The following is an 86,462-nucleotide window of genomic DNA, read 5'->3' on the forward strand; positions in this document are numbered from 1 at the left end:
GAGGGCTCGTCGAGCACGTAGAGCACGCCGACCAGGCCGGAGCCGATCTGGGTCGCCAACCGGATGCGCTGTGCCTCACCGCCGGACAGCGTCGCGGCCGGCCGGTCGAGGGACAGGTAGTCGAGGCCGACGTCGAGCAGGAAGCCCAGCCGCGCGTCGACCTCGCGGATCACCCGCTCGGCGATCTGCCGCTCCCGCGGGGTGAAGTCGACCGAGTCGAGGAAGCCGGCGGATTCGGAGATCGGCAGCGCACACACCTCGGCGATGGACCGGCCGCCGATCGTCACGGCGAGTGACTCCGGCTTCAGCCGCGCCCCGCGGCAGGCCGGGCAGGGCACCTCCCGCATGTAACCCTCGTAGCGGTCGCGGCTCCAGTCCGACTCGGTCTCCTCGTGGCGGCGTTTGACGAACGGTATGACGCCCTCGAACCCGGTCGAGTAGCTGCGCTCGCGCCCGTAGCGGTTGCGGTACTTGACGTGCACCTTGTGGTTCTTACCGTGCAGCAACGACTCCTTGGCGCGCTCCGGCAGGGCCCGCCACGGCATGTCGAGGGAGAACTTCTGCTCCTCGGCGAGCGCACCGATGACCCGCAGGAAGTAGTCCGAGGACTGAGCGCCCTGCGCCCACGGCAGGATCGCACCCTCCCGGATCGACTTGTCCTGATCGGGGATGACCAGGTCGACGTCGACCTCGAGCTCGGTCCCGATGCCGGTGCACGTCGGGCACGCGCCGAACGGGCTGTTGAACGAGAACGAGCGCGGCTCGATCTCGTCCATCGACAAGGGGTGCTCGTTGGGGCAGGCCATCTTCTCGGAGAAGCGCCGCTCGCGCTGCGGGTCGTCGGGGTCGAGGTCGACCATGTCGACCAGCAGCACACCGCCGGCGAGTCCGAGCGCCGTCTCGACCGAGTCGGTCAGGCGCTGCTTGCCGGAGGTGTCACCCGCCTTGGCGACCAGCCGGTCGACGACGACCTCGATGGTGTGCTTCTTCTGCTTGGCCAGCTTGGGCGGCTCGGCCAGGGTGACGATCTCGCCGTCGACGCGGGCGCGCGAGTAGCCCTTGGCCTGCAACTCGGCGAACAGCTCGAGGTATTCGCCCTTGCGGGAGCGGACCACGGGCGCCAGCACCTGGTAGCGGGTGCGGTCGGGCAGGGCGAGCAGCTGGTCGACGATCTGTTGCGGGGTCTGCCGACCGACCGGCTCACCGCAGACCGGGCAGTGCGGGCGACCGGCCCGCGCGAACAGCAGACGCAGGTAGTCGTAGACCTCGGTGATCGTGCCGACCGTCGACCGCGGGTTGCGGTTGGTCGACTTCTGATCGATCGAGACGGCCGGCGACAGTCCCTCGATGAAATCGACATCGGGCTTGTCCATCTGGCCCAGGAACTGGCGGGCGTATGCCGACAGGCTCTCGACATACCTGCGCTGTCCCTCGGCGAAGATGGTGTCGAACGCCAGCGAGGACTTGCCCGATCCGGAGAGGCCGGTGAAGACCACGAGCGAGTCACGCGGGATGTCGATCGAGACGTTCTGCAGGTTGTGCTCCCGGGCACCACGCACGCGAAGGTGATCGTGACCCCGTTCTGCTGGCACGGTGGATGACGGAGGCGTTGGCACGGGGACAATGCTAGGTGGCACCACTGACAACCCCGAATCCAGCGACCGCGGACAGGAGAGATGGATGAGCTACGACGGACAGGTGGCACCGGGCGACGCCCCGGCGACTCGTGACGCCGGCATCGCCCGCATCGGCAAGATCAGCGTCTCGGACATGCACAACAACGTCTACCTGATCACCGACACGGCGACCGGCGATGCCCTGCTGATCGACGCCGCGGACGACTGGCCGGCGATCAGCGCGATGATCACGGCCGACGGAGGCAAGGTCACCCACCTCGCCACGACCCATCGCCACCACGACCACGTGCGCGCACTCGCCGAGGCCGCACGCGAGACCGGAGCGCAGTTGCTCGCCGGGGCCGACGATGCCGACGACCTGCCGGTCGCCGTGGACCGGCGCCTGCAGGACGGGGACGTCGTCCGGGTCGGCGAGCTGCGCTTCGACGTGGCCGGCTTGCGCGGGCACACGCCGGGCTCGATCGCCCTGGCGCTGCGGGACACCGACGGGACGACGCATCTGTTCACCGGCGACTCGCTCTTCCCCGGTGGCGTCGGCGCGACGAATCACTATGACTACCAGTCCTTCCCGCAGCTCATCGACGACGTCGAGGAGCGACTCTTCGGCCGGTACGACGACAACACCTGGGTCTACCCCGGCCACGGCGACGACACCACGCTGGCCACGGAGCGCCCGCATCTCACAGAGTGGCGATCTCGCGGGTGGTGAATGCGCGAACCGACCCCAGCGTGTTTGATGGCATGGTGAGAAATGACACGGATGCCGCACAGCTGGCAATTGTGAACGTGGACATCACCGGACTCTGGACCACCCCGGACTCTCCCCGTCCCATCGACGGCCCCCTGCTGGCGGACCGGCCGGACCACGCCCAGTGGCTGGCGGCGATGGACGGTACGACGCTGGAGGGCGGACGGCTCGGGCTCTACGACCGCTTCGACTCGGAGCTGCTCGAAGGGGAACCGGTGATCGTCGACTCCACCGACTCGGACGGGTGGACCAAGGTGGTCTCGCCCTGGCAGCCGTATGACGGCAACGCCGCCGGCTATCCCGGCTATGTCCGCACCGCGCACCTGCGACCGGTCGAGGCGGCGCCGCAGGATCTGCCGGCCACGGACGCGGCGCCGACGGTCGACGCATTCCTCGCCGAGGCTCGCGCCCACATCGGGCTGCCGTACCTGTGGGGCGGCATCTCCCCGAACGGATTGGACTGCTCCGGCCTGGTGCACTACAGCCTGCGCCGGCTCGGCGTCCTCTTCCCACGGGACGCCGGTGACCAGTACCGCGCCTGCGAGGACGTCGAGATCGCCGACGCACGACCCGGCGATCTCTACTTCTTCGCCCACCCGGGCAAGGCGATCCACCACGTCGGCATCGTCACCGGCCCCGGCCGCGTCCTGCACTCCCCCACCACCGGCCAGGCGGTCGTCGAGGAGGACATGCCCGACGAGCGGCGACAGACGCTGACCTGCGTCGGGCGGATCCGCGACCTGCAATGAGACAGCACGCTGGTCGAGCATGACCGAGGGCAGACGCGGCGCGGGACCGGTTCCCGCGCCGCTGCTCGTGCTGGGCGGCATCGTCTCGGTGCAGTTCGGCGGCGCCCTGGCCGCGACGTTGTTGCCGTTGGTCGGCGTGCCGGGGTCGGTCGCGCTGCGGCTGGCGCTCGCCGCACTGGTCGTGCTCGCCTGGACGCGGCCGTCGGTGCGCCGTCGCAGTCGGGCCGACTGGACGGCGGTGGCGTCGTACGCCGCGGCGCTCGGGGCCATGAACTGGTGCTTCTACGGGTCACTGCAACGACTGCCGATCGGCGTCGCCGTGACGATCGAATTCGTCGGCCCGCTGGTCCTGTCGGCGGTGCTGTCGCGTCATCTGCGGGACGTGGCCGCGGTGGCCCTGGCGGCCTGCGGTGTGGTGCTCGTCTCGGGTGCCGTCAACACCCCACTGCACCAGCTGGACGGCGTCGGCATCCTGCTGGCGCTGTCCGCGGGCGCGTGCTGGGCGGCATACATCCTGACCTCGCGGCGTACCGGCCAACACTTCGCCGGGTTGGACGGGCTGGCGATCGCGATGGCCCTCGCGGCCGTCGTCGTGCTGCCGTTCGGTGCGTTCGAAGCGGGCACCCGCCTCGTGGGTGGCGAGGCACTGCTCAAGGGCGCCGGCATCGCGGTGTTGTCCTCGGTGCTGCCCTATTCGCTGGAGATGATCGCGCTGCGGCGCATCGCCCCCCACGTCTTCGGCATCCTGCTGTCGCTGGAACCCGCTGTCGCGGCCCTCGCCGGACTCATCGTGCTCGGGCAGCACTTGTCCGCCGTCAAACTGCTCGGCATGGTGCTGGTGGTGAGCGCGAGCGTGCTGATCCTGGGTGTCCGAGAAGGAGCCGAGGCCGCCGCACCGCCGCCGCAGGACCTCTGACGACCAGCGGTGACTAGCATCGCGTGCATGGGAGCGAGCTACACCGTCGATGTCATCCCCGGCGACGGAATCGGGCAGGAGGTGACGCCCGCGGCGACCGCCTGCATCGATGCGCTGGCCGAACGCTTCGACTTCACCGTCCAATGGCGGCACCGGGATTGGGGCTCGGACCACTATCGCTCGACCGGTCGCATGCTGCCGGTCGACGGGTTGGAGCAGATGGCCGACGCCGACGGCATCCTGCTCGGCGCGGTGGGCGATGTCGACATCCCCGACGACGTGACGCTGTGGGGACTGCTCATCCCGATCCGTCGCGAGTTCGACCAGTACATCAACCTGCGGCCGAGCAGGACCTTGCCCGGTGTGCCATCCCCGCTGGCCGGTGACAAGACGCTCGACGTGCTCGTCGTGCGCGAGAACGTCGAGGGCGAATACTCCGAGATCGGCGGCCGCTTCCGGCGTGGCCAACCCGATGAACTGGCCCTGCAGGAGGCAATATTCACCCGCAAGGGCGTCTCACGGGTCACCCGCTTCGCCGCCCAGCTGGCCGCCGAGCGCAGCGGACGCCTGGTGTCGGCGACCAAGTCCAACGGCATCATCCACACCATGCCGTTCTGGGACGAGGTCGCTCGGGAGACCGTCGAGGACTTCCCCGACGTCACCCTGCAGAAGGTGCTCGTCGACGCCCTGGCGGCACGCGTCGTCCTGGCACCCGAAAGCCTCGATGTGATCGTCGCGTCCAACCTGTTCGGCGACATCCTGTCCGACCTGGCGGCAGCGGTCGCCGGCTCCCTCGGGGTGGCGCCCAGTGCCAACCTGAACCCCGAGCGGCACCATCCGTCCCTGTTCGAGCCGGTGCACGGCAGCGCGCCGGACATCGCCGGCCAGGGTGTCGCGAACCCGGTCGCGGCCATCTGGGCCGGGGGGATGATGTTGCGCCATCTCGGTCAGCCGGCCGCCGCCGACGTCCTGGAAGCCGCGTTCGGGTCGGTGCTCACGGCCGGCACCCGCACCCGCGACCTGGGCGGGACGGCGTCGACGGCGGAGTTCACCGACGCGGTCCTGGCCGCATTGCGCTGACGACCGCAGCGCCGTGCACCCGACGTCCCGGGTCAGAGCACCGGGCGCCCACCCGTGACCGCGACCCGCGCGCCGGACACGTAGCTCGCCTCGTCCGAGGCCAGCAGCACATAGACGGGGGCGAGTTCGGCCGGCTGCCCCGGCCGTCCGAGCGGGGTGTCCTCGCCGAATTTCTCCACCTTCTCCTGCGGCATGGTGGAGGGGATGAGCGGTGTCCAGATCGGCCCGGGCGCGACACTGTTCGCCCGGATCCCCTTGGGTCCCAACAGTTGCGCAAGGCTCGCGGTCATGTTGGCGATGGCGGCCTTGGTCGCGGCATACGGCATCAGCGTGGGGCTCGGGGTGTCGGAGTTGACCGAGGAGGACCCGATGATCGACGAGCCGGGTCCCATGTGCGGCACGGCGGCCTTCACCAGGTGGAACAACGCACTGAGGTTGGTGGCCAGCGTGTGGTCCCACTCGTCATCGGAGATCTCCTCGACGGTCTCATGGGTCATCTGGTAGGCCGCGTTGCTGACCAGCACGTCGATCCGGCCCCATTCCTGCACGGCCCGGTCGATCACGTCGCGGCAGTGGTGCGGTTCGGCCAGGTCCCCACGCATCAGGACCGCCGTGCGGCCGGCCTCCTCCACCCACTTCCTGGTGTCGTCCGCGTCCGCGTCCTCGCTCAGATAGGAGATCAGGACGTCGGCGCCCTCGCGCGCGTAGGCGATGGCCACGGCCTTGCCGATCCCACTGTCGGCACCGGTGATCACCGCCACCTTGCCGGCCAACCGTCCGGAGCCGCGGTAACTGTGCTCGCCGTGGTCGGGCGTGTGCTGCATCTGCGTTTCGCTGGCCGGCGGCTGCTGGGCGGGCTCCTGGGGCATGACGTCTCCTGACGCGGTCGTGACGGACGGTTCGCATCCGGGTTACCCGCCGCCCCCGTGAACATGTGCGGGCGGTCGGCCTATTCGTCCCGGCGCCGCCGCCGAGTACCCAGCTCCCGGGACACGTCGCGGATCCCCGACACGTTGTGTATGCCGCCCCGATCCGGCGACTGCGTCTCCTGCTGCGGCGCGTCCTCGCCCGGTATGCCGCGTCCGCGCAACGACATGCCGGCGGTCTCGGGCACGAAGAGCAACGCCACCATGCCGATCACCATCGCGAACATCATGTAGAACGCCGGCATGTAGCGGTTGCCCGTCCAGTCGACCAGCCCCTGGTTGACGAACGATGCGGTCCCGCCGAAGGCGGCGGTCGCGACGTTGTAGCCCATGGCCATGCCGGCATACCGGACGTGCGCGGGGAACATCGCCGGGAAGGTCGCCGAGATCGTGCCCAGCTGCGGCAGGAAGATCACGCCCAGCACGGCGAAGCCGAGGATCGCCCAGCCGACCCCCTGACCCATCAGCCAGAAACACGGGACAGCGACGACGAAGACGCCGATCAGCGAGAACCACCACATGGGTTTGCGGCCGACGTGATCGGAGGTCGCGCCCATGACCCAGATGAGGGCCATCATCAACAACTGGCCGATCAGCACGATGATGTCGGACCGGGTCGCGGAGATGCCCAACGAGTCGCCCATGTAGGTCGGCATGTACGTCAGCAGCGTGTAGTCGGCGATGTTCAGCGCCACGACCAGACCGAACAGTTTCAGGATCGGCCGCCAATAGGTGCGCAACAGATCCTTCAGCGCACCGGTCGCCGCCTCCTCCACCTGCTCCTTCTCCTGCAGGTCCTGGAAGACCGGGGTGTCCTCCATGCGCGTGCGCAGGTAGAGCCCGATCAGTCCGAGCGGCAGCCCGATGAGGAACGGGACGCGCCAGCCCCAGACGTCCATCTGGTGCTGGTCGAGCACCGCCCGCAGGATCAGGGTGATCGCGATGCCGGCGCTGAAGCCGCCGAGCGTGCCGAACTCCAGGAACGACCCCCAGAAACCGCGCCGCTTGTCCGGCGCGTACTCGGCCATGAAGGTGGCCGCGCCGCCGTACTCGCCACCAGTGGAGAAACCCTGCACCACCCGCAGGACGATCAACAGGATCGGCGCCCAGATGCCGATCGCGTCGTAGCTGGGCAGCACGCCGACCAGTGCGGTGCCCAGGGCCATCAGGATGATGGTCATCGCCATCACCTTGTTGCGACCCAGGCGGTCGCCGATCGGCCCCCACACCACGCCACCCAACGGGCGCAGCACGAACGAGATGGCGTAGGTCAGCAGCGTCGCCAGCGTGCCGTACTTGCCCGGGAAGAAGTTGTCGGTGAGCTCCGCGACCAGGTAGGCGAAGATCCCGTAGTCGTACCACTCGGTCGCGTTGCCGATCATCGAAGCGCCGACGGCCCGCCTCAGCGTCGTGTTGTCGACCGGTTGCCCGGCGTGGGCGTCCTCGGTGGTGGTCGTTTCCGTGGGCATGTGCTCCTCCTGGTGGATCGTGCACTTCCTGCGTCGGATCTTGCGTCCTCGGTGCTGCGGCGTCCGTCGCTCAGCCTGCCGCACCGCCCTGCAGCACGGCGTCGACCGACTCCGTCCACAGCCGGGCCGCCTCGGCGACCTGCTGTTGGTCGACCACGAGCGCCGGAATGAACCGGACCACCTCGCCCCACGGTCCACAGGTCAGCAGCAGCAGTCCGCGCCGAGCTGCTTCCTGCTGCACCGCGGCGGCGGTTGCGCCGTCCGGGTTGCCGTCCGCGTCGCGGAACTCGTTGCCGATCATCAGTCCCAGCCCGCGCACGTCGTGTATGGCGTCATACCGGTCCGCCGTGGTGCGCAGCGCGTCGAGGAGTTGGCGACCTCGTGCGGCGGCGTTGTCGACCAGCTTCTCCTCCTCGATGACGTCGAGGGTGGCGATGGCCGCGGCACACGCGACGGCGTTGGCGCCATACGTGCCGCCCTGCGAGCCGGGCCACACCTGCTCCATCAGCGCCGCGGGCGCGGCGATGCCGGACAACGGGAAACCGGAGCCGATGCCCTTGGCGGTGACCAGGATGTCGGGGGTGACGCCGAAGTGCTCCTGCGCCCAGAACTTCCCGGTGCGGCCCCAGCCGGTCTGCACCTCGTCGAGGATCAGCAGGATGCCGTGCCGGTCGGCGCGCTCACGCAGCCCCGCGAAGAACCGCGCGCTGCCGGGGACGTAGCCGCCCTCGCCGAGCACCGGCTCGACGAGGAAGGCGGCGGTCTCGCTCGGCTGGGACAGCGTCTGCAGGGCGTGGTCCAGCTCCTTGAGCGCGAAGTCGGTCGCCTGCTCCACACTCCAGCCGTAGTAGGTGGGATTGGGGAACGGCGACACGTGCACGCCGGCCATCAACGGTGCGAACCCTGCGCTGTAGCGGGTGTGCGAGGTCGTCAGCGAGGCCGTCGCCACGGTGCGTCCGTGGAAGCCGCCGTGGAAGACCACGATGTTGGGCCGGCCGGTGGCCTGCCGCGCCAGCCGGAGCGCTGCCTCGACGGCCTCCGACCCGGAGTTGGCGAAGAACAACCGGTCCAGCCCGGTGGGCAGCACCGCACCGAGCCGGTCGACCAGCGTCAGCAGCGGCTGGTGCATCACCGTCGTGTACTGCGCGTGGATCAGCCTGCCCACCTGCTCCTGTGCGGCGGCGACCACCTTCGGATGACAGTGCCCGGTGCTGGTGACGCCGATGCCGGCGGTGAAGTCGAGATATCGGCGACCGTCCTCGGCATACAGGTGGACGCCCTCGCCGTGCGTCGCGAGCACGGGCGTCGCCTGCTTGAGCGCACTCGACAGCTGAGCCATGAAGCCTCCCGGGACAAGCCGTTTTGGTAAATTGTCGACAATCAGACTAACGCGATGGGAGTGCGAAGATGCAGAACCCGACCGCCGGGCCGACGGACGCGACCCGGGTGCTCGGCGCGGTGCCGACCGACCTGTTGATCGACGGCGAGTGGGCCGCAGCGGCCGAGGGCGCGACGTTCGCTGTGCACGATCCGGCGACCGGTCAAGAGCTGGTGCAGGTCGCCGACGCCTCCCCGGCCGACGGGCAACGAGCGCTCGACGCGGCGGTCGCGGCGCAGCGCGATTTCGCTGCGACGTCCCCCCGTGAGCGCTACGACATGCTGATGAAGGCCTTCGAGCTGCTCACCGACCGGGGCGAGGATCTGGCGCTGCTGATGACGCTGGAGATGGGCAAGCCGCTGGCGGAGTCACGCGGCGAGATCGGCTATGCCGCGGAGTTCTTCCGGCACTTCGCCGGCGAGGCGTTGCGCATCGACGGCGGCTACCAGACCGCACCGGCCGGTGGTGCACGCTTCCTGGTTGCCAAGCAGCCGGTCGGCCCGTGCCTGCTGATCACCCCGTGGAACTTCCCGATGGCGATGGGCACCCGCAAGATCGGGCCGGCGATCGCGGCCGGCTGCACCAGCGTCGTCAAACCGGCGGCGCAGACTCCGTTGTCGATGCTTGCGCTCGGGGAGATCCTGCTCGAGGCGGGTGTCCCCGCGGGGGTTGTCAACATCGTCACCACCAGTCACGCCGGTGAGGTGATGCAGCCGCTCATCGCGTCGGGCAGGGCGCGCAAGTTGTCCTTCACCGGCTCGACCGCGGTGGGCAAGGTGCTGCTCGCGCAGTGCGCCGAGAACGTGATGCGCACCTCGATGGAGCTCGGTGGTAATGCGCCTTTCCTGGTCTTCGAGGATGCCGACCTCGACGAGGCGGTGTCCGGCGCGATGGCCGCCAAGATGCGCAACATGGGCGAGGCCTGCACGGCCGCCAACCGCATCTACGTCCACCGCAGCATCGCGCAGGACTTCGCCGCCCGGCTGGCCGACACGATGCAGCGGCTGCGCGTGGGACCGGGAGTCGAGGACGGCACCCAGGTGGGACCGCTGATCGACGACGCCGGCCGCAGCAAGGTCGTGGAACTCGTCGCTGACGCCACCGACCGGGGAGCGCGCGTGCTGACCGGTGGCCAGGCCCCCGACGGCGCCGGCTTCTTCTACCCGCCGACCGTGCTGCTGGACGTGCCCGGCGACGCGCGGATGGCGAGGGAGGAGATCTTCGGTCCGGTGGCGTCGATCATCCCGTTCGACACCGAGGAGGAAGTCGTCGCGGCGGCGAACGACACGCCGTACGGGCTGGTCTCCTACGTCTTCACCAACAACCTGCGCCGCGCGCTGCGGGTGGCCGAGGGACTCGAGTCGGGCATGGTGGGCCTCAACCAGGGCGTGGTGTCCAACCCGGCCGCACCGTTCGGCGGTATCAAGGAGTCCGGCCTCGGCCGGGAGGGCGGCAGCGTCGGCATCGAGGAGTTCCTCGAGGTGAAGTACATCGGCATCAGCGTGTGACGCCGCACTCCCGTAGTGCGCAGGAGTATGCCGATCGCGGTGTGGAGCATGCAGGAGTATGCCAATCGCGGCAGATGGCACGCGATGGGCATACTTCCAATCCCCGCAGTCCCCGGGATTATGCCGATCGCGGCGAATGGCGCAGCACGCGATCGGCATATCCCCGACGCGACCGCCACCGCGCCCGACGCGACCGCTCAGCCGTGGTCGGCGGTGAGCCGCTCGACCGCGTCGGCCATGTGCAGCTGCAGCAGCCGATCGGTCGCGGCCGGGTCACGGTCGAGGAACGACTGCGCGATGCCGCGGTGCTCGGCGACCCGAGCCTCGTTGCCCTCGTAGGTCGGATCGAGGGCATGGATGCCCATCCGGGTCTCGGTCAGCAGGGTGCGGTGCATGAGCGACAGCCGCGGGCTCCCGGCCAGGCGCACGAGCAGATCGTGGAAGGCGATGTCCGCCTCGCCGACGCCGCTGTGGTCGTCGGCCTCCGCGGTGCGGCTCATGGTGTCGGTGATCTCCATCAGTTGGGCACCCGCCTCCTCCGGTGTGCCGAGGTGGATCTGCTCGGCCGCCGCGCGTTCGACCGCCTGCCGGGCGACATACATGTCTCGCACCCGGTCCGGCGTCATCTCGATGACGAACAGCCCGCGGTTGCGGATCGACAGCAGCAATCCCTCCTGGGTCAGGCGTTGCAGTCCCTCGCGTAGCGGTCCCCTGCTGACGCCGAGTTGCTTGGCGAGGTCCGCCTCGCCCAGCTGGGTGCCCGGCGGCAGATCACCACGCTCGAGCGCCGCCCGCACGCTGTCGGCGATCATCGCTGCGGTCGACTGCCGCACCACGGGTTTAAGGGGGCGCGCCCTGGCGCCGGCGTTCGTCACAGCTGACCATCCTGGAGGGTGAGCAGCCGTGCCGCCAACCGCACGTAGGTGCGGGCGGCCGTCATGAGGTCGGCCACGGGCACCGACTCGTCCGGCCGGTGCGCCTGGTCGTTGACCGAACCGGGCCCGAGCACCACCGTGGGGACGCCGAGGTCACGGCTGAGGTAGCCGCCGTCGCACGCGGCGGTCCACCCGCCGAGCGGCAGACCCGGTCCGCCCGAGTCGCCCAACGCGCGGTCGACGCAGCGGACGAACTCCGTGTCGACCGCCGTCTCGAAACCGGGCATGCTCATCGGCATCACGACCTCCGTGCGCAGCCCGTCCTGCTCCAGGCCGAGGCCGGCCAGCCGTGCGACGACGTCGGCGAGCACCGTCTCCTGGTCCTCGCCCGGCAGCAACCGCCGGTCCGCCTGCACCCGGCAGCTCGCCGGCACGATCGCCGTCCCCTGGCCACCGCTCACGATCCCCACGCTCCAGGTCGCCGGACCGACCAGTGGGTGCGGCCGTTCGGCAAGCTCGTCGTTCCAGGCACGCAGTGACTCGATGACGCGGGCCGCGCCGTAGATCGCATTGCGGCCGTCGGTCGGACGTCCCGCGTGCGCCGCCAGCCCGTGCACGGTGATTTCGAGGTAACAGTCGCCGCGCGCGGCGACGATGGTCTGCAGATCGGTCGGTTCTGCCGTGACGCAGCCGAGATAGGCCGGTGGCTCACCCTCCATGAACCGTCGGATGCCGATGCCGCCCTCTTCCTCGTCGACCGTCGCGACGAGCTCGACCCGACCGGACAGCTGCACGCCGTCGGCCGCCGCCGCTCGCTGCAGCGCATCCATCGCCACCACGCACGCGGCCAGGCCGCCGAGCATGTCGGTGCTGCCGCGGCCGAAGATCCGGCCGTCGCGCAGCAGCCCGCCGAACGGCTCGACCGTCCAACCGTCACCGACCGGCACCACGTCGGTGTGACCCAGCAACAGCAAGCGGGGACCGTCGCCACCGTCGGTCGTGACGCTGACGTTGTCCCGCCCTTCCGCCGCCGTCGTGCGCTGCACGGACAGCCCGCGTTCGCGACAGGCCGCGACGACTGCGTCCACCCGCGCGGTTTCCTCGCCCGGCGGGTTCTCCCCCGGCACGCGGACCAGCGCCTGGGTGAGCGCGATCAGTTCTGCCTCGTCCAGCAGGTCCAGGGCATGTTGCTCCCATGACGAAACCTGTGCTGTCACAGTCGCTTCCGTCATACAGCACCGACCAGGTGGTCGTAGGCAGTGCGCAACCGTGCCACGCCCTCGCGGATGCGATCCGGGGTGCTGGAGGCGAAGCACAGCCGCAATGCATTCGGGAAGAACTTGCTGGGCGAGAACGCGTTGCCCGGGATGAATGCGACGCCGTCGGCGAGCGCCTGCTCGAAGAGCGCCTCGGTGTCGACCGACTCCTGGAAGGTCACCCACAGGAAGAAGCCGCCCTCCGGGTCCGTCCACCGGGCCAGCGCACCGAACCAGTCCTCGAGCGCCGCCTGCATGGTCAGCTTGCGCTCCCGGTATGCCGCCTGCTGCGTGGTCAGGTGGTCGCGCAGATGACCGCCCTCCAGAAAGGCAGCGACCAGCCGCTGCAGCGGCATGTTGGTGCAGGTGTCCATGGCCTGCTTGGCGTTGATCAGCAACTGTTGCAGCGCCGGGTCGGCATCGATCCAGCCCACCCGCAGCCCCGGTCCGATGATCTTGGAGAAGGTGCGCACCGACAGCACCAACGGGTCGCCGTCGGCGAGCTCGTGCAACGAGGGCACTTCGGTGCCGGCGAACCGCAGCCGGCCGTAGGGGTCGTCGTCGATCAGCAGGCTCCCCCACCGGCGGGTCAGCTCGATCAGCCGGCGGCGCCGCTCGATCGACATGGACGCGCCGGACGGGTTCTGGAACGTGGGTATGGCGTAGATGGCCTTCGGTGCACGCCCCGCGTGCGTGACCAGTTCCTCGAGCCGGTCAACCTGCATGCCTTCCTCGTCGACCGGGACCTCGAGCAGTTGCGCCTGGTAGGACATCGCGGTGGCCGACCCGTTGGTGTAGGTCGGCGACTCCACGACCACCAGGTCGCCCGGGTCGACGAACAGTTTGAAGGCCAGGTCCAGTCCCTGCATGCCGCCGGCGGTGATGAGCAGCCGCTCCGGCGTGGTGCGGTCGGTCGTCCCGTCGAGCTCGGCCAGCAAGGCCTCCCGTAGCCGCGGATCGCCCTCAGTGGCCGCGTAGTCGTAGGCATCCGGAGCGGCGAGTTCGGTGGCCGCGAGGTGACCGAGCAGTTGCGACGGGACTGCCTCCGCTGCCGGACTGCCCATGGCGAAACGCACGATGTCGTGCCGTTGTCTGGCCAGCAGGGAGGTGCTGGAGTCGATCACCGAGCCGACGAGGTCGGTGGTCCGGGAGGCCAGTGGCAGGCGGGAGATGGGCACGCGGGTCACTCCTTCGCGGTCAGTCCGCGCGGGACATCGGTCAGCAGATCGGGCCCGTCGGGGCCGATCAGCATGGATTCGGAGGTTTCATAGCCCCAACCGTCCATCCACATGCCGAGGATGACGTGGAAGGCCATGTTCTCCTCGATGACCGTCTCGTCCTCGGGACGGACGCTCATCGTGCGCTCGCCCCAGTCGGGCGGATAGCCGATCCCGATGGAGTAGCCGATCCGCGACTCCTTGGTGAGTCCGTACCGGCCGATGGTCTGCGCGAATTCGCGGTGCACGTCACAGGTGCGGGTGCCCGGCCGCATGCGCTGCAGCAGAGCCTCCATCGCCTCATTGGTCGCGTCGGCACACTCGACAAGCTTGCGGGGTGCCTTGCCGAGCACCACCGTCCGCGCCAGCGGTGCGTGGTACCGGTGGAAGACGCCGGCCAGCTCGATCGTCGTCGCCTCGCCCTTCTGCAGCGGCAGGTCGCTCCAGGTCAGGTGCGGCGTGCCGGCCGTCTCCCCCGTCGGCAGCATCGGCACGATCGCCGGGTAGTCGCCGCCGAGCTTGTGCGCGCCCAGTGCTTGGGCGTGCTGGATCTCGGCGACGACATCGCACTGCCGGCGACCGGGCTCGAGTTCGCGCAGGGCGGTCTCCATCACCCGCTGGGCGATCCGCCCCGCGGTGTGCAGCTTCTCGCGCTCCAAGGGCGACTTGCGCACCCGCACCCAGTTGACCAGTTCGTTGCTGTCGACCAGCGCCGAGCACTTCAGCCCGGACCGGATCGCGAGATAGCTGCGGACCGAGAAGAAGTGTGCGTCCAGCTCCGCGGCGACATACGCGCCGACCTCGTCGACCAACACCCCGATCTCCAGCGCCCGCGCGACGATCCAGTCGAAGGGATGCGCGTCGGGCCGGTTGACCAGGTAGTCGGGGTAGCCGTGGATGCGGTCGATCGGCAGGAACGCGGTGTAGTGCGCCCCGGCCGCGTCCATCGTGCGCGTGAACAGGTGGCAGTCGCCTTCCGCCGGCACGACGAGGCACTGCGGCATGTAGAAGGACCACGCGTTGTAGCCGGTCAGGTAGTAGAGGTTCGCGGGGTCGGCGATGATCAGCGAACTGAGCCGGCGTTCCGCCATTCGCTGCTGAACGGCGGCGAGTCGAGCCAGGTATTCCTGCTCCGGGAACGGCCGGGAGCAGAGGCCACTGGGAGTGGCGTCAGGGACAGTCTGAGTCACGTGCTCATGGTGCCTCCAGAACCGATTGTTGACAATCAGACACGGCAACGTTTTGAGTGGCCGGGTGACCACTTCCCTCCCCGTCATCACCGTCCTGCTCGGCGACGCCGACGAACGCCCTCCCGGTCTGTCGGCGCTGGAGTCGCGCGCGACGTTCCGCTACACCGACGCGGCGGGTCTGGCGGATGCGGTGGACGGGGCCGATGCGCTCTTCCTGTGGGACTTCTTCTCCACCGCCGTGCAGGACGTATGGCGCCGGTGCGACCGGCTGCGCTGGATCCACGTCGCCGCTGCCGGGGTGGACAAGCTGCTGTTCCCGGACCTGGTGGAGTCGGACGTCGTGGTGACCAACGCTCGCGGCATCTTCGACCGACCGATCGCCGAGTTCGTCCTCGGGGCACTGCTGGCCCACGTCAAACTGCTCCGCGAGGGCTACGACCTGCAGCGTGATCATGTATGGCGGCACCGGGAGACCGGTCCCGTGCAGGGCCGCCGGGCACTGGTCGTCGGCACCGGCAGCATCGGCCGGGAGATCGGCAGGCTGTTGCACGCCGTCGGCCTGCAGGTGACCGGCGCCGGACGCTCCGCACGCACCGGAGATCCGGACTTCGCTGATGTGGTGTCCAGCGCCGCGCTGGCCGAGCACGTCGGTGCCTTCGACTTCGTGATCAACGTGACCCCGCTGACCGATGCCACGCGGGATCTGTTCGATCGCACGGTCTTCGCCGCGATGCGACCCTCGGCATACTTCGTCAACGTCGGCCGTGGGCAGAGTGTCGTGGAGGACGATCTGCTCGACGCGTTGCGGGCGGGTGAGCTGGCCGGGGCGGCCCTGGACGTCTTCCGGACCGAGCCGTTGCCGGCGGACTCCCCGTTGTGGGACGAGCCGGCGCTGTCCATTTCACCGCATCTGTCCGGGGATGCGTCCGGTTGGCTCGATGCGCTGTCCCAGCAGTTCGTTGACCTGGCGACCCGCTGGCTGGCCGGTGAGGCGCTCCCCCATCCGGTCGACAAACGGCTGGGATTCGTTCCCAGCGCGGCACACTGACCGCGAGGATGACGTGATGACCGCTGCGGCCCTGCCCGACATCGCATCGATCCGTGTCGCCGAGGCCCGCATCGGACCGCACGTGCGGCACACCTCCGCTCCGGCGAACCGGTGGTTGAGCGCGCTGACCGGCGCCACGGTCTACCTGAAGCTGGAGATCGAGCAGCCCACCGGCAGCTTCAAGGTGCGCGGCGCCTGCAATGCCATCCGGTCGGCCGCCGAGCGAGGAACGATGAGGGGCGTGACAACTGCCTCGACGGGTAACCACGCGCGGGCGGTCGCGCATCTGGGCCGCCGCTTCGGGCTCCCGGTCACCGCTTTCCTGGCCCGGTCCGTACCCGACCACCGGGCGCGCGCGCTGGAGCAACTCGGTGCGGTGGTCGACCACGCCAGCGCCGACCAGACGGCGGCGATCCGGGCTGCGCAGCAGCTGGCGGACGAGCGCGGACACCTCTTCGTGCCGCCTTTCGACCATCCCGACGTCATCGCCGGTCAGGGCACCATCGGTCTCGAACTGTGCGACGACCTCCCGGCGCTGGACGCCGTCATCGTGCCGGTGTCCGGTGGTGGGCTGATCGGCGGGATCGGGCTGGCGATCAAGGGGATTCGACACAGCACACAGGTCATCGGGGTTTGCGCGGAGCGCGCCGACGCGATGTACCGCTCGCTGCGGGCAGGACACCCCGTCTCGATCGACGAGGTGGACACCGTCGCCACCTCGCTGCTCGGCGACCTCGGTCCGCACAACCGGTACACCTTCAGGGCGGCGCAGCAGGTCATCGACGAGATCGACACCGTCAGCGAGGCCCAGTTGCGTAGCGCGCTGGACACGTTGCGCCGGCACGCCGATCTCGAGGTCGAGGGCGCTGCGGCGGCGGGTGTCGCCTTCCTGTTGTCCGAGGTCGAGACGGACCCCGACCGCTGGCGCGGCACCCGCATCGCAGTGGTGATCACCGGCAACGCGATCGACCCGGACACCTGACGACGCGCCGAACCAGCGACCGTTGCCGGTTGTGCACAAGCCTCAACAGTCGCGAGTCCTACCCGCGGATCAACCAATTCACGTGCACAAGCCTCAACAGTCGCGACTTGCACAAGGGCGCTCAGGATGTCGGACGAACCAGCGCACCACGGCGCTCGCAGCGACGCTCGAACCACACTGTCATCAGCGGCGGCACGCTGCTCACCAGGCCCAGCAGAGACTCCTTCGCCGGCCACTTGTGGGACACGGAGACCGCGAGGAGGCTGACGACGTAGAGCACGAAGATCGTGCCGTGGATCGGACCGAAGACTCGCACACCCAGGTCACCGGACTGCACGACCCACTTGAAGAACATGCCGATCAACAAGCCGATCCAGGAGACGGCCTCGGCGAATGCGGCGATCTTGAAGGCCTTAGCCACTGGGCTGGCGGCTACGGCGGTGCGGGCCGGCCGGTCATCGAGTTCGGCAGTCACGATGGGAATCCTACGTTACGTAGTAGCGCGCTTGGCAACCGGGGCGGCTGCTCCGCGGTCTCTTCGGTCAGGTGGTGGACTCGGCTGCAACTTGGCGCTACGACGGTCGCGGCTGCCGATACTCAACAACCACAGTAGGTCTCAGCTTAGCGTTCAGGTGCTCCGCCAGGCGTCGGCCCGCCTGCCACCATTGCTCTTCTGCTGCGGCTGACCGCCATTCATAGTCCGACCGCTCCAGCTCGTCATATTCCGCGGCCCACGCGGCGACTTCTTTGCGCAACGAATCACTCAGATTGAACTGATCGAACGGAATGGATCCGCCGATCGTTCCATCATTCCGGATCTCCCACATCGGAGACGCACCGTAATCCGCGGCGAGCGCGTAGGTGGCCATGAGCTAAAAAAACGCCTGGTACGCGACCGGTAATGATCCCATCTTTCCACCCGCATATTGTCGTGTGTCAAATACGACCACGAAATCGTAGGGCCGGGCGCACTTCCCGATGTGAAGCCTGTACTCGTGAGAGGTGGCGGAACGCTTCGAAGTCTTGGTGGGAGCGCGAAAAATCATCGCGATTATTCCATCGAACCAAACGTTCCAGCGCTTGTGCCAAGTATACAGATGAATGTAGCCCCGGCCCTTGCTACCGCATCGAATCGGCACGCTGCCAACGCCATACGCTCCAGTGTATGTCTTTTTCTCGGCACAAATCCCGGACAACTACTTGGTGGCGGCCTGCATCTGCCGCAGTTCCTTCTTGAGGTCGCCCAGCTCATCACGCAGGCGCGCCGCGAGCTCGAAGTGCAGGTCGGCGGCGGCCTGGTGCATCTGCTCGGTGAGCTCCTGGATGAGCCCGGCAAGATCGGAGGCCGGCAGCCCCGACACGCGCCCCGCGCCGGCGACCTCACCGTCGGCGGCGACCGCACCGCGCAGTCCGCGCTTGCCCCGGCCATCGGACTTGCCCCGCGACTGCGCCCGGCCGCTGCCCATCAGCGAGTCGGTGTCGGCGTCCTCACGTTGCAGCATGTCGGTGATGTCGGCGATCTTCTTGCGCAGCGGCGTCGGGTCGATGCCGGCTTCCTTGTTGTAGGCCAGCTGCTTCTCGCGGCGCCGACTGGTCTCGTCGATCGCCTCCTGCATCGACGGAGTGATCTTGTCGGCATACATGTGCACCTGACCGGAGACGTTGCGCGCCGCGCGGCCGATCGTCTGGATCAGTGACCGGGCCGACCGCAGGAAGCCCTCCTTGTCGGCGTCCAGGATGCTGACCAGGGAGACCTCGGGCAGGTCCAGACCCTCACGCAGCAGGTTGATGCCGACCAGCACGTCGAACTCGCCGAGCCGCAACTCCCGCAGCAGCTCGACCCGCCGCAGCGTGTCGACCTCGGAGTGCAGGTAACGCACCCGCACGCCCTTCTCCAGCAGGTAATCGGTGAGATCCTCGGCCATCTTCTTGGTCAGCGTCGTCACCAGCACCCGCTCGTCCCGGGCGGTGCGCTCGTTGACCTCGTGCAGCAGGTCGTCGATCTGCCCCTTGGTGGGCTTCAGCACGATCTCCGGGTCGACCAGGCCGGTCGGGCGGATGACCTGCTCGACGTAGTCGCCGCCGGCCTTCGCCAGCTCGTAGTCGCCGGGTGTCGCCGACAGGTAGACGGTCTGACCGATGCGCTCGAGGAACTCCTCCCACTTCAGCGGGCGGTTGTCCATCGCGCTGGGCAGCCGGAAGCCGTGATCGACCAGCATCCGCTTGCGTGACATGTCGCCTTCGTACATCGCCCCGATCTGCGGCACGGTCTGGTGCGACTCGTCGATGACCAGCAGGAAGTCCTCGGGGAAGTAGTCCAGCAGACAGTTGGGCGCACTGCCCGGACCACGACCGTCGATGTGCCGGGAGTAGTTCTCGATGCCGGAGCAGGAGCCGACCTGCCGCATCATCTCGATGTCGTAGGTGGTGCGCATTCGCAACCGCTGGGCCTCCAGCAGCTTGCCCTGCTTCTCCAGGGTCGCCAGGCGATCCTCCAGCTCGGTCTCGATGGAGGAGATGGCGCGCTCCATGCGCGCCGGACCCGCGACGTAGTGCGACGCCGGGAAGACGTACATCTCCTGCTCCTCGCGCACCACCTCACCGGTCAGCGGGTGCAAGGTGTAGAGACGCTCGATCTCGTCACCGAAGAACTCGATGCGGATCGCCAGCTCCTCGTAGACCGGGATGATCTCGACGGTGTCCCCGCGCACCCGGAAGGTGCCGCGCGTGAAGGCCAGGTCGTTGCGGGTGTATTGCATCTGCACGAACCTGCGCAACAGGTCGTCGCGGTCGATCTGGCTGCCCACGCGCAACGACTGCATGCGGTCGACGTACTCCTGCGGGGTGCCCAAACCGTAGATGCACGACACCGAAGCGACCACGACGACGTCACGTCGCGTCAACAGCGAGTTGGTGGCGCTGTGCCGCAGACGCTCCACCTCGTCGTTGATCGAGGAGTCCTTCTCGATGTAGGTGTCGGTCTGCGGGATGTAGGCCTCGGGCTGGTAGTAGTCGTAGTAGGAGACGAAGTATTCGACCGCGTTGTGGGGCAGCAGCTCCCGGAACTCGTTGGCCAGCTGCGCGGCCAGGGTCTTGTTGGGCGCCATCACCAGCGTCGGCCGCTGCACCTGCTCGATCAGCCATGCCGTCGTCGCCGACTTGCCGGTGCCGGTCGCCCCCAACAGCACCGTGTCCTGGTCCCCCGCCTTGACGCGGCGGGTCAGGTCGGCGATCGCGGTCGGCTGGTCCCCGCTCGGGGAGTATTCAGAGATGACCTCGAACGGCGCAACACGGCGTTGCAGGTCGGTGGTGGGGCGCATAGTACAAAGTTAGACGCCGCCACTGACAGCACTTGTTCCCCGTGCCGCCATCATGGGTCGTATGACGACAGGCGCGACACGCGAGGTGCTGCTGCGGATGGGCAGCGCGCTGCTCGCCGGCGGTGCGCCGGTGCCCGATGTCGAGTGGCAGGTGAGTGTGCTGGCCCGGCGGCTGAACGCCCCGGGTGTGCGGGTGGCGGCCACCCCGACGGGCATCTTCGCCGGGCTCGGTGGTGACGACCCGGTCGGCTTCGAACCGGTCACCGGGTCCTTGCGCCTGGAGCAGGTCACCCGGGTGCAGGACGTCTACGAGCAGTTGATGCGCGGGGCGATCGGGCACGCCGCGGCGTTGCGGGAGCTGGACGACATCGAGACGATGCCCTCGTCACGTCCGGTCTGGCTCTCCGACCTGGCGCTGGTGCCCATCGGCACCGGCATCTGCGCGATCCTGCAGCCGACCTGGCGGGACCTGGTCACGGCAGCGGCCAGCTCGCTGGTGGTGATGACCCTGATGATCGTCAGCCGCCGGTTCGCGTTGGTGCGCACCCTGCTGCCGCTGCTCGCGTCGTTCGCGGTCGCCGTGCTGGTGTTGCTCGTGGCCCAGCACTGGCCCCTGCACGGCACGTTGCGGACCATGGTCGCGTCCTTCGCCGTCCTGCTGCCCGGATCGGTGATCGTCACCGGTATGTCGGAGATCGCCTCCGGGGCCGCGGTCGCCGGCAGCTCCCGGCTCGTCTCCGGTGTGATGCAGCTGGTCCTCTTCGCCGTCGGGCTCTTCTCGGCCGTGTCGGTCACCGGCGTCCGGTTGGACGCGCTGACCAATGTGCGGGCGCAGGACCTGGGGCCTTGGGCGCCATACATCGGCGTGCTCGTGATCGGCTGCGGCATCGTGATCAACGTCGCGGCGTCGCGGGCCGCCATACCGTGGATCCTGGTGGTGCTGGCGCTGACGTTCGCGACCCAGTCGGCCGTCCAGGCCCTGGCCGGACTGGTGCTCGGTGCGCTGGCCGGCGCCACCGTTGCAGGTCTCGCGGCAGCTGTCGTGCACCGGTTGTCCGGTCGGCCGTTGCGGCTCGTGGTCTTCCTCCCGGCGTTCTGGCTGCTCGTCCCCGGCAGCCTCGGGCTGCTCAGCACCACCGAGATCGCCACCGGGCACGGGGGCCTCGACGCCGTGACCGTCGCGATCGGGTCCGTGGTGGCGGTGGCCGCCGGCACGCTGATCGGCAGCGCCGCCGGCCGCGCCGTCGACCGGTTCCTCGATCCGGCGGAGTCTCCCGAGCCGGAACCGGTCGAACTCACCGATGTCGAGCGCTTATGACCGTCTTGCGCTCGCTGTAGTCGGCCAGCGCCGCATCCAGGTCGCGCTCGCCGAAGGCCGGCCACATCTTGTCGCTGAAGTGGATCTCCGCCCGCTGGCTCTGCCACGGGAAGAAGCCCGAGATGCGGCGCTCGCCGCTGGTCCGGATGATCAGGTCGATGTCCTTGACCGGCCCGCCGGGCAACGCGGCCGTGATCGCGGCCGGCAGATCGTCCGGTGTCACGGGGCCGTTGCGGCGCAACACCGTGCGGATGGCGGAGGCGACGTCGTGCTTCGGGTCGTAACCGATCGCCAGAGTGAGGTGTCCCGGACGGCCCGTGGTGGCCGCCATGGCGTCCTCCAGCGCCACCCGGCACTCGTCCGGCAGCAGGCTGAGATCGCCGGCGATGTGCAGCTGCCACCAGCGCGAACGCTCGACCTTCGCCGGGACGCCGGTGCGGATGAGATCGAAGAGATAGTCGACCTCGCTGCTGCTGCGTTTGCGGATGTTGTCGGCCGAGAGCACGTAGACGCTCACGTGGTCGATCCCGCGCCGGCGCAGCCAGCCGAGCAGGTCCTCCAGGTGGTCGGCTCCGGCTCGATGCCCCAGGCTGGGACTGGCCAGTCCGGCGGCGCGTGCCCAGCGGCGGTTGCCGTCCATGATGACCCCCACGTGACGCGGAAGCACCGTGGGCGGCACGCCGCGTGGCGCGCGGGCGCGGAACGGCCGGGGCGCGACCGTGAAGCGGCGCACCTCAGACCACCGTCTCCGGCCGCAGTGCGCCGGCCTGTTCACGGCACACGATGCGTCCACTGCTCGGTGCCGAACTTCTCGGCGACCAATCGACGCGCCTCGGCCAGCTCCTCGTCGCGGTATGCCGACACCTGACTCCGGTAGCGCGCGAGGAACGACCGGGTGAAGGTGTCCAGGATCTGTGGGCGCGGCAGCCCCGTCTGCGAACGCATCGGGTCGACGCGCTTGTTCGCACTCTTGGTGCCCTTGTCGGACATCTTCTCCCGGCCGATGCGCAGCACTTCGAGCATCTTGTCGGCGTCGATGTCGTAGGCCATCGTCACGTGGTGCAGCACCGCGCCGTCCGCGAACCGCTTCTGTGCGGCACCGGCGATCTTGCCCTTGTCGGAGGCGATGTCGTTGAGCGGCACATAGTGCGCAGTGATCCCCACCTCCGCCAGGGCACCCATCACCCACTCGTCGAGGAAGGCGTACGACCGCTCGAAGCTCAGCCCTTCGACCATGGACGCGGGCACCACGAGCGAGTAGGTGATGCAGTTGCCCGGCTCCATGAACATCGCCCCGCCGCCCGAGATGCGCCGCACCACGTCGATGTGGTGCCGTGCGGCACCGTCGGCGTCGATCTCGTTGCGGTAGCTCTGGAACGAGCCGATGACCACCAGTGGTGAGTCCCAGTCCCAGAAGCGCAGCGTGGGCGGCCGCGTGCCGGCGGCGACCTCGTGGGCGATCACCTCGTCCAGGGCGACGTGCTCCACCGGCGGCAGCACGGTCGCGGGTATGACGTCGAAGGTGTGATCGTCCCAACCGGTCGCCTTGCCGAGTGCGCGGCGCACCGCGACACCCACCGCGTCGGCACTGAAGCCGATCAGGCTCACCTGCGGGTCGAGCGCACCCGTGATCGCACCGGCGAGTTGGTCGACGGAGGCGTCGGCCGGCATACCCGTCAGTGCGGCGTCGATGTCCTCCAGCGCTTCGTCCGGCTCCAGGAAGAAGTCGCCGGACACCGAGACGCTTGCCAGGCGGCCGGATGCGACCTCGACGTCGACCGCGACGAGCTTGCCACCCGGGACCTTGTATTCACCGCGCATGTCACCACAGTAGAACCGCGGTCACGAGGCCCCCAGCTCGGCCGCGACGCGCCGGCCCGACCGCAGCGCGACGGCGCCGGTCAGCACGAAGGCGAGCAGCAACAACACCGCCCCGCACCCGAGCATGACGATCCATGCCGGGTGGGTCGCGGCGGCCAGCCCCTGCGCCATACCTCCGTGCATGTTGCCGAACGCGATCGCGGGCAGCACTGCCACGCCGAGTGATCCGCCGACCTGCCGGCTGGTGGAGGCGATCGCCGCCGCGACGCCCGCCTGCTCGCGGGGCATCCCGGACATCGCCGAGTTGGTGATCGGTGCGTTCAGCATCCCGAACCCGATGCCGAAGCACACGTACGCGACGCCGAGGTAGACCAGACTCGTGCCGTTGTCGATCCGCAGCAGGAGTATGGCGCTCAGGCCGATCCCCAGCCCGGCGACGCACATCGGCATGCGCACGCCGTGGTCACCGACGATCCTCCCGGAGACCGGTGCGAACAACGCCACCGACACCGCCATGGGCAGGGTCATCAGACCCGCGTGCAGCGCCGACATACCCCGGACATCCTGCAGATACAGGGTGTTGAGGAAGAGGAAGCCGGCCATCGCGCAGAAACCGACCACCGCCGCGACGACCGCCCCGCTGAACGGGATGCTGCGGAAGAAGCGCGGATCCAGCAACGGCTCGTCACGTCGCAGCTCCCAGCGGATCAGCGCGGCGACCGCCAGCACGGTGACGGCGAAACAGCCCAGGATGGGCGCCGACAGCCAGCCGAGCGAGCCACCCTCGATGATGCCGTAGGTGACCGCGGCCAGCATGAGCACGACCAGCGCCTGTGCGACCGGGTCGAGTCGCCGCACGCGTGCCGCGCGTGACTCCGGCACGAACAGCCCGGTGAGTACGACGGCAGCGGCCACGACCGGCACGTTGATCCAGAAGATCGCCCGCCAGCCGATGCCTTCGACCAGGGCGCCGCCGATGACAGGACCGAGCGCCATGCTCAGGCCGATGACGCCACCCCACATGCCGATCGCCTGCGCCCGCTCCCGCGGATCGCGAAAAGTGTTGGTGATGATGGACATCGCGACCGGGTTGAGCATCGAGCCGCCGATGGCCTGCAGCATCCGGGCCGCGATGAGCAGACCGGGGGTAGGTGCCCACGAGCAACAGATGGAGCCGATGCCGAAGATGACGAGTCCGACCTGGAAGACGCGCCGCCGGCCGACCCGGTCCCCCATCGATCCGGACAGCATCAGCAGGCTGGCCAGCACCAGCGTGTAGGCGTCGATGACCCATTGCAGCTGCGAGCCGCTGGCGCCCAGCTGCCGTCCGATGGAGGGTATGGCGAGGTTGACGCCGGTGGAGTCGATGCCCACGATGAACAGGCTCATACAGCAGATCGCGAGCACGCCGAAGCGGCGTCGGCGGGTCAGCTCCTGGCTCACGCCTCGCTCGCCGCCCGCATCTTGTCGATCAACCGGGTGAGTTCACGACGCTCGGCCGCCGTCAGCGTCGCGACCGGCGGCGGCACGACGTCGGCGGTGCGGATGCTCTCCAGCAGGTCGCGGCCCGCCTCGGTCACGTGCACCAGCTTGCGTCGCCCGTCTGCCGGATCACCGACGCGTTCGACATATCCGCGCCCGACCAGGTCGCTCACCAGCACGGACGCTGCCGGAGCGTCGATGTCCATCCGCTCGGCCAGTTCACCCTGGGACATGGGCGTCCGCTCCACCCGGCGCAGCGCGCGATAGCCGTTCCAGGGCATGCCGCCGGTGCGGTCCTGCAGCAGGTCGCGGACCATCCACTTGTGGTCCATGACCAGCGCCATGAGGTTGAGCCACACGCCGACCGGCGTGGTTTTAGTTGTCGACATACAACGATTATATGCACACAATCATTATTTCTTCACAACTGTTTGAGTCCGGTAGCCAGCCGCGGCGTTGCCCAGGCCCCCGCCACCGACAACGCCACCGGCAGCCATAGCGTCGGCGGAGCCTGGGACACCTCGAGCATGAAGGCGCCGGCCATGATCGGCGCGTGCTGAGTGGTGGCGAGCATGGCCGCCGCGCCGACCATCGCGCAGACCACCATCGACAGGCCGCCCTGGTCGTGCCCCAGGCCGAGCGCCACCAGTGCGCCCAGTGCGCCCCCGGTCGCCATCGAGGGGGTGATGAGGCCCCCGGTCAACCCACCGCGCAGGCAGGCGGCAGTGAGCAGCGGCTTCGCGACGAGCAACGCGAAGAGCACCCCGGCGGGCAGTCCTCCCCTGCCGACCAGCGCCTCCAGCACGCTCTTGCCGTTACCGGTGACACCGGGCAGGGTCATCGCCACCAGACCGACGGCAGCCATCGCGGCGGTGATCCGCAACGGCAACAGGTGGATCGCCCGGCTCGGCCCGCCCCTCCGCGCCGCCTCCATCAGCCGGTTGAAGCCGATCCCGGCGACGGTGCACACCGGACCGGCGAGGACCACCCACACCCACACGTTGGGTGCGGTGGCGTGGGCGCCCAGGTGGTAGACGGCGTCACGCCCCACCACCGGCCAGGCGACCACGACGGCGATGCACGACATCAACGCCGCGGCGCACACCGCGATGTAGTCCAGGGTGCCCAGCACCACCTCGGCCGCGAAGAGCACACCCGCGACCGGTGCGTTGTAGACCGCGGCGAGCCCGGCGCCGGCTGCCGCGCCCAGCAGCAACCGACGATGCCGGTCGTCCAGGCCCAGGCGTGCGCAGAGCACTTCGGCGACCGCTGCCGCGACCTGGCGTGGTGCGCCCTCGCGACCCAATGATGCGCCCGCACCGACTGCGATGATCTGCGCGATCGCATCGAGCGTCGTGGACCGCAGCGGCAGACGCACCGGCGGGTCGCCGAGCGCGTCGCGCACGCGGATCACCCGCATGCGCACACGCAGCTGCCACCAGCCGAGGCCGATGACGGCGCCCGCGACCGTCATACCGATCAACCGGCGCGGGGGCGAGGCCAGCCGCACCTCCTGCGCGAACGAGTGCCCGCCGGCACCGAAGACGACGTGCTGCGCACCGTGCAGCAACAGCGTCAACAACGCGCCGACGACGCCGGTGAGCACACCGGCCACGACGATCGCGAGGACGAACCGCCCGGTGACGCGCAGGTCGGTCCGGAATGTCAGAGCCGCTCGCCGGACTCGGCGTCGAAGACGTGGACCTCCTCGGTCGCCGGTGTCACCCGCACGATCTCGCCCTCGTCGGGCCGGTGCTTCTTGTCCGTGCGGACCGTCAGTCGGGGACCGTCGTCACCGGTCGCCTCGGGTTTGCCGTAGACGAACACCTCGGCGCCGAGCGACTCGACGAGCTCGACCTTGAGCGCAACGCCGTTCTTGGCCAGCGAGTCGCCGATGGCCCAGGACTCGGGGCGTATGCCGAGCGTGACCCGCTCGGCCGACCCGCCGCGGTCCCGCTCCAAAGGCACTGTGGCACCGAAGAACTCGGCGTTGCCGTCACGGACGGTCGCGTCGATCAGGTTGATCGCCGGCGAACCGATGAAGCCCGCGACGAAGGTGTTGACCGGGTGGTCGTAGAGCGCCTCGGGCGTGTCGACCTGTTGCAGCACCCCCTCCTTCAGCACGGCAACCCGGTGCCCCATCGTCATGGCCTCGGTCTGATCGTGGGTGACATAGACCGTCGTGACGCCCAGTCGTCGCTGGAGCGCCGCGATCTGGGCCCGTGTCGACACACGCAGCTTGGCGTCCAGGTTGGACAGCGGCTCGTCCATGCAGAACACCTTCGGGTTACGCACGATCGCACGCCCCATCGCCACCCGTTGCCGTTGGCCGCCGGACAGCTGACCGGGTTTGCGGGTCAGCAGCTTGTCCAGCTCGAGGATCTCGGCGGCCTCCAGCACCCGCTGATGTGCGTCAGCCTTGCTCATTCCGGCATTGCGCAGGGCGAAGGCCATGTTCTCCTCGGCCGACATGTTGGGGTAGAGCGCGTAGCTCTGGAAGACCATCGCCACGTCGCGGTCACGGGGCCGCACGCCCTTCTGGTCGTGCCCGTCGATCAGGATGCGCCCACCGTCGACCGGCTCGAGACCGGCCAGCATCCGCAGGGTCGTGGACTTGCCACAGCCGGACGGCCCGACGAGCACGAGGAACTCACCGTTCTCGATGTCCAGCGTGACGCTGTCCACCGAGGGCTGCGCGTTGCCCTTGTGCCGCCGGGTCGCGGCGTCGAAATAGACCGAAGCCATGTCAGGCCTTGAGCTTCGGCTTCACCTGCGAGTCGTACGCCTTGGTGATGCTCTGGTCGAGTCCCTTGAGCGTCGACTCCACGTCCGAACCGGCGACGATCTTGTCCAGCGCCTGACCGATGGTCGCGCCACCACCGGGGACGAACACCCGCGCGTTGTCCTGCGGACGGGTCTTCGGCAGCTGGTCGACGGCCACCTTGAAGTGGGGGTTCTTCTTGAAGTAGGCCTGCTCCTCCGGCAGTTGCAGCGCCGACTTGCGCACCGGCATGTAACCGGTCGCCTGGGTGAAGGTGACGGTGTTCTTGGCATTGGTCAGGAACTCCACGAACTTGACCGCATTGGCCTTGCGCTGGTCGGAGATGCCGGCCGGTATGGCGACACCGGCGCCACCGGTGGGGCAGCACTTGACGCCGCCGGGCGCCGGCACGAAGCCGACACCGAGCTCGAACGGCAGCTGGGTGAATCCGCCGAGGTCACCGGTGGATTCGATCAGCACACCACCGAGGCCGGCGCTGAAGTCGCTGGCCGAGTCCGCCGAGGTCTTCACCCAGCCCTGCTTCGCCCAGCCCTGCAGCACCTTGGCCGCATGCACGGTCTTGGGGTCAGTGAAGGTCGTCTTCCAGCCCTTGGAGTAGCCCCCGCCGTACGACCAAGCGATGGACTGGAAGGTCCAGTCCAGGTAGTCGGCGCCATCGTCGAGGATCATCGCGTGCTTGCCGCTGCCCATCGCGGCCTGCAGCTTGGGCGCCCACTGGGTGAACTCGTCCCACGACGTCGGCGAGCGGTCCGGCAGGCCGGCCTTCTTGAACGCGTCCTTGTTGTAGTAGAAGAGCACGGTCGATCGCGCGTAGGGGATCGCGTAGTGCTTGCCGTTGTAGACGTAGTCGGCATACAGGCTGTCGACGTAGTCGTCGGTCTTCAGGCCGTGCTGGGCGAAGAGGGCGCCCATGTCGGCGAACCGGTTGTTGAGGGCGAAGTTGAACCACGTCACGTCGGAGGCCACGACCACGTCGGGCAGGTTGCCGCCGGCCAGCGCCGCGTTGAACTTCTGCCCGACCTCCTCGTAGTCCTTGCCCGCATCGGTGAGCTTGACCTTGAGACTCGGATTGGCCTTCTCGAAGTCGGCGATGATCTTCTTCTCGGTCGCGGTGGATTTGCCCGGGTGGTTGCTCCAGAAGTCGATCGTGTTGGAGTCGCCGCCCTTGCCACCGCCCTTGCTGCTGGACTCCGAGCCGGTGCCGGCGCACGCGGCGAGGCCGGTCGCAAGGGCTGCGCCACCTGCAGCGCCGAGGAGTCCGCGGCGGGTCAAACCAGACATGTGATTCTCCTTGATGGTGTGGAAGTCAGCCCTTGACCGCGCCAGCGGTCAGGCCCTTGATCATGTGTCGTTGCAGTGCCAGGAAGACGATGAGCACCGGCAGCATGGCCAGCACGGTGGCGGCCATCACCGGGCCCCAGTTGGTGATGCCGTCGTTGTTCTGCAGATGTGTCAGGCCGATCGGCAGGGTGCCGGAGCGGCTGTCGTCGGACATCAGGAACGGCCAGAGGTATTCGTTCCACTCGTTCACGACGGTGATGATGGAGAAGGCGATCAGCGTCGGCCACGACATCGGCAGCACCACCCGCCAGAGCAGTTTCAGCGGCCCGGCTCCGTCCAAGCGCGCGGCCTCGATGATCTCGCTGGGCACCGAGAGGAACTGATTGCGCATCAGGAAGGTGCCGAACGCGACTCCGGCCAACGGGATGATGATGCCCTGGTAGGTGTTGCGCCACCCGAGTTGGCTGACCAGCGCGTAGTTGGAGATGACGGTGATCTGGTTGGGCACCATCAGCGCGGCGATGATGATCACGAACAGCAGGTTGCGGCCCGGGAAACGCAACAGCGACAACGCATACGCGCTGATCACGCCGAGCACGATCTTGGCGATCGACAGGATGGCGGTGATGATCACCGAGTTGCGGAAGTAGTCCCAGAACGGGATGTCGGTCGTCGCCGAGTGATAGCCGTCGGAGGTCGGGTGCGCCGGCCACCACTGCGCCGGCTGGGTGTAGATGTCCGGTCGTTGCTTGAAGGAGGTGATCACGATCCAGAAGAGCGGACCGGCCACCAGCAGGAAGACCAGCACCATGCCGACGTAACCGGCGATCTTCACGCCGGTGCCGCCGAAGCTGGCGGCCTCGGCCTGGTGCGCACCGGCGGGCTTCTCCTCCGGGTCGAACCCGGTGACAGCGGTCGCTTCAGTCACGATGCATCCCCCGATCCATGACCCGGACCTGAATCACGGTGATGATCAACAGAATCACGAACATGATGGTTGCGATCGTCGCGCCATACCCTGCCTTGCTGTTGACGAAGGTCTCCCGATAGACCTGATAGACCAACGTGGTGGTGCCGTAACCCTGCGGGCCTCCGCGCGTCTCGACATTGATGATGTCGAAGACCTGGACGGAGTTGAGCAGCACCGTGATCGACAGGAAGAACGTCGTCGGGCGCAGCTGCGGCAGCAGCACCTTGTAGAACCGGCGCCAGGCCGACGCACCGTCGATCTCGGCGGCCTCGTCCAGGTCCGCGCGCCGGCCCTGCAGCGCCGCCAGGTAGATCACGAACGTGTAGCCGAGGTTCTTCCACACGTAGGTGGTGGTGACCATGACCAGCGCCCACCCGGGTCGCTGGTAGAAGTCGGGCACCTGAATGCCGATGCGGTGGAACAGATCCCGCAGCATGCCGAAGTTGGGGTCGAAGACGAACTGGAAGGCGATGCCGACCGCCGCGCCGGAGCTGACAAACGGCGCGAAGATGGCTGACCGGACGAGGTTGCGACCCCGGAGCTTCTGGTCCAGCAGGATGGCCAGGCCCAACCCGAGAAGCATCGAGATGCCCACCGCGCAGACCGTGAAGATCAGCGTGTTGCGCAGCACCTCGTGCGAGTTGGGGTCGTGCCACCAGGTCTTGTAGTTGTCGAAGCCGATGTAGTGCGCCACCGGTGCGGCGATGTTCCAGTCCGTGAAGGAGAGCCGGAAGTTGTCCACCAGGGGCCGGTAGGTGAAGATCACCAGCAGCACCAGGTTGGGCAGCAGCAACGCTGCGGCGAGCAGCCATTCGCCATACGGCCGGCCACTGCGGCGCGGCGGCGGCCCGACCGGCGCGGGCGGTCCGGGACGTGGCGTCGCCGCGGCGGTGTCAGGAGGCGCGGTCACGATCGCAGAGCCTGATGGGTGACGGAGAACACGGCCTGAACACTAGTGGGCGCAGGGCCTACATGGTGGTAACTATCGGCGGACGCTGTCGAACCGTTACTTGGTTACTCGCGCAGTTGCAGCCGAACCGGCGCCCCGGGGTCACATGAGCCGAACACCGGTTCGCGGGCCGCGCCGGCGTCGGCGACCGCAGCGAACCCTGCCGCACCGAGGGCCGCCCGCATCTGCTGCCGCGGCGCCGAGCCGAGACCGGAGACGACGAGCACCGGCTCGGCATCCGGAAGCGGCACCGTCGTGACACGCACTGGCCCCCATCCCCTGCTCGCCAACTGCCGTTCCAGGCGGGCAACCACACGGCCGAGGAGCTGGTCGTCCGTGACCACCTGCCCGGACGCCGGCCGGTCCGCCAACAGGTTGTCGTTGTATGGCGAAAGGCGTTCCTGCCACAGGCTTTCCACGCGGTCCAGCAGTTGTTCCGCGTTGCCGTTGTTGTCCAGCAGGATGTCCGCGGCGGCATACCTCTGCTCGTCGGTGGCCTGCGAGGAGACGCGGGCCAGCGCCGCGTCGTGCGTCATGCCTCGGTCGCGCATGATGCGCTGGACCCTGGTCTGCTGTGCGGTGTCGACGATCACGGTGAGGTGGTAGTCCGGTGCGAGACCACCCTCCACCAGCAGTGGCATGTCGTGGACGACGATCGCCTCGCGCGGGGCCTGCGCGTGCCGCGACGCGGTCAGCGCTCGAATGCGCGGGTGGGTGATCGCCTCCAGATCCCGTCGCGCGGACTCGTCGGCGAACACGACGGCGGCCAAGGCCGGCCGGTCCAGCGAGCCGTCCGGCCGCAGCAGCTGCTCGCCGAACCGCTCGACGATCTCGGCGAGCCCGGCGGAACCCGGCTCGACCACCTCCCGCGCGAGTCGGTCGGCGTCGATGACGACCGCGCCGAGCGCGAGCAACTTCTTGGAGACGGTCGATTTGCCGGAGCCGATGCCGCCGCTGAGTCCCACATAGAGCACGCCGCGACCCTATGCCAGCGGCAGCGCACCGGAGCTGCTCAGTGCGCGAGTTGCTCCAGGTGCGCACGAAGCACCGCCCGCATCCGGGCGGCAGTCAGCCGCGGTGCCAGGGTGCCGTGCAGCGCCATACCGTCGATCAGCGCGTGCAACCGGTCGGTCTCGGTGGGTATGTCGAGCTCGTGCCCGGACAGCTGCTGCAGCATCAGCACGCACGACTCCATCAGTCCGCGCAGCTGGCCGTGCACCTCACGCCATACAGCACCGAGCTCGGAGTCCGTGCGCGCCGCGACAACGAGCGCGGTCCACATCTCGGTCTCACCGCGGCGAGCGGCATCGAGCGGCAGCACCTCGGCCAGCAGCGCCACCAGCCCCTCGACGTCTGTCGCCTCGCTCCCCCGGCGTTCCAGCCGCTGCCGCACACGGACGGACAGGTCGGCCATCGCGTGGGCGATCAGCTGCTGCTGACTGACGAAGTAGTGCCGGATGGCGCCGGTCGACCAGCCGGCCTCGTCGGCGACGCTGCGCACCGAGACGCCCGTGTAGCCGGCACGATGCACCACCCGGATGACCGCGTCCACGATCTGCGCACGACGCGCATCGTGATCGACGACCTTCGGCATGCCGTCTTTTTATCACACGATCGTGTTATTTTGGATATATCACGTTCGTGTGACATCGAGGGGTTCGCCGTGTTGACAGCCGTCATCGTCGCGTGCGAGATCGGATTCTGGGTCTTGCTGCTCGCCGGTCTCGCCTGCCGTTACCTGCTGCGGCGGCAGCTGTTGTCGACCATCCTGCTCGCGCTCGCGCCGGCGGTCGATCTGGTGCTGCTGATCGCCTCCGTGCTCGACCTGCGGGGCGGCGGCACTGCGACTGCCGTGCACGGTCTCGCGGCGATCTACCTCGGGGTGTCGGTGGGGTTCGGTCACCGGATGATGCACTGGGCCGACGTGCGGTTCGCGCACCGGTTCGCCGGTGGTCCGCCGCCGGCGAAGAAACCCCGCTACGGCGCCGCCCGCGCGGCACGCGAGCGGTCGGGCTGGTACGCCCACCTGCGCGCCTGGCTGGTCGGTGCCGCGCTGCTGGGGCTGGCGATCGTCGCCATACACGACTCGGCGCGAACCAGCGCGCTGACCAACACGCTGCGCCTGTGGACCGTCGTGCTCGTCGTCGATGCGCTGATCTCGTTCAGCTACACGGTGTTTCCCAAGAAAGCGCCGGCGTCGCGAGTGTGAGTCCGGCCCGGCCACCCGTACCAAACCCTCCCCAGGGCAGACATCGGCACACGCCCGGCCGGGCCACCCGTACCAAACTCTCCCCCGGGCAGACATCGGTACGCACCCGGCCCCAAACCCGTACCAAACCCTCCCCTGGGGAGACTTCGGTACGCCACAGCCGCGGGCGCCGTCCCAAACCCTCCCCTGGGGAGACTTCGGTACGCCACACCGGCAGAACCCGTACCAAACCCTCCCCTGGGGAGACTTCGGTACGTCGGCCGGGTACCCCCTGGACCCACCCCGCCCGCGTACGACGAAAAGCCCCCGGAACCACACGGTTCCGGGGGCTTTCGGTCGGTCAGCTACGACTGACGGTCAGCTCAGTTGCCGGTGAGCTTCTCACGCAGTGCGGCCAAGGCCTCGTCGGAGGCCAGCGTGCCCTCGGCCGGGGCGGCCGGCGAGGACGACGACGCGGGCGACGAGCCCTTGTCCGACGACTCCGAGGAGTAAGAGGTCGAGCCGGCGGTCGCGGCGGTGGCGGCAGCCTCCGCGTCGTCCTTGCGAGCCTGCTCGATCTGCGCCTGGTGCGCCTCGTAGCGGGCGTGCGCCTCGGCGTACTGCTTCTCCCACTTCTCGCGCTGGGTCTCGAAGCCCTCGAGCCACTCGCCCGACTCCGGGTCGAAGCCCTCCGGGTACTTGTAGTTGCCCTGCTCGTCGTACTCGGCGGCCATGCCGTAGAGGGTCGGGTCGAACTCGGTCGCGGCAGCGGCCTCGTCGTTGGCCTGCTTCAGGCTCAGCGAGATGCGGCGACGCTCGAGGTCGATGTCGATGACCTTGACGAAGATCTCCTGACCGACCTGGACGACCTGCTCCGGCAGCTCCACGTGGCGCTCGGCCAGCTCGGAGATGTGGACCAGGCCCTCGATGCCGTCCTCGACGCGGACGAACGCACCGAACGGCACCAGCTTGGTGACCTTGCCCGGCACGACCTGGCCGATCGCGTGGGTGCGGGCGAAGTGCTGCCACGGGTCTTCCTGGGTCGCCTTCAGCGACAGCGAGACACGCTCGCGGTCCATGTCGACATCCAGCACCTCGACGGTGACCTCGTCGCCGACCTCGACGACCTCGGACGGGTGGTCGATGTGCTTCCAGGACAGCTCGGAGACGTGCACCAGGCCGTCGACGCCACCGAGGTCGACGAACGCACCGAAGTTGACGATGCTGCTGACCACACCGGAGCGGACCTGGCCCTTCTGCAGCTCCTTGAGGAAGGTCGTGCGGACCTCGGACTGGGTCTGCTCGAGCCAGGCGCGGCGGGACAGGACCACGTTGTTGCGGTTCTTGTCCAGCTCGATGATCTTGGCCTCGATCTCCTTGCCGACATACGGCTGGAGGTCGCGCACCCGGCGCATCTCGACCAGCGACGCGGGCAGGAAGCCGCGCAGGCCGATGTCCAGGATCAGGCCGCCCTTGACGACCTCGATGACGGTGCCGGTGACGACGCCGTCCTCCTCCTTGACCTGCTCGATGGTGCCCCAGGCGCGCTCGTACTGTGCGCGCTTCTTGGACAGGATGAGGCGGCCTTCCTTGTCCTCCTTCTGGAGAACCAGGGCCTCGACCTCGTCGCCGACCGCCACGACCTCACTCGGGTCGACGTCGTGTTTGATGGACAGCTCACGCGAGGGGATGACGCCCTCGGTCTTGTAGCCGATGTCGAGCAGGACCTCGTCCCGGTCGACCTTGACGATGACACCGTCGACGATGTCGCCGTCATTGAAGTGCTTGATCGTCGCGTCGATCGCGGCGAGCAGCTCCTCCTCGGATCCGATGTCGTTGATCGCGACCTGGGAGGTGGTGGTGGCAGTCATGTAGTAGGAAACCTTCGGTGGACACTAGATATGGACAATGTGCTGGGATGATGTCGCGTCATCGACCGGAGCCGGTGCCGAGCTGACCATCCCCTGACACGCACATGCGTGCGCGTGGCGATCCTATCGGCCCGTCCACAGCTGGGTCAAAAGCAGCAGGGAGGAGGCATTGCCACCGATGGATCCCTTCATCGACGGCTTCGGCGTCGGGCATCGCGCCGCCGGTGCGGACGAGACGCGCGCGGCCAATCGCGGTTGGTGGGACGAGGAAGCGACGGCCTACTACGCCGAGCACGGCGACTTCCTCGGCGACGGTCGCCTGGTGTGGGGGCCTGAAGGGTTCACCGAGTCCGAGCTCGGTCTCCTCGGCCCGCTGGAGGGCCGTGACGTCCTGGAGATCGGCGGCGGGGCCGCCCAGGGCGGGCGGTATGCCGCCGCGCGCGGTGCGCGGGTGGTGTCCACCGACCTGTCCGCCGGCATGTTGCGGCAGGCGGCAGCGATCGATGCCCGATCCGGCATCGCACTCCCGCTCGCCCAGTGCGACGCCACCGCGCTGCCGTTCGTCGACTCCTGCTTCGACATCGTGTTCACGGCGTACGGTGCGGTGCCCTTCGTCGCCGACAGCGGCGCGATCATGCGGGAGGCGGCGCGGGTGCTGCGGCCCGGCGGCCGGTTCGTCTTCGCCACGACGCATCCGGTCCGGTGGGCCTTCCCGGACGCGCCCGGCCCCGAGGGGCTGGTCGCCGACCGGTCCTACTTCGACCGCACCCCGTATGTCGAGCAGGGCGACGACGGTGCGGCCACCTATGTGGAACACCATCGCACCCTGGGCGACCGGGTGCGCGAGATCGCCGGCGCGGGACTGACGCTGGTGGATCTCGTCGAGCCGGAGTGGCCGGACCGCAACCCGCAGGTGTGGGGCGGTTGGTCGCCGGCGCGCGGTCGCGTCATACCCGGCACGGCGATCTTCGTGGCCGACAAGCGCGCCGGTGGCTGAGCACCGGCCGACTCAGGAGTTCTTGTCCAACCGCACGGTGTTGTCGGCGGAGTCACCGGCGGCGTCCGGTCCGCCGCCGGACCGGTTGCGGTCCCCGAGCAGCCCCGAGACGCCGTGCTGGGTCTCGTCGTCGTCCGCGTAGTAGTCGTCGTCGCCGCCGCTGCCGTCGTAGCTGCCGTCGCCGTAGTCGTCGCCGTTGCCGTTGCCGTCCCGGCGGCCGAGCAGCACGGCCATCAGGACTCCCCCGACGATGAGCAGCAGGCCGAGGATGCCGAGGATCCACGGTGCGAGTTTGAGGGCCTTCAGCTGGGATGCCTTGCCCTTGTACTCGTCGACGTTGGACTTGACGGTGGCGTTGTTGAAGACCGAGGTGGTCCGCAGCACCTGAACCGACTTACCGGTGCCGGGGTCGGTCAGCCACTGCTTCTGCGCCTCGCTCACCTTGATGAACGCGCCGGTCTGCGGCTCGACCCAGATGGTGCGGTCGTTGGCGTAGTCGTACTTCGCCTTGACGCCGGGGCTGCTCTGCGCACCGCCGAACAGGAAGCCGGGCGCCTCCTTGGTGGGCTCGATCGCCAGCGTCTGCCGGGGAACGGTCCCCTCGAACCGGTAGACCTCCAGCCCGTCGATCTTGTCCGTGCCGGCGTACTTCATCTGCATGGTCTTCTGGGTCGACCCGTCCCAGTAGGGGTAGGTCGTCTTCTGCGTGCCGAACGGGAACTTGACGGTGTAGCCCTGGTGCCCGATGGCCTTGCCGTTCTCCTCGTCACCGCTCCACTTCACGACCTTGCCGGTGTGCCGCTCGACCGCGAACTTCTCGGTGAAGCCCTCCTGCGGGGTCTTGGTCTGCGGGATCTTGGAGAACTGCCACTTGCTGAAGATGACTGCGTTGTGACCGAACTTCTCACTCTCGCCCTTCAGGGCGACAGCACCGATCGTCGTGGTCAGCGTGGTGTGCTGGAACTTCAGCGTGCCTGCGTCGAACAGGTAGGCGTTCTTGTCGACGGCGACCTGCTTGGTGTTCTGGTCGATCGGGATGACCGCCAATTTGTCGAACGCGTAGAACTTCAGCAGCAGCGCCATGGTCACGAAGAACGCGCCGAATCCGATCACGATCGCGGATTTCCGCACTGGTCTGACCTCCGTTGTGAGCTGGAACTTACCGGACAGTAGCAGTAACCGTGCGAGTTGTGTCACACCCGCGATGCGTTGCCGCCGAACATTTTCTGGCCGACCGCCCACAGGGACGGATCGGGCCCGCCGACCTGCACCGACGGCACCCCGGCGGCCGCCGCCGCCGCGAGGTCACCGGGCTGGTCGCCGACCATCAGGGACCGCCGGCCAGATGCCCAGTGAGCCCGTCGCAGAGCCTCGCGCAGCAGGCCCGCACGGGGCTTGCGACAGTCGCAGGTCCGGTCCTCGTGCGGGCACACCTGTATGGCGTCCAGCCACGCGCCCGCGCCGGCCAACTGGGAGACCAGGGCCCGGTGCACGGCCAGCAGTTGCGGCCGGGTCAGCGTCCCGGTCGCGATACCGCGCTGGTTGCTGACCAGCACCACGGCGCACCCGGCCGCATTGGCAGCGGCCACCGTCCGTGCCGCGCCGGGCAGCAGGACCAGGTCCTCCGGGTCGTCCACATAGCCGGGTCGACGCACGTTGAGCGTGCCGTCCCGGTCCAGCAGCAGCAGGTCGTACGGCGCCGCAGCCGATCCCTGCGGGCGCGGGATCGGCGCGCGGTTCTCCCCGAGCAGCTCCGCATCCGACAGCAGCGTCATTGACAGACCACGTCGACCGCCTCGCACCACACGTGTGTCCACAGCATGTGCGCCTCCTGGATCCGCGGTGTCTCCTCCGAGGGCACGACCAGCACGTGGTCGGCGCGGCCGGCCAGACCGGTGCCGCGCCGGCCGGTCAGTGCGATGGTCAGCAGTCCCTGGTCGCGTGCGACGTCGAGTGCGCGCACGATGTTCCGGCTCGTCCCGCTGGTGCTCATCGCCAGCAGCACGTCGCCGGGCCGGCCGAGCGCGGCGATGCCGCGCGCGAAGGTCTCGTCATACGAGTAGTCGTTGGCGACCGCGGTGATGGAGCTGAGCGACTCGGCGAGGTTGACCGCGGGCAGCGGGCCACGGTCGAGGATGCACTTGCCGATGAACTCCGCGGCGACGTGGCTGGCGATGGCGGCGCTGCCACCGTTGCCGGCGACCAGCAGCGTGCCGCCGCCGACGAGCGCGTCCAGCAACGCCGTCCCGGCCGCGTCCACCTGTGCGACCAGCTCCGGCTCGGCCAGCGAACGGGCCAGCTTCGCCCAGGCGGACAGCCCGCGCTGCTGACGGTCGGCGACCGCAGGCCGCCGACGCTCGGGGGCGACGTCGTGCAGGGCGTGGCGGTGGGGCATCAGTGCTGTCCTCTCCAGGTGGTGACTCCGTGCTGGCTGAAGGTGATCTCGGACAGCGTCAGTCCGAGCTCGAGCAACTTCTGCGCGACGATGTGCCGGCGTTCGAACTCGCACACGAAGACCAGGTGCCCGCCACCGCCGGCGCCGGTGACCTTGCCGCCGAGCGCACCGCAGTCGAGTGCGGTGGTGACGGCCTCGTCGATCAACGGGGTCGAGATGCGTTCGGACATCTTGCGCTTCTGCGCCCACGCCTCGCCGAGCAGGCGGCCGAACGAGTCCACGTCGCCGCGCACCAGCGCGACCTTCATCCGTTCGGCCAGTTCCTTCTGGGCGCGCAGGCCCTCCAACGCCTCGGCGTTGCCGGTCTCGTAACGCGCACGCTGGTCCTCGATGATGTGGTCGCTCACCCGGGTGTTGCCGGTGAACGCCAGCAGCATGTTGTGCTCCAGCTCGTGCACCGTGTCATCGCGGACCCGCAGCGGGTTGACGATGACTTCGTCGGCCTTGAACTCGATGTAGTTGAAGCCGCCGAAGGCGGCGGCGTACTGGTCCTGGGAGCCGCCGGGTATGGCCAGGTCCTCGCGCTCCAGCCGGTAGGCCAGTTCGGCCACCTCGTAGGGCGTCAGGTCGAGCCCGCAGTGCTGGGCCACCAGCCCGATGACGGACACCATCACCGCACTGGACGACCCGAGCCCCGAGCCGGGCGGGGCCTGGGTGTGCAGGAACAGGTCGAAACCACCCGAGGGCCGGGCGCCCTCGATGCCGCGGACCCGGTTGATGGCCGCCTTGGGCAGGTCGAGCTTGCCGTCATACTCCACCGGCTCGTCGATGCCGAAGCCGATCGAGGTGCCGTAGTCCAGCGACCGCACGGTGACCTGGCCGTCGGTGCGCGGACGCAGCGTGCTGAATGCGAACGCGGAGATCGTCGCGGACAGGACCGCCCCGCCCTCGCGCTCGGGGAAGGGCGTCACGTCGGTGCCGCCGCCGGCGAAGGAGATCCGCAGCGGTGCCCGGGCACGCAACACCGGCCGGCTGCGGTCGATCGCAGCATCGGCAGCGGGCAGATCGACACGTGCGGTCATGGCGGTCCCTCGGGCCCTTCGGAAGGTGCGTGCTGGTGGAATCTACTGCAGAGTAGCTATCGATCACTCGCGGAGGGAGGGAACATGACGCGCTATCGCCTGATCGACGGCCTGCGCGGGCTCGCGGCGCTGCTGGTGCTGCTGTCGCACGTGGGGTTCTGGACCGGCGCGGACCGTCTGGACTTCTCCGGTGGACTGCTGGCCCGCGGCGACAGCGGCGTCGCGGTGTTCTTCGCGATCAGCGCGTTCCTGCTGTTGCGGCCGTGGATCGCGGCGGGCTCGGGGGTCGCCGCGCCGCAGCCCGTCCGGGTGTATGCCGTGCGTCGTGCCGCCCGGATCCTGCCCGCATACCTGGTCGCGCTCGTCGCGGTGCTGCTGGTCGCCGGGGCGTGGGGGCCGGTCGGCGGTAGTGAAGGGGTCGGCGGGATCGGCACGGTGGTGGCTCACCTGCTCCTGGTACAGGGATATGCCGACACCTCCTACCAGTCGTTCAGCCAGACCTGGAGCCTGACGACCGAGGCGACGTTCTATCTGCTGGTGCCGTTCCTCGGGACCGCGATCGAACGGCTGCTGCGTCGGTCGCCTCGCGCCGCCTATGGGGTGCTGGGCGGGGCCGCGGTGGCCGGTGTCGCCATACAGGCACTCGTGGCGGTGTGGACGCGCCAGCATCCGGCCTCAGCCGCCGGTGTGCTGGGCACCAGCGTGCTCGGGCACGCGGCGTGGTTCGCGGCCGGGGCGGCGCTGGCGGTTGCGGTGCACGCCGGACATCTGCAGCGGGTGCGCGAGATCGGCGTGGGCACTTGGTTGTCAGCCGCCGCCGTCGTCTACCTGATCGCCTCCAGCGGGCTGGCCGGGCCGCGGGACCTGCATGCGCCGACGGTCGGCCAGGCGGCAGCCAAGGAGTCGCTCTACACCGTGCTCGCGCTGCTGCTGCTCGTCGCCGCGGTGCGTGGTCCGTCGGACGAGCGATGGCGTGCCGTCGCGTCCTCCGGCGTCGCCCGCTTCGCCGGAGAGGTGTCGTACGGCGTCTTCCTCTGGCACGTGCTCGTGCTGCAGCTGATCTACCGGGCGTCCGGCTGGGCCCTGTTCACCGGCCCGTTCACGACGGTCCTTTTCGCGGTGCTGGTCTTCAGTGTGCTCATCGCGTGGGCGTCGGCGGCGTTGCTCGAGCAGCCCGTGCTGCGGCGGGTGCACCGGCGAACACACACCCCGCGCGTGCCAGCGCGCACAGCGTGACGGTGCCGAGCAGCTGACCGGCGATCGCCCCGGTCGACCGAGCCTCGACGACCCCGAAGAACGCCAGCGCGACAGCCGCTGCGATCAGGGCACCGCCCGCCGTATGGCGCAACCACCGCACCGGCACGGCAGCGGCCGCGATGCCCGCCAGCAGACCCGCCGGTCCGGCCGCGAGGAAGCCGACGACCACGGCGGCGGCCCGGCCGGCGAACGCGTGGTCTCGATACGGCGCTCCCTCGCTCCGCTCCTCCGCACCTACTCGACCGGCGTGTGGTTCTGTGCCGATCGCGCGGCGACGGCAGGCGTATGCCGCGGCGAGGAACGTCAGGAACAGCGCGAGTGCGACGAGGCCGCCGACCAGCAAGCCGAGGCGTTGCGGGGTGGTCGGTGTGAAGCGCAGGGTGACCGTCGTGGCACCGCCCCCGGTGACGCGGAACCCCTGCCGCCAGCCGTCGACCTCGACCGGTTGCAGCGCGTGGCCGTCACGGTCGGTCGCCTGCCAGCCTGCGTTGCAGCCCTCGCTCAGCGCGACGATGCTCGCGCCGCCGGCGGTCAGGGCGATCGTGCGCTCACCGGAGTCGCCGGTGACGGAGCTGACGCTGCGAGTCGTCGCCGCAACGCTCGGGCGCTTGCCGAAGGTCGCGAGCTCCGGTGTGAGGCCTGCGTGCCCGGTGATGGCGATGGAGGCCGCAGTCTCGATACGCGCTCCGCCGCTGCGCTCCCCCGAGCTACTCACCCCACACGACGTGGCTTCCAGGAGATCGCCCTTGGCCGGGGCGCCGACACCTTTGAGCCGCAACGGAATCCGAGTGGTCCCTCCGTCACGGGACCGCACCGTGACGGTGCCGGCGGCGCCGCAGGACGCTTCGACCGTGCTTCCGGCCGAGCGCAGCCAGACGGTTGCCGACCGCGGCGTTCCCAACAGGTGCACCTGGCGGGTGATCGTCGCGCCGTCCTCGGGCAGCCGGTGCAGCAGCACAGCCTGCTGGTTCGGGTCGACCGCTTGCGGGACGTCGATCACGGAGCCGAGTTTCGTTCCTGGGACGGACATTTCGGCGATGCCGAGCACCGGGTCGGTCGCATCGGCCGGTGCGATCAGCCGGACCTCGACCGGTCCTGCGGTCGTCGCGGGGACGGGCACGGTCAGTTCGCTGCGGCCGCGCACCGCCACCTGCACGGTGTGGGAGCCGACGCGGATCTCGAGGCGTTCGGGCAGTGTCGCGTGCTGTCGCGGACCGGCCAGGCGCAGGCGGACCTCGCGCACGGAGCGACCGGTCAGCTCGCCCCGCAACCACGCTGTGTGGGCGTGGTCTCCGGTCAACCAGGCGCTCGCGGGGTCACCGTCGAACGCGGCGGCCGGACCGTCGCGGACACCGAGATGGTGCGCGGCGAAGGGGTCGGCGGCCGACGAAGACACCTGGACGGTCCGCCAGCCGAGCCATTCCCGGGCGGGCTGCCCCGCCGGGTGGTCCGCCGGAAGCAGGTCCTTCGCGCCGATGTGGGTCGGTCTCACGTCGCCTCGGGTGAGCACCGGGCTGTATGCCGAGGCCGTCGGCACCCCGTTGTTGTACGCGCGCCACGGCATCGTGTCGGTCACCACGTCGGGCCGACCCGCGGCAGCGCCGTCCAGCTGCATCCAGTCGTCGGCGGTCAGCAGGCCGGTCGTCCGCAACGCGAAGAGCGACTCCGGGCCGCCGGCCACCGTGACCGGGCGCGCGCCGTAGAGTGCGGCGCCGCGAGCGCGCGGCGCCGTGACGTCATACACGGTGAGCGCGGAGCGGCCCGCACCGTACGTGCCGGCGATGCGGAAGCCGGGAGAGGTGTCGAGGGTGCGTTGCACCTGCTGCCATGGCAGCGCCTGGACGGATGCCGCCAGGTCGCGACGCAGGACCACCCGGGCGATGCCGAGGCGCGCCAGGCCGGCCGCCAGGCTCGGCTGCGGGTCGCCCGAGGCCGCCAGCCGGTCGACCGCGTCGAGGATCCGGGTCGACCCGGGGATGCCCAGTGGCGCCGCTGCCCGGGTCACGACCGCAGAGGTCGCCAGCGCCGAGAGCGGCTCGTCGGTCGTGCTCCCCCACGTGTAGGTCGACGTGCGGGAGTTGGGCAACAACATCGTCGATCCGCCGGATCTGCCTGCGGCGCGGTCGATCTGGTGCGCGACCTGCGTCCACTGCGCCGGTATGGCGCCGTACGCGTCCGCCGCACCGACCCTTCCCTGCCAGAGCGGCGTCGCGGCGACGGCGACGGCCAGCGCCAGCATCACCGGCGCGAACCGATCCCCTGCGCGCCGCGACAGGCTGACCCGTTGCAGCACGGTGGTGAAGCCGATCACCAACGGCAGGCGCAGCACCGGATCCGCCTTGTGGATGTTGCGCAGTGGCGCCAGCGGTCCGTCGAGCAGTCCGCGCACCGGCTCCGCGATCGGACTGCCGACGGTGCCGCCGTGTCCGAGGACCATGAACAAGGTCGCGCCGACGACGCACAGCAGCGTCCACCGGGCCAGGTGCCCGCGGTGGCGCAGCAGTCCCCAGCACCCGACCGCGGCGACGAGGCCGGTCGCCAGGATCGCGGTGACCGACTGCGCGAGCACCCAACCGCCTTGCCAGACGGGATGATCCGCGCTGTCCAGGATGTAGGCGATCCAGTCATCGGCGCCCCGCAGCACGTTCGGGACGGAGGTCACCGCAGTGGTGATCGACGCGGTCTCGATGTAGTCCAGGAACGGGTAGGCGTAGCGGCCAAGCACCAGCAGCGGCAGCAGCCACCACAACGCACCGAACAGGGTGGCGACGACCCACAGCACCAACCGCCGCCGGCCGACCGGGTGGGTGAGCAGGAAGGCGAACGGCAGCGCCAGGACGACTCCGGACGCTGTGGCGTTGACGCCGCCGAGTGCTGCAGTGAGCACTCCGGCCAGCGCCAGGGACCGGACCAGTGCCGCACGGGTCAGAGCGCGACGCACCAGCGGGAGCACCGCCAGCAGCAGCCAGGGCGCGAGCGCCATCGGCCATGCCTCGATCGAGATGACCGGCAGCACGGTCAGCATCCGCGGCGCGAGCGCGTAGGCGGCCCCGCCGACCAGCGACGGCACCGTGCCGCCGACCCCGAGCCGGCGCAGCAACTGCTGCGCGCCGAGGAAGGAGACGACCAGCAGCAGGGTCCACCAGATGCGCTGCGTCGCCCACGCAGGCACCCCGAGCGAGCGGCACACCCCGAACACCGGACCCATCGGGAAGAGATAGCCGTAGGCCTGGTTCTGCAGTTCGCCGAGCCCGGCGTGCGTGTTCCATGCGTCCAGTGAACGGCCGAGGTAGCGCCACGGGGAGACGGTCAGGTCGACCTTGGTGTCGGGTTCGGTGCGCCCCGGCGACACCAGCCACGGCAGCACCGCCAGGGCGGCCAGCAGCAGCAGGAGCTGCAGCCGTTCCGCGGCGCCGCGGCCCGTGCCGGAGTCGGGCGCCGTGGCCACCGGCGTCGGCATCGGCGTCGGCGTTGACATCGGCGGCGCAGGATGAGCAGCAGGTTCCAGGTGACGATCTCGCGCAGTCCAGGCACCCGCAGCACATGACGGGCCACGTCGGGCAGGTACCGCGGCCGGGCGGCGAGCACCTGCACGTCGGGGTGCTGCCGTGCCCACTGCAGCCCCTGAGTGACGCTGACCCGGAACAGCGTGCGGTCGACGGTGTTCTTGGGCGGGTGGCCCCGTGTGCGGGTGTAGCGCCGGGCCGCGCGTTCGCCGCCGAGCCAGTGCCACGGGGAGGTTTCGTGTCCGCCCCACGGCGAGAGCCAGTTCGTGTAGGACAGGAACACCAGGCCGCCGGGGCGCACCACGCGGACCATCTCGTCGGCTGCGCGCTCCGGGGCGCGCACGTGCTCCCACAGGTTGCTGCTGAAGACGACGTCGACGCTGCGATCGGCGAACGGCAGCGCCTCGGCGGAGGCCACCACCCCGCCGTCGCGCACCGACGGGACGCTCGCGTCGTGGTCGATCGGCACGTAGATCGCTCCCGCTGCGCGGAACGCGTGCGCGAACTCCGCCGGCCCGGCACCGACGTCGACCAGGCGGGCGCCACGCAGGTCGGTCAGCTCGGCCAACAGTTCACAGGAGTCACGGGCGAGTGTGCCGTAGAAGACCTCCGGCTGCGTCTGCTCCACCAGGAACGCCCGGAACAGCCGCACGGACCGGCCCAGTCCGCGGTCCATCAGCGCGCCTTCCGGGCGGTCAGGTGCAGCGTCGGACGCAATGCGGGGCGCAGGGCGCGCGCCGCCAGCACCACCGGAGCGGTCGCGACGCCCGCGGCCAGCACCGGGCGCAGGGCGAGGACCCCGTGCGGACGGGCGCGCGGCCTCGCCAGCCGGGCCAGGCTGGCGGCATCCGTCACCAGGCTGTCCAGGGCAGGTCGGGTCACGCACACATCGGTCAACCCTACGGAGCGTGCCGCGCGGTGCAGGCTCTCGGCACTGAAGAACCGCACGTGCGTCGGGTCCTCGAGCATCCACCAGGCGCGGCCGTAGAGCCGCAGCCCGTCACTGTCGCCGGCCGGCGTCAGGAACTGCACGGTGCCGCCGGGCGCAAGCAGGTGTGCGGCATGCCGCAGGGTACGCAGCGGGTCCTGGACGTGCTCCAGCACGTGGATGCCGTAGACGAGTTCGACCGGCTCGACGTCCGCCGTGAGGTCCTCGATCGCGGCGTCGTACAACCGACCGTGCGCCCGCACCCGCGCATCGACGGCCACCCCCAGCTGGTCCGGGTCGGTGCCCCCGACGCGCGCGCCGTCATCCAGGAACCGGCGCAGCAGTGCCCCGGAGCCGTACCCGACCTCGAAGACCGACGCCGGCCGGCGCGCGCGGGTCAGCAGACGGTGGGTCAGCGCGAGTCGCCAGGCGTCGAGGGTCGGTTCGCCGCCATACGCCCGGTCGCGGTGGAAGGCGGGCGAGCCGGCGAGCTGCCGGCCCAGATGACCACAATCCACGCACCGAGCGAGCACGCCGCCACCGCGCAGCGCCAGCCGTGCGGTGCGCTGCCCGCAGATCTCGCAGGGCGAAAAAGCCACCACGCCGGACACACCCAACCTCCAGTTACCAACGGGTAGCATTCGGCGCTACTGTACCGGTGCCGTACCGAATGTGTCCGGCGCCACACGAACCGACTGGAGTCCTAGTGCGCGCTCGTCCCGACGAGTCAGGTCCGCCGCTGCGGGTCCTCTACCTGTCGTGGCGGGACCGCGACAATCCCGAGGCGGGCGGCGCCGAGACGTTCACCGAGCGCACTGCCGAGGTCCTCACCGAACTCGGCCACGAGGTCACCATCTTCACCAGCCGCTTCCCGGGCGCACCGCGCACCGACCGGCACGGCCGGGTCGCCGTCGTGCGCCGCGGAGGCCGCTTCTCCTGCTACCTCGCCGGTCTGCTGTATGCCGCCCGGCACCGCCGCGACTTCGACATCGTCATCGACGTGCAGAACGGCGTGCCGTTCTGGGCGCCACTGCTGGCCCGCCGGCCGGTGGTCAACGTCATGCACCACGTCCATCGCGATCAGTGGCACGTCATCTTCGGCCCCCGGCTCGCCCGCTTCGGCTGGTTCCTCGAGTCACGGGTCGCGCCGGTCGTCTATCGCAACTGCCGCTACGTGACGGTCTCGCAGGCCAGCCGGGACGACCTCGTCGAGCTCGGCATCGACCGCGAACGCATCGACATCGTCTACTCCGGCAACGACCGTCCGGCCCAGCTGGAGCACGGCCTGATGCACCAGCACAGCCCCACGCCGGTGCTGACCGTGCTCGGCCGGCTGGTGCCCCACAAGCAGGTCGAGACCGCGATCGACATCCTGGCCGACCTGCGGCACGATCACCCGAACCTGCGGCTGGACATCATCGGCACCGGCTACTGGCACGCGGACCTCGTGCGGCACGCACGCGACCGTGGAGTGGCGGACCGGGTCGACTTCCACGGTTTCGTCGACGAGGCGACCAAACACCGCCTGCTGGCCCGGTCCTGGCTGATGTTGATGCCATCACACAAGGAGGGCTGGGGGCTGACGATCGTCGAGGCCGGGCTGCACGAGACACCGTCCCTGGCGTTCGCCCACGCCGGAGGGCCGACCGAGTCGGTGTTGCACGGCGAGACCGGTCTGCTGGCCCACACGCCGGAGGAGATGCGTGAACAGGTCGACGTGCTGCTGCGCGACGACGAGTTGCGCACCGCCTTCGGCCGCGCCGCCCGCACGCATGCACTGAGCTTCGACTGGCGCAGCAGCGGGACCGCGCTCGAGCTCACCCTGAAGTCGGTGCTCGGGCGGGCCGCGCGACCGGAACAGCCCACGGCGCGCGCACCGCGGCTGCGGTCGGTCCACGAGATCCTCGCGGCGCGACGCGGCGCGACGGAGCCGGACGGTCCCCGCGACTGCGAGGACACTCCGGTCGCGGCCAACTTCTGACCGCCCGGCCGCCGGGCACAGCCGAAGGCGGTCGTCCCCGACCGGGGACGACCGCCTTCAGGTGTGCTGGGGTCGACGACCTCGTGTCTACTGGTTGTAGTTGATCGTCGAGGAGAACTTCTGCGGCTGGGTGACCGAGCCCTGCTGGGCAATCAGTCCGAAGATGGCCACCGTGGCCAGCACGACACCAGCGACGGCCCCGCCAATGTTGTAGAGCAGCTTCGTGTTGCCCATTACTTCCCTCTCGGTTCGACGCCGGACGGCTCCATGTTACTCACGAGTCAGCGCCCGTGTGCGCTTGCCGCGCAGTTCGTCGACGAGGAGATCCGCGGCGACCACGACGAGGGCGCCTGCCGCCAGGGCCCACCCGGTGTAGCGCAGCGGTCCGTGGTCCGGCGGCGGCTCCACGCCGACGGCCCCGAGGTCGTAGAGGCGCAGCGTCCCGTCCGTCGCGATCGGCTGCCGTGCGCTCACGTCCCGTATGTCGCCCGCCGCCGGCTGATCGGTCTCCCACAGCACGTAGCGCACGCCGGCGTCCCGCAGCGCCGGCACCACACCGGCGCCGGAACGCACCGCTGCGGTCACCCGGGCCGCCGCCGGGTCCTCCCCCGGCACCACGGTCCCGCCGACCAGCGGCAGGCCGTCGTTGACCAGCACCTGCCGGTCCAGCAGGCGTTGCCACGGGTCCAGCAGCACCGCGTCGTGGTCGAAGGCATACTGCCGGTACTGCGTCCACGGGAAGACGGCGACCCCGCCGGCCGGCAGTGCCTCGATCCGGTCGGTCATCCTGCGGTATGCCGCCGGGTAGTCCACGGCCCGCCATTGCCCGCCCGCGCCCCAGGCGAGCCCGGTGAGAGTGACCAACGGCCAGCACGCGACGAGGCCGGCGATCACCAGCGCTGCTGAGCGGTGCGCACCCGCTCCGGCGCCGGCAGCACGCACGCGTTCCACCAGCCGCCCGGCCAGCACCGCAACGAGCAGGACCCAGAGTCCGAGGAATTTCTGGGCGTCGCGCACCAGTCCCCCGCCGGGCAGGTCGGTCACCACGGCAGTCATCAACTGCCGGCCGCCGGGCACCGCGCTCGCCGCCGCGAGGAGGAGGCCGACGACACCGGCCACGGCCAGCCCGCCGAGCGCTGGGCCGACTCGCCATACCCGCTCCTGCACGGCGAGCGCGAGGACCGCGAGCACGGCCAGCAGCGCGAGCCCGGAGACGAGCAGTGACTGCCGTTCGGCGAACCAGACACCTTCGTTCCAGATGCCTCCCCCGGTCAGCAGCGATCCGAGCACGCCCCACGGTGTGTCGGCCCGGGACATGAACGCCTCGACGCCGGCCGCCGAGGACGACTGGGAGGGCGCCAGAAAGAGGTAGGCGAACCACCAGGTCGCGTTGGCGAGCAGGAAAACCGCCGCGACCCAGGCGAACTCGCGCATCCGCCGCCCGACCGCAACGGGTGCATCAGCGGGGACGACGAGCACCGCGAGCACCACCAGGAGCCCGAGCACCGCACCCGTGGAGCCGGTCGCCGCGGTGACCAGCAGCCAGCCGCCCAGCCGGGCGCGGGAGCGACGGTCGCCGGCCCGCAGCGCAGCGGTTGCGGCCACCAGGAACGGCAGACAGGCGTAACCCAACAGGTAGCCCCAGTGCCCGATCGCGAGCCGTTCGGCGACATACGGGTTCCAGGCAGCTGCCAGCGCCGCCGATCCGGCGCCGAGCCGGCTGCGGGCGAGCGCACCGACGCCCGCGCCGACGAGCACGAAGACCGCCAGCAGCAGCGCCTTCTCGGCCAGCCACCCCGGCACGATGTGCGACAGCACCGCGGCGACGAAGTCGTTGGGGACCGCGCGCGGCACCGAACCGTCGACTCCCATCGTCCGGTCCCCGAGCGCCAGCCGAGGGACGAAGACCAGGTCGTAGTGCAGCAGGTAGCCGGGTGCCAGGGCCGGGCCGAGCGCGACCGCCCCGCAGAGCAGCCCGACGACGGCGCCGACGCTGCGCTGCCCCACTGCGGCCAGCGGGCGCGTCATCCGACGCCTTGCGCCAGGCGCCCCTCGATGTCGGCGAACGCCGTTGCCATCCGGGCACATTGGGTAGCCAGGTCGTGCTCGGCCAGCATCCGGGCCCGGTTGGCAGCGCCGATCCGGATCCGCAGGTCACGGTCGGTCAGCTGGGTCACCAGCGCGTCGGCGATCGCCTCGACGTCGTCGTCGACCAGGGCGTTGGGCGCCAGCACCGCCTCGTCGTTCGTGCCGCATCGCGTGGTCACGACGGGTAGGCCGCAGGCCTGCGCCTCCAGGTAGGCCAGGCCCAACTGTTCGGTCCACTTCCAGGTCGGCCGCGGCGCGGTGCAGAAGACGGCCGCGCCCGCCAGCAGGTCAGCGACGCCGTGGGCGTCCAACTGGCCGGCGAGCCGGACACCGGTCGCCGGGTCGGCGGCGGCTCGTTCGACCAGGCCGCGCAATGGACCGTTGCCCGCCACGACCAGGCGCGCTTCGGGCACCGCCCGACGCACCAGCCGCATGGCGTCCAGCACCCGGTCGATCCCCTGGTTGGCCGCCAGCGGCGAGCAGAAGACGACCAGCGGGTCGTGAGCCGGCTCCGCGGCCGGGGTGAAGACCGAGGTCTCGACGCCGGGCTTGACCACCCGGATGCGATCTGCGGGAAAACCGTTGTGGATCAGGTGATCCCGGGCCGCATCGATCATGCACAGGAACAGGTCGGCATCGCGTGCCGAGTCCAGCGCCTGCTTGTAGGGCGGCAGCTTGTAGAGCGGCTGGTCCGGCAGGTTCTCCCAGGTGACGACCGCCTGCCGGACACCGGAACCACGCCGCCACTTGCTGGCCTGCCCGGTCACCAGCGAGCACAGTTCGAGGGTGGCCACCCAGTCGTATGCCGCGGGCTGTTGCCGCGCGAGCCCGTTGACCCAGGCCAGCGCCCCCGCCTCGACGAAGCGTTTGATCGGTCGCCGGTAGGTGGCCGGAACCCAGGTCAGGTCACCGGCCGGCCGCTGGGCCGCCAGCGCGGTCACGTCGGTGTCCGGCATACGGCTCATCCAGTACAGCTCGCGGCGCGGGCGCTGGTCCGGCAGGGACACCCAGAGCATCCTTCGACTCATGCTGGCGCCGTTGCTCCGGCTCGGTCCCGCCGGCCGCGCCGCGCACCGGCGGCATACCCGACCACCTCGAGGCTGCGCAGCAGCACCATGCCGGCCGCGTGCGCGGGGTCACGGGCCAGACGGCGCCAGTTGACGGCATACGCCTTGAGCACCGCGCGGCCCTGCGCGCCGACCGCGCCCTCGTGCCGGCCGGCGAACGCGGGGATGCTGCGTCCGTAGTAGTAGCGCTTGCGCAGCACGTCGGCCACGGTCAGCCGGCCCTCGTCGTGGTCCACGACAACCGGCGCCAGCTCGATGCCGCGCCCCTCGGCGTGCATCCGCAGCCGCAGGTCGGCGTCCTCCGGGCCGGACATGGCCAGGTGGAAACCGCCGTCACCGAGCAGGTAGTCGCGCCGCACCAGGCGGGGGTTGTGCAACCACGGCTGGTCGAGGTAGCACTCGCGTTCCAGCGCCCGGCAGGCGGTCCAGAAACCGTCGCCGATGGTGCGCTCGGGCAGTGCCACTCCGGTGGCGCCGCTGCCCAGCGCGGTCCGCACGGCCACCTCGATGCTGCGTCGCGGCAGCACCATGTCGCTGTCCAGCCAGAGCACCCACTGGCCTTGCGCCTCCTCGATGCCGAGGTTGCGTTGTGCCGAACGCTCGGGTCCGCCGGTGACCGCAAGGTCGGCGTACTCGGTGGCGATCGCGAGGGTCTCGTCGGTGCTGTGGTTGTCGACCACGATGAGTTCGACGCGCCGGTAGGTCTGGTCACGGACCGACTGCAGACACGCGCGGATCGTGCGCACGTTGTTGCGGGTCGGCACCACGACCGACACCAGGGGTGGTTCTCTCACAAACGGTCATCCTCTTCCACCGTGGCGCTGTCCCGCAGCGCTCCGACCAATCCCACGACCAGGCCCGCACCGGCGAGCCAGTGCGGCCACATGCTGCGGGCGACACCGTCCGCGCTCAGCGTGCCCCTGGTGTGCCCGAGCACGAGCAGATAGACGCCCATCGCGATCAGCAGCAGGCCGGCGCCGGTCAGCTGCAGCCACCAGGACGGGATCGACCGCCGCCATCGCAGCACCGCCACCACCGCTGCCGCGGCCACCAGCCCGGCCCAGCCGACGAAGAAGCCGGCCACCAGGATCAGGGCGAGCTCGAGCGCCGGCCGCGGAAGAGCCAGTGGCGCGAACCGGGCCCTCGATCCTCCGTCGGTCTGCAGGGCGAGATCCGGCCCGGCGGCGACGGAGTGGCCCGGCTCCGCGGTGCCCGGGGCGTTCTCGTCGCCGCCATCGTCATCGGCGTCGTCATCGGCGTCGTCATCGGCGTCGTCGTCATCGGCGTCGGGCTTGTTGCGTCGGTCGCGCAGTCTGCCGACGAAGGGGACCACGGCCAGCGCCACGGCAACCAGGATGACCGCCAGGCTGATGCCGAGCGCGACGTCGGCACGCCGTTGCGGCGCGTAGCTGATGTCGATGGTGTACGTGCCGGCCTTCGGCAGCAGCCAGCCGGCCGAGTAGCCGTCGACCGTCTGCGGGGCGCCGAGGTCCTTGCCGTTGGCGGTCGCGTGCCAGCCGTCGGCGATGCTCTGCCCCAATACGACCGTGGCCGGTCCGGTCGTGGTGACCTGCAGTCGCGTGTGGGTGCTGGTGTCGTCGGAGAGTCGTGTCGCCGGAGCCTTGACCGTGCGGGCGCTGCGGTGCTGCGTGTCGGTGAGCTGCAGGTCGTCCAGGGTGAAGCCGTGGGTCGGCTCGAGGTGATGGGTGCCGCCGGCCAGCGTGATTGCGCCGCAGGCGACCCACTTGCTGCCCTGGGTGGTGGAGCCTTGCAGTTGGCCGGTGGGACGCATGCGCAGCGGCGAGCCGTCGATCGTGGCCACGGTGGTGCAGCGCGGGTCGTTGCGGCCGGCCCGCCCGATCGGGCCGAGGCCGGCGAGCTGGTGCACGTGCAGGCCGGTGTCGATCGAGGTGAACCGCGGCGGCACCTGGCTCTCGGTGCCGGTGATCGAGTCGATCGTCATCCGGACGTCCTTGCCACGCACCGCCTTCCCATGCTGGTCGGGTATCGCGATCCGCGTGGTGCCGCGCCGTTTCAGGGTGGCGGTCGCGACGTCCGTGCCGTCCACGCTGATGGTCACCCGGCGTGCGTACGCGTTGTTGCTGTCGCCGCTGCTGCCCGCCTGCTGGGTGACCGAGACGGAGCTGATCGTCCGCTCCGGGCCGGTCAACTGCCACCAGGCGCCGCGGAGCGTGCCGCCCGGCTGCCAGGCGCTCGAGGCGTCCCGGTCGGCCGCCAGCGACGCACGCGTGCCCGCAAGGCCGAAATAGAACGACGACGCGGTGGCGGCGACCGCTGGCGACAGGCCGGCGGTGCGGTCGTAAACCTCCTCGAAGCCGCCGTCGACACGCACTGCGGCCGTGGCATCGAAGGTGCGCGCGTCGGGCAGGCTGATCACCCGTCGCAGTCCCCGCTCGGAGTCGTCGCCGACCTCCGAGGTGCCCTGCCGCCGGGTGAGCAGCACGTCCAGCGGCGTGCGGTCGAACGCCGCTCTGCCGGCGGCGCTCAGGGTGCGGTAGGCGTCGGTGAAGGTCAGGGGCGTGCGGGCCGACCGCACGGCCGGGGCGCCGAGCCCCTGGATGTCCCGGATGCCGACCAGGTTGTAGCCCGTGCCACTGGTCGAGTCGACGGTGATGGTGACCCGTTTCGCGGAGATGTGCCCCATCGGGAAGTCCGCGTAGCCGCTGGCCGGCACCGTCCGGGTGACCGTCCGGCCACCGGCCCGGACGGTCACCTTGCCCAGCCGCACGCTGCCGATCTGCGCCTGCGCGATCCGCAGCGTGTCGAGCGTGACGGGGGCGGGCTCGGTGATCGTCAGCCGGTTGCCGACCGCGCGGCCGAAGTCGCCGAAGAGCCAGGCGGTGGACGGGTCGCCGTCCACCGCGTTCTCCGGCACGGCATACGGCAGGTCGAAGAACGCACCACCCTGCGAGGTCGCGGTGACCCGGGCGCCGGACCGCTGCAGCACCGTCTGGTCCGCCGGGTCGGGGCCCAGGGTGCGGGTGACCGCGAGCGGCTGGTCGGCGGCGAGCAGTGGGCCCTGGTTGTTCGCCAGTCGGTTCGGTATGGCGTCCCGGCGCTGGTTGGTGTCGGTCAGCACCAGAGTGTGGCCGCCGCCGAGGTTGTCCGCCAGCTGGTGGGCCGAAAGATCTTGTGCGTAGCGGAAGGTCGGCGCATCGCGCAGCAGTCCGGCGTCGACCATCGACGGCACCGACCAGCCGTCGCCGGCGACGACCAGCGAGTTGCCGGCCGGTTCGACCCGCACGCTGTTGCCGGCGGCGGGCACGGAGTACTGCTGCAGCGGCGGCAGCTGCGACTCCTCGGCGGTGGCGTCGGCTCCGCCGACATACTCCCCGGGGTAGCCGTAATTGGCGACGCCGTACAGGCCCTTGTCCTGCGCGGCGATCGCCGACACCAGGCCGGGACGCACGCCGCCGGAGTCCTGCCAGGTGACGTCGTGCCGCATCAGCACGGTGTCGGCGCCCAGGTAGCGCGCGTAGGTCGACAGCGTCCCCGGCGGCACGACGCCGTCCTCCAGGGTCGAGTCCAGCGAAGCCAGCAAGTTGCCGCCGGGCGGGGAGGCGTTCGTGCTGGTCTCCGGCAGGATCACCCGCCTGCTGAACAGCGAGTTCGCCACGTCGTCGGGCCGGTCCACCGTCCAGCGGTATGCCGGACGCGTCTGCCCCGGCAGGAAGAGCACCGCCGAGCCCGGGTCGCCCTTGTCGATGGCGGACGCCGCGTGTTTCCAGTAGGCCGGGATGTCCATCGGGGAGGTGTAGAGCCGGTTGGTCAATGCCGGCAGCGTCCACGACAGCAGCAGCATCGTGACCGCGACCGCGGCGACCGGGGCGAGGCCGTCCCGGCGCAGCAGGGCGGGCAGCACCTTCGCGGCGGCCACTCCGAGCGCGATCGCGAAGGCCAGGGCGAGCAGCGCACCCACCTTGTTGGTGGTGCGGAAGGCCGCCATACCCGGCAGCTCGACGAACCAGTGGAAGAACACACCGAACGGCGAGGCGGGGTGCTCGGCGGCGGGGAACATGCCCACCATCAGCACGGCCGCGATGGCGACGGTCCCGGCCACCACGACCCGGGCGGCGCCGTGCAGCCGGCGCAGCGCCAGCAGCGCCAGCGCCGGCCAGAGCATGGTCAGCACCATGACCAGCGGACTGGTCAGGAACACGGCATCCTGCGGCACCCAGGCGCCGTGGTTGTCCTGGCCGTAGAGCGACCACAGCCCCATGCCGCGCAGCACCTCCGGGAAGGAGGACACCTTCGCGATGCCGGTGAGGGACTCGGACTCGTCGACGATCTGGTTGCCGGTCGCCACAGCACCGAGACCGGGCACCAACCAGTAGACCGAGACACCGACGACGAAGAGCGCACACCTGCCCACGGCTGCCGTGATCACCGGCCAGCGCAGCCGCCACACCCGCCGGGCCACCCACAGGATCGGCAGCAGCGCCACCAACTGGAAGATCGGCACGATGGCGACGTTCATGCCGCTCATCGCGAAGAACAGCAGCCCGAACACGGCCGGCCACCGCCACCCCTGGAGTGAGAACCAGCGGCGTCCCGGTGTCCACAACGCACGGATGAAGGCCAGCAGCGACCAGGGCAGCAACGCCATCGGCAGCGCGATCGCCAGCGTGCTGCCGGCCTGGATGGTGTAGGGGTTGGCGAGGACCAGCACGCCGGCGGCCAGCCCGGCATACCGTCCGGCCCGCGGGACCAGGGTGCGGGTGAGCCGTGCGGTGCCCCACGCGGTGGCCAGCCAGAGGGCGAAGTGCAGGATCTTGAACGCCCACTCCGGTGACAGCCCGATGCCGCGCAGTGCACCGGTGACCAGCAGGACCGGCACCAGCCCGACGTTGAAGTTGGGCGATCCCAGGTAGGGCGTGTCGGTCCACGCCGAGAGGTACTGCCGGATCATCCGGCCGGGCGCGAGATAGACCTCGGGCTTGATGTCGGTGTAGAAGTGCCCGAATCCGTTCAGCGCCACGATGAGCGCCAGGAGCAGGGTCAGTCCCAGGACCGTGAGCCGATATCCCGTCAGCTGTCTGCGCACTTCGGGAGGCTCCCAGGGTCGAGATCGGCGGTCGTCGCAGGCCGGTCGGTCGCCCGGTGATCGCTGCGTGAGCACCCAAATATAACTGCCGAGTAACCTCACTGGTCGTGACCGCAACCAACGCGCGCCGGGCGCCCTCGCGACGGACCGCCATGGGTGCGCTGTTGGGCGTCGCGATGGGTATGGCGAACGCGCTCGGTTATCTCGTGGTGATGCTGTTGTCCCGCCCGCTCGGCCCCGGCGAGTTCGGCGGTTACACCGCGCTGTCGACGTATGGCGTCCTGCTGGCCATACCGGCCGGGGTGTTCCAGGTCGTCGTGGCCCGGCGGCTGTCCGGGGACGACCCGGAACAGCCGACCAGCGCGGTCCGGCCGGCGCTGTTCACCGGTGCCGGGTGCTTCGCCGTCACCGTGGCCCTGTCCCCCGCGCTGACCGGCTGGTTCCACCTGCCCTCACTGTGGGCTCCGGTGCTGCTCGGCGGCATGCTCGTGCCGATGACGCTCACCGGCTGCTTCCAGGGGATCCTGCTCGGCCGGGGACGCCTGCGGGCCCTGTCGTTGCTCTATCTGGTCAACGCGGTCAGCCGGGTCATCGCCGCCGCGGCCTGCGCGGTCGTCGGCGCCGATGTGACCGCGGTGTTCGCGGCCATGCTGCTGGCCGGGATGATCGCCGCGGCATACGGCGCCGCCTTGTGCTGGACCGACCTGGTCCGGCTGCCGCGCACGGCCCGGCTCGCCCGGGAGCTGCTGCGGTCCAATAGCACCCTGGCGGCATACGTCGCGCTGACCAACGTGGACATGCTGCTCGCCCGGCACTTCCTGTCCGCGCACGACTCGGGCGGTTACGCGCTGGCCTCCACCTTCGCCCGGGCGATGTGCTGGGGCACGCAGTTCGTGGCGCTGATCATCGTGCCGCGGATGCAGGGCTCGCGGCCGACCCGGACGCTGCTGCGGGCGAGCGCGGTCGTGGCCGTGATCGGGATCGTCGGCTTCGCGGTGGTCGCGATGTCACCGCGCACCTGGATCACCGTCGCGGGCGGCGCCGACTACGGCTCGTTCGGACACCTCGCGCTGCTGTGCGTGGCGTTGGGGGTGGGCTGGGCGCTGGCGCAGGTCTGGCTGTTCTCCGAGATGGGCAGCGACACCGGCCTGCTCGGCAACCTGACCTGGGCGGTCATCGTCGTGGAGGTGGTCGCGATCGCCGGGGTCTGGCACGACTCGCCGACCCAGATCGTGCTGGTGTGCCTGGCCGGCGCACTCGTGGTCGCCCTGTCCGGCCTGCTGCGGGTGGTGGTGCGGCACCAGGCGACGGCCATCGCGGACGACTCAGTGATCGTGACCGCCGATAGCCCGCGAGCGTGACAACACGAGGCCGGCCAGCTTCTTGACCGGACCGGGGAAGCGGCTCGCCGCGCCCCACGCCACCTTGTTGACCCGGTCCTGCACCGTCGTCTGGTAGCGGCGCAGCGCCTCGTCGGTGCGGGAGATGGCCCGGCGACGTCCCGCCGCCCGCTGGAACACCAGCGCATGCAGGCCGTTGGCCCAGCGGGGGTCGTCCGCGTGCTGCGCGTCCCAGGTGGCGGCGATCCGCCAGCCGGGGTGTCGCGTGAGGAACAGCCGGTGCGCGTGCTGCACCACCGGCCAGCTGGCGTCGTCGACCAGCACCAATGCCTCGTCGGCGAGCAGCGGTTCGACGACCGCCAATGCGAGGTAGTGCGACAGCAACGTGTGTTCGCCGTCGTAGAAGTAGACGCCGACGGGCCGGTCGATGACGCCGGGTCGCGCCATCAGCGTGAAGGCGTCCCCCTCCAGCAACCGCACCTGCGCGTCACCGGCGAAACGTTTGAGGTTGTCCTTCAGCTCGGCGTGCGCCGCCTCACCCGCCATGCCGAACTCCAGGAAGTTCTCCATCGCGTAGAACGTCTTGTCCTCGTTGCCCTGCACGGCCGCGACCAGGGAACGGCCCTTGAAGGTGCCGACCTCGAGGTAGGCCTCGTCGGCCGGGAGCACGGCGGCCGCGAGGTTGAGGACCGCCAGCTCGTGGGCGCTGGTGAAGCCGCTGACCTCCTCGGTCATCCGCTCCCAGCGCGGATCGGTCGGGTCACCCGCACGAGGGTCGCCGCCGAAGACGTCGGGGAGCGCGTCGAACAGGCGCGATGTCTGCATGGCCGCAGAGAATAGCGCCGAATGCTCCGAAGTTACCGGCCAGTTGGCGATTTGCCGACTCGGCGTGTCAGCGCCGCGCGCAGCAGGCGCGGAGCGCGAACAGCGCATAGACCCGGGCACACCCCAGCACGTCGTCCAGTTCGACCGATTCGTCGACGGCGTGGGCCTGTTCGACCCGCCCGGGTCCGTACTGCAGGGTGGGTACGCCGGCGGCGGCATACAGCCTGAGGTCGGAGCCGTACGGGGCACCGACGGCAGGCGGCACGCTCCCCCGGACCGTGGCGGCGGCGTCGGTGACCTCCCCCAACAGCGAGTGTCCTTCCGGGAGCCTGCCGGAGGCGAACGTCCCGCCCGGCCAGCTGACGTCGACCGGATGGTCACGCAGCCAGGGATCCGCCGCGGCCTCTTCCGCGACGGCCCGCTCGAACGCCGCACGGGCGTCGGCGACCGCCTCACCGGGGCGGACCCCGTAACGGCCCTCGGCGATCAGCAGATCGGGCACGGTGCTCGCCCAGTCGCCGGCGCGCACGATCCCGATGGACAACGGCCAGGGCACCTTCAGATGACTGAATTCGTCGGGTATCTCGGCGTTCCGCTCCTGCTCGAGCCGGCGCAGGGCGCGTTGGACGACATCCAACTTGTCCACGGCGCTGACGCCCTGCCACCGCTGGGAGCCGTGTGTGGCGAGGCCGCGCACCTCGATGCGGAAGGTCAACGATCCGGCGTTGGTCGGGATCACCGCACCGGCGGTGGGTTCGGTGATCACGCAGGTGCGTGCGCGGTGTCCCCTGCGCAGCGTGGCGAATGCACCGAGTCCGCCGTCCTCCTCCCCACTGACGCAATGGACCGCGATCGGTTGCTCGCGCGGTATGCCGGCGCGCCGCAACGCGTCGACGGCACCGATCATTGCGACGACGCCTGCCTTCATGTCGCACACGCCCCGCCCGTGACCGACGCCGTCCTTGACGCGCAACACGAACGGGTCGCTCGTCCAGCCGTCGACGTCGCCCGGTGGCACCACGTCGGTGTGGCCACAGAAGGCGAGCGCCGGCTCGCCCGTGCCGCGGCCGCTGCCGGCGGTGCCTGCGGTCGCCGGGAGCACCCCGACCACTCCCACAGCACGGGACCGCTCGACCTCGGCACCGGGGAAATCGGGGTCGGCGCTCAGCTCGGGCAGGTCGAGCTCCCACTCGTCGACCTGCAGCCCGAGCACCCGCAGCCGGTCGGCGCACCACTGTTGTGCCTCGACCTCACCGGCGCTGCCACCGACCGACGGTATGCCGACCAGCGCGGCGAGGTCGGCCAGGATCGCTTCGTCGTCCACCATGTCGAGGACTCGTCGCTCGTCGGCACTCAATTCGCTCACCCAGGAAGGTTCTCACTTCCCCGTGCGGTCGGAAGGGTCAATGACGAGTTCCGGCACGTGCCAGCGGGGCGAGCCAGGTCCAGATCATCGCGGCGGCTTGCGGCCGGAAGTGCAACGTGTCGTGGTAGAGCTGCACGCCGTGCACGCTGGGGCGGAATCCGTTGCGGCACAGCTGCCCATGCAGATCGGCGAGCCGGGCGCCGGTGTGCGCCGACGCCCAGTCGGCCAGGACGCCGTTGGTCCAGTCGACCATTGCGTCGTCGCTGCCCTGCGCGGCGAAGAACCGCAGCGAGGGATCCAGCTGGTTCGGATCGATCCGGCGGCACGGCAGGTTCACCACGGTGATGGTGGGGATGCCCGCCGAGCGAGCCCGGCGTCCAATGTCGTCCAGTGTGCGATCTATCAGGCGACGCATCGCGGGTGTGCCGGGGGCGACCACTGTGTCGCCGACCCGGTGGTCCGTCAGGAATTGCGCGCCCGCCAGCAGGATCATCGAGTCGGCGCCGGCGGCCTCCATCCGGGCCGGCCAGCTGGTACGCCACGAGGCGCACTGGCTCTCCGGCCGGCCGAGTGAGCCGTCGTGCCAGGTCGGGGCATCGATCAGATCGCAGCCGATCAGGGTCTGGTTGCTGATCCGCAGGTCCGGATATGAATCGGGTCTCCACCCGGACATCAGTGAGGAACCGACCGAGTCACCGAGGATCCCGATCCGGTGGACCGCAGCCCCAGCGCGATAGGCCGGCTGAGCCGCGACAAGGTTCGGGGCCGACTCCGCCGGGCCGGCGCCGCCCTGCCAGAGCACCACGGCGCCGACCAACGACGCAATGACGGCGGCGACCGGCACGGTGCGGCGCACCTGCCGCCGGCGCCATACACCGCGCAGCCCGTGCCGCATGATCGGCAGCTCCAGGTAGCGGAACGAGATCGTCGCCACGACGAATGCCAGTCCGAGCTGAATGGTGCCTGCCAGCCACCGGGGCAGCGCCGGCATGGTCAGCCAGAGGTGGATGGGCCAGTGGTAGAGGTACAGCCCGTACGAGATGCGGCCCAGATAGACCAGTGGCGACCAGGAGAACAACCGGTTGATCAGCAGGTCACGCTGGTCGATCGCCGCGAAGCCCATCAGCGCGGCGGCGACCGCGAACAACAGCATTCCACCGTTGTTGTACACCCACGAACTGGTCGGGCTCAGCACGAACAGAGCTGCCAGGGACGTCCCGAAGCCGATCCACGCCAGCACGTGGGTCGCCGTCCGGGGCAACGGCAGCGGCTCCCTGCCTCGATCATCCACGGCGAGCAGTAACCCCGCGGCGACGCCGACCAGCAACGCCTGGGCGCGGATGTCGGTCCCGTAATAGAAGCGAGCCTGGTCCACCAGGCCGTGATAGCCGAGTCGGGAGGACCACACCGACGACGCCACCGCGAGCAGGAAGGCGACCGCCGCGCGGGCCGGCCTGGACCGCAGGAACCAGCAGATCACCAACAGCAGGACGGGCGCGACCAGATAGAACTGCTCCTCCACGGACAGCGTCCACGCGTGCCGCAACGGGCTCGGCTGACCGAACATGGTGAAGTACGCGTCGTCACGACTGATCAACCGCCAGTTGAGGAAGAACCCGATGGTCGCCACCGAGTCACCACCGACCTGCCGGCGGAATGCCGGGTCCGCGAAGAGCGCGGTGTGGACCACCACCGCGGCGACGAGCAGGAGCATCGCCGGAACGATGCGACGCACGCGTCGCCGGTAGAAGTCGACGACGTCGATGCGCCCGTACCGCCCGAACTGTTTCACCAGCAGCCGGGTGATCAGAAAGCCGGAGAACACGAAGAAGTGGTTGATGCCCACCCAGCCGCCGACAAGGCCGGTGACACCCACGTGGTAGAGCATGACGAGCACGACGAACAGGCCGCGGTAGCCGTCGATGGCGTCATACCGACGACGTCCGACGGCTCCGACCGATCGGGGCCCGCTCATGTGTCGAGCCCGAGTTCGGCGATGAGGAACGCCCAGACGCTGGGTGTGAACGCAGCCGAGAAGTGGATGCCGTCACCGAAGATCGGCATTCCCTTGATGGACCTGGGCTTGCCATTCGGACAAACAGCGTGATGCAAGTCAGCGATCGGGGTGTCCCGCGACTTCGCCCAATCGCGAATGAGGGAATTCATCTTGTTGCCAGTCTTCAGCTCGCTCAGCAGCGCCGGCTGGTCATCCTGCACGGAGCCGATGACCGACCGAATCGCCTTCGGGATTGTGCTGCGGCACGTCCCGGTGACGATCGCGACCTTGCTGTGGTTCGCCTTCGCCGCGCTCGATATCGCATCGAGCCGCGAACGCACCGCAGACTCGTACGCCTCATCACCCCACCAGACAGTCTTGTCACCAATGCGGTGCTTGAAGGCGAGCAGTGCAGCAGGGAACACGATCACCAGGTCGCTGTGCGCCGCGGCGATACGTGATCGCACCTCCTGCCGGAACGGCTTGCATTCCGGCGGATCGGGTCCCGGTTCGCCGTTCTTCGGGTTCAGCCATGGTTCGCTGAGAAGATCACAACCCGGGACGGCCACCGCCTTCGCCGTGATCCCGGGAAACGCTTGCGCGGGAAAGTTCTTGACGAGGAGGTAAGGAACCGAATCGCCATACAGGGCAATGGTGTAGGGCCTACTGGGCTGGTGGAACCGCGGCTGCCCGGGGACCAGAGGGACGATGCGACTGGGTGCGTTGGTGCGTGGTACGCCGTCCGCGGCCGGTGCGCCGACCCCGATGCCGACGGCGCCGACGAACAACGCGAGCGCAACCGTGATCGCGGTGGTTCGAGCGCGCAACGCACCGCCGATCACGGCGCCCCAGCCCCGGTCGTGGATCGGCTTCTCCAGACGTTGGTAGGAGATCGCTGCGACGCCGACGGTCAGGATGAAACCGAGCAGCACCCGTTGCCACACCGCGGCTGACGGCATGGCCTGTTCGATCCACAGTCCGATGGGCCAGTGCCACAGGTAGGCGCCGTACGAGATCCGGCCGAGCGCCGCCAGCGGGCGGACCGACAGGCACTTCTGCAACGGCCCGATCCGTTCGTCGGCAGCGGCCCAGACCCACGCGGCGGCGGCCAGCGACAGCGCGAACATGCCGCCGTCGGCCATCACGGTGGTCTGCGGATCGACGAGGACGAATCCGGCCAGGGTGATCGCGAGCGCCGTGCCGCCGATCAGCTGGACTTGGTTGATGGTGAACGGGCTCGGTCGGGATTGCCTGCCCAGCCGGGCGGTCCAGACCCCGAGCGCGGCACCCACGAGCAGCGACTGGGCGCGGGTGTCGGTGCCGTAGTAGAGGTGCGACCGTGCGACGTCAGTGCCGACGCCGACGACGGCCATCCACCCGGCGGAGACGAGCGCCAGTCCGACCAGCACCGCGATCAGCGCCCGGCGGGTGTGCACCAACGCCATCAGCCCGAGGACGAGCACCGGGATCACGAGGTAGAACTGCTCCTCGACCGACAGCGACCAGGTGTGCTGCAGCACCGACGGCTCGGTGAACTGGACGAAGTACTGGTTGCTCTGGGCCACCAGCCGCCAGTTCATGAAGTAGCCCATGGTGGCGATGACGTCCCACCGGAGCAATCCGCGTTCCTGGTCGGGTGCGAATCCCAGCCCGTAGATCACGACCACGGCCAGCAGTAGCGCCAGGGCCGGGAACAGCCGGCGCGCACGCCGTGCGTAGAACGCGAGAAACCGGATAGAGCCGGTGCGCGCGCGCTCCTGGACGAGGAGTCGGACGATCAGGAAGCCGGAGAGCACGAAGAATACGTTCAGCGTCAGCCAGGCACCGGCCAGCCTGCTGAACCCGAAGTGGTAGGCGAGCAGGAAGATCACGAGCACTCCGCGGATCCCGTCGAGCGCGTCGAGTCGGCGGATCTGCGAGGAGTGGCTCACGGCGTCGCTTTCGGGGTGCCTGGCACCCACTTCGCCAGCTGTGGCATCAGCCACTTCCAGAACGCGATGGTCCCGGCCTTGGTGTAGTGCACACCGTCGTCCCGCAACGTGACGCCGTGCACCTTCTCGGTGAACGTGCCTGATGGGCAGACCAACTCAGCCGGATCGACCAGATGCACAGTGTGCGGGTGCTTGGCTGCGAACGTGGCCAGGATCTGGTTGACCGCAGCCGCCCGCTTCGGGTCGTTGCGCTCGGTCGCCATGTTCACACCGTCGATCAGGTAGGTGGGCTGTCCCAGACACGGCACCGTCGGTATGACGACCGGGCCGTGTGTGCCGGCCTTGTCCATCGCGGTCAGTCCGGTCTCCAGCCGGGACAGCAGATAGCGCGCGTACTCCTTGGACCCGACCGTCAACGTCTTGCCGTCCACGTAGTGGTCGAAAACCTCCCACGGGCCGAGTGACCAGAGGATGACGGTCGGCGCCGCGTTGGCGACGCCCTGCGACCAGTGCTGGAAGATGTCCGAGCACTCCTGCTCCAACGGCTGGCGTTTGCCCTGTATGACGATGCGTTGCTCAGCCGTCCCACAGCCGAAGTCGACGGCGGCGCTGGCCTGCACGCCGGGAAAGACCCGGTGCGGGAAGTTGTAGCCGAGCGAAAACCCGACCGAGTCACCGACGATGAGCACCCGGTAAGCACCGGACCCGTTCGAAAGCACCACGCCCTCACCTGCCCGCGCGCTGGGCGCGAGCCGCATGCCGTTGACCGAGACGGCGATTATCACCGCTGTCGCGACGACGGCCGCGACCGGGACGACGGCGCTGATCCGGCGTCCCATCCGGCGCAACGCGCCCTTGCGGATCGGGTCCTCGATGACATAGTAGGAGGCGCTCGCGATCACGAAGGTCAGCCCGAAACGCAGCACTTGCAACGGTATGCCGGACAGGTGCACCCGATCCGGCGTCAGCACCGTGAACAACGGGTAGTGCCACAGGTAGAGGCCGTAGGACATCATCCCGATCCACGCCAGCGGCCGCCAGGACAGCATCCGCGCCACGGAACTGCCGGGCAGCACCTCCACCGAGAAGATCAGCACCGCGAACATCACGTCGAAGACGAGATAGCCGCCGTAGAACACCCAGCCGTGCGCCGGGATCCAGAAGAACCAGTAGAGCGTCAGCGCGGCCACGGTCCACCCGGCGCCGACCACGAACGGCCGGTTGCGGTCGACCCACGCGGTCAGCCGGCGCCGGTCGAGCATCGCCATACCGACTGCGAGCGCGGCGCCCACCAGGATGTCCTGCATCCGGGTGTCCGTCCCGTAGTAGACCCGTGACGGGTCGCCGCCGGGCACGTACAGCGTGGCCATCACGATCGCCGAGACACCGGCCAGTGCCAGCAGCACCGCCAGGATCCGGCCGTGTCCGCGCCTGCCGAACAGGCGGAACAGCACGATCAGCAGGATCGGGAAGATCAGGTAGTACTGCTCCTCGATGCCGAGGGTCCACGCGTGCTTGAACGGCGACTGCGCGATCGTGCCGAACTGCTCGAAGTAGGACTGCCCGGTGAGGATCATCCGCCAGTTGGCCACGTAGAACAGCGCAGCCAGCCCGTCGCCCTTGATGGTGCTGGGTGTCTGGTCACCGAGGATCCGCGGCCAGACCAGCGACACCACGACCAGCATGATCAACAGCGCCGGCAGCAGCCGCCGCGCGCGACGGGCATAGAAGCCCACCAGGTCGATGGAGCCCCAGGTGTCCAACTCCTTGAGCAGCAGGCCGGTGATCAGGTAGCCGGACACGATGAAGAACACGTTGACCGACCTGTAGCCGCCGGTCACCCACTCGTAGGGCACGTGGAAGAGCATGATCGTGAGCACCGAGACGGCACGCAGGCCATCCAATGCCGGGCGGTAACCACCGCCGGTGGGTCGTGGGCTCATCAAGTCTTTGCGGGCGCTCGGGGTCGGGACTTCGCGCAAGCATACTGGCCGGGCCGTGCCTGCACGCCGGAAACTTACCTGTGAGTAATCAGTCCGCGGTGGCCGCGCCAACCACCGCGTCTGCGACGTCGCCGGCGGCCGGAACGATCGCGCCCGCCGCGACCACGCACCTGGTGAGCCGGGCACCGGCGCCGACCGTGGCACCGGGCAGGACCACCGACGCGTCCAGCACCGCATCCGGCCCTACCCTCGCGCCGGCGTGCACGCTGCAGCCGCCGGTCAGCCGGGCGGTCGGTGCGACCTGCGCGGTGGGCGCGAGGTGGGCCGACCCATCGCCGGTCAGTGCACCGGGCAGCGCACCGAGCACCGCGTCCACGCTCGCCAGCCGGTATGCCGTGGGGCTGCCCACATCGCGGAAGTAGCCGTCTCCGGTCCAGCCGAGGATGTCGCTGTCCTCGGCGACCAGGCCCGGCAACACGTCGCGTTCCCAGGAATGCCGGCCGACCGGCAGGGCGCGCAGCAGGTCGGCGCGCACGACATACGTGCCGGCGTTGACCAGCCCCGCACCGGTCCCGGTCGTCTCGGCGAAGGTCCGCACCCGCGCTCGGGCGTCGCAGGTGACGTGGCCGTATGGCGCGACATCCGGGACCCGCCGGACGTGCAGGCACAGCGCGAACGGCGTCGCCGCATCGAGCTGAGCGGCCAAGTCGTGGCTGGACAGCAGGTCGCCGTTGAGCACCACCACGCGGTCCACCCCGGACAGCAGGTCGATCGCCGCACGCAGCGCGCCGCCGGTGCCCAGCGGTTCGCGCTCGGCGCAGTGCCGCAGCCGCAGTCCCCACGGCGACCCATCGCTCAGCAGCGCGTCGAACTGCTCGGCCAGGTAACCGGTGGAGATCACCACGTCGTGCACCCCGACCTCGGCCAGCCGACGCAACTGGTAGCCGATCAGCGGCTCAGGGCCCAGCGGCAGCAACGGTTTGGGGCAGCCGTCGGTCAGCGGGCGCATCCGGCTGCCCGCTCCCCCGGCCAGCACGATCGCCCCGACACTCACGGTCGGCATTATGACGTAACCGACGCACGAGTAACCTGCCACGGCACGTTCCGGCGACTGCGAGGTGGAGCCATGGCGGCAACCGTCCTGCGACGGCTGCGGTGCGCCGCGCGCCATCCGGTGACCTGGCTGGTGATCGTGGCACTCATCCCCCTCGCCGTCGCCTACCTGCGGGCGGTCGCGCACGGTTGGGCGCCCGAGGGCGACGATGCGGTGATCGCCGACCGGATGCGCGCGGTCCTCAGTGGCCGGCCACCGGTGATGGGCCAGCGCTCCACGAGCATCCTCACCGAGGGGGCGAACGTGCCCACCCACCACCTCGGGCCGCTGGAGTACTACCTCGCCGCGCCGATCGCGGCACTCTTCGGGTTCAGCGGCGCCGGCATCCTGCTGTCGGTCGCTGTCGGCAACGCCGTCGCGGCCGCCGGGTCGATCGTCGTCGCATTCCGGCTGCGGGCCCTGCGGACCGCCGTGCCGGTCACGCTGGCGGTGCTGCTGCTGGAGTGGGCACTCGGTCCGCAGCAACTGGTGCGGCCGTTGAACGTGTATGTCGCCACCCTGCCGATGCTGCTCGTGCTGGTCTGTGGGTGGGCGCTGATCGACGGCGACCTGCCGGTGCTGTGGTGCTACGCGGTCGCCGCGTCCTTCGTCGCGCAGTCGAATCTGGCCTTCGTGCCCTTCGTCGGCGGCCTGACCGTGTTGCTGGCCCTGCTCGCCGCGACGCGGCGGCTGCGCCACGTGCGGATGTCCGGTCCGGGTCACCGCCGAGCGCTCCGGCTGTGGCGGATCACCGGCGTGGTGACGTTCGTGGCCTGGGTGCCGTCGCTGCTGGAACTGGTGATCTACCAGCCGAACAACCTGCAGCAACTACTGAAGTACCGCGCCGAGTCCGCGGACGCCGGCCTCTCGTGGCCGCACGCCCTGGCATACACCCTGGACCGGCTCTCGCCGCTGGGATTCGGCCGTTTCCACAACACATACCTGCCGGACGAGGCCGGCCTGCCCGTGGTCGCCGGCGCCGTCGGCGCCTTGCTGCTCGCGCTCGGGGCGTTCGCGGGCACCCGCCGCCCCCGCACCGCCGGCAGCTTCGCATGCGGTCTCGCTCTCGTCGTCATACCCGTCGAGGCCTGGGGCCTGACGCACCTGGCCGGTTTCGTGGTCGGTTACTGGTTGCTGCCCACCCTGGTCCTCGCCGTGTTCGGGGTGGCCGCGCTGCTGGTGCGCGCCACCGAACTGGTGCCACGTGGCCGGTTCGCCGAACATGCGCGCCGGGTGCCGGCGGTATGGCGGCTCGCGCTGGGCGGCGTCGTCGCGGTCGCGCTGGCGGTCACCGCCTCCGCCACAGCCGCTGCGCCGTCATGGGCCACCGCGGACACCGCCCGGCACGCGACGTCCGTGGTGACGGCATACCTGAGCTCGCACGCCCGGCCCTCGACCCCGGTACTCGTCGAAGGCAGCGGCATCACATCCCTCAGTGTCGATTCGGCGATCGGCTTCCAACTGGGCAGAAGGGGATTCGACGCCTACTACATGATCCCGTGGAGCGTGCCGGAGGACACCGACCCATGGCAAGTGGACCACGCCCCACCGACCCGGGTCACGGTCCGCATCGCCGAGCGGAAGGCCGGCGGGAAGTGGTCCCCGCCCCGGCCGCCGGGCTGGACGGCGCTCGACCTCGGCCGGTCCGGCACCGGCTCCAAGGCCGTGGAGCTGCGGGCCTGGGTGAAGATTCCCACGGTGATGGCGCGCTGACGCGCTGCGCGGACCCGACCGGTGAGTAACATGCCGCTCATGCCCGAAGACCTCGAGACACGCACGGTGATGACCCCCCGCACCGGCACCAAGATCTGCATCCTCATCGGCCTGGCGTTCCTCGTCGCCGCCGTCTACTTCTACTTCGTGCCGGTGACGGGGGTCCGCACCGACAGCGGCTCGGTCTTCGGCTGCGGCACGGCAGCCAACCCGGCCAGCAGCACGTTCGCCAAGGGCACCTGCTACCGGGTGACCGACGTGGAGAAGTACCGCGCCCTCGCGTCGGCCGCGATCGGCATCCTGACGATCGTGCTCGGTGCGGTGATGTTCGGTGTCGACCGGCGCACCGAGACGCGTCGGGCGCGGCACACCGAGGCGTATGCCGACCGCCCACGGTCGGCGGACCGCCGCTGGGACGACGAGCCGCGCGACCGTCGTCAGGACGACCGCGAGGACCGCGAGGACCGCGACGAGCGGGACCGCGAGGCACGCGACCGGGACGATGACCGGAAGCACGACCGGGACGACCGGGACGTTGTCCGGACTCCGCGCCCACGCCGGAGCCCGCGCCGCGACTGGGACGACGACCGCGACTGAGCCTGCGACGCCATACCGCCAGTGGACCGCCCGGGGTCAGTGCGCGGCGGCGTGCCAGGAGTCGCCGACGCCGACGCTGACGTCGAGCGGCACGTCCAGTGCGATGGCGTTGCCCATCTCGCGGCGCACGATCTCCTCGACCTGCTCGCGCTCACCCGGCGCGATCTCCAGGATGAGCTCGTCGTGGACCTGCAGCAACATGCGTGACTTGACGGCGGCGGTGTCGAGCGCGGCGCTCACGTGCAGCATCGCCAGTTTCATGACGTCGGCGGCGGAGCCCTGGATCGGCGCGTTGAGCGCCATCCGCTCGGCAGCCTGACGACGCTGCCGGTTGTCGGAGGTGAGGTCCGGCAGGTAGCGCCGGCGCCCGAGCATCGTCTCGGTGTAGCCGGTCTTGCGCGCCACGTCGACGATCTCGCGCAGGTAGTCACGCACGCCACCGAACCGGGAGAAGTATTCCTCCATCAGCGTGGAAGCCTCGGTGGTGCTGATCGCCAGCTGCTTGGACAAGCCGTATGCCGACAGGCCGTAGGCCAGGCCGTAGGACATGGCCTTGACCTTGGCCCGCATCTCGGCGGTGACGTCCTGCGGCTCGACCGCGAACACCCGTGAGCCGACGAAGCGGTGCAGGTCCTCACCGGTGCGGAACGCCTCGATCAGGCCCTCGTCACCGGACAGGTGCGCCATGATGCGCATCTCGATCTGGCTGTAGTCGGCCGACATCAGCGACTCGTATCCCTCGCCGACGACGAAGGCCTCGCGGATGCGCCGGCCCTCCTCGGTGCGGATCGGGATGTTCTGCAGGTTGGGGTCGGTCGAGGACAACCGGCCGGTGGCGGCGATCGTCTGCTGATAGGTGGTGTGGATCCGGCCGTCGTCGGCGATCGACTTGGTCAACCCCTCGACCGTCACCCGCAGCCGGGCCGCATCGCGGTGCCGCAGCAAGGCTTCCAGGAACGGGTGCTCGGTCTTGGCGTAGAGCTCGGTCAGTGCGTCGGCGTCGGTGGTGTAGCCGGTCTTGGTCTTCTTGGTCTTGGGCATGCCCAGCTTGTCGAAGAGCAGCACCTGCAACTGCTTGGGCGAGCCCAGGTTGATCCGCTCCCCCGCCGCGGCCTCGTAGGCATCCTCGGCGGCGCGGTCCAGCGCGTCGGCGTAGTCGCTCTCCAGCCGGTCCAGCAGTTGCGGGTCGACGTGGACACCGACGCGTTCCATCTGCGCCAACAGGTCGACCAGCGGCAGCTCCAGGTCCGCCAGCAGGTCGGTGCCGCCGGTGTCGGCGACCTGGGCGTCCAGCGCGGCGGACAGGTCGAGCACCGCCCGTGCCTGCACCATCGCCTCCTGGCCCTGGTGGTCGTGACCGTCCAGGTCGAGCATCCCCTGGGCCGGGTTGTCCTGCTCGGGGCGCAGCTCGCGGCGCAGGAAGCGCAGCACCAGGTCGGCCAGGTCGTAGGCCCGCTGGTCCGGTCGCACGAGGTATGCCGCCAGCGCGGTGTCGCTCACCAGCCCGGCGAGCGGCAGGCCCGCCGCGTGCAACGCCTGCAGCGGGCCCTTGGCGTCGTGCAGGACCTTGGGCTGCTCGGGATCGGCGAGCCAGTCGCGCACCGCCTTCTCACCGGCCGGCGTCAGCTCGGTGACATCGAGGTATGCCGCCCGCCCGGCGTCTTCGTCCCCCACCGCGACGGCCAGCGCACGCACGTCGCCGCTGCCACGCGCCCAGTCGCCGACGACGTGCACGCCCGCGCGCGCCCCCGAGCGCAGGTTGTCGGCCACCCAGCCGGCGACCTCCTCCGGAGCCAGCACCGCACCCTCGACCTCGACCACACCTTCGGCCTCGTCACCGGCCGCCTCGAGCGTCGCGAAGAGCCGCTCGCGCAGCACCCGGAACTCCAGGCCGTCGAAGACCTGGTGCACCTGGTCGCGGTCCCAGACCTGTCGCTGCAGGTCGTCCACGGTCACGTCGAGGGACACGTCGCGGACCAGTTGGTTGAGCCGGCGATTGCGCAGCACACCGTCCAGGTGCTCGCGCAGCGAGTCGCCGACCTTGCCCTTGATCTCCCCGACGTGGTCGACGATGCCGGGCAGGTCGCCATACAGGCCGAGCCACTTGGCGGCGGTCTTGGCGCCGACGCCCGGCACGCCGGGCAGGTTGTCGGACTTCTCACCGACCAGCGCAGCCAGGTCGGGATAGCGCTCCGGGGTGACCAGGTAACGCTCCTGGACCTTGGCAGGGGTCATCCGCCACAGGTCGGAGACGCCCTTGGCCGGGTAGAGCACGGTGACCTTGTCGGTGACCAGCTGCATCGCGTCACGGTCACCGGAGACGATCAGCACTTCGTCGAAGCCCTGCGCCTCGGCCTGGGTCGACAGGGTGGCGATGAGGTCGTCGGCTTCCCAGCCGGACATCTCGACGTAACGGATCCGCAGCGCGTCGAGGACCTCGTGGACCAGCGACACCTGCCCCTTGAACTCGTCGGGTGTCTTGGCACGGCCCGCCTTGTAGTCGGCGTATTCCTCCGCGCGGAAGGTCTGCCGGGAGACGTCGAAGCAGACGCCGATGTGGGTGGGCTCCTCGTCCCGCAACACGTTGATCAGCATCGAGGTGAAGCCGTAGACGGCGTTGGTCGGCTGGCCCGTGGTCGTCGAGAAGTTCTCGACGGGCAACGCGTAGAAGGCGCGGTAGGCGAGCGAGTGACCGTCGAGGAGAAGGAGGCGTTTCACACCTGGCAGCCTAGGGGGCATGACCGACAACACCGCGCAGTCCCCCACGCCCGCAACGGGGCCGGCAGCAGCCCCCGAACTGGTGCGACTCTTCAACGACATGAATGCCGGAACACTCGGCGAGAAGATGGGCATCGTGTTCGTAGCAGCGAGTCCGGAGCGGATCGTCGCCACCATGCCCGTCGCGGGCAACAACCAGCCGTACGGCCTGCTGCACGGCGGCGCGAGCGTGGTGCTCGCCGAGACGCTGGGCTCGGTCGGCGCGGCGCTGCACGCCGGCGAGGGGCGGATCGCGGTCGGCCTGGACATCAATGCGACGCACCATCGGGGCGTCCGCTCGGGTCTGGTCACCGGCACGGCCACTCCGCTGTCGCTGGGTCGCACCCTGGCGTCATACGAGGTCGTCATCACTGACGAGGACGGCCGCCGGCTGTGCACCAGCCGGATCACCTGTCTGCTGCGGGACAGCGCGCCGAAGGCGGAATGACCTCCGTCAGTCGATCAATGTGGAGTGCGCCTGCACCAGCACCGGGTCGCAGTCACGGGCCCTGGCCCGGGCACGCAGTGACCTGCGCCGGCGCACTGCATCGCTGACGATCGACGCGCCGTGCCCGGCGAGCCGGCGGCGCAACGCCGCCGGGGCGGTGCTGCGCTCGGTGACGACGGCGGCGAACCCGAGGCGGGCGAAGAAGCGGTTGGCATCACGACTGTTGGACGGCACACAGGAGACGATCTCGGCGGCGCCGAGGTGCTCGGCGTATGACGCCACGACCTCCAGCAACGCACCGGCCACGCCGCGCTGACGCCGGCCGGGCTTGACCCACAGGACGTCCAGCCACACCGCAAGGGTTTCCTGCAGCGCCGACATGGGACCGGACATGACCACGCAGAAGCCGACCGGCTCGTCCTCGATCGAGGCGACGAACACCCGCACGTCCGATCGTGCACAGGCCCGGGTCAGCCGCCCGTCGCGCAGAGATCGCTCGACCTGGTCATCGCCGTGTCCCTCCGCCCGCTTCGCCTGACGCCACAAGGAGACGAGCTCCTCTTCGTTCCCGGACGTCATCCGGGCGACCTGCACCGCCGACCTTGCCACTATCGAACCTCCGCCGAATGACCCCGAGCCACACGTGCACGCCGCAGATTACGCCTGTTGGTGCGGCCTTCGCTCACAGGCTGCCCCCATCGGGCTGAGAGGCCGCTGAAGAGAGTGTACGGACGTCCGACTTCGCCACGTTGAGCGCCGGTCAGGAGTCGGCCGTGGATCCGTCGACCGTGCCGGCGATCACGGCGTCGGCCACCTCGCGCATGCCGAGCCGACGGTCCATCGCGGTCTTCTGGATCCACCGGAATGCTTCCTGCTCGTCCAGGCCGAGTTGCGTCATCAGGATGCCCTTGGCCCGGTCCATCCGTTTACGGGTCTCCAGCCGCGTCCCCAGGTCCGCGACCTCGTGCTCCAACGCCTTGCGCTCGGCCCAGCGCGACCGGGCCACGGTGATCGCCGGCTGCAGATCGTCGATGGTGAACGGCTTCAGCACGTATGCCATCACGCCCGCGTCCGAGGCGCGCTCGACCAGTTCCTTGTCGGAGAAGGCGGTGAGCATCACCACCGGTGCCAGGCCGTCGCGACCGATCTCGTCGGCGGCACTGATCCCGTCCAGGACCGGCATCTTGACGTCCATGACCACCAGATCGGGGTGCAGCTCGCGGGTGCGGTCGACCGCCTGACGGCCGTCGCCGACCTCGGCGACGACGTCGTAGCCCGCTTCGCGCAGCATCTCGGCCAGGTCGAGCCGGATGATCGCCTCATCCTCGGCGACGACGACACGTGCGCCGACTTCTTGGTTCGTCACGGGCCTTAGCTAAGCACGCGCTCAGGTATGACGTGCGTCACCTGTCGAGCGCGGCTCAGCCGCGCAGGTGCGCGACCCCGGCCCAGCCGGGGTCGGATTCGACGCTGACCTTGACGGTGCCGTCCGGCCAACCGGTGACCGCCGCCTTGATCTGGTCCGCCGCGGGTGTGGCGCCATCGGCATAAACGTGCACGAGGCACAGGCCGCCGCTGCACTCGTGGGCGACGACCCGGCCCTGCTCCTCCAGCCGGTCGGTGACGTGGCGCTTGAGCCGTTCGAGCTCGGCGACCATGTCCTCGCTGGGCAGGCCGTCGCCGTCGCGCTCGCGGTAGGGCACCGCCACGACGATGTGCTGGTCCAGCTGCGGCGCCCAGGCCGCCGCCAGCGGCACCTGCGCTCCAGCGGTCACCGGGCCGCGAGGACCGGTGCCCTGCAACGAGATCCATTTGGGACCACCGTCGTCGTCGGTGAACTCCTCGCGTAGATCACGCACGACCGCGCGCAGCCCGGTCAGGCCGAACCCGTCCAGCGGCGGCACGGTGACCGGCTGGAGCTCACCGATCCAGGTCTCGGTCATCTCCTCACCGAGCGCCGTGTCGAGCGCGACGAAACACACGCCGAGCCGCTGCTCCTCGGCGACCTGCGCCAACTGCGGGTGATAGACGGTCACGTCGACCCGGCTGCCAGTGCGGCGCACGCCGACCTGGATCTGCCCGAGGTCGAACTCGTGACCGTCGAACTTCAGTAGGCGGCCGCCGATCGTGGTCGCGGGTTGCCGGCTGTCGGCATACGACCAGACGAAGTCCGCGGCCGGCGCCGCCGCCAACCAGCGGCGTGCCGTCGCCCGCAGCTCCGGGTCGCCGTCCGCGGTGACGACCAGCAGGTGCGCGGCCTCGCTGCCCGGCGCGATCTCCCAGGCCAGTCCCCCGTCGATGGCGTGGACGCGGGGGTCCAGCAAGGCGGCCGTGCCGGACTCGGGGTCCGCCATCGCGACCTGTCCGGAGCCGCCGTCGTTCCACCAGGACCAGAACGCCTCGATCGCGTCACCGGTGGTGTCCCGCCGCTTGCCGAAAAGAGCCATGCAGACCATCAAACACCAGCGGGGTCGGGCGCCGCCGAGGCGCTCAGTCGTCGTCGGCGTCGTCGCGGTCGACGCGGATCACACCGTCGATGTGGCCGAGGGCGGGCACCACCTCATCCAGGCCGCGACCCGACAGCGTGACGCCGACTGCCACGACGGCGGTGTCGTCCCACTCGTCCGGGCCGCCGAAGGGCTTGCGGCCGCGCTCGACCGAGAGGGAACCGACCACCCAGTGACGTGCCGAGCATGCCGTCAGCACGTCCCGGAGGATGCCGCGCCCGTCGGCATACGTGACCAGGTAGCGGCGTTCACCGTGCCCTCGGTCGCCGAGCCACGACGTCAGTGGCGTGAAACCGAGCACCACGACGAAGTGCAGCACGGTGACCAGCACTGCCAGCAAAGGCAATCCGGCGCCGGCCGCCATCCCGATCGCCGCCGTCTCCCAGACCGCCGCGGCAGTGGTCAACCCGCGCACGGTGGCGCCCCTGGTGATGATGAGGCCGGCGCCGAGGAAGCCGATGCCGGACACGACCTGCGCGGCGACGCGGGACGGGTCGAGCACGACGTGATCACCCAGGACATCGCCGAATCCGTACTTGCTCACCAGCAGGATCAGTGCCGACGACGTGCCGACGATCGTCTGTGTGCGCAGGCCGGCGGCCTTGCCGCGCATCTCCCGCTCGAGGCCGACGACGGCGGACAACACGAAGGCCAGCAGCAACTCTGCAACCTGCAGCCAGCCTTGACCGCGCTCGGCAGCGACCGTCGCAGGCAGCATCGTGGGCAGCATTGTGGGTAACGTCGTGGGCAACGTCGTGGCCAACATCGCGGACGCACCTCCTGACGCAGCTGGATCATCGACGGCGGATCATCGACGGCGGATGATCGACGGTCCACAGCCTAGGGCGCGGCTCAGCGGTCCCGGTGGAACAACCTGCTGTCGCCGGGCTGGGTGGTCAGTTCCTCCGGCGCAGTGGTCGACGGCTGATCGATGCCCAGCTTCTCGAAGCCGAGGTAGGCCAGCGCGCCGAGCGGCACCAGTACGAGCACTGCCACCGCCCACTGCCACTTGCGCAGCAGGAGCGGTTGCTGCGTGCGGACGATGTCGATCAGGCAGTAGGCGACGAGCAACGCGCCGAGGACGATGGTCGGCACTGCCAGCAACAGCGGTACGTGGAGCACCTCGGGGACACCCCCTTCATCGGTGGAACCACCGGACGCTGCGATCATCGCACCGGCCAGGGCGCCGTGGTGTCGATATGCGTGCGGCTCGACCGGGGTCCCGCGACGGGGATGTGCTGGTGCCGGAGGCGGGATTTGAACCCGCACGCCCTTGCGAGCAAAGCATTTTGAGTGCTCCGTGTCTGCCGTTCCACCACTCCGGCGAGAGTGCTGGGTCAGCATACGGGAGAGATGGAGCGCCGCTCCAATCGGACCGATCCGGAGACCGGAGGCCGGGGTCGACCGGCGTACCGGCTCAGTTGTACGCGGGGGCGGTCTTGTTGCGGGCGTCGCCCATCCGGTGGACGCGCAACGCGTTGGTGGAACCGGGAATACCGGGCGGCGAACCCGCGACGATCACGACCAGGTCGCCCTCCGTGGCCCGTCCTTCGCCGAGCAACGTCTCGTCGACCTGCATGGCCATCTGATCGGTGTGCTTCACCTGCGGCACCAGGTAGGTCTCCACGCCCCACACCATCGCCAGTTGCGAGCGGGTCGACTGCTCGGGGGTGAAGGCCAGCATGGGCCGGGCGCTGCGGATGCGCGCCATCCGCTTGGCCGAGTCACCGGACTCGGTGAACGTCACCAGATAACGCACGTCGAGCAGATCGCCGACCTCCGCGGCCGCCGCGGTGACCGCACCACCCTTGGTGTGCGGGCGCGTGCCCAGCGGCGCCACCCGGTCCAGGCCGTGCTCCTCGGTGCTGTCGATGATGCGGGCCATCGTCTGCACCGCCTCGATCGGCCAGGCACCGACACTGGTCTCGCCCGACAGCATGATCGCGTCCGCGCCGTCCAGCACGGCGTTGGCGCAGTCGCTGGCCTCCGCCCGGGTCGGCCGGGAGTTGTCGATCATCGACTCCAGCACCTGGGTGGCGACGATCACCGGCTTGGCGTTGCGCCGGCAGATCTCGATGGCACGCTTCTGGACGAGCGGAACCTCCTCCAACGGAAGCTCCACGCCCAGGTCGCCGCGTGCCACCATGACGCCATCGAACGCGTCGATGATGGCGTCCAGATTGTCGACCGCCTGGGGCTTCTCGACCTTGGCGATCACCGGGACGCGACGACCTTCCTCGTCCATGATCTCGTGCGCGCGCCGGATGTCGACCGCGTCACGCACGAACGACAGCGCGATGACATCGGCACCCAGCTGCAGCGCCCAGCGCAGGTCCGCCTCATCCTTCTCCGACAACGCGGGCACGCTCACCGCGACGCCGGGCAGGTTGATGCCCTTGTGGTTGGACACCGCACCGCCCTCGACGACCTCGGCACGCACCTCGGTGTCGGTGACCTCCCGGGCGCGCAGACACACCTTGCCGTCGTCGATGAGCAACAGGTCGCCGGGCTCGACGTCACCGGGCAATCCCTTGTACGTCGTGGACACCCGGTGCTGGTCGCCCTCGACGTCCTCGGTCGTGATCGTGAACGAGTCGCCGTTGGCCAAGGTGATCGGACCGTCGGCGAAGGTGCCGGTGCGGATCTTCGGGCCTTGCAGGTCGCACATCACGCACACGGCGCGACCGGAATCGTTCGATGCCGCCCGGATCGCCGTGTAGACCTTCTCGTGGTCGGCGTAGGCCCCGTGGGACAGGTTCAGTCGTGCGACGTCCATCCCCGCATCGACCAGAGCCCGGACCTTCTCCGGTGCGGCAGTAGCGGGTCCGAGGGTGGCAACGATCTTGGCTCGACGCATGGCTCCACCCTAGTGAGCCGGACGGCCCGCCCACGCGGGGTACGGCAGACCGTCCGGCATACGAATGAGTAACTTGTCGCACGCGACAAAGTGACGACAGTAGCGATCTACTCGCGCGGGAGCTCAGACCGTCAGCGGCCGGTCGGTCGGCGCGATCGGCGCCGGCAGGTCGGAGTGACCTCCGGACAGGAACGCATCCACGCCGTGCGCGGCCGCGCGTCCCTCGGCGATCGCCCAGACGATCAGCGACTGACCGCGCCCGGCGTCACCGGCGACGAAGACCCCGGGAACCGAGGACATGAAGTCGGCGTCGCGTCGGACGTTGGACCGCTCGTCGAGCTCGACACCGAGGTCACTCACCAGGCTCTCGGTCAGTGGACCGAGGAAGCCCATCGCCAGCAGCACGAGGTCGGCATCGATCTCCCGCTCGGTACCCTCGACCTCTGCGAAACCGTCTGGGCCCGAACGGACCTCGGCGACGCGCAGGGCGCGCACGTTGCCGGCGCCGTCACCGATCGCCTCCTTGGTGCTGATCGCGTAGACCCGTTCACCACCCTCCTCGTGGGCGCTGGCGACGCGGAAGATCAGCGGGTAGGTCGGCCACGGGTGCTGCGGCGAACGCTCGTCCCCGGGACGAGCCATGATCTCCAGCGAGGTCACCGACTTCGCCCCTTGGCGCAGCGACGTCCCGATGCAGTCGGCTCCGGTGTCACCGCCTCCGATGACCACGACGTGCTTGCCCTCGGCGGTGACCTGATCGGTCACGTGCTCACCCAGCGCGACCCGGTTGGCCGGCGGGAGGAAGTCCATCGCCTGCACGAATCCGTCGAGCTCGCGTCCCGGCACCGGCAGGTCACGTGGCACCGTGGCGCCGATGGCGACGACCACGGCGTCATACCGAGCGCGCAGCTGCTCCCAGGTGATGTCCTTGCCGATCTCGGTGTTGCACCGGAACCGGGTGCCCTCGGCGGTCATCTGCTCGATCCGCCGGTCGACGACAGCCTTCTCCATCTTGAACTCGGGAATGCCGTAACGCAGCAATCCCCCTGGCTTGTCTGCGCGTTCGAAGACGGCGTCGGTGTGCCCGGCACGCGTCAGCTGCTGAGCCGCGGCCAACCCGGCCGGCCCCGACCCGACGACGGCGACCGTGCGGCCGGTCAGTCGCTCGGGCGGCTGCGGCTCCACGGTGCCCTCGGCGAAGGCCTGCTCGATGGTGGTCACCTCGACCTGCTTGATGGTGACCGCAGGCTGACTGATGCCGAGCACGCAGGCGGTCTCGCAGGGTGCGGGGCACAACCGGCCGGTGAACTCGGGGAAGTTGTTCGTGGCGTGCAACCGGTCGATCGCGTCGGGCCAATCGCCGCGCCAGGCAAGGGTGTTCCACTCCGGGATCAGGTTGCCGAGGGGGCATCCCTGATGACAGAACGGTATGCCGCAGTCCATGCAGCGGCCCGCCTGCTGTTGCAGATCGCCCAGCTGCTGCTCCTGGTAGACCTCCTGCCAGTCCTTGATCCGCACCGGGACCGGCCGACGCTCCGGGAGGCTGCGCTCCCGCACCTTCAGAAAGCCGCGTGGGTCAGCCACGGGACACCTCCATGATCCGCGCCCAGACGACATCGCCGTCCGGATCGAGTCCTTCCTCCGCTGCCCTGGCCCGCACGTCCAGCACCTGCTGGTAGGCGCGCGGCAGGACCAGCGAGAACCGCTCCGCAGACACCGGCCACTGCGCCAACAGCTTTGCGGCAACGGTTGATTCGGTCCATTCCTGGTGCTTTTCCAGCAGGTCGTGCACCACGGCGAGGTCCTGCTCCCGCAAGCCGCTCACGTCGACCAGCTCGGGATTGACCAGTTGCTCGTCGAGATCCAGCACGTAGCCGACACCTCCCGACATACCGGCGCCCAGGTTGCGGCCGGTCGGGCCGAGGATCAGCACCGTGCCGCCGGTCATGTACTCCAGGCCGTGGTCGCCCACGCCCTCCACGACAGCGGTCGCGCCGGAGTTGCGCACGCAGAAGCGCTCTCCGACGATCCCGCGCAGGAAGAGCTCGCCGGTGGTGGCGCCATACCCGATGACGTTGCCGGCGACGACGTTCTGCTCCGCAACCAGCGATGCGTCGTGCAGTGGCCGCACGACCACTCGTCCACCCGAAAGTCCCTTGCCCACATAGTCGTTCGCCTCGCCGAAGAGGCGCAGCGTGATGCCTGCCGGCAGGAACGCACCCAGCGACTGGCCCGCCGCGCCGGTCAGCGTGACGTCGATCGTCTGGTCCGGCAGACCCTGCGGGTAGCGCTTGGTGACCTCGTGTCCGAGCATGGTGCCGACCGTCCGGTTGACGTTGGCGATCGGCAGGTCCAGACGCACCGGCAGCTTGTCCTCCAGCGCGTCGTGGCTCATCGTGATCAGCTGCTGGTCGAGCGCCTTGGCCAGCCCGTGGTCCTGTGCGACCACGTGCCGTCGGGGCGTGCCCTCGGGCAGGTCGACGTCGGCCAGGATCGGCGACAGGTCGAGGCCGGCGGCCTTCCAGTGGCCGACCGCGCGTTCCGTGTCCAGCAGACCGACCTGGCCGACCGCCTCGTCCAAGGTGCGGAAACCCAGTTGTGCCAGGAGTTCTCGGACTTCCTCGGCGATGTACTCGAAGAAGGTTTCGACGAACTCCGGCTTGCCGGTGAACCGCTGCCGCAGCTCCGGGTTCTGGGTCGCGACACCCACCGGGCAGGTGTCCAGATGACAGACCCGCATCATGATGCACCCGCTGACCACCAAGGGCGCACTGGCGAAGCAGTACTCCTCCGCGCCGAGCAGTGCCGCGATCATCACATCGCGTCCGGTCTTCAGCTGGCCGTCGGTCTGCACCACGATCCGGTCGCGCAACCCGTTGAGCAGCAACGTCTGCTGTGTCTCGGCCAGGCCCAGCTCCCACGGCCCACCCGCGTGCTTCAGCGAGGTCAGCGGCGCCGCACCGGTGCCGCCGTCGTGCCCGGAGACCAGCACCACGTCGGCATGCGCCTTGGAGACACCTGCCGCAACCGTGCCGACACCGACCTCGGAGACCAGCTTGACGTGGATCCGCGCGGCCGGGTTGGCGTTCTTCAGGTCGTGGATCAGCTGGGCCAGGTCCTCGATCGAGTAGATGTCGTGGTGCGGCGGCGGCGAGATCAGGCCGACACCCGGCGTGGAGTGCCGGGTGCTGGCCACCCACGGATACACCTTGTGGCCGGGCAACTGCCCGCCCTCCCCCGGCTTGGCACCCTGCGCCATCTTGATCTGGATGTCGTCGGCTCCGGTCAGATAGACCGAGGTCACCCCGAACCTGCCGGACGCGACCTGCTTGATCGACGAGCGGCGTTCCGGGTCCAGCAGGCGGTCCACATCCTCGCCGCCTTCACCGGTGTTGGAGCGCGCGCCGAGCCGGTTCATGGCGACCGCGAGAGTCTCGTGCGCTTCCTTGCTGATCGAGCCGTAGCTCATCGCGCCGGTCGAGAAGCGCTTGACGATCGCGCTGACCGGCTCGACCTCCTCGATCGGAATGCTCGGCCGGGTCTGCTTGAAGGAGAACAAGCCGCGCAGGGTCATCAGGCGCTGCGACTGGTCGTCGACACGTCGGGTGTACTGCTTGAAGATGTCGTAGCGCCGCGCCCGTGTGGAGTGCTGCAGCCGGAAGACCGTCTCGGGGTCGAACAGGTGCGGCTCACCCTCGCGGCGCCATTGGTACTCGCCGCCGGTCTCGAGGGTGCGGTGCGACTGGTGCAGGCCGTTCTTGGGGTATGCCGTCTGGTGCCGTTGTGCGATCTCCTCGGCGATCTCGTCGAGGCCGATCCCGCCGATGCGGGACACCGTGCCGGTGAAGTATTCGTCGATGAGTTCCTGCGACAGGCCGAGCGCCTCGAACACCTGGGCGCCGCGGTATGACGCGACGGTCGAGATGCCCATCTTGGACATCACCTTCAGCACGCCCTTGCCGAGTGCCTTGATGAGGTTCTTGACCGCCTGCTCCGGCGTCACGCCCTGGATGGCTCCGCGACGCACCAGGTCCTCTACGGATTCCATTGCCAAGTAGGGGTTCACGGCGGCTGCGCCATACCCGATGAGCAGCGCGACATGATGCACCTCGCGCACGTCGCCCGCCTCGACCAGCAGACCTACCTGGGTCCGGGTCCGTTCCCGCACCAGGTGGTGGTGCACGGCCGCGGTGAGCAGCAGGGACGGGATCGGCGCGAAGGCGGCGGTGCTCTCCCGGTCCGAGAGCACCACGAAGCGGTGCCCGTCGGCGATCGCCTGGGACACCTCGGCGCAGATGCCCTTGAGCCGGGCCCGCAGCGCACTGGTGCCGCCGGCCACCCGGTAGGTCCCGCGGATCACATAGGTCTGGTAACCAGGCAGGTCGCCGCCGTTGTTCAGGTTGACCAGCTTCGCCAGTTCGTCGTTGTCGATGACGGGGAAGTCCAGCTCCACCTGCCGGGCGTGCTGGGGGCCGACCTCCAGCGCATTGTGTTCGGGGCCCATCAACGTGCCCAAGGAGGTGACCAGCACCTCACGGATCGCGTCCAGCGGCGGGTTGGTCACCTGCGCGAACAGCTGGCTGAAGTAGTCGAAGAGCAGCCGCGGCCGGTCGGACAGCACCGCGACCGGAGTGTCGGTGCCCATCGAACCCAACGCCTCGGCCGCGGCTTCGGCCATCGGGGTCAATAGGATGCGCAGTTCCTCGTGCGTGTAACCGAACGTCTGCTGGCGCCGGACCACCGATGCCGGCGTGTGCCAGACGTGCTCGCGCTCGGGACGCTCGGACAACTTGATGATGCCGGCGTGCAGCCACTCCTCGTAGGGGTGCTCGGCGGCCAGGTCCCGTTTGATCTCGTCGTCGCTGATCAACCTGCCCTGCGCGGTGTCGACCAGGAACATCCGGCCCGGTTGCAGCCGCCCCTTGCGGACCACGTGCGCCGGGTCGAGGTCGAGGACGCCCGCCTCGGAAGCCAGCACCACCAGACCGTCGTCGGTGACGGCATACCGACCCGGTCGCAGACCGTTGCGGTCCAGCACCGCGCCGACGAGGGTGCCGTCGGTGAACGCGACACAGGCCGGGCCGTCCCACGGCTCCATGATCGCCGAGTGGTATTCGTAGAACGCCCGCCGCGCCGGGTCCATCGTGGCGTGGTTCTCCCACGCCTCCGGGATCATCATCAGCACGGCGTGCGGCAGGGTGCGCCCGCCCAGGTGCAGCAGCTCCAGCACCTCGTCGAAGCTGGCGGAGTCGGACCCGGAGTCGGTGCAGATCGGGAAGAGCCGGTCGATGTCGCCACCCAAGACGTCGCTCTGCAAAGTGGATTCGCGAGCGCGCATCCAGTTGCGGTTGCCGCGCACCGTGTTGATCTCGCCGTTGTGCGCGATCAGCCGGTAGGGATGCGACAGCGGCCAGGAGGGGAACGTGTTGGTCGAGAAGCGCGAATGCACCAGCGCGAGCTCGGTGGTGAAGCGGCGATCCGACAGATCCGGGTAGAACGGCTCCAGTTGACCGGTCGTCAACATCCCCTTGTAGACGATGGTCCGGCTCGACAGCGACGGGAAGTAGATGTCGCGCTCTGCCTCGATGCGCTTGCGCAATGCATAGGTTCGGCGGTCCAAGTCCAGACCGCGCAGGTCGCCGTCGGCGGCGGCCACGAACGCCTGCCGGAAGACCGGCATGACCGCGCGCGCCGGTGCGCCGACCAGCGACGGATCGGTCGGCACGTCGCGCCAGCCCAGCACCCGCAGGCCCTCCTCGGCCGCCAGCTGTGCGAAGCGCTCACCGATGTACCACTGTTCCTGCGCGTCGGTCGGTAGGAAGGCGATGCCGACGGCATACGCGCCCTTGGCCGGCAGTTCGAAGTCGCAGACGGCGCGGAAGAATTCGTCCGGGATCTGCGTCAGGATGCCTGCGCCGTCACCGACCGCGGGATCCGCGCCGGTCGCACCGCGATGCTCCAGGTTGCGCAGCGCCGTCAACGCGTGATCGACGATGTCGTGCCCGGCCGTGCCGCGCATGGTGGCCACCATCGCCACACCGCACGCGTCGTGCTCGCGCGCCGGGTCGTAGAGACCCTGCGCCGCCGGGATCGCGGAGAAACTGCTCTGCGCCGTCAACGAAACTCACCGTCCAGTCGTCGCGAACGACGCTGAACGCGTCGTTCCAAGGGATCACTGAACCTTGTGAGGACGACGCTGGCCTCCAAGGCCCGGCCAGAGTACCGCCCTGGGCGTCGTGTTCACAACGTGGACTCTCCGTCTCTCATCATGAGACGCAGTGGCGGAGCCGTCCGCCCCGGTAACCGCACTGTCGATCGGATCGGCGCAGCAGCTGGGCGCCCCCTATCGGTCAGAGGCGGACGACGAGGTTCTCGCTGTCGATGTAACGGCCCACGGGGCTGGTCAGCACACGAATCGCCTCCGCCACGTCCTCGGGTTGCATGATGGTCGCCGGATCCTCGTCGGGGGCGAGCTTGCGGCGCAGCGCCGTGGCACAACGACCCGGGGAGATCGTGACCACGCGCGTGCCGTAGATCGCCAGTTCCTCCTTGATGACCTGACTCATCGCGATGAGCGCAGCCTTCGAACTGGAGTAGGTGAGCCACCCCGACCGACCGGTGATGCCTGCGGTCGAGGCCACATTGACGATGTACTCGAAGGTGTTGCCCAGGTGGAGCAGGCCCTGGACGACCAAGAACGGCGCGTAGAGGTTGACGCCGATGGTGCGCTCGAAGTCAGCGAAGTCGATCTCGTGAATGGGATCGGGGGCGGTGTAGCCGGCGTTGTTGATCAACAGATCGATGTTGCCGTGGCGCTGTGCGATGCGCGGGATCAGCTGGTCGATCGCGCGGCGATCGTTCAGATCGATCTGGTAGCACGCGACGTTCTTACCGAACGGATTGTCGGCGAGCAGCTCCCGCTCGGCGGCCGTGAACTCCGCCGAGCGGCGTGCCAGCAGGACGAAGTCGGTGACGTCGTTGTCCTCCCGAAAGAAGCGTTCGGCGGTCGCGAGGCCAATGCCTTTGGAGGCACCACTGATAAGGATCGTCTTACTCATCACCGTCGTCCCCCGCCAGCAGATGGCCGGCGACCCGCACGTCCGTCTTGGTGGTGATCTTGAAATTACGATCCGAACCCGGGATGTAGTAGACGTCGCACCCGGCAACGGCGCACAACGTCGCGTCCTCGGTGAAAACGAGGTTCTTCTCCCGGGCGTACGCGTGGCCGGCCTCGAGATCGGCCTTACGAAACTTCTGGGGCAGTTGGACGTTGCGCAGCCGTGCGCGTTCCAGCGATCCGGTGACCTGCCGGGTGTCCGGATCGACCGGTGCGACGGTGAACGGGATCTCCAGCATGAAGGACACGTTGTCGTGCTCGGCGGCGATGAGGTCCTGGAAGTCGCCCTTGGTCGCCAAGGGACGCGCCGTCTCGTGCAGAATCACCTTGTCGTTCGAGCAGTGCCCCACCATCGCCGCCACGGATGCGTGCCGGGTGTCCCCCGCCTCGACATACGTGATCGGCGTCTTGATGGCGTAGTCGGCCACCAGCTTGTGCATCGTCTCCTCCCAGCCCGGCGGGAAGTTCAGCACGATCTCGTCGATCTCCGGAATGTCGTCCACGGCGATCAACGGGTAGATCATCGCCGGCAGATGGTTCACCCGGATCAGCTGCTTCGGCTGCCCCGCGGCGACGCGTGTGCCGACACCGCCGTTGAGGAGGAGGAGCGTATACATGGCGTGCACCATAACCTTTCCGTCGTCAGGCAGCTTGCTGCGGCGCCTTCACCCGCGGGGACGCCAGGATCGCGACGAAGTGGCCGAGCACGACGACCCAGACGACAGGTGCCAACACCCACACCGTCACGCGGAACACCTGCACACCGTCGCCGGTGATGATGCCGACGACCGACAGGGCCAGGGCGAGCAGGCTCAGCTCCACCGAGTGGAAGATGCGGTGGAACGGCAGGAACCGCGCGGCGCTGCGCAGCAGCCCGATCAGGCCGCCGCTGGAGACCGCTTTGGCCGCCGCCGTATCGGGCAGCCGGTCGATACCGCTGAACGCCCGCGACACGTGGACGAAATCGTTGAGCGCCTTGTTCATCATGATGCCGCCCATCAGGACCGCACCGAGGAAGGCGTACTTCCAGGTGTCGGTGGCGCCGGTCTGGCCGCCGAAGACGCCTGCTGCGCGCAGCCCGAACGCCAGGCCGAGGAACCCTTCGGTCGTGTAGTGCGCCGTCCGGTCCAGGAAGACACCCGCCGGGCTGAACCGTTGGCGCCAGCGCGCGAGCTCGCCGTCGACGCAGTCGAGGTACATCTGCAACTGGCCGAAGAACACCGCGAGCAGGGCTCCGACGATGCCGGGGACCAACAGCGAGAGCGCGATGCACCAACCGGACAGGATCATCAGCCCGGTCACTCCGTTGGGGGTGATGCGTGTCGGCACCAGTTGCCGGGTCAGGTAGAGCGAGCCGTGCCGCAGGTACTCACCGGACCAGTGCTCGGCGTTCTGCCTACCCCGGACCGACACCGGTTGGGAGCGCTCGCGCAGCTCTTCGATGCTCGGCCTGGCGGCGGTTCGGTCGTTCACAGGCTTCCTCCACCACTGTCGCTGTTCGCCACTCAGATCACCGGCCAGCGGCCGTGGCGGGCCATCCGCCATACGGCTGACCACGGCAGCTTGCGGCGCGGCTCGCCGGGAGCCCATGGCTCGTGCGTCCAGCCCTCGCGCCAGCCGGCGAACCACGGCCGCAGGCTCTCGCGAACGTTGCGGGACCGGACCAACTGGACGGCGGTCCAGCTGCCGACATACCCCCAGCTCACCGGCCAGGGCAGGTTGCGCCGGGCGAGCCAGACGCGGTTGCGGGCGTTCTTGGTGAAGTAGTCGTCGTGCCGGCGCGGGTCGATCACCGGATGCCCGGCGCGCAGGTGTCCGAGGTAGACGGTCCGGCTGCCGGCGCCCCAGACCCGCCACGCCAGCTCGATGCCCTCGTGCGCGTAGAAGAACGGCGCGGGCCAGCGCAGTGTCTGCTCGAACACCTCACGACGTATGGCGACGGCCATCTCGACGACCGAGAAGACGTTGGAGGACCGGTAGGGGCTGCCCTTGCGCAACCGCGGGATCCAACGGGTCGGCAGTTCGCCGGCGGCAGGATCCTCGATGCGCGGCTGGATCATGCCGATCGTCGGATCGGCGCGGAACTCCGCGGCGCACTTGGCCAGGAAGTCGTCGTCCAACAGCCAGGCGTCGTCGTCGAGGAAGAAGAGCAGGTCACCGGTCACCTGATCGACACCGGCGTTGCGGCCGGCGGGGATGCCGAGGTTCTCCGGCAGCGCGAGCGCCTTGACGCCGCGGGGCAGGTCGACCGGCTGCCAGCCGTTGCCGACGACCACGATGTCCAGCCGCACGTCGGTCTGGCGCAGCAACGATTCCAGTCCGCGGCGCAGCTCCGGCAGCCGGGTGCCCTGGGTCAGCACCACCACGCCGAACCCGGGGGTGTCGGCGTCCGCCCCGACCGGGTCGACCGCGAGTTCGATCGTTCTTCTCCTTCGCTTCACCGATGCGACCGGGTGGCTTCACCACGGCCGCGCCGATCCTATGTCACGGGCGGTCGGCGCTCCCCGCGGACGGACCCGCGTCGCCCGACGCGTCCTGCGCGGTCCCCGCGGACACCAGTCCGTGCGCCCATTCCGTGGCACCCGTGGCCCGCGACGGCTGCCGGCCCCCGGCCGGGTGGCGGCGCCAGCACACGAACACACCCA

General features: G+C 69.5%; 69 protein-coding genes, 1 tRNA gene and 1 pseudogene. 16 read left to right on the top strand and 55 right to left on the bottom strand.

The genetic code is table 11. The features are described from left to right. A pseudogene (locus tag ACTHL4_RS01160) lies at positions 1 to 1,616 on the bottom strand (excinuclease ABC subunit UvrA); the annotation flags it as partial. Between the two features lie 64 nt (positions 1,617 to 1,680). Here ACTHL4_RS01160 and ACTHL4_RS01165 point away from each other — a divergent pair. The 4 genes from ACTHL4_RS01165 to ACTHL4_RS01180 are packed head-to-tail and all read left to right on the top strand — an operon-like array spanning position 1,681 to position 5,130. After that, positions 1,681 to 2,346 (top strand): MBL fold metallo-hydrolase, encoded by a 666-nt coding sequence (locus tag ACTHL4_RS01165; RefSeq protein WP_440280894.1) that lies wholly within the window; start codon positions 1,681 to 1,683, stop codon positions 2,344 to 2,346. 32 nt (positions 2,347 to 2,378) lie between these two features. Beyond that, positions 2,379 to 3,134: a C40 family peptidase gene (locus tag ACTHL4_RS01170; RefSeq protein ID WP_440280895.1), complete on the top strand. Its 756-nt coding sequence runs from the start codon at positions 2,379 to 2,381 to the stop codon at positions 3,132 to 3,134. 19 nt (positions 3,135 to 3,153) lie between these two features. Beyond that, the gene (locus ACTHL4_RS01175) at positions 3,154 to 4,050 is read left to right on the top strand and encodes an EamA family transporter (RefSeq protein ID WP_440280896.1); all 897 of its coding nucleotides are present in this window, start codon (positions 3,154 to 3,156) and stop codon (positions 4,048 to 4,050) included. Between the two features lie 27 nt (positions 4,051 to 4,077). Continuing rightward, the gene (locus ACTHL4_RS01180) at positions 4,078 to 5,130 is read left to right on the top strand and encodes a tartrate dehydrogenase (RefSeq protein WP_440280897.1); all 1,053 of its coding nucleotides are present in this window, start codon (positions 4,078 to 4,080) and stop codon (positions 5,128 to 5,130) included. Between the two features lie 32 nt (positions 5,131 to 5,162). Here the strand turns inward: ACTHL4_RS01180 and ACTHL4_RS01185 are convergent, their stop codons facing one another. From ACTHL4_RS01185 to ACTHL4_RS01195, 3 genes are all read right to left on the bottom strand, one after another. Beyond that, positions 5,163 to 5,999, bottom strand: coding sequence for an SDR family oxidoreductase (locus tag ACTHL4_RS01185; protein ID WP_440280898.1), 837 nt, complete (start codon positions 5,997 to 5,999; stop codon positions 5,163 to 5,165). An 80-nt stretch (positions 6,000 to 6,079) separates the two neighbouring features. Continuing rightward, a complete protein-coding gene (locus tag ACTHL4_RS01190) occupies positions 6,080 to 7,525 on the bottom strand; it encodes an MFS transporter (protein WP_440280899.1) in 1,446 nt (481 codons plus the stop codon). Positions 7,526 to 7,595: 70 nt separating this feature from the next. Beyond that, a complete protein-coding gene (locus ACTHL4_RS01195; RefSeq protein ID WP_440280900.1) occupies positions 7,596 to 8,864 on the bottom strand; it encodes an aspartate aminotransferase family protein in 1,269 nt (422 codons plus the stop codon). A gap of 68 nt (positions 8,865 to 8,932) precedes the next feature. Between ACTHL4_RS01195 and ACTHL4_RS01200 the strand changes: the two genes are divergently transcribed. Further along, positions 8,933 to 10,411: an NAD-dependent succinate-semialdehyde dehydrogenase gene (locus ACTHL4_RS01200; RefSeq protein WP_440280901.1), complete on the top strand. Its 1,479-nt coding sequence runs from the start codon at positions 8,933 to 8,935 to the stop codon at positions 10,409 to 10,411. Between the two features lie 197 nt (positions 10,412 to 10,608). On the opposite strand, the gene ACTHL4_RS01205 is transcribed toward ACTHL4_RS01200, so the two are convergent. Genes ACTHL4_RS01205 through ACTHL4_RS01220 form a run of 4 tightly spaced genes read right to left on the bottom strand, consistent with a single transcriptional unit; the run spans position 10,609 to position 14,949 of the window. After that, positions 10,609 to 11,286, bottom strand: coding sequence for a GntR family transcriptional regulator (locus tag ACTHL4_RS01205; protein WP_440280902.1), 678 nt, complete (start codon positions 11,284 to 11,286; stop codon positions 10,609 to 10,611). After that, positions 11,283 to 12,503 carry a M20 family metallopeptidase gene (locus ACTHL4_RS01210; protein WP_440280903.1) on the bottom strand — a complete coding sequence of 407 codons (1,221 nt, stop codon included), beginning with the start codon at positions 12,501 to 12,503 and terminating at the stop codon, positions 11,283 to 11,285. Before ACTHL4_RS01210 ends, ACTHL4_RS01205 begins: the two co-directional genes overlap by 4 nt. An 11-nt stretch (positions 12,504 to 12,514) precedes the next feature. After that, positions 12,515 to 13,714, bottom strand: a complete 1,200-nt coding sequence (locus tag ACTHL4_RS01215) for a PLP-dependent aminotransferase family protein (protein ID WP_440280959.1) — start codon at positions 13,712 to 13,714, stop codon at positions 12,515 to 12,517. Between the two features lie 11 nt (positions 13,715 to 13,725). Beyond that, positions 13,726 to 14,949 (bottom strand): M24 family metallopeptidase, encoded by a 1,224-nt coding sequence (locus tag ACTHL4_RS01220; protein ID WP_440280904.1) that lies wholly within the window; start codon positions 14,947 to 14,949, stop codon positions 13,726 to 13,728. A 64-nt stretch (positions 14,950 to 15,013) separates the two neighbouring features. On the opposite strand from ACTHL4_RS01220, the gene ACTHL4_RS01225 reads away from it, so the two are divergent. Together ACTHL4_RS01225 and ACTHL4_RS01230 are read left to right on the top strand one after the other, a co-directional pair. Then, a complete protein-coding gene (locus tag ACTHL4_RS01225) occupies positions 15,014 to 15,997 on the top strand; it encodes a D-2-hydroxyacid dehydrogenase (RefSeq protein WP_440280905.1) in 984 nt (327 codons plus the stop codon). Between the two features lie 16 nt (positions 15,998 to 16,013). Beyond that, a complete protein-coding gene (locus ACTHL4_RS01230) occupies positions 16,014 to 16,979 on the top strand; it encodes a pyridoxal-phosphate dependent enzyme (protein WP_440280906.1) in 966 nt (321 codons plus the stop codon). 121 nt (positions 16,980 to 17,100) lie between these two features. Here ACTHL4_RS01230 and ACTHL4_RS01235 read toward each other — a convergent pair whose 3' ends face one another. The 3 genes from ACTHL4_RS01235 to uvrB all read right to left on the bottom strand — a co-directional run bounded on the left by ACTHL4_RS01235 (position 17,101) and on the right by uvrB (position 20,299). Then, on the bottom strand, positions 17,101 to 17,454 hold the full coding sequence (locus ACTHL4_RS01235) for a DUF3817 domain-containing protein (protein WP_440280907.1): 354 nt from the start codon (positions 17,452 to 17,454) through the stop codon (positions 17,101 to 17,103). Positions 17,455 to 17,551: 97 nt separating this feature from the next. Further along, entirely contained in the window at positions 17,552 to 17,848 is a 297-nt protein-coding gene (locus ACTHL4_RS01240; RefSeq protein WP_440280908.1) for a hypothetical protein, read from the bottom strand. 327 nt (positions 17,849 to 18,175) lie between these two features. After that, positions 18,176 to 20,299 (bottom strand): excinuclease ABC subunit UvrB, encoded by a 2,124-nt coding sequence (gene uvrB / locus ACTHL4_RS01245; protein WP_440280909.1) that lies wholly within the window; start codon positions 20,297 to 20,299, stop codon positions 18,176 to 18,178. A gap of 61 nt (positions 20,300 to 20,360) precedes the next feature. Here uvrB and ACTHL4_RS01250 point away from each other — a divergent pair, with 61 nt between their 5' ends. Beyond that, positions 20,361 to 21,617, top strand: a complete 1,257-nt coding sequence (locus ACTHL4_RS01250) for a threonine/serine ThrE exporter family protein (RefSeq protein WP_440280910.1) — start codon at positions 20,361 to 20,363, stop codon at positions 21,615 to 21,617. Here ACTHL4_RS01250 and uppS read toward each other — a convergent pair. From uppS to ACTHL4_RS01305, 11 genes are all read right to left on the bottom strand, one after another. Continuing rightward, complete coding sequence (uppS, locus tag ACTHL4_RS01255; protein ID WP_440280911.1) at positions 21,595 to 22,350, bottom strand: polyprenyl diphosphate synthase; 756 nt, start codon at positions 22,348 to 22,350, stop codon at positions 21,595 to 21,597. The genes ACTHL4_RS01250 and uppS overlap by 23 nt on opposite strands. A 38-nt stretch (positions 22,351 to 22,388) precedes the next feature. Then, a complete protein-coding gene (locus ACTHL4_RS01260; RefSeq protein WP_440280912.1) occupies positions 22,389 to 23,438 on the bottom strand; it encodes a lipoate--protein ligase family protein in 1,050 nt (349 codons plus the stop codon). Positions 23,439 to 23,459: 21 nt separating this feature from the next. After that, the gene (locus ACTHL4_RS01265; protein ID WP_440280913.1) at positions 23,460 to 24,881 is read right to left on the bottom strand and encodes an MFS transporter; all 1,422 of its coding nucleotides are present in this window, start codon (positions 24,879 to 24,881) and stop codon (positions 23,460 to 23,462) included. Then, the gene (locus tag ACTHL4_RS01270) at positions 24,878 to 25,309 is read right to left on the bottom strand and encodes a MarR family winged helix-turn-helix transcriptional regulator (RefSeq protein ID WP_440280914.1); all 432 of its coding nucleotides are present in this window, start codon (positions 25,307 to 25,309) and stop codon (positions 24,878 to 24,880) included. Before ACTHL4_RS01270 ends, ACTHL4_RS01265 begins: the two co-directional genes overlap by 4 nt. A 32-nt stretch (positions 25,310 to 25,341) precedes the next feature. Continuing rightward, positions 25,342 to 26,535 (bottom strand): chloride channel protein, encoded by a 1,194-nt coding sequence (locus ACTHL4_RS01275; protein ID WP_440280915.1) that lies wholly within the window; start codon positions 26,533 to 26,535, stop codon positions 25,342 to 25,344. 50 nt (positions 26,536 to 26,585) lie between these two features. After that, positions 26,586 to 27,665 (bottom strand): ABC transporter ATP-binding protein, encoded by a 1,080-nt coding sequence (locus ACTHL4_RS01280; protein WP_440280916.1) that lies wholly within the window; start codon positions 27,663 to 27,665, stop codon positions 26,586 to 26,588. A 1-nt stretch (position 27,666) separates the two neighbouring features. Next, positions 27,667 to 28,983 (bottom strand): ABC transporter substrate-binding protein, encoded by a 1,317-nt coding sequence (locus ACTHL4_RS01285; RefSeq protein WP_440280917.1) that lies wholly within the window; start codon positions 28,981 to 28,983, stop codon positions 27,667 to 27,669. Positions 28,984 to 29,008: 25 nt separating this feature from the next. Next, positions 29,009 to 29,911, bottom strand: coding sequence for a carbohydrate ABC transporter permease (locus ACTHL4_RS01290; protein WP_440280918.1), 903 nt, complete (start codon positions 29,909 to 29,911; stop codon positions 29,009 to 29,011). Beyond that, the gene (locus tag ACTHL4_RS01295; protein WP_440280919.1) at positions 29,904 to 30,863 is read right to left on the bottom strand and encodes a carbohydrate ABC transporter permease; all 960 of its coding nucleotides are present in this window, start codon (positions 30,861 to 30,863) and stop codon (positions 29,904 to 29,906) included. The genes ACTHL4_RS01290 and ACTHL4_RS01295 overlap by 8 nt, the downstream gene beginning before the upstream one ends. A gap of 104 nt (positions 30,864 to 30,967) precedes the next feature. Next, positions 30,968 to 31,876 carry a dephospho-CoA kinase gene (gene coaE, locus ACTHL4_RS01300; protein WP_440280920.1) on the bottom strand — a complete coding sequence of 303 codons (909 nt, stop codon included), beginning with the start codon at positions 31,874 to 31,876 and terminating at the stop codon, positions 30,968 to 30,970. Positions 31,877 to 31,914: 38 nt separating this feature from the next. After that, positions 31,915 to 32,496, bottom strand: a complete 582-nt coding sequence (locus ACTHL4_RS01305) for a TetR/AcrR family transcriptional regulator (protein WP_440280921.1) — start codon at positions 32,494 to 32,496, stop codon at positions 31,915 to 31,917. A gap of 69 nt (positions 32,497 to 32,565) precedes the next feature. Between ACTHL4_RS01305 and ACTHL4_RS01310 the strand changes: the two genes are divergently transcribed. After that, complete coding sequence (locus ACTHL4_RS01310) at positions 32,566 to 33,111, top strand: hypothetical protein (protein ID WP_440280922.1); 546 nt, start codon at positions 32,566 to 32,568, stop codon at positions 33,109 to 33,111. Positions 33,112 to 33,473: 362 nt separating this feature from the next. Here ACTHL4_RS01310 and rpsA read toward each other — a convergent pair whose 3' ends face one another. After that, positions 33,474 to 34,961 (bottom strand): 30S ribosomal protein S1, encoded by a 1,488-nt coding sequence (rpsA, locus tag ACTHL4_RS01315; protein ID WP_440280923.1) that lies wholly within the window; start codon positions 34,959 to 34,961, stop codon positions 33,474 to 33,476. 178 nt (positions 34,962 to 35,139) lie between these two features. On the opposite strand from rpsA, the gene ACTHL4_RS01320 reads away from it, so the two are divergent. Further along, positions 35,140 to 35,958: a class I SAM-dependent methyltransferase gene (locus ACTHL4_RS01320; protein WP_440280924.1), complete on the top strand. Its 819-nt coding sequence runs from the start codon at positions 35,140 to 35,142 to the stop codon at positions 35,956 to 35,958. 12 nt (positions 35,959 to 35,970) lie between these two features. Here the strand turns inward: ACTHL4_RS01320 and ACTHL4_RS01325 are convergent, their stop codons facing one another. The 4 genes from ACTHL4_RS01325 to ACTHL4_RS01340 all read right to left on the bottom strand — a co-directional run bounded on the left by ACTHL4_RS01325 (position 35,971) and on the right by ACTHL4_RS01340 (position 39,435). Further along, positions 35,971 to 37,089: a DUF3068 domain-containing protein gene (locus ACTHL4_RS01325; RefSeq protein ID WP_440280925.1), complete on the bottom strand. Its 1,119-nt coding sequence runs from the start codon at positions 37,087 to 37,089 to the stop codon at positions 35,971 to 35,973. 62 nt (positions 37,090 to 37,151) lie between these two features. Beyond that, the gene (locus ACTHL4_RS01330) at positions 37,152 to 37,733 is read right to left on the bottom strand and encodes an HAD-IIIA family hydrolase (RefSeq protein WP_440280926.1); all 582 of its coding nucleotides are present in this window, start codon (positions 37,731 to 37,733) and stop codon (positions 37,152 to 37,154) included. Continuing rightward, on the bottom strand, positions 37,730 to 38,353 hold the full coding sequence (locus tag ACTHL4_RS01335; protein WP_440280927.1) for a D-sedoheptulose-7-phosphate isomerase: 624 nt from the start codon (positions 38,351 to 38,353) through the stop codon (positions 37,730 to 37,732). The genes ACTHL4_RS01330 and ACTHL4_RS01335 overlap by 4 nt, the downstream gene beginning before the upstream one ends. Beyond that, positions 38,353 to 39,435 carry a GHMP family kinase ATP-binding protein gene (locus ACTHL4_RS01340; protein ID WP_440280928.1) on the bottom strand — a complete coding sequence of 361 codons (1,083 nt, stop codon included), beginning with the start codon at positions 39,433 to 39,435 and terminating at the stop codon, positions 38,353 to 38,355. Before ACTHL4_RS01340 ends, ACTHL4_RS01335 begins: the two co-directional genes overlap by 1 nt. 84 nt (positions 39,436 to 39,519) lie before the next feature. Between ACTHL4_RS01340 and ACTHL4_RS01345 the strand changes: the two genes are divergently transcribed. Then, positions 39,520 to 40,671, top strand: a complete 1,152-nt coding sequence (locus ACTHL4_RS01345) for an acyltransferase family protein (RefSeq protein ID WP_440280929.1) — start codon at positions 39,520 to 39,522, stop codon at positions 40,669 to 40,671. On the opposite strand, the gene ACTHL4_RS01350 is transcribed toward ACTHL4_RS01345, so the two are convergent. Genes ACTHL4_RS01350 through ACTHL4_RS01360 form a run of 3 tightly spaced genes read right to left on the bottom strand, consistent with a single transcriptional unit; the run spans position 40,574 to position 45,725 of the window. Continuing rightward, positions 40,574 to 44,059, bottom strand: a complete 3,486-nt coding sequence (locus ACTHL4_RS01350) for an alpha-(1->3)-arabinofuranosyltransferase domain-containing protein (RefSeq protein ID WP_440280960.1) — start codon at positions 44,057 to 44,059, stop codon at positions 40,574 to 40,576. The two genes, ACTHL4_RS01345 and ACTHL4_RS01350, sit on opposite strands and share 98 nt — an antisense overlap. After that, complete coding sequence (locus ACTHL4_RS01355) at positions 44,002 to 44,874, bottom strand: class I SAM-dependent methyltransferase (protein WP_440280930.1); 873 nt, start codon at positions 44,872 to 44,874, stop codon at positions 44,002 to 44,004. The genes ACTHL4_RS01350 and ACTHL4_RS01355 overlap by 58 nt, the downstream gene beginning before the upstream one ends. Continuing rightward, entirely contained in the window at positions 44,874 to 45,725 is an 852-nt protein-coding gene (locus ACTHL4_RS01360; protein ID WP_440280931.1) for a class I SAM-dependent methyltransferase, read from the bottom strand. The genes ACTHL4_RS01355 and ACTHL4_RS01360 overlap by 1 nt, the downstream gene beginning before the upstream one ends. Before the next feature lie 107 nt (positions 45,726 to 45,832). Here ACTHL4_RS01360 and ACTHL4_RS01365 point away from each other — a divergent pair, with 107 nt between their 5' ends. Next, complete coding sequence (locus tag ACTHL4_RS01365; RefSeq protein ID WP_440280932.1) at positions 45,833 to 47,107, top strand: glycosyltransferase family 4 protein; 1,275 nt, start codon at positions 45,833 to 45,835, stop codon at positions 47,105 to 47,107. An 87-nt stretch (positions 47,108 to 47,194) separates the two neighbouring features. Here the strand turns inward: ACTHL4_RS01365 and ACTHL4_RS01370 are convergent, their stop codons facing one another. From ACTHL4_RS01370 to ACTHL4_RS01390, 5 genes are read right to left on the bottom strand one after another with little or no spacing between them, the layout of a single operon-like run. After that, positions 47,195 to 47,341 carry a hypothetical protein gene (locus ACTHL4_RS01370; protein ID WP_440280933.1) on the bottom strand — a complete coding sequence of 49 codons (147 nt, stop codon included), beginning with the start codon at positions 47,339 to 47,341 and terminating at the stop codon, positions 47,195 to 47,197. A 36-nt stretch (positions 47,342 to 47,377) separates the two neighbouring features. Further along, positions 47,378 to 49,135 (bottom strand): hypothetical protein, encoded by a 1,758-nt coding sequence (locus ACTHL4_RS01375; RefSeq protein ID WP_440280934.1) that lies wholly within the window; start codon positions 49,133 to 49,135, stop codon positions 47,378 to 47,380. Beyond that, positions 49,132 to 50,211 carry a glycosyltransferase gene (locus ACTHL4_RS01380; protein WP_440280961.1) on the bottom strand — a complete coding sequence of 360 codons (1,080 nt, stop codon included), beginning with the start codon at positions 50,209 to 50,211 and terminating at the stop codon, positions 49,132 to 49,134. Before ACTHL4_RS01380 ends, ACTHL4_RS01375 begins: the two co-directional genes overlap by 4 nt. 8 nt (positions 50,212 to 50,219) lie before the next feature. Next, positions 50,220 to 51,056 carry a glycosyltransferase family 2 protein gene (locus tag ACTHL4_RS01385; protein ID WP_440280935.1) on the bottom strand — a complete coding sequence of 279 codons (837 nt, stop codon included), beginning with the start codon at positions 51,054 to 51,056 and terminating at the stop codon, positions 50,220 to 50,222. Next, positions 51,053 to 55,327: an alpha-(1->3)-arabinofuranosyltransferase domain-containing protein gene (locus tag ACTHL4_RS01390; RefSeq protein WP_440280936.1), complete on the bottom strand. Its 4,275-nt coding sequence runs from the start codon at positions 55,325 to 55,327 to the stop codon at positions 51,053 to 51,055. Before ACTHL4_RS01390 ends, ACTHL4_RS01385 begins: the two co-directional genes overlap by 4 nt. A gap of 107 nt (positions 55,328 to 55,434) precedes the next feature. Between ACTHL4_RS01390 and ACTHL4_RS01395 the strand changes: the two genes are divergently transcribed. After that, on the top strand, positions 55,435 to 56,688 hold the full coding sequence (locus ACTHL4_RS01395) for an oligosaccharide flippase family protein (protein WP_440280937.1): 1,254 nt from the start codon (positions 55,435 to 55,437) through the stop codon (positions 56,686 to 56,688). Here ACTHL4_RS01395 and ACTHL4_RS01400 read toward each other — a convergent pair. From ACTHL4_RS01400 to ACTHL4_RS01425, 6 genes are all read right to left on the bottom strand, one after another. Further along, positions 56,653 to 57,492, bottom strand: a complete 840-nt coding sequence (locus ACTHL4_RS01400; protein ID WP_440280938.1) for a class I SAM-dependent methyltransferase — start codon at positions 57,490 to 57,492, stop codon at positions 56,653 to 56,655. The genes ACTHL4_RS01395 and ACTHL4_RS01400 overlap by 36 nt on opposite strands. A gap of 67 nt (positions 57,493 to 57,559) precedes the next feature. Then, entirely contained in the window at positions 57,560 to 58,858 is a 1,299-nt protein-coding gene (locus tag ACTHL4_RS01405) for an ArgE/DapE family deacylase (RefSeq protein WP_440280939.1), read from the bottom strand. 37 nt (positions 58,859 to 58,895) lie between these two features. Further along, positions 58,896 to 60,833 (bottom strand): acyltransferase family protein, encoded by a 1,938-nt coding sequence (locus ACTHL4_RS01410; protein WP_440280940.1) that lies wholly within the window; start codon positions 60,831 to 60,833, stop codon positions 58,896 to 58,898. Beyond that, positions 60,830 to 62,785, bottom strand: coding sequence for an acyltransferase family protein (locus ACTHL4_RS01415; RefSeq protein WP_440280941.1), 1,956 nt, complete (start codon positions 62,783 to 62,785; stop codon positions 60,830 to 60,832). The genes ACTHL4_RS01410 and ACTHL4_RS01415 overlap by 4 nt, the downstream gene beginning before the upstream one ends. Further along, positions 62,782 to 64,728 (bottom strand): acyltransferase family protein, encoded by a 1,947-nt coding sequence (locus tag ACTHL4_RS01420; protein WP_440280942.1) that lies wholly within the window; start codon positions 64,726 to 64,728, stop codon positions 62,782 to 62,784. Before ACTHL4_RS01420 ends, ACTHL4_RS01415 begins: the two co-directional genes overlap by 4 nt. A gap of 88 nt (positions 64,729 to 64,816) precedes the next feature. Beyond that, positions 64,817 to 65,782 carry a sugar phosphate nucleotidyltransferase gene (locus ACTHL4_RS01425; RefSeq protein WP_440280943.1) on the bottom strand — a complete coding sequence of 322 codons (966 nt, stop codon included), beginning with the start codon at positions 65,780 to 65,782 and terminating at the stop codon, positions 64,817 to 64,819. Between the two features lie 72 nt (positions 65,783 to 65,854). On the opposite strand from ACTHL4_RS01425, the gene ACTHL4_RS01430 reads away from it, so the two are divergent. Beyond that, on the top strand, positions 65,855 to 67,534 hold the full coding sequence (locus tag ACTHL4_RS01430; RefSeq protein ID WP_440280944.1) for a hypothetical protein: 1,680 nt from the start codon (positions 65,855 to 65,857) through the stop codon (positions 67,532 to 67,534). A gap of 39 nt (positions 67,535 to 67,573) precedes the next feature. Next, on the top strand, positions 67,574 to 68,131 hold the full coding sequence (locus tag ACTHL4_RS01435) for a hypothetical protein (RefSeq protein ID WP_440280945.1): 558 nt from the start codon (positions 67,574 to 67,576) through the stop codon (positions 68,129 to 68,131). 36 nt (positions 68,132 to 68,167) lie between these two features. On the opposite strand, the gene polA is transcribed toward ACTHL4_RS01435, so the two are convergent. Next, positions 68,168 to 70,849 (bottom strand): DNA polymerase I, encoded by a 2,682-nt coding sequence (polA, locus tag ACTHL4_RS01440; protein WP_440280946.1) that lies wholly within the window; start codon positions 70,847 to 70,849, stop codon positions 68,168 to 68,170. A gap of 19 nt (positions 70,850 to 70,868) precedes the next feature. Here polA and ACTHL4_RS01445 point away from each other — a divergent pair, with 19 nt between their 5' ends. Then, positions 70,869 to 71,336 (top strand): hotdog fold thioesterase, encoded by a 468-nt coding sequence (locus ACTHL4_RS01445; RefSeq protein WP_440280947.1) that lies wholly within the window; start codon positions 70,869 to 70,871, stop codon positions 71,334 to 71,336. Between the two features lie 6 nt (positions 71,337 to 71,342). Here the strand turns inward: ACTHL4_RS01445 and ACTHL4_RS01450 are convergent, their stop codons facing one another. From ACTHL4_RS01450 to ACTHL4_RS01510, 13 genes are all read right to left on the bottom strand, one after another. Next, positions 71,343 to 71,915 carry a GNAT family N-acetyltransferase gene (locus tag ACTHL4_RS01450; protein WP_440280948.1) on the bottom strand — a complete coding sequence of 191 codons (573 nt, stop codon included), beginning with the start codon at positions 71,913 to 71,915 and terminating at the stop codon, positions 71,343 to 71,345. 181 nt (positions 71,916 to 72,096) lie between these two features. Then, positions 72,097 to 72,702 (bottom strand): ANTAR domain-containing response regulator, encoded by a 606-nt coding sequence (locus ACTHL4_RS01455; protein ID WP_440280949.1) that lies wholly within the window; start codon positions 72,700 to 72,702, stop codon positions 72,097 to 72,099. Between the two features lie 55 nt (positions 72,703 to 72,757). After that, positions 72,758 to 73,783 carry a DUF695 domain-containing protein gene (locus ACTHL4_RS01460; protein WP_440280950.1) on the bottom strand — a complete coding sequence of 342 codons (1,026 nt, stop codon included), beginning with the start codon at positions 73,781 to 73,783 and terminating at the stop codon, positions 72,758 to 72,760. 43 nt (positions 73,784 to 73,826) lie between these two features. Continuing rightward, on the bottom strand, positions 73,827 to 74,609 hold the full coding sequence (locus ACTHL4_RS01465) for an MgtC/SapB family protein (protein ID WP_440280951.1): 783 nt from the start codon (positions 74,607 to 74,609) through the stop codon (positions 73,827 to 73,829). A gap of 86 nt (positions 74,610 to 74,695) precedes the next feature. Continuing rightward, positions 74,696 to 74,965, bottom strand: coding sequence for a hypothetical protein (locus ACTHL4_RS01470; RefSeq protein WP_440280952.1), 270 nt, complete (start codon positions 74,963 to 74,965; stop codon positions 74,696 to 74,698). Positions 74,966 to 75,082: 117 nt separating this feature from the next. Next, a tRNA-Leu gene (locus ACTHL4_RS01475) sits at positions 75,083 to 75,168 on the bottom strand. A 92-nt stretch (positions 75,169 to 75,260) separates the two neighbouring features. Then, on the bottom strand, positions 75,261 to 76,700 hold the full coding sequence (gene pyk / locus ACTHL4_RS01480; RefSeq protein ID WP_440280953.1) for a pyruvate kinase: 1,440 nt from the start codon (positions 76,698 to 76,700) through the stop codon (positions 75,261 to 75,263). A 123-nt stretch (positions 76,701 to 76,823) separates the two neighbouring features. Beyond that, complete coding sequence (locus ACTHL4_RS01485) at positions 76,824 to 78,284, bottom strand: glutamate synthase subunit beta (protein ID WP_440280954.1); 1,461 nt, start codon at positions 78,282 to 78,284, stop codon at positions 76,824 to 76,826. Next, positions 78,277 to 82,818 (bottom strand): glutamate synthase large subunit, encoded by a 4,542-nt coding sequence (gltB, locus tag ACTHL4_RS01490; protein WP_440280955.1) that lies wholly within the window; start codon positions 82,816 to 82,818, stop codon positions 78,277 to 78,279. The genes ACTHL4_RS01485 and gltB overlap by 8 nt, the downstream gene beginning before the upstream one ends. Positions 82,819 to 83,050: 232 nt before the next feature. Further along, the gene (locus tag ACTHL4_RS01495) at positions 83,051 to 83,758 is read right to left on the bottom strand and encodes an SDR family NAD(P)-dependent oxidoreductase (protein WP_440280956.1); all 708 of its coding nucleotides are present in this window, start codon (positions 83,756 to 83,758) and stop codon (positions 83,051 to 83,053) included. Then, positions 83,751 to 84,434, bottom strand: coding sequence for an IspD/TarI family cytidylyltransferase (locus tag ACTHL4_RS01500; protein WP_440280957.1), 684 nt, complete (start codon positions 84,432 to 84,434; stop codon positions 83,751 to 83,753). Before ACTHL4_RS01500 ends, ACTHL4_RS01495 begins: the two co-directional genes overlap by 8 nt. A gap of 25 nt (positions 84,435 to 84,459) precedes the next feature. Next, the gene (locus tag ACTHL4_RS01505) at positions 84,460 to 85,290 is read right to left on the bottom strand and encodes a CDP-alcohol phosphatidyltransferase family protein (protein ID WP_440280958.1); all 831 of its coding nucleotides are present in this window, start codon (positions 85,288 to 85,290) and stop codon (positions 84,460 to 84,462) included. Positions 85,291 to 85,322: 32 nt separating this feature from the next. Next, positions 85,323 to 86,237 carry a glycosyltransferase family 2 protein gene (locus ACTHL4_RS01510; protein ID WP_440280962.1) on the bottom strand — a complete coding sequence of 305 codons (915 nt, stop codon included), beginning with the start codon at positions 86,235 to 86,237 and terminating at the stop codon, positions 85,323 to 85,325. Between the last annotated feature and the right edge of the window lie 225 nt (positions 86,238 to 86,462).

Origin of the sequence: Flexivirga sp., from assembly GCF_051955415.1 — a bacterium.
In the GTDB taxonomy this organism is placed as follows: Bacteria; Actinomycetota; Actinomycetes; order Actinomycetales; family Dermatophilaceae; genus Flexivirga.

Excerpts from the sequence above, each read along its gene's own strand:
- ACTHL4_RS01195 (WP_440280900.1), bottom strand. The coding sequence starts at position 8,864 with ATGGCTCAGCTGTCGAGTGCGCTCAAGCAGGCGACGCCCGTGCTCGCG.
- ACTHL4_RS01180 (WP_440280897.1), top strand. The coding sequence starts at position 4,078 with ATGGGAGCGAGCTACACCGTCGATGTCATCCCCGGCGACGGAATCGGG.
- uvrB (WP_440280909.1), bottom strand. The coding sequence starts at position 20,299 with ATGCGCCCCACCACCGACCTGCAACGCCGTGTTGCGCCGTTCGAGGTC.
- ACTHL4_RS01175 (WP_440280896.1), top strand. The coding sequence starts at position 3,154 with ATGACCGAGGGCAGACGCGGCGCGGGACCGGTTCCCGCGCCGCTGCTC.
- pyk (WP_440280953.1), bottom strand. The coding sequence starts at position 76,700 with ATGCGTCGAGCCAAGATCGTTGCCACCCTCGGACCCGCTACTGCCGCA.
- ACTHL4_RS01305 (WP_440280921.1), bottom strand. The coding sequence starts at position 32,496 with ATGCCGAAGGTCGTCGATCACGATGCGCGTCGTGCGCAGATCGTGGAC.
- ACTHL4_RS01450 (WP_440280948.1), bottom strand. The coding sequence starts at position 71,915 with ATGACGTCCGGGAACGAAGAGGAGCTCGTCTCCTTGTGGCGTCAGGCG.
- ACTHL4_RS01435 (WP_440280945.1), top strand. The coding sequence starts at position 67,574 with ATGCCCGAAGACCTCGAGACACGCACGGTGATGACCCCCCGCACCGGC.
- ACTHL4_RS01370 (WP_440280933.1), bottom strand. The coding sequence starts at position 47,341 with ATGGGCAACACGAAGCTGCTCTACAACATTGGCGGGGCCGTCGCTGGT.
- ACTHL4_RS01185 (WP_440280898.1), bottom strand. The coding sequence starts at position 5,999 with ATGCCCCAGGAGCCCGCCCAGCAGCCGCCGGCCAGCGAAACGCAGATG.
- ACTHL4_RS01230 (WP_440280906.1), top strand. The coding sequence starts at position 16,014 with ATGACCGCTGCGGCCCTGCCCGACATCGCATCGATCCGTGTCGCCGAG.
- ACTHL4_RS01410 (WP_440280940.1), bottom strand. The coding sequence starts at position 60,833 with ATGAGCGGGCCCCGATCGGTCGGAGCCGTCGGACGTCGTCGGTATGAC.
- ACTHL4_RS01270 (WP_440280914.1), bottom strand. The coding sequence starts at position 25,309 with ATGTCGACAACTAAAACCACGCCGGTCGGCGTGTGGCTCAACCTCATG.
- ACTHL4_RS01165 (WP_440280894.1), top strand. The coding sequence starts at position 1,681 with ATGAGCTACGACGGACAGGTGGCACCGGGCGACGCCCCGGCGACTCGT.
- ACTHL4_RS01340 (WP_440280928.1), bottom strand. The coding sequence starts at position 39,435 with ATGACCGCACGTGTCGATCTGCCCGCTGCCGATGCTGCGATCGACCGC.
- ACTHL4_RS01200 (WP_440280901.1), top strand. The coding sequence starts at position 8,933 with ATGCAGAACCCGACCGCCGGGCCGACGGACGCGACCCGGGTGCTCGGC.
- ACTHL4_RS01250 (WP_440280910.1), top strand. The coding sequence starts at position 20,361 with ATGACGACAGGCGCGACACGCGAGGTGCTGCTGCGGATGGGCAGCGCG.
- ACTHL4_RS01500 (WP_440280957.1), bottom strand. The coding sequence starts at position 84,434 with ATGTATACGCTCCTCCTCCTCAACGGCGGTGTCGGCACACGCGTCGCC.
- ACTHL4_RS01420 (WP_440280942.1), bottom strand. The coding sequence starts at position 64,728 with ATGAGCCCACGACCCACCGGCGGTGGTTACCGCCCGGCATTGGATGGC.
- ACTHL4_RS01330 (WP_440280926.1), bottom strand. The coding sequence starts at position 37,733 with ATGACGCTGCTGTCGGATGCGGAGCTGCTCGGGGAGAACCGCGCGCCG.
- ACTHL4_RS01380 (WP_440280961.1), bottom strand. The coding sequence starts at position 50,211 with ATGCTCTGGGTGTCCCTGCCGGACCAGCGCCCGCGCCGCGAGCTGTAC.
- ACTHL4_RS01260 (WP_440280912.1), bottom strand. The coding sequence starts at position 23,438 with ATGCGCGGTGAATACAAGGTCCCGGGTGGCAAGCTCGTCGCGGTCGAC.
- ACTHL4_RS01400 (WP_440280938.1), bottom strand. The coding sequence starts at position 57,492 with ATGCAGACATCGCGCCTGTTCGACGCGCTCCCCGACGTCTTCGGCGGC.
- ACTHL4_RS01355 (WP_440280930.1), bottom strand. The coding sequence starts at position 44,874 with ATGGACCGCGGACTGGGCCGGTCCGTGCGGCTGTTCCGGGCGTTCCTG.
- rpsA (WP_440280923.1), bottom strand. The coding sequence starts at position 34,961 with ATGACTGCCACCACCACCTCCCAGGTCGCGATCAACGACATCGGATCC.
- ACTHL4_RS01445 (WP_440280947.1), top strand. The coding sequence starts at position 70,869 with ATGACCGACAACACCGCGCAGTCCCCCACGCCCGCAACGGGGCCGGCA.
- ACTHL4_RS01170 (WP_440280895.1), top strand. The coding sequence starts at position 2,379 with ATGGTGAGAAATGACACGGATGCCGCACAGCTGGCAATTGTGAACGTG.
- ACTHL4_RS01345 (WP_440280929.1), top strand. The coding sequence starts at position 39,520 with ATGACGCGCTATCGCCTGATCGACGGCCTGCGCGGGCTCGCGGCGCTG.
- ACTHL4_RS01460 (WP_440280950.1), bottom strand. The coding sequence starts at position 73,783 with ATGGCTCTTTTCGGCAAGCGGCGGGACACCACCGGTGACGCGATCGAG.
- ACTHL4_RS01280 (WP_440280916.1), bottom strand. The coding sequence starts at position 27,665 with ATGGCTTCGGTCTATTTCGACGCCGCGACCCGGCGGCACAAGGGCAAC.
- ACTHL4_RS01240 (WP_440280908.1), bottom strand. The coding sequence starts at position 17,848 with ATGGCCACCTACGCGCTCGCCGCGGATTACGGTGCGTCTCCGATGTGG.
- ACTHL4_RS01465 (WP_440280951.1), bottom strand. The coding sequence starts at position 74,609 with ATGTTGGCCACGACGTTGCCCACGACGTTACCCACAATGCTGCCCACG.
- ACTHL4_RS01430 (WP_440280944.1), top strand. The coding sequence starts at position 65,855 with ATGGCGGCAACCGTCCTGCGACGGCTGCGGTGCGCCGCGCGCCATCCG.
- ACTHL4_RS01320 (WP_440280924.1), top strand. The coding sequence starts at position 35,140 with ATGGATCCCTTCATCGACGGCTTCGGCGTCGGGCATCGCGCCGCCGGT.
- ACTHL4_RS01190 (WP_440280899.1), bottom strand. The coding sequence starts at position 7,525 with ATGCCCACGGAAACGACCACCACCGAGGACGCCCACGCCGGGCAACCG.
- ACTHL4_RS01285 (WP_440280917.1), bottom strand. The coding sequence starts at position 28,983 with ATGTCTGGTTTGACCCGCCGCGGACTCCTCGGCGCTGCAGGTGGCGCA.
- ACTHL4_RS01335 (WP_440280927.1), bottom strand. The coding sequence starts at position 38,353 with ATGCCCCACCGCCACGCCCTGCACGACGTCGCCCCCGAGCGTCGGCGG.
- ACTHL4_RS01495 (WP_440280956.1), bottom strand. The coding sequence starts at position 83,758 with ATGAGTAAGACGATCCTTATCAGTGGTGCCTCCAAAGGCATTGGCCTC.
- ACTHL4_RS01375 (WP_440280934.1), bottom strand. The coding sequence starts at position 49,135 with ATGACGCGCCCGCTGGCCGCAGTGGGGCAGCGCAGCGTCGGCGCCGTC.